This is a genomic window from Amycolatopsis lexingtonensis, assembly GCF_014873755.1.
Taxonomy (GTDB): Bacteria; Actinomycetota; Actinomycetes; order Mycobacteriales; family Pseudonocardiaceae; genus Amycolatopsis; species Amycolatopsis lexingtonensis.
Map to the genome: position 1 here is coordinate 6,112,501 of NZ_JADBEG010000001.1, position 113,453 is coordinate 6,225,953.

Annotated in this window: 102 protein-coding genes and 1 other RNA gene (2 of these 103 only partly in view); 36 read left to right on the top strand and 67 right to left on the bottom strand. The window is 72.0% G+C overall.

Annotated elements, in window-relative coordinates; all coding sequences use genetic code 11:
- The 3 genes from H4696_RS27515 to H4696_RS27525 all read right to left on the bottom strand — a co-directional run.
- Positions 1-510: the 5' portion of an amidase gene (locus tag H4696_RS27515; RefSeq protein WP_086859328.1), read on the bottom strand. Its footprint begins 1,044 nt before the window's first position; 510 of the gene's 1,554 nt are visible here — the first part of the coding sequence; it begins with the start codon at positions 508-510; its stop codon lies off the left edge, out of view.
- Positions 510-1,853, bottom strand: a complete 1,344-nt coding sequence (gene glnA / locus H4696_RS27520) for a type I glutamate--ammonia ligase (protein ID WP_086859326.1) — start codon at positions 1,851-1,853, stop codon at positions 510-512. Before glnA ends, H4696_RS27515 begins: the two co-directional genes overlap by 1 nt.
- A gap of 456 nt (positions 1,854-2,309) precedes the next feature.
- Entirely contained in the window at positions 2,310-3,590 is a 1,281-nt protein-coding gene (locus H4696_RS27525; protein ID WP_086859324.1) for an MFS transporter, read from the bottom strand.
- Between the two features lie 87 nt (positions 3,591-3,677).
- On the opposite strand from H4696_RS27525, the gene H4696_RS27530 reads away from it, so the two are divergent.
- Complete coding sequence (locus tag H4696_RS27530; protein ID WP_086859322.1) at positions 3,678-4,334, top strand: LppX_LprAFG lipoprotein; 657 nt, start codon at positions 3,678-3,680, stop codon at positions 4,332-4,334.
- Here the strand turns inward: H4696_RS27530 and H4696_RS27535 are convergent.
- Positions 4,331-5,794, bottom strand: a complete 1,464-nt coding sequence (locus H4696_RS27535) for an alpha/beta hydrolase (RefSeq protein ID WP_086859320.1) — start codon at positions 5,792-5,794, stop codon at positions 4,331-4,333. The genes H4696_RS27530 and H4696_RS27535 overlap by 4 nt on opposite strands.
- Positions 5,779-7,341, bottom strand: a complete 1,563-nt coding sequence (locus H4696_RS27540) for an alpha/beta hydrolase (protein ID WP_086859318.1) — start codon at positions 7,339-7,341, stop codon at positions 5,779-5,781. Before H4696_RS27540 ends, H4696_RS27535 begins: the two co-directional genes overlap by 16 nt.
- Positions 7,342-7,496: 155 nt before the next feature.
- Here H4696_RS27540 and secA2 point away from each other — a divergent pair, with 155 nt between their 5' ends.
- Positions 7,497-9,836, top strand: a complete 2,340-nt coding sequence (gene secA2 / locus H4696_RS27545) for an accessory Sec system translocase SecA2 (RefSeq protein WP_192782570.1) — start codon at positions 7,497-7,499, stop codon at positions 9,834-9,836.
- A 34-nt stretch (positions 9,837-9,870) separates the two neighbouring features.
- On the opposite strand, the gene H4696_RS27550 is transcribed toward secA2, so the two are convergent.
- Positions 9,871-10,314 carry a hypothetical protein gene (locus tag H4696_RS27550; protein ID WP_086863443.1) on the bottom strand — a complete coding sequence of 148 codons (444 nt, stop codon included), beginning with the start codon at positions 10,312-10,314 and terminating at the stop codon, positions 9,871-9,873.
- Positions 10,315-10,424: 110 nt separating this feature from the next.
- Between H4696_RS27550 and H4696_RS27555 the strand changes: the two genes are divergently transcribed.
- Entirely contained in the window at positions 10,425-12,146 is a 1,722-nt protein-coding gene (locus H4696_RS27555) for an NAD+ synthase (protein WP_086863442.1), read from the top strand.
- A gap of 57 nt (positions 12,147-12,203) precedes the next feature.
- Here H4696_RS27555 and H4696_RS27560 read toward each other — a convergent pair whose 3' ends face one another.
- Positions 12,204-12,818 (bottom strand): VOC family protein, encoded by a 615-nt coding sequence (locus H4696_RS27560; RefSeq protein ID WP_086863441.1) that lies wholly within the window; start codon positions 12,816-12,818, stop codon positions 12,204-12,206.
- 88 nt (positions 12,819-12,906) lie between these two features.
- Between H4696_RS27560 and H4696_RS27565 the strand changes: the two genes are divergently transcribed.
- Positions 12,907-13,437 carry a methylated-DNA--[protein]-cysteine S-methyltransferase gene (locus tag H4696_RS27565; RefSeq protein WP_086863440.1) on the top strand — a complete coding sequence of 177 codons (531 nt, stop codon included), beginning with the start codon at positions 12,907-12,909 and terminating at the stop codon, positions 13,435-13,437.
- Positions 13,438-13,446: 9 nt separating this feature from the next.
- On the opposite strand, the gene H4696_RS27570 is transcribed toward H4696_RS27565, so the two are convergent.
- From H4696_RS27570 to lysX, 3 genes are all read right to left on the bottom strand, one after another.
- Positions 13,447-14,025 carry a DinB family protein gene (locus H4696_RS27570; RefSeq protein WP_086863439.1) on the bottom strand — a complete coding sequence of 193 codons (579 nt, stop codon included), beginning with the start codon at positions 14,023-14,025 and terminating at the stop codon, positions 13,447-13,449.
- Between the two features lie 72 nt (positions 14,026-14,097).
- On the bottom strand, positions 14,098-14,664 hold the full coding sequence (locus H4696_RS27575; RefSeq protein ID WP_249027157.1) for a hypothetical protein: 567 nt from the start codon (positions 14,662-14,664) through the stop codon (positions 14,098-14,100).
- A 63-nt stretch (positions 14,665-14,727) separates the two neighbouring features.
- Positions 14,728-18,051, bottom strand: coding sequence for a bifunctional lysylphosphatidylglycerol synthetase/lysine--tRNA ligase LysX (lysX, locus tag H4696_RS27580; protein ID WP_192783078.1), 3,324 nt, complete (start codon positions 18,049-18,051; stop codon positions 14,728-14,730).
- A 240-nt stretch (positions 18,052-18,291) separates the two neighbouring features.
- Here lysX and panB point away from each other — a divergent pair, with 240 nt between their 5' ends.
- Positions 18,292-19,167, top strand: a complete 876-nt coding sequence (panB, locus tag H4696_RS27585; RefSeq protein ID WP_086864634.1) for a 3-methyl-2-oxobutanoate hydroxymethyltransferase — start codon at positions 18,292-18,294, stop codon at positions 19,165-19,167.
- 5 nt (positions 19,168-19,172) lie between these two features.
- On the opposite strand, the gene H4696_RS27590 is transcribed toward panB, so the two are convergent.
- Together H4696_RS27590 and H4696_RS27595 are read right to left on the bottom strand one after the other, a co-directional pair.
- Positions 19,173-20,030 (bottom strand): cytochrome c oxidase assembly protein, encoded by an 858-nt coding sequence (locus H4696_RS27590; protein WP_086864633.1) that lies wholly within the window; start codon positions 20,028-20,030, stop codon positions 19,173-19,175.
- Position 20,031: 1 nt separating this feature from the next.
- The gene (locus H4696_RS27595; protein WP_086864632.1) at positions 20,032-20,958 is read right to left on the bottom strand and encodes an undecaprenyl-diphosphate phosphatase; all 927 of its coding nucleotides are present in this window, start codon (positions 20,956-20,958) and stop codon (positions 20,032-20,034) included.
- Between the two features lie 396 nt (positions 20,959-21,354).
- Between H4696_RS27595 and pip the strand changes: the two genes are divergently transcribed.
- The gene (gene pip, locus H4696_RS27600; RefSeq protein ID WP_086864631.1) at positions 21,355-22,299 is read left to right on the top strand and encodes a prolyl aminopeptidase; all 945 of its coding nucleotides are present in this window, start codon (positions 21,355-21,357) and stop codon (positions 22,297-22,299) included.
- On the opposite strand, the gene H4696_RS27605 is transcribed toward pip, so the two are convergent.
- A complete protein-coding gene (locus H4696_RS27605) occupies positions 22,285-22,836 on the bottom strand; it encodes a TetR/AcrR family transcriptional regulator (protein WP_086864630.1) in 552 nt (183 codons plus the stop codon). The two genes, pip and H4696_RS27605, sit on opposite strands and share 15 nt — an antisense overlap.
- A 59-nt stretch (positions 22,837-22,895) precedes the next feature.
- Here H4696_RS27605 and H4696_RS27610 point away from each other — a divergent pair, with 59 nt between their 5' ends.
- Positions 22,896-23,675 carry an SDR family NAD(P)-dependent oxidoreductase gene (locus tag H4696_RS27610; protein ID WP_086864629.1) on the top strand — a complete coding sequence of 260 codons (780 nt, stop codon included), beginning with the start codon at positions 22,896-22,898 and terminating at the stop codon, positions 23,673-23,675.
- Here the strand turns inward: H4696_RS27610 and H4696_RS27615 are convergent, their stop codons facing one another.
- The 6 genes from H4696_RS27615 to H4696_RS27640 all read right to left on the bottom strand — a co-directional run bounded on the left by H4696_RS27615 (position 23,676) and on the right by H4696_RS27640 (position 29,379).
- Complete coding sequence (locus H4696_RS27615; protein WP_086864628.1) at positions 23,676-23,870, bottom strand: hypothetical protein; 195 nt, start codon at positions 23,868-23,870, stop codon at positions 23,676-23,678.
- 144 nt (positions 23,871-24,014) lie between these two features.
- Entirely contained in the window at positions 24,015-24,812 is a 798-nt protein-coding gene (locus tag H4696_RS27620; RefSeq protein WP_086864627.1) for an ABC transporter permease, read from the bottom strand.
- 9 nt (positions 24,813-24,821) lie between these two features.
- Positions 24,822-25,661 carry an ABC transporter permease gene (locus H4696_RS27625; RefSeq protein ID WP_086864626.1) on the bottom strand — a complete coding sequence of 280 codons (840 nt, stop codon included), beginning with the start codon at positions 25,659-25,661 and terminating at the stop codon, positions 24,822-24,824.
- Position 25,662: 1 nt separating this feature from the next.
- Positions 25,663-26,865 carry an ABC transporter substrate-binding protein gene (locus H4696_RS27630; RefSeq protein ID WP_086864625.1) on the bottom strand — a complete coding sequence of 401 codons (1,203 nt, stop codon included), beginning with the start codon at positions 26,863-26,865 and terminating at the stop codon, positions 25,663-25,665.
- A gap of 16 nt (positions 26,866-26,881) precedes the next feature.
- On the bottom strand, positions 26,882-27,949 hold the full coding sequence (locus H4696_RS27635) for an ABC transporter ATP-binding protein (protein WP_169735177.1): 1,068 nt from the start codon (positions 27,947-27,949) through the stop codon (positions 26,882-26,884).
- A gap of 8 nt (positions 27,950-27,957) precedes the next feature.
- Complete coding sequence (locus H4696_RS27640) at positions 27,958-29,379, bottom strand: gamma-aminobutyraldehyde dehydrogenase (protein WP_086864623.1); 1,422 nt, start codon at positions 29,377-29,379, stop codon at positions 27,958-27,960.
- A gap of 111 nt (positions 29,380-29,490) precedes the next feature.
- Here H4696_RS27640 and H4696_RS27645 point away from each other — a divergent pair, with 111 nt between their 5' ends.
- Both H4696_RS27645 and H4696_RS27650 read left to right on the top strand, forming a co-directional pair.
- A complete protein-coding gene (locus H4696_RS27645; RefSeq protein ID WP_086864622.1) occupies positions 29,491-30,225 on the top strand; it encodes a FadR/GntR family transcriptional regulator in 735 nt (244 codons plus the stop codon).
- 35 nt (positions 30,226-30,260) lie between these two features.
- Positions 30,261-30,965 (top strand): cache domain-containing protein, encoded by a 705-nt coding sequence (locus tag H4696_RS27650; RefSeq protein ID WP_086864621.1) that lies wholly within the window; start codon positions 30,261-30,263, stop codon positions 30,963-30,965.
- 99 nt (positions 30,966-31,064) lie between these two features.
- Here the strand turns inward: H4696_RS27650 and H4696_RS27655 are convergent, their stop codons facing one another.
- Entirely contained in the window at positions 31,065-32,504 is a 1,440-nt protein-coding gene (locus H4696_RS27655) for a PucR family transcriptional regulator (protein ID WP_086865197.1), read from the bottom strand.
- 100 nt (positions 32,505-32,604) lie between these two features.
- Here H4696_RS27655 and gabT point away from each other — a divergent pair, with 100 nt between their 5' ends.
- Together gabT and H4696_RS27665 are read left to right on the top strand one after the other, a co-directional pair.
- On the top strand, positions 32,605-33,960 hold the full coding sequence (gene gabT / locus H4696_RS27660; protein WP_086865196.1) for a 4-aminobutyrate--2-oxoglutarate transaminase: 1,356 nt from the start codon (positions 32,605-32,607) through the stop codon (positions 33,958-33,960).
- Positions 33,957-35,384, top strand: coding sequence for an aldehyde dehydrogenase family protein (locus H4696_RS27665; protein ID WP_086865195.1), 1,428 nt, complete (start codon positions 33,957-33,959; stop codon positions 35,382-35,384). Before gabT ends, H4696_RS27665 begins: the two co-directional genes overlap by 4 nt.
- A 1-nt stretch (position 35,385) precedes the next feature.
- Here H4696_RS27665 and H4696_RS50320 read toward each other — a convergent pair whose 3' ends face one another.
- Positions 35,386-35,727, bottom strand: coding sequence for a hypothetical protein (locus tag H4696_RS50320; protein WP_225955821.1), 342 nt, complete (start codon positions 35,725-35,727; stop codon positions 35,386-35,388).
- 300 nt (positions 35,728-36,027) lie between these two features.
- Between H4696_RS50320 and H4696_RS27675 the strand changes: the two genes are divergently transcribed.
- On the top strand, positions 36,028-36,525 hold the full coding sequence (locus H4696_RS27675; protein ID WP_086865194.1) for a hypothetical protein: 498 nt from the start codon (positions 36,028-36,030) through the stop codon (positions 36,523-36,525).
- Here the strand turns inward: H4696_RS27675 and H4696_RS27680 are convergent.
- On the bottom strand, positions 36,522-37,295 hold the full coding sequence (locus H4696_RS27680) for a helical backbone metal receptor (RefSeq protein WP_086865193.1): 774 nt from the start codon (positions 37,293-37,295) through the stop codon (positions 36,522-36,524). The genes H4696_RS27675 and H4696_RS27680 overlap by 4 nt on opposite strands.
- The gene (locus tag H4696_RS27685) at positions 37,292-38,692 is read right to left on the bottom strand and encodes an RNB domain-containing ribonuclease (protein ID WP_192783079.1); all 1,401 of its coding nucleotides are present in this window, start codon (positions 38,690-38,692) and stop codon (positions 37,292-37,294) included. The genes H4696_RS27680 and H4696_RS27685 overlap by 4 nt, the downstream gene beginning before the upstream one ends.
- Before the next feature lie 130 nt (positions 38,693-38,822).
- Here H4696_RS27685 and H4696_RS27690 point away from each other — a divergent pair, with 130 nt between their 5' ends.
- The gene (locus H4696_RS27690) at positions 38,823-39,767 is read left to right on the top strand and encodes a nucleotide-binding protein (protein ID WP_192782572.1); all 945 of its coding nucleotides are present in this window, start codon (positions 38,823-38,825) and stop codon (positions 39,765-39,767) included.
- On the opposite strand, the gene H4696_RS27695 is transcribed toward H4696_RS27690, so the two are convergent.
- The 12 genes from H4696_RS27695 to H4696_RS27750 all read right to left on the bottom strand — a co-directional run bounded on the left by H4696_RS27695 (position 39,764) and on the right by H4696_RS27750 (position 54,622).
- Complete coding sequence (locus tag H4696_RS27695; RefSeq protein ID WP_125306997.1) at positions 39,764-39,949, bottom strand: hypothetical protein; 186 nt, start codon at positions 39,947-39,949, stop codon at positions 39,764-39,766. The two genes, H4696_RS27690 and H4696_RS27695, sit on opposite strands and share 4 nt — an antisense overlap.
- A 2,658-nt stretch (positions 39,950-42,607) precedes the next feature.
- Positions 42,608-43,609, bottom strand: coding sequence for a C40 family peptidase (locus H4696_RS27700; RefSeq protein ID WP_086859154.1), 1,002 nt, complete (start codon positions 43,607-43,609; stop codon positions 42,608-42,610).
- Positions 43,610-43,611: 2 nt separating this feature from the next.
- Positions 43,612-44,211 (bottom strand): hypothetical protein, encoded by a 600-nt coding sequence (locus tag H4696_RS27705; protein ID WP_086859155.1) that lies wholly within the window; start codon positions 44,209-44,211, stop codon positions 43,612-43,614.
- A 3-nt stretch (positions 44,212-44,214) separates the two neighbouring features.
- Complete coding sequence (locus H4696_RS27710; RefSeq protein WP_086859156.1) at positions 44,215-46,296, bottom strand: hypothetical protein; 2,082 nt, start codon at positions 46,294-46,296, stop codon at positions 44,215-44,217.
- 88 nt (positions 46,297-46,384) lie between these two features.
- Positions 46,385-49,342 carry an ATP-binding protein gene (locus H4696_RS27715; RefSeq protein ID WP_086859158.1) on the bottom strand — a complete coding sequence of 986 codons (2,958 nt, stop codon included), beginning with the start codon at positions 49,340-49,342 and terminating at the stop codon, positions 46,385-46,387.
- 3 nt (positions 49,343-49,345) lie between these two features.
- A complete protein-coding gene (locus H4696_RS27720) occupies positions 49,346-49,873 on the bottom strand; it encodes a hypothetical protein (RefSeq protein ID WP_086859160.1) in 528 nt (175 codons plus the stop codon).
- Between the two features lie 10 nt (positions 49,874-49,883).
- Positions 49,884-50,150 (bottom strand): hypothetical protein, encoded by a 267-nt coding sequence (locus H4696_RS27725; RefSeq protein WP_004562703.1) that lies wholly within the window; start codon positions 50,148-50,150, stop codon positions 49,884-49,886.
- 453 nt (positions 50,151-50,603) lie between these two features.
- Positions 50,604-51,458, bottom strand: a complete 855-nt coding sequence (locus H4696_RS27730) for an SCO6745 family protein (protein ID WP_086859162.1) — start codon at positions 51,456-51,458, stop codon at positions 50,604-50,606.
- 62 nt (positions 51,459-51,520) lie between these two features.
- An RNA gene (gene rnpB, locus H4696_RS27735) (RNase P RNA component class A) lies at positions 51,521-51,916 on the bottom strand.
- 20 nt (positions 51,917-51,936) lie between these two features.
- Complete coding sequence (locus H4696_RS27740; protein WP_086859164.1) at positions 51,937-53,148, bottom strand: NAD(P)/FAD-dependent oxidoreductase; 1,212 nt, start codon at positions 53,146-53,148, stop codon at positions 51,937-51,939.
- Positions 53,145-53,945 carry a ferredoxin gene (locus H4696_RS27745; protein ID WP_086859165.1) on the bottom strand — a complete coding sequence of 267 codons (801 nt, stop codon included), beginning with the start codon at positions 53,943-53,945 and terminating at the stop codon, positions 53,145-53,147. Before H4696_RS27745 ends, H4696_RS27740 begins: the two co-directional genes overlap by 4 nt.
- 8 nt (positions 53,946-53,953) lie before the next feature.
- The gene (locus tag H4696_RS27750) at positions 53,954-54,622 is read right to left on the bottom strand and encodes a DUF4142 domain-containing protein (RefSeq protein ID WP_086859167.1); all 669 of its coding nucleotides are present in this window, start codon (positions 54,620-54,622) and stop codon (positions 53,954-53,956) included.
- Between the two features lie 248 nt (positions 54,623-54,870).
- Between H4696_RS27750 and H4696_RS27755 the strand changes: the two genes are divergently transcribed.
- From H4696_RS27755 to H4696_RS27780, 6 genes are all read left to right on the top strand, one after another.
- Positions 54,871-55,449 carry a sigma-70 family RNA polymerase sigma factor gene (locus H4696_RS27755; RefSeq protein WP_086859168.1) on the top strand — a complete coding sequence of 193 codons (579 nt, stop codon included), beginning with the start codon at positions 54,871-54,873 and terminating at the stop codon, positions 55,447-55,449.
- Entirely contained in the window at positions 55,446-55,766 is a 321-nt protein-coding gene (locus H4696_RS27760) for a hypothetical protein (RefSeq protein WP_086859170.1), read from the top strand. Before H4696_RS27755 ends, H4696_RS27760 begins: the two co-directional genes overlap by 4 nt.
- A 31-nt stretch (positions 55,767-55,797) precedes the next feature.
- Positions 55,798-58,584, top strand: a complete 2,787-nt coding sequence (locus H4696_RS27765) for an AAA family ATPase (RefSeq protein ID WP_086859172.1) — start codon at positions 55,798-55,800, stop codon at positions 58,582-58,584.
- A gap of 31 nt (positions 58,585-58,615) precedes the next feature.
- Positions 58,616-59,728: a dimethylsulfone monooxygenase SfnG gene (gene sfnG / locus H4696_RS27770; RefSeq protein WP_086859174.1), complete on the top strand. Its 1,113-nt coding sequence runs from the start codon at positions 58,616-58,618 to the stop codon at positions 59,726-59,728.
- Between the two features lie 61 nt (positions 59,729-59,789).
- On the top strand, positions 59,790-61,031 hold the full coding sequence (locus H4696_RS27775) for an SLC13 family permease (RefSeq protein WP_086859176.1): 1,242 nt from the start codon (positions 59,790-59,792) through the stop codon (positions 61,029-61,031).
- A 3-nt stretch (positions 61,032-61,034) separates the two neighbouring features.
- Positions 61,035-61,352 (top strand): contact-dependent growth inhibition system immunity protein, encoded by a 318-nt coding sequence (locus tag H4696_RS27780; RefSeq protein WP_086859178.1) that lies wholly within the window; start codon positions 61,035-61,037, stop codon positions 61,350-61,352.
- Positions 61,353-61,356: 4 nt separating this feature from the next.
- On the opposite strand, the gene H4696_RS27785 is transcribed toward H4696_RS27780, so the two are convergent.
- The 4 genes from H4696_RS27785 to H4696_RS27800 form a co-directional block, all read right to left on the bottom strand.
- Positions 61,357-63,099: a HAMP domain-containing protein gene (locus H4696_RS27785; protein ID WP_086859180.1), complete on the bottom strand. Its 1,743-nt coding sequence runs from the start codon at positions 63,097-63,099 to the stop codon at positions 61,357-61,359.
- Between the two features lie 184 nt (positions 63,100-63,283).
- Positions 63,284-64,396, bottom strand: a complete 1,113-nt coding sequence (locus H4696_RS27790) for a bifunctional RNase H/acid phosphatase (protein WP_086859182.1) — start codon at positions 64,394-64,396, stop codon at positions 63,284-63,286.
- Positions 64,393-65,130 carry a zinc ribbon domain-containing protein gene (locus H4696_RS27795; protein ID WP_086859184.1) on the bottom strand — a complete coding sequence of 246 codons (738 nt, stop codon included), beginning with the start codon at positions 65,128-65,130 and terminating at the stop codon, positions 64,393-64,395. The genes H4696_RS27790 and H4696_RS27795 overlap by 4 nt, the downstream gene beginning before the upstream one ends.
- 10 nt (positions 65,131-65,140) lie before the next feature.
- Positions 65,141-65,962 (bottom strand): Nif3-like dinuclear metal center hexameric protein, encoded by an 822-nt coding sequence (locus H4696_RS27800; protein ID WP_086859186.1) that lies wholly within the window; start codon positions 65,960-65,962, stop codon positions 65,141-65,143.
- Between the two features lie 610 nt (positions 65,963-66,572).
- On the opposite strand from H4696_RS27800, the gene H4696_RS27810 reads away from it, so the two are divergent.
- From H4696_RS27810 to H4696_RS27820, 3 genes are read left to right on the top strand one after another with little or no spacing between them, the layout of a single operon-like run.
- Positions 66,573-67,034 (top strand): low molecular weight protein-tyrosine-phosphatase, encoded by a 462-nt coding sequence (locus tag H4696_RS27810; protein WP_086859221.1) that lies wholly within the window; start codon positions 66,573-66,575, stop codon positions 67,032-67,034.
- A 60-nt stretch (positions 67,035-67,094) separates the two neighbouring features.
- A complete protein-coding gene (locus tag H4696_RS27815; protein ID WP_086859223.1) occupies positions 67,095-67,931 on the top strand; it encodes an SURF1 family cytochrome oxidase biogenesis protein in 837 nt (278 codons plus the stop codon).
- A 50-nt stretch (positions 67,932-67,981) separates the two neighbouring features.
- Complete coding sequence (locus H4696_RS27820; protein ID WP_086859188.1) at positions 67,982-68,596, top strand: FMN-binding negative transcriptional regulator; 615 nt, start codon at positions 67,982-67,984, stop codon at positions 68,594-68,596.
- Between the two features lie 92 nt (positions 68,597-68,688).
- Here the strand turns inward: H4696_RS27820 and H4696_RS27825 are convergent, their stop codons facing one another.
- The 3 genes from H4696_RS27825 to H4696_RS27835 form a co-directional block, all read right to left on the bottom strand.
- On the bottom strand, positions 68,689-69,126 hold the full coding sequence (locus H4696_RS27825; RefSeq protein ID WP_086859190.1) for a hypothetical protein: 438 nt from the start codon (positions 69,124-69,126) through the stop codon (positions 68,689-68,691).
- Positions 69,127-69,187: 61 nt separating this feature from the next.
- Positions 69,188-70,078 carry a cobalamin biosynthesis protein CobD/CbiB gene (locus H4696_RS27830; protein ID WP_086859192.1) on the bottom strand — a complete coding sequence of 297 codons (891 nt, stop codon included), beginning with the start codon at positions 70,076-70,078 and terminating at the stop codon, positions 69,188-69,190.
- 76 nt (positions 70,079-70,154) lie between these two features.
- Positions 70,155-70,856, bottom strand: a complete 702-nt coding sequence (locus tag H4696_RS27835) for a FadR/GntR family transcriptional regulator (protein ID WP_169734959.1) — start codon at positions 70,854-70,856, stop codon at positions 70,155-70,157.
- A gap of 85 nt (positions 70,857-70,941) precedes the next feature.
- Here H4696_RS27835 and H4696_RS27840 point away from each other — a divergent pair, with 85 nt between their 5' ends.
- From H4696_RS27840 to H4696_RS27855, 4 genes are all read left to right on the top strand, one after another.
- A complete protein-coding gene (locus tag H4696_RS27840; RefSeq protein ID WP_169734960.1) occupies positions 70,942-71,436 on the top strand; it encodes a gluconokinase in 495 nt (164 codons plus the stop codon).
- Complete coding sequence (locus tag H4696_RS27845) at positions 71,433-72,797, top strand: GntT/GntP/DsdX family permease (RefSeq protein ID WP_192782573.1); 1,365 nt, start codon at positions 71,433-71,435, stop codon at positions 72,795-72,797. The genes H4696_RS27840 and H4696_RS27845 overlap by 4 nt, the downstream gene beginning before the upstream one ends.
- A gap of 105 nt (positions 72,798-72,902) precedes the next feature.
- Positions 72,903-73,223 (top strand): ArsR/SmtB family transcription factor, encoded by a 321-nt coding sequence (locus tag H4696_RS27850; protein ID WP_249026972.1) that lies wholly within the window; start codon positions 72,903-72,905, stop codon positions 73,221-73,223.
- Positions 73,220-73,732, top strand: coding sequence for an SRPBCC domain-containing protein (locus H4696_RS27855; protein WP_086859199.1), 513 nt, complete (start codon positions 73,220-73,222; stop codon positions 73,730-73,732). Before H4696_RS27850 ends, H4696_RS27855 begins: the two co-directional genes overlap by 4 nt.
- A 55-nt stretch (positions 73,733-73,787) precedes the next feature.
- Here H4696_RS27855 and H4696_RS27860 read toward each other — a convergent pair whose 3' ends face one another.
- Genes H4696_RS27860 through H4696_RS27885 form a run of 6 tightly spaced genes read right to left on the bottom strand, consistent with a single transcriptional unit; the run spans position 73,788 to position 80,463 of the window.
- A complete protein-coding gene (locus H4696_RS27860; RefSeq protein WP_086859202.1) occupies positions 73,788-74,756 on the bottom strand; it encodes an N-acetylglucosamine kinase in 969 nt (322 codons plus the stop codon).
- Positions 74,753-76,018: a 6-phospho-beta-glucosidase gene (locus H4696_RS27865; protein WP_086859204.1), complete on the bottom strand. Its 1,266-nt coding sequence runs from the start codon at positions 76,016-76,018 to the stop codon at positions 74,753-74,755. The genes H4696_RS27860 and H4696_RS27865 overlap by 4 nt, the downstream gene beginning before the upstream one ends.
- A complete protein-coding gene (locus tag H4696_RS27870) occupies positions 76,015-76,905 on the bottom strand; it encodes a carbohydrate ABC transporter permease (protein WP_086859206.1) in 891 nt (296 codons plus the stop codon). The genes H4696_RS27865 and H4696_RS27870 overlap by 4 nt, the downstream gene beginning before the upstream one ends.
- Positions 76,902-77,885 (bottom strand): carbohydrate ABC transporter permease, encoded by a 984-nt coding sequence (locus tag H4696_RS27875; protein WP_086859207.1) that lies wholly within the window; start codon positions 77,883-77,885, stop codon positions 76,902-76,904. The genes H4696_RS27870 and H4696_RS27875 overlap by 4 nt, the downstream gene beginning before the upstream one ends.
- On the bottom strand, positions 77,882-79,240 hold the full coding sequence (locus tag H4696_RS27880) for an extracellular solute-binding protein (RefSeq protein WP_086859209.1): 1,359 nt from the start codon (positions 79,238-79,240) through the stop codon (positions 77,882-77,884). The genes H4696_RS27875 and H4696_RS27880 overlap by 4 nt, the downstream gene beginning before the upstream one ends.
- A gap of 11 nt (positions 79,241-79,251) precedes the next feature.
- The gene (locus tag H4696_RS27885) at positions 79,252-80,463 is read right to left on the bottom strand and encodes an ROK family transcriptional regulator (protein ID WP_086859211.1); all 1,212 of its coding nucleotides are present in this window, start codon (positions 80,461-80,463) and stop codon (positions 79,252-79,254) included.
- Between the two features lie 232 nt (positions 80,464-80,695).
- Between H4696_RS27885 and H4696_RS27890 the strand changes: the two genes are divergently transcribed.
- Positions 80,696-81,160 (top strand): hypothetical protein, encoded by a 465-nt coding sequence (locus H4696_RS27890; RefSeq protein ID WP_086859225.1) that lies wholly within the window; start codon positions 80,696-80,698, stop codon positions 81,158-81,160.
- A gap of 33 nt (positions 81,161-81,193) precedes the next feature.
- On the opposite strand, the gene nudC is transcribed toward H4696_RS27890, so the two are convergent.
- Genes nudC through H4696_RS27915 form a run of 5 tightly spaced genes read right to left on the bottom strand, consistent with a single transcriptional unit; the run spans position 81,194 to position 88,225 of the window.
- Positions 81,194-82,213, bottom strand: a complete 1,020-nt coding sequence (gene nudC / locus H4696_RS27895; protein ID WP_086859213.1) for an NAD(+) diphosphatase — start codon at positions 82,211-82,213, stop codon at positions 81,194-81,196.
- Positions 82,213-83,592: a M16 family metallopeptidase gene (locus H4696_RS27900; RefSeq protein ID WP_086859214.1), complete on the bottom strand. Its 1,380-nt coding sequence runs from the start codon at positions 83,590-83,592 to the stop codon at positions 82,213-82,215. The genes nudC and H4696_RS27900 overlap by 1 nt, the downstream gene beginning before the upstream one ends.
- Positions 83,589-84,881, bottom strand: coding sequence for a M16 family metallopeptidase (locus H4696_RS27905; RefSeq protein WP_086859216.1), 1,293 nt, complete (start codon positions 84,879-84,881; stop codon positions 83,589-83,591). Before H4696_RS27905 ends, H4696_RS27900 begins: the two co-directional genes overlap by 4 nt.
- 9 nt (positions 84,882-84,890) lie before the next feature.
- A complete protein-coding gene (locus H4696_RS27910) occupies positions 84,891-86,501 on the bottom strand; it encodes a DUF2207 family protein (protein WP_086859217.1) in 1,611 nt (536 codons plus the stop codon).
- Positions 86,502-86,503: 2 nt separating this feature from the next.
- Positions 86,504-88,225: a DUF2207 family protein gene (locus tag H4696_RS27915; protein ID WP_192782574.1), complete on the bottom strand. Its 1,722-nt coding sequence runs from the start codon at positions 88,223-88,225 to the stop codon at positions 86,504-86,506.
- A gap of 530 nt (positions 88,226-88,755) precedes the next feature.
- Here H4696_RS27915 and H4696_RS27920 point away from each other — a divergent pair.
- A complete protein-coding gene (locus H4696_RS27920) occupies positions 88,756-89,817 on the top strand; it encodes a neutral zinc metallopeptidase (RefSeq protein WP_338078704.1) in 1,062 nt (353 codons plus the stop codon).
- Positions 89,818-89,925: 108 nt separating this feature from the next.
- Here H4696_RS27920 and H4696_RS27925 read toward each other — a convergent pair whose 3' ends face one another.
- On the bottom strand, positions 89,926-90,840 hold the full coding sequence (locus tag H4696_RS27925; protein WP_086860294.1) for an RDD family protein: 915 nt from the start codon (positions 90,838-90,840) through the stop codon (positions 89,926-89,928).
- 33 nt (positions 90,841-90,873) lie between these two features.
- On the opposite strand from H4696_RS27925, the gene H4696_RS27930 reads away from it, so the two are divergent.
- Positions 90,874-91,881: a stage II sporulation protein M gene (locus tag H4696_RS27930; protein ID WP_086860292.1), complete on the top strand. Its 1,008-nt coding sequence runs from the start codon at positions 90,874-90,876 to the stop codon at positions 91,879-91,881.
- Here the strand turns inward: H4696_RS27930 and H4696_RS27935 are convergent.
- From H4696_RS27935 to H4696_RS27960, 6 genes are read right to left on the bottom strand one after another with little or no spacing between them, the layout of a single operon-like run.
- Positions 91,873-92,628: an RICIN domain-containing protein gene (locus H4696_RS27935; protein ID WP_086860290.1), complete on the bottom strand. Its 756-nt coding sequence runs from the start codon at positions 92,626-92,628 to the stop codon at positions 91,873-91,875. The two genes, H4696_RS27930 and H4696_RS27935, sit on opposite strands and share 9 nt — an antisense overlap.
- A 48-nt stretch (positions 92,629-92,676) precedes the next feature.
- Positions 92,677-93,969 (bottom strand): DUF58 domain-containing protein, encoded by a 1,293-nt coding sequence (locus H4696_RS27940; protein ID WP_086860288.1) that lies wholly within the window; start codon positions 93,967-93,969, stop codon positions 92,677-92,679.
- Between the two features lies 1 nt (position 93,970).
- A complete protein-coding gene (locus tag H4696_RS27945; RefSeq protein WP_086860286.1) occupies positions 93,971-94,936 on the bottom strand; it encodes an AAA family ATPase in 966 nt (321 codons plus the stop codon).
- Positions 94,933-96,075, bottom strand: a complete 1,143-nt coding sequence (locus H4696_RS27950; RefSeq protein WP_086860284.1) for a DUF4350 domain-containing protein — start codon at positions 96,073-96,075, stop codon at positions 94,933-94,935. Before H4696_RS27950 ends, H4696_RS27945 begins: the two co-directional genes overlap by 4 nt.
- Complete coding sequence (locus tag H4696_RS27955; RefSeq protein WP_086860281.1) at positions 96,072-96,704, bottom strand: DUF4129 domain-containing protein; 633 nt, start codon at positions 96,702-96,704, stop codon at positions 96,072-96,074. Before H4696_RS27955 ends, H4696_RS27950 begins: the two co-directional genes overlap by 4 nt.
- Positions 96,698-97,858: a hypothetical protein gene (locus H4696_RS27960; protein WP_192782575.1), complete on the bottom strand. Its 1,161-nt coding sequence runs from the start codon at positions 97,856-97,858 to the stop codon at positions 96,698-96,700. The genes H4696_RS27955 and H4696_RS27960 overlap by 7 nt, the downstream gene beginning before the upstream one ends.
- 250 nt (positions 97,859-98,108) lie before the next feature.
- Here H4696_RS27960 and H4696_RS27965 point away from each other — a divergent pair, with 250 nt between their 5' ends.
- The gene (locus tag H4696_RS27965; RefSeq protein WP_086863822.1) at positions 98,109-99,128 is read left to right on the top strand and encodes a neutral zinc metallopeptidase; all 1,020 of its coding nucleotides are present in this window, start codon (positions 98,109-98,111) and stop codon (positions 99,126-99,128) included.
- A gap of 97 nt (positions 99,129-99,225) precedes the next feature.
- Here H4696_RS27965 and H4696_RS27970 read toward each other — a convergent pair whose 3' ends face one another.
- Together H4696_RS27970 and H4696_RS27975 are read right to left on the bottom strand one after the other, a co-directional pair.
- On the bottom strand, positions 99,226-99,660 hold the full coding sequence (locus H4696_RS27970; RefSeq protein ID WP_086863846.1) for a hypothetical protein: 435 nt from the start codon (positions 99,658-99,660) through the stop codon (positions 99,226-99,228).
- A 78-nt stretch (positions 99,661-99,738) separates the two neighbouring features.
- Positions 99,739-100,821: a potassium channel family protein gene (locus tag H4696_RS27975; protein WP_086863823.1), complete on the bottom strand. Its 1,083-nt coding sequence runs from the start codon at positions 100,819-100,821 to the stop codon at positions 99,739-99,741.
- Between the two features lie 96 nt (positions 100,822-100,917).
- On the opposite strand from H4696_RS27975, the gene H4696_RS27980 reads away from it, so the two are divergent.
- A complete protein-coding gene (locus H4696_RS27980; RefSeq protein WP_086863847.1) occupies positions 100,918-101,280 on the top strand; it encodes a DoxX family protein in 363 nt (120 codons plus the stop codon).
- 4 nt (positions 101,281-101,284) lie between these two features.
- Positions 101,285-101,659 carry a hypothetical protein gene (locus H4696_RS27985; protein WP_086863824.1) on the top strand — a complete coding sequence of 125 codons (375 nt, stop codon included), beginning with the start codon at positions 101,285-101,287 and terminating at the stop codon, positions 101,657-101,659.
- Here H4696_RS27985 and H4696_RS27990 read toward each other — a convergent pair whose 3' ends face one another.
- Positions 101,660-104,908: an ATP-dependent helicase gene (locus H4696_RS27990; RefSeq protein ID WP_086863825.1), complete on the bottom strand. Its 3,249-nt coding sequence runs from the start codon at positions 104,906-104,908 to the stop codon at positions 101,660-101,662.
- A gap of 100 nt (positions 104,909-105,008) precedes the next feature.
- Positions 105,009-108,182 carry an ATP-dependent helicase gene (locus H4696_RS27995; RefSeq protein ID WP_086863826.1) on the bottom strand — a complete coding sequence of 1,058 codons (3,174 nt, stop codon included), beginning with the start codon at positions 108,180-108,182 and terminating at the stop codon, positions 105,009-105,011.
- A 139-nt stretch (positions 108,183-108,321) separates the two neighbouring features.
- Here H4696_RS27995 and H4696_RS28000 point away from each other — a divergent pair, with 139 nt between their 5' ends.
- Entirely contained in the window at positions 108,322-108,645 is a 324-nt protein-coding gene (locus H4696_RS28000; protein ID WP_086863827.1) for an MGMT family protein, read from the top strand.
- 28 nt (positions 108,646-108,673) lie between these two features.
- Positions 108,674-109,531: a siderophore-interacting protein gene (locus tag H4696_RS28005; protein WP_086863828.1), complete on the top strand. Its 858-nt coding sequence runs from the start codon at positions 108,674-108,676 to the stop codon at positions 109,529-109,531.
- 149 nt (positions 109,532-109,680) lie between these two features.
- Here H4696_RS28005 and H4696_RS28010 read toward each other — a convergent pair whose 3' ends face one another.
- Together H4696_RS28010 and H4696_RS28015 are read right to left on the bottom strand one after the other, a co-directional pair.
- Positions 109,681-110,487: a uroporphyrinogen-III synthase gene (locus H4696_RS28010; RefSeq protein WP_086863829.1), complete on the bottom strand. Its 807-nt coding sequence runs from the start codon at positions 110,485-110,487 to the stop codon at positions 109,681-109,683.
- Positions 110,480-111,448 (bottom strand): helix-turn-helix transcriptional regulator, encoded by a 969-nt coding sequence (locus tag H4696_RS28015; protein ID WP_086863830.1) that lies wholly within the window; start codon positions 111,446-111,448, stop codon positions 110,480-110,482. Before H4696_RS28015 ends, H4696_RS28010 begins: the two co-directional genes overlap by 8 nt.
- A 62-nt stretch (positions 111,449-111,510) precedes the next feature.
- Here H4696_RS28015 and H4696_RS28020 point away from each other — a divergent pair, with 62 nt between their 5' ends.
- Positions 111,511-111,906: a DUF3224 domain-containing protein gene (locus H4696_RS28020; RefSeq protein ID WP_169735132.1), complete on the top strand. Its 396-nt coding sequence runs from the start codon at positions 111,511-111,513 to the stop codon at positions 111,904-111,906.
- Positions 111,907-111,915: 9 nt separating this feature from the next.
- On the top strand, positions 111,916-113,013 hold the full coding sequence (locus H4696_RS28025) for a DNA glycosylase AlkZ-like family protein (RefSeq protein WP_086863832.1): 1,098 nt from the start codon (positions 111,916-111,918) through the stop codon (positions 113,011-113,013).
- A gap of 122 nt (positions 113,014-113,135) precedes the next feature.
- Here H4696_RS28025 and H4696_RS28030 read toward each other — a convergent pair whose 3' ends face one another.
- Positions 113,136-113,453 carry the 3' portion of a DUF4097 family beta strand repeat-containing protein gene (locus H4696_RS28030; protein WP_086863833.1) on the bottom strand. 348 nt of this gene lie beyond the right edge of the window, so 318 of the gene's 666 nt are visible here — the last part of the coding sequence; its start codon lies beyond the right edge, outside the window; the stop codon is at positions 113,136-113,138.

A 113,453-nucleotide genomic window follows, 5' to 3' on the forward strand; every position in this document is an offset into this window, starting at 1 on the left:
GTCGACGCCCGACCAGCCGGACGTCGGCTTCGCGGCGCGGAAGTTCGCCCATTCGGACAGGTTCGCCTTGCCGAGGATCACCGCTCCGGCGTCCCGCAACCGGGTGATCAGCGTGGCGTCCTTCGCCGGGAAGCTGCGCAGGGCGCGCGAGCCGGCCGTCGTCCACTGGTCGCGGGTGTCGACGTTGTCCTTGACCAGCACCGGGATGCCGTCGAGGGGGCCGCGCAGGTGGTGCGCACGGCGCCGGGCGTCGCTCGCGGCGGCCTGGCTCAACGCCGCCGGGTTGAGTGCCAGTACGGCGTTGACCTTGCCGTCGACCCGGTGGATCCGGTCGAGGTAAGTGCTGGTCAGGCCCACCGCGGTGAGCCGGCCGGACGCCATCCGCGCCTGCAGCGCCGGGATGTCGGCCGAGTCGAGGTCGAAGCGCGGCGGTGCCGCTGTCGCGGGTGCGCTCGTGACGAGCGTGAGTGCGGCGGCCAGGATCGCGAGGAACACCGGCCGCCGCCCCATCAGAGCACCGGGAGGAGCGTCCGGAGTTCGTACGGGGTGACCGCGCTGCGGTAGTTGTCCCACTCCACGCGCTTGTTCCGCAGGAAGAAGTCGTAGACGTGCTCGCCGAGCGCTTCCGGCAGGAGTTCGGACTTCTCCATCTCCGCCAGCGCCTCCCCCAGGTTCTGCGGCAGCTGCGAGTACCCCGCGGCGCGCCGCTCGGCGTCGCTGAGCTGCCAGATGTTGTCCTCGGCCGGTGGCGGCAGCTCGTAGCCCTTCTCGATCCCCTTCAGCCCGGCGGCCAGGATGACCGAGTACGCCAGGTACGGGTTGCACGCCGAGTCCAGCGTACGGATCTCCACCCGTCGGGATGACGCCTTTCCGGGTGAATACATCGGGACGCGGACGAGCGCGGAGCGGTTCGCGCGGCCCCACGAGACCGTCGTCGGCGCTTCACTGCCGCTGATCAGGCGTTTGTAGGAGTTCACCCACTGGTTGGTGACCGCCGAGATCTCCTTGGCGTGGTGCAGCAGGCCGGCGACGAACGCCTTGCCGGTCGCCGACAGCTCGTGCGGGTCCTCGGCGTCGTAGAAGGCGTTGCGATCGCCTTCGAACAGGCTGATGTGGGTGTGCATGCCCGACCCGGGCTGGTCGGTGAACGGCTTCGGCATGAACGTCGCGCGCACGCCCTGGGTCAGCGCGACCTCCTTGACGACGTAGCGGAACGTCATCACGTTGTCGGCCATCGTCAGCGCATCGGCGTAACGGAGGTCGATCTCCTGCTGCCCCGGTGCCCCTTCGTGGTGGCTGAACTCGACCGAGATGCCCATCGCCTCGAGGGTCTCGATGGCATGCCGGCGGAAGTGCGTCGCCGTCGCGTGGCTGGCCTGGTCGAAGTAGCCGCCGTTGTCCGCGGGCTCCGGCTCGCTGCCGTCGTCGGGCAGGTTGGCGAGGAGGAAGAACTCGATCTCCGGGTGCACGTAGCAGGTGAAGCCCGCTTCGGCGGCCTTCGACAGCTGACGCCGGAGGACGTGCCGAGGGTCGGCCCACGACGGCGAGCCGTCCGGCATCGCGATGTCGCAGAACATGCGGGCCGAGTACGGGCCGCCGTCGGGGGTCTCCCACGGCAGGACCTGGAAGGTGGCCGGGTCGGGCTTGGCGACCATGTCCGATTCGTAGACGCGCGCGAAGCCCTCGATGGCGGAGCCGTCGAAGCCGATTCCCTCGTTGAACGCGCCTTCGAGCTCGGCCGGCGCGACCGCGACGGACTTGAGGAACCCCAGCACATCGGTGAACCAGAGACGGACGAAACGGATGTCGCGCTCCTCGAGCGTGCGGAGCACGAATTCCTGCTGGCGATCCATGGCCGCACCCTAACGACAGCGTGTTAACGGGATGTTTCACGACGCGCCGAGGGTGACGAAGTCAGGTCGCGAGCACCGGAACGGGGTTCTTCGCGCGGGCCCCGGGGCGCGCCTCGAGTTCGATGTGGACCGGCGGCCCGGGCGCAGGTCTCCGCGAAGTCAAGGCGGCGCTCACGGTCCGGTGGAAGCGGACCCGCCAAGGTCGCGACACCACGGCAGTCACCTGAAGGGTGTGAACGACCCGTTCACCTCGCCTGACGTCAGGGCTCCGGCAAAGTCGCGTCGTTGCAGCCCGCAGCGTTGCACCAGCGTCTTGAATGACTCATTCAGGACCTCCGAAGACCTGAATGAGTCATTCAAGACGTCGCGCGAGCGGGTCACCGACGGCAGAGCGGCCCAGCCGCGTGACTTTGCCGGGACCCTGTCGCCCGGCAGACCTGCGGAGAGCGGGCGACGTCAGCTTGCGAGCACCGGAACGGGGTTCTTCGCGCGGGTGATGGCCAGAGACGCCGCCGACGCGATCACCGCCAGGACCGCCGCCGCGTACCAGGCCACGTTGTAGTTGCCGAGCTGGTCGCGGACCAGGCCCGCGGCCGAGGCGGCGAACGCCGCGCCGAGCTGGTGGCTGGCGAAGACCCAGCCGAACACGATCGGGCCGGCGTCGCCGAACGCGCGGACGCAGAGCGCCACCGTCGGGGGGACCGTGGCCACCCAGTCGAGGCCGTAGAACAGGATGAACGCCCACATGCTCGGCTGCACGCTGTCCGTGAACAGCTGCGGGAGCAGCGCCAGCGACAACCCGCGCAAGGCGTAGTAGACGCCGAGCAGGAGGCGTGGGTCGACGCGGTCGGTGAGCCAGCCCGAAAAAATCGTGCCGACGACGTCGAAGACGCCGACCAGGGCCAGGAGGCTCGCCGCGGTCGTCTGGGGCATGCCGTGGTCGTGGGCGGCCGGGACGAAGTGGGTGCCGACCAGGCCGTTCGTCGTCGCGCCGCAGATCGCGAAGCCGACCGCCAGCAGCCAGAACGTGCGGGTGCGGGCGGCCTGGCGCAGCACCGAGAGGGCGCGGCGGACCGAGCCGGTCGTCGGGACCGGGCGCGTGACCTGCGCGTCCGCCGGCGCGCCGTAGGCCGTGGTGCCGACGTCGGCCGGGTGGTCGCGGATGACCAGCAGGACCACCGGGACGACCGCGAGCGCGGCGATCGCGATGACCAGCGACGCCGTCCGCCAGCCGGAGCTCACCGCGAGGTTCGCGATGAGCGGGAGGAAGATCAGCTGGCCGGTGGCGCCCGCCGCGGTCAGGACGCCGGTGACGACGCCGCGGCTGCGGACGAACCAGCGGGCCGCGACCATCGCGGCGAACCCCATGGCCATCGAGCCGGTGCCCAGGCCGACCAGGACGCCCCAGCACAGGATGAGCTGCCAGCTCGCGGTCATGAACACCGTGCCGCCCGCGCCGAGGGCGATGACGAACAGCGCCGTCGCCGACACGCGGCGGATGCCGAAGCGCTCCATCAGCGCGGCCGCGAAGGGCGCGAAGAGGCCGAACAGCACGAGGTTGACCGACACGGCCGAACTGATCGTGGTCGTGGACCAGCCGAACTCCGCGTGGAGCGGTTCGATGAGGACGCCGGGCGCGGCGCGGAAGCCGGCGGAAGCGAGCAGCGCGACGAAGGCGGCACCGGCGATCGGCCAGGCGCGGTGCAGCTTCCGGGCGGGACGGGTCTCAACAGTCACCCCAGCAGTTTCACCGCGCGCGCGGGACGTCGAAAGTGGCCGAGAGGACATCATCCGCAAGGATCGGGCCACGACTACTCTCGCGGCATGCCCCGCCTCGCCCTCCTGCTCGTGCTCCTGCTGACCGCCGGCTGCACCGGATCACCGGACACTCGGGGGCCCTTCCCCGCGGGCGGCGAGCTGGTCCGCGACGCCGCGACGTCGTTCGCCGCGGTCCGGAGCGTGCACTTCGCGGCCGGTGTCAACGGCGTGCTCCCGGGCTTCCCGCTCCGGCAGATCGAGGGTGACGCGACCCTCGACGACGGCAGCGGGGCGACCGGCGCGGCCGACGTCCAGGACGGTGACGGGCACACCAAGTTCCGCTTCACCGTGCGCAAGGACGAGGTCACGACGGATCCCGACGTCGGGCGCCTGCCGGAGATGTACACCGTGGGGGCGTTCCTGGGCCCGTCCGCCGGGCTGAAGCGGCTCCTGGACGGCGTGACCGACGCCAAGACCGAGGGCAGGGAGAACGTCGACGGCGCCGCGGCGCTGCGCGTCGGCGGCAAGGTGCCCGCGGCCGTCGCGCACGGCGTGCTGCCGCAGGTCACCGAGGACGTCATCGTCAAGGTGTGGGTGTCGGCCGACGGGCCGCGGCGGTTCGCCCGCCTGTGGGTGCAGATCCCGCCGGCCGGGGACCACCTCAGCCCCGTGATGATCGAACTGTCGCTGACCAGGCAGAACGAGCCGGTGGACCTCGGCTAGCAGCGAGTGCTCGCGGCGGTGCCGCCGATCAGGTAGGCGATGCCCGCGCGGTCCACGCACGCGTTGCCCTGCAGGAACACCGTGTGCTGGACGCCTTCGTAGGTGAGCAGGACGCCGTCGAGGTCCTTCGCGAGGGCCACGCCCTGGCGGTACGGCGTCGCCGGGTCGTGGGTGGTCGAGACGACCAGCGGCTTCGGGAGCCCGGGCGCGCGCGGCGGGTGCTCGGCCGACGTCGGCGGGACCGGCCAGGTCGAGCAGATGTCCAGTTCGCTCGTGTCGGGCGTGCCGCCGGCCAGGAAGGGCGCGCCGGCCAGCATCTCCCCGTGCGCGCGGTCGATCGCGGCCCGGTCGGTCAGCCGGGTGTGGTCGACGCAGCGGACGGCGAAGTACGCGTCGATCGCGCCGCCGTAGTGGCCGTCCGGGTCGCGCTCGTAGTAGTCGTCCGCGAAGGCCAGCAGCGTCCGGCCGTTGCCCTGGGACACCTGCGCGAGCGCGGCTTTCAGGGCGGGCCAGTCGCCGCGGGAGTAGAGCCCGGCGAACGTGCCCGTGATCGCGTCCTCGAACGACAGCTTCCGGGTCCCCGCCGGGAGCGGCTTCGCGATCAGCGGACGCACGAGCCGCTGGAACGCTTCGGTGCTGCCCGCGAACGGGCACGCGCACCACCGGGTGAACTCGTTCAGCGCGTCCTGGAAGCCCGCGGCCTGCGTGACCAGCGAGTCCACCAGGCTCTGCGCCGGGTCGACGGCGCCGTCGAGCAGCAGCGCGCGGACGTTGCGCGGGTACGCCTCGGCGTAGGCCGCGCCGATCTGCGTCCCGTACGAATAGCCGAGGTAGGTGAGCTTCTCGTCGCCGAGCGCGGCGCGCAGGACGTCGAGGTCGCGGACGACGTCCCGGGTGCCCGCGTTGGCGAGGAACTCCTTGCCGTACTTCGTCGCTTCGGCGCACTTCGCGCCGTACGCGGTCGTCTCGGCGAGCTGCTTTTTCACCCCATCAGGCGACGCATCGCTCTCGATGTCCGACGCGCGGTCCGCGTCCTGCTCGGCGTCGGTGCGGCAGGTGATCCGCGGCTCGCTGGTGCCGACGCCGCGCGGGTCGAAGCCGACCAGGTCGAACCGGTCGAGCAGGGGCGCGGCGGCGGGCGACTTCGCCAGCGCCGCGGCCGTCGCCGTCCCCGAACCGCCCGGGCCGCCGGGGTTGACGACCAGCGAGCCGATCCGCTGCTTCGCCGCCTTGTGCCGGAGCAGGCCGGCCGTGACGGTCTTGCCGTCCGGCGCCGCGTAGTCCAGCGGCACGGTCAGGTGCGCGCAGTCCAGCCCCTGCCCGCACGGGGTCCAGGTGAGCTGCTGCGAGGTGAACTTCTTCAGGTCGGGAGGCCTCGGTGGCGGCGGCACGGGCGCCGGAGCACTCGTGCACGCCGCCAGCAGCAGGACCGGCGCCAGCGCCGCTACTGCCCGGAGCACCGGGTCCCGTCCGGCGGCACCGTGCCGTCGACGAGGTAGTCCACGCCCGCCTCGTCCACGCACTTCACGCCCTGGAGGAACACCGTGTGCTGGGTGCCCTCGAAGGTCAGCAGCGCGCCCTTCAGGCCCTTCGCGAGGTTGACGCCGGCCTGGTACGGCGTCGCCGGGTCGTTGGTCGTCGAGATGACCAGCGTCTTCGCCAGGCCTTCGACGTTCGGCACGTGTGGCTCGGACGTGTTCGGCACCGGCCAGAACGCGCACGCGTCCCGGGCGGCCGAAGCCGGGCGGCCGTCGTCGAGGAACGGCGCCACCTTCACGTACTCCTCCTGCGCCTTGAGGATGACGGCCGGGTCCGTGACGCGCGGGTCGTCGACGCAGCGGATCGCGGTGAAGGCGTCCTGCGTGGTGCCGTACTTACCGTCGGTGTCGCGCTCGTTGTAGATGTCCGCGAGCTTTTCCAGCGTCGCGCCGCGCTGCTGCTTCAGCTCGTTGAGGCCGGAGTTGAGGGTGTCCCAGAGGCTCTCCTGGTAGAGCGCCTGGATGACGCCGGTGGTGGCGTCCTCGTAGGAGAGCTTGCGGCCGTCCCCGACCGGCACCGGGAAGTCGATCAGCGGCCGGACGAGGTCCTGGAACGCCTTCACCGCGGCGTTCGCGTCGCCGCCGAGCGCGCAGTCCTGCTGGCCGGCGCACCACTTGGCGAACTCGGTGAACGCCGTCCCGAAGCCCTGGCCCTGCGCGACCAGCGACTCGACGGCGTCCTGCTCGGGGTCGACCGCGCCGTCGAGGATCATCCCGCGGACGTTCTTCGGGAACGCCTCGGCGTAGGCCGACCCGATCCGGGTGCCGTAGGAGTAGCCCAAATAGGTCAACTTTTCGTCGCCGAGGACCGAGCGGAGGACGTCCAGGTCCTTCACGACGTCCCGGGTGCCGACATTCGCCAGCATCCCGGCGCCGTCGTCGGTGCGCTGGGCGCACTTCGCGGCGAAGTCCTTTTCCTGCGCTTCCTGCTTGAGCACCCCGGACGGCGAGCCGTCGGTCTCGCTGTCGTCGGCGCGGTCGGCGTCGCGCTCGGAGTCGGTCAGGCAGTGGATGGCCGGCTGGCTCGCGCCGATGCCCCGCGGGTCGAAGCCGACCAGGTCGAAGCGCTTGGCCAGGCCGCTGCTGGTGGCCGGCTTGACCAGCCCGGCGGCCGCGACCATGCCCGAGGCACCCGGCCCGCCCGGGTTGACGACCAGCGACCCGATCCGGGAGCCGGCGTCCGACGCCTTGTGCCGGAGCAGGCCCAGCGTGATGGTGTCCCCCGCCGGCTTCGCGTAGTCCAGCGGCACGGTCAACCGGGCGCACTGGACGTCTTTCGCCTGGAACGCCGACCGCGAGTCTTCCGATGTCGCGTAAGGTGCGCAGTCGGCCCAGGACAGGCTCTGGCCGTAGAACCGCTCCAGTCCGGCCGGCACCGGCCCGGACGGCGGGTGCGACTCCGTCGTCGGCGCGACCGGCGCCGGCTTGCCGGATGACGTGCAGGCGGCCAGCGAGGCCGCGATCAGCACGGATGTCGCAATTGCGGTGATCCGGCGACGACCGGACCTGGCGCTGGGATGAGGGAACACGGTTGGATCGTCCCATCCGGCCGCGGAACTCGAACGCACCACCGCCACGTTGGGTGGGGCAGGCCGGTCGAGCGAGAGAGAACGGGAGACCAGGGGTGGCAGCACTGATCAGCCGGGTGGGCAAGAAGCTCCGCCGGATCATCCAGCGGCCGGGCAGCGTCGAGCTGACCCGCTACGAAGCACTGCTGCCCGCGGTCGAGAAGCTCGAACCCGAGCTCGAGAAGCTCTCCGACGAAGAGCTGACCGAGCGGGCGGGCAAGCTCCGCGAAAAGCTGAAGGACACCGCGTTCGGCGACGACCAGTTGGTCGAGGTGTGCGCGCTGGGCCGCGAGGCCGCCCGGCGGGCGCTCGGCGAGCGCGCGTTCGACGTGCAGGTGCTGGGCACGATGGGCCTGCTCACCAAGCACGTCGTGCAGATGGAGACCGGTGAGGGCAAGACGCTCGCCGGCGCGCTGGCCGCGGCCGGCTACGCGATCCGCGGAAAGCGCGTTCACGTCGTCACGGTCAACGACTACCTGGCCCGCCGCGACGCCGAGTGGATGGGCCCGGTGTACGCCCTGCTCGGCGTGTCGGTCGGCTGGGTCGAGCCCGCGCACTCCCGCGAGGAGCGCAAGGTCGCCTACGCCAAGGACGTCACGTACGGCGCCGTCGCCGAGATCGGCTTCGACGTGCTGCGCGACCGGCTGGTCACGAACGTCGACGACCTCGTCCAGCCCGCACCCGAGGTCGCGATCGTCGACGAGGCGGACTCGGTGCTGGTCGACGAGGCCCGCGTCCCGCTGGTGATGGCCGGCTCGATCGACCACACCGACGCCGACGAAGAGGTCGCGAAGGTCGTCCGGCGGCTGCGCCTCAACCTGCACTACGAGACCGACAGCGAGGGCCGCAACGCCTGGCTGACCGACGCGGGCGCGTCCGTCGTCGCGAAGTCGCTCGGCCTGGAGGTCGACGACCTCTACGGCGAGACGGCGTCGGACCGGCTGCCCGCGGTGAACGTCGCGCTGCACGCGCACGCGCTGCTCACCCGCGACGTCGACTACCTCGTGCGTGACGGCAAGGTGCAGCTCATCAACGCCGCCCGCGGCCGCGTCGCCGAGCTGCAGCGCTGGCCGGACGGCCTCCAGGCCGCCGTCGAGGCGAAGGAACAGGTCACCGCGACCGACCGCGGCGAGATCCTGGACTCGATCACCGTCCAGGCGCTGCTGGCGCGCTACCCCGAGGTCGCCGGCATGACCGGTACCGCGGTCGCCGTCGCCGAGCAGCTGCGCGAGTTCTACGAGCTCGAGGTCGCGGTCATCCCGCCGAACACCCCGAACATCCGTGAGGACCTCGAGGACCGCGTCTTCGCGTCGCCGTCGCAGAAGCTGCGGGCGATCGAGGAGGAGATCCGCACGGTGCACGAGACCGGGCGGCCGATCCTCGTCGGCACCCAGGACGTCGCCGAGTCCGAAGAGCTGGCCGAGAAGCTGGCGAAGGTCGACCTCGAGTGCGTCGTGCTCAACGCGCGCAACGACGCCGAAGAGGCCGCGATCATCGCCGAGGCCGGCAAGAAGGGCGCGGTCACCGTGTCCACGCAGATGGCCGGCCGCGGTACCGACATCCGGCTGGGCGGCACCGACGGCGCGACCCGCGAAGAGGTCGTCGAGCTGGGCGGGCTGCACGTCATCGGCACCGCGCGGTACCCGTCGAGCCGGCTCGACGGCCAGCTGCGCGGCCGTTCCGGCCGCCAGGGCGACCCGGGCAGCGCGATCTTCTTCGCCAGCCTGAACGACGAGCTGGTGCTGTCGAACGCGCCGGACGTGCCCGAGGGCATCGTCGACGACGAAGAGACCGGCGAGATCACCGACCCGGCGGCGCTGCGGCAGCTCAACCACGCCCAGCGCGTGGCCGAGGGCGTCGACCTGGAGATCCACCGCAACACCTGGCGCTACACGCGGCTGATCGAGCGGCAGCGGCGTGACCTGCTGACCCACCGCGACAAGGTGCTTCGCACCGCGTACGCGGCGGAGCAGCTCGAGAAGGCGCACCCGGAGAAGTTCGGCGAGCTGAAGGAGAAGCTCGACGACCAGGAGAAGCTGGAGCAGATGTGCCGCGAGGTGCTGCTGTTCCACATCGACCAGCTCTGGTCGGACCACCTGGCGTACCTGACCGACGTCCGGGAGAGCATCCACCTGCGGGCGCTGGCCCGGGAGACGCCGCTGGACGAGTTCCACCGCGCGGCCATCCCGGAGTTCCACAAGATCATCGGCGAGGCCGACTCGCGGGCGGCGAAGACCCTCGAAGAGGCGGAGCTGACCGACGAGGGCATCGACCTCGGCGAGGCCGGGGTCCGGCGGGCGAACACGACGTGGACGTACCTGGTCCACGACAACCCGTTCGATTCGGACTTCGAGCAGACCATCAAGAAGGTCCGGAGCATGATCAAGCGGAAGTGACACCGGCACCGGGGCCCCCGCGCGGGGCCCCGGGTCAGTGCGGCGTCGTGACGCCGGAGATGCAGTAAGCCCCTTCGGTGCGCCGCACCCGCAGCGCACCTTCCACCGGCCGGCTGCCGACGTTGCCCTCGAGCGGGACGCTCATTTCGTTCGGGCCGGTCTGCACCGGCGTCCCGGCGGTCAGGTGCGCGTTCTCGCTGCCGAGCAGCTTCACGGACTCGACGATGGTTTCCGCTGTCGACGCGCATGAGGCTTCGCGCGCCTGTGCTTCGTCGTCGCCGAGGACGGCCAGGATGAACTGCCCGGCGGCGATGCTCCCCGCGTTCAGGTCGAGCGGCGGGCTGCCCGGCGTCTTCGGCTTGCCGTCGGAGACCAGGAAGCCCGGCGCCAGGAACCCGGTGACCAGGAAGACGACGATCAGCAGCAGGCCACCGCCGCCGGCGAGCAGGCCGTTGCCCTTCTTCGTCGGGTACGTCATGGATCTCCCTCGTGGCGGTCAGCCGCAAGGTACCCGGCGATCCATACCCGACGTGGCGTTTCCCCCACATTCGCTCGGCCTGCCGGGTGGCCGTGAGCCAGAATGGCGGCATGCCGCAACTGCGCATCGCGCTCGCCCAGGTCAACCCCACCGTCGGCGACCTCGACGGCAACGCCGACCTGCACGTCGACTGGACCCGCCGGGCCGCCGAAGCCGGCGCCCACGTGGTGGTCTTCCCCGAAATGTCCCTGACCGGCTATCCCGTCGAGGACCTTTCGCTGCGCCGCACCTTCGCCGAGGCCTCCCGCCAGGGCGTCGAGTCGCTGGCGCGCCGCCTCGACGAAGCCGGGTGCGGCGAAGTGCTGACCTACATCGGCTACCTCGACGTCGACGAGGTGGGCCCGCGCGACGCGGCGGCGGCGCTCTACCGCGGCGAGGTCGTCGCGCGGCAGTTCAAGCACCACCTCCCCAACTACGGCGTGTTCGACGAGCACCGCTGGTTCAAGCCGGGCACCACGCTCGACGTCGTCCGGTTCCACGGGCTCGACATCGGCATGGTCATCTGCGAGGACATCTGGCAGGACGGCGGCCCGATCTCAGCGCTCGGCCGCGCGGGGGTCGACCTCGTCGTGGCGCCGAACGCGTCGCCGTACGAACGTTCGAAGGACGAGCAGCGGCTGCCGCTGATCGCCCGCCGCGCCGCCGAAGCGGGCGCGCCGCTGGTCTACACCAACCAGATCGGCGGGCAGGACGACCTCGTGTTCGACGGCGACTCGCTCGTCGTCGCCGCGGACGGCACGGTCGTGGCGCGCGCGCCGCAGTTCGTCGAGCACCTGCTCGTGCTGGACATGGACCTCACCGCGGGCGGCCACGCCGCCGACGGCGAGCTGGAAGGCCTGCACGTCCGGCGCCGCGTGCTGAGCTCGGAGCCGCTGCCGCCGTACGAGCCGACGGCCGAGCCGGTGATCAGCGAACCGCTTTCGGACGAGGCCGAGGTGTGGCACGCGCTCGTCGTCGGCTTGCGCGACTACGTGCACAAGAACGGCTTCTCGTCGGTGATCTTCGGGTTTTCCGGCGGCATCGACTCGGCGGTCTGCGCGGCGCTGGCCGCGGACGCGCTGGGCGGGAACAACGTCTACGGCGTCTCGATGCCGTCGAAGTACTCCTCGGGCCACTCGAAGGACGACGCCGCCGACCTCGCGCAGCGGATCGGGGCGCACTACCGCGTCGAGCCGGTCGAGGACATGGTCCGCGTGTACGTCGACCAGCTTTCGCTGACCGGCCTGGCCGAGGAGAACATCCAGGCGCGGACGCGGGGCATGCTCCTGATGGCACTGTCCAACCTGGACGGTCACCTGGTGCTCGCCACCGGCAACAAGACCGAGCTGGCCGTCGGGTACTCGACGATCTACGGGGACGCGGTCGGCGCGTTCGCCCCGATCAAGGACGTCTTCAAGACGCACGTGTGGCAGCTGGCCCGCTGGCGCAACGCCGAGGCGGCGAAGAACGGCGAGACCCCGCCGATCCCGGAGAACTCGATCTCGAAGCCGCCGTCGGCCGAGCTGCGGCCGGGGCAGGTCGACACCGACTCGCTGCCGGACTACGCGCTGCTCGACGACATCCTCGACGACTACGTCGAGGGTGACCGCGGGTACGCCGACCTGATCGAGGCCGGGTTCGACGCGGAGACCATCGATCGGGTGGTGCGGATGGTCGACAAGGCCGAGTACAAGCGGCGCCAGTACCCGCCGGGCACGAAGATCACGTTCAAGGCCTTCGGGCGTGACCGGCGGCTGCCGATGACCAACCTGTGGCGCGAGGGCAAGGCCTGAAGTCCGTGAAGGCCTCCTTACCAGGCTTTTTTGCCGGTAAGGAGGCCTTCACGGCTTTTAGCTGAGGGCGACCTGACGGCCGTCGGGGGTACGGAGGGCGGCCGTGAGGGTGGCCTTTTCCGTGCGGCGGACCAGGAACTCCAGGCCGAGCGCTTCCGTCGCCGCGTGGACCGACGCCGGGTCCGGGTGGGTGGCCGTCACCATCAGCAGCGGCAGGGACGGCAGGCCGCGCGTGGTCGGGTGCGGGGTGGTGCCCCAGTCGATCAGGAACGGGCGGAGCGAGCCCGGGGCGCTGGGCGGGGTCAGGCGCCAGCGCAGCGTTTCGCCGTCGGCCGTGGCGCGGGACATCTCACGCGCGTCGCCCGGGTCGAAGCCGTGAGCGCGGGCCTGCGCGATCGTCGCATCGAGGTCGGTCGTGCGGACCGCCCACGCGACCAGTGCGGGCTCGGTGAGGTCGTCGATGCCGAACGGGCGGGGCGCGGGCGGGTCCGGCTGGGCCGGGTCCGGGCCGATCACCTCCAGGTACATCCCCGCGCCGAGGTCGGCGAGGTGGTTGGCGGTGCCGAGGCCGGTGTGGCTGCCGCCGGGCGCCGGGGTGACCCCGGTCAGGTCGGCGACGCGGGCGACAGCGGCGGCGAGGTCGGGGCCGGCGTAGACGAGGTGATCGAGCACGGCGCCATCATGCCGCGCCGGCCGCGCTCGCCGCATCGACCATCCTGTTGCGGGCGGCGGTACCCCTCTTCGGTCGTAGGCTGGCGGCATGACCGGCTTCACGGTGTTCGACACGGCGATCGGCGTCTGCGGGCTCGCGTGGCGCGACGACGTCGTGATCGGCACGTCCCTTCCAGAAGGCAGTGCCGCGCGGACCCGCGCCTGGCTGCTCCGGCGCTTCCCGGACGCGGTCGAGGGGCCGCCTCCCGCCGCGATTCAGGCGGCGGTGGACGGGATCGTGGCTCTGCTGGGCGGCGCGCGCCAAGACCTGACGTCGATCCCGCTCGACTTCTCGGCGGTGCCGGAGTTCAACCGCCGGGCGTACGAGGTCGCGCGGACGATCCCGCCGGGCAAGACGCTGACCTACGGCGACATCGCGCACCGGCTCGGGCAGCCCGGGTCGGCGCAGGCCGTCGGGCAGGCCATGGGGCACAACCCGTTCCCGATCGTCGTGCCGTGCCACCGCGTCCTCGCCGCGGGCGGCAAGGACGGCGGCTTTTCCGCCCGCGGCGGCGTGGACACGAAACGCCGGATGCTGGTGATCGAAGGCGCCCTCGCGGACGAGCCGACCCTGTTCTGAAAGCCTTTCTCAGGCAGGCTGCCACGGCTTGATGAACGGGGACTCCGGCCAGCCCTCGGCCGCGGCCATCAACGGCATCGCCGTGCCGCCGTCGATGTGCTCGCGGATGATGTCCGCGTGGCCCGCGTGGCGGGCCGTCTCCTGGATCAGGTGCAGCAGCACCCACCGGACCGACCACGCCTCGACGTCGTCCGGGAACCACGGCACGCCCTTCGGCACCGGGACCGCCTGGCCGAGGTCGGAGATGCCGCCGACGACCTCGGCCGTGCGCGCCGCGACCTCGTCGTAGCGGGCCAGCACGCCCGCCAGCGTCTCGTCCGGGAGCAGCTGGTGCGCCGTCTGGTACTCGGCCACGCTCTCGGCGAACGGCTTCTGGGGCACCTGCAGGACCGTGTCCATCCAGCCGTACTCGGTGCTGGCGACGTGCTTGATCAGCCCGCCCACCGACAGCGAGCTCTTCGTCGACGCCGCTCTCGCCTGTTCGTCGGTCAGTCCGTGTGCCGCCAGCTTCAGCACGTACCGCTGCTGCTCCAGGAAGCTCAGCAGCCCGTCACGCTCGTCGGCCACCGGACGTACGTTTCCCGCCATGTCGATCCTTCCGCAAAGGGACACCTGCGGCGATCGTGCCAGGAGGCACCGACAATTCCGGGCGGAACCGCGCTACCGGTGCGCGTGCCGGGGCGCGGGCTTGACGAAGGCGTACACGCCGCCGACGCCGTACAGCGCGGCCCGCACCACCAGCTGGACCCGCGTGAAGACGCCTTCGTAGGCGTCCAGCTGCCGCGACAGCACCACGGCCAGCCAGGTCGCCAGCACCACGGCCAGCCCCACGACGGCGAGCGCGCGCCAGCCCGGCGGCCACCACAGGATCAGGCTGATCACGCCGGCCACCAGTACGACGCTGAGCAGCGACGAAAGCAGGTCGCCGCGCTCCGGGTACGCGGCCTGGACCAGCACGACCAGGCCGAACGCGCTCACCGAGACGGAGCTGAGCCGCGCCGACCACTGGACCGGGCCGAGGCGGTGCAGCGGGGGCCCGGCGAGCAGGAACGCGACCCCCGAAACGGCCAGCAGGACCCGGAACACCGGTGATCCGGCCGGCAGCGCCTCCGCCGGGTCGTGGACCGGCGAAACGCCCGTCGGGAGGAAGAACTCCAGCAGCCACCCCGAATACGCGAGGACGGCCACCCCCATCAAGAGGGCCGAGGCGATTCGAGCCGTGCGCACGAGGCACACAGTAAGCGAACGGCCGCCACCCGGCGGTGTGACGCTTGCCCGTCAGCTGACTCGTTACGCCTGCGGTCGGACGAACGGGAACAGGACTGTCTGGCGGATCGACGCCCCGGTGAGCATCATCAGCAGCCGATCGACGCCGAGGCCGAGGCCACCGGTCGGCGGCATGCCGTGCTCCAGGGCCAGCAGGAAGTCCTCGTCCAGCTCCATCGCCTCGACGTCGCCGCTGGCCGCGCGCAGGGATTGCGCTTCCAGCCGGCGCCGCTGCTCGATCGGGTCGGTCAGCTCCGTGTACGCGGTGCCGACCTCGGAGCCGAACGCGATGAGGTCCCAGCGCTCGGCCAGCCGCGGGTCCGCGCGGTGCTGGCGGGTCAGCGGCGAGACGTCGGTCGGGTAGTCGGTGTAGAAGGTCGGCAGCACGGTCGTGCCCTCGACGAGGTGCTCGAACGCCTTGAGCACGAGGTCGCCGTGGCTCGGGTCCTCCCCCACCGGCACCCCCGCCGCGACGCACAGGCGGCGCAGCTCGGCCACCGGCGTACCCGAGTCGATCCGCTCACCGAAGACCGCGGAGACGGCTTCGTGGACCGGGATCACCGGCCAGTCCCCGGAGATGTCGTACTCGACGAGCTTCCCGTGCTCGTCCGGGCGCCGCACGACCTGGGCGCCGTACGCCGCTTCGGCCGCGTGCTGGACCAGCTCGCGGGTCAGCGTCCGCATCGTGTCGTAGTCGGCGTACGCCTGGTACGCCTCGAGCATCGTGAACTCGGGGTTGTGGGTCGCGTCGACGCCCTCGTTGCGGAAGTTGCGGTTCAGCTCGAAGACCCGCTCGACCCCGGCGACGCACAGCCGCTTGAGGTACAGCTCGGGCGCGATCCGCAGGTACATCCGCATGTCGTAGGCGTTGATGTGGGTGACGAACGGGCGCGCGTTGGCGCCGCCGTGCACCGTCTGCAGCATCGGCGTCTCGACTTCGAGGTAGTCGGCGTGGTGCAGCCGGTCGCGCACCGCGCGGACCACCGTGGACCGCAGCCGCAGCATGTTCGTCGAGTCCGGGTTGACCGCGAGGTCGAGGTAGCGCTGCCGCACCCGCGTCTCCGGGTCGGTGAGGCCCTTCCGCTTGTCCGGCAACGGGTGCAGGCACTTCGCGGTGACCGTCCACTCGTCGACGAGCACCGAGAGCTCGCCTCGCTTCGACGTCACGACCTGGCCGCTGACGCCGACGTGGTCGCCGAGGTCGACGCCGGTCCGCCAGCGGGTGAGGTCGAGTTCGCCCGCCTCCAGCATCAGCTGGATCTCGCCGCTGAAGTCCTTGACGCGGGCGAAGCACAGCCCGCCGAGGATGCGCAGGTTCAGCACGCGCCCGGCGATCCGGACCCGGTGCCCGGTGGCGGTGTCCGGGGCCAGGCCGCCGAACTTCTTCACGACGTCGCCGATGTGGTCGTCGCGGCGGAAGCCGACCGGGTACGGGTCGATGCCGGCCTCGCGGAGCTTGCCGAGCTTGGCGATGCGCACGCGGACCTGCTCGGGCCGCCGCACCTGCTTCGGGGCCGGCACCGCCGCCGACTCCTCGATCTCCTTGGCGCGGGCCACGAAGTCGTCGCCGACCGTCTCCAGGCGCAGCGAGCGCGACCGTCCGGTCGGGACGAACCCTTCGAGCGCGCCCGCGACGATGCCGACGCGCGGCAGCCGCCGGGCCGAGGAGTAGCAGAGGAACCGCGGCACCCAGTCCGGGCCGTACTTGGCGTTGGACCGGTACAGCGACTCGAGCTGGAAGAAGCGCGAGAAGACGCTCAGGATGCCGCGCCACGCCCGCAGTACCGGGCCGGCGCCGATGCGCTCGCCTTCGGAGAACACCGCGCGGAACATCGCGAAGTTGAGCGAGATCCGCTGCGCGCCGAGGTGCTGCGCGGCCGCGACGACCTCGGCGATCATGTATTCGTTGAGGCCGTTCTCGGCGTCGCGGTCGCGGCGCATGAGGTCCAGCGAGAGACCGCGACGGCCCCACGGGACGAACGACAGCAGGCCGCGCAGGTCGCCGCGGGCGTCGTAGGCCTCGACCATCACGCTGCGGCCGTCGCTGGCGTCACCGAGCCGGCCCAGTGCCATCGAGAACCCGCGTTCGGTCTCGGCGCCGCGCCAGGCCTGGGCCCTGGCCAGCAGGTCGGCCATCTCCCCGTCGGGGATTTCGCCGTGACGGCGGACCCGCGAGGTGTAGCCCGCCCGCTCGATGCGCTTGACGGCCTGGCGGACCGAGCGCCGCTCCGGCCCGGCGAGGCTGAACTCGCGGACGTCGAGGACCGCTTCGTCGCCGATTTCCAGCGCCCGCAGGCCGGCGTCGGTGTACACCTTCGCGCCGCTTTCGCTCGCCCCGAGCACCCCCGGGGTCCAGCCGTACGTGCGCGTCTCGTCGAGCCACGCGCGGACCGCGTCCGGCCACGCCTCGGGGTCGCCGATGGGGTCGGCGCTGGCGACGCTGGTGCCGCCGAGCACGCGGTAGGTCACCGCCGCGCGGCCGTTCGGCGAGAAGACGACGCTCTTGTCGCGCCGGGTCGCGAAGTAGCCGAGGGAGTCGTCCTCGCCGTGCGCGGCCAGCAGTTCGCGCACCCGGAGCTCCTCGTCGTCCGTGCGCAGGCGCCGGCTGCGGACGCCACGGAAGAGCAGGTACAGCGCCGCGGTGGCGACCGCCGTCGCGCTGAGGTCCATGAAGACGTCCAGCCAGGCGGGCCCCTCGCCGACGCCGATCCGGCGCAGCTGGAGGTTCTCGCCGGTGGCGTGGTTCACGACCCAGGCGAAGCGCTCCCACGTGTCGCCGAGGTGCCCGGGAAACGCTTCCGCGAGCCCCCAGCCGACCAGGATGACCACGGCGAACCCGCCGAACAGCATGGCCAGTCCGTCGCGCCAGGCGCTCGGCGCGAGCCGGGCCGGGAAGGCCGGGCGCAGCGCGAGCAGGAACACGATCAGCGCGATCGAGACGACGTCGGCGACGGTCAGCACCCACAGCTGCGCCGGGATGTGCCGGACCTGCTTCGGGCCAAGCGTCAGCAGTTCGGGTGACCACAGGAGCGTCGCCTGCAGGGCCAGGGTGAGGACCAGGCCGCCGACCTGGAACAGCACCAGCGTGTACAGCGCCGCCGCCTTGCGCCGCCGCAGCGCCCCGCCGAGCACCACCAGCAGCAGGACCATGACCAGGCTGGCGCTGGTCGGCACGCTGAGCCCGGAGAAGGCCATGTCGATGCCGTTGAGCAGGCGCCCGTGCGGGCCGTTCGTGAAGAGGAGGATCACCGAAAACACCGCGGCCAGCTGGACCACGGTCGCGACGATGCCGCCCGCCTTCGCCTTCCACTTCGGGAGGCGCGGGCGTGTGCTCGCGAGGGTTCCCATCGTTGCTTTCGTCGCCTTTCGCGGCCGTTCGGTGCTCATGCCGTCCTCTTGACGTCAGTGAACACAGGTTGGTTGTCCCCGGGCATCAACCTGAAGTCTGACGGTGCGTCGTCCCCGAGGGTGTGAAGCTGGTCCCAGGAGGTTGGGGGCCCGCCCGCGCGCGTGCCACGCTCTGAGACGCCCCTGCTCCACGACCCGGGGACCTCCACCGAGGCCTCGAGGGAAGGACGGTCGACGACGATGTCTGCCCCCGCGAACGGGCCCGCCGAAGAAGCGGCCCCCTACGGCACCGGACCCGGCACCAAGCCGGCGCCGGGCCGGAAAGTACGCGTGCACCACCTGCGTGAGCTGAAGGAACGCGGCGAGCCGTGGCCGATGCTCACCGCTTACGACATGTACACCGCCGCGCTGTTCGACGAGGCCGGGATCCCGGTGCTGCTCGTCGGCGACTCCGCGGCCAACAACGTGTTCGGCTACGACACCTCGCTGCCGGTGACGGTCGACGAGTTGCTGCCGCTGGTCCGGGCCGTCACCCGGTCGGTCAAACGGGCCCTCGTGGTCGCCGACCTGCCGTTCGGCTCCTACCAGCTGTCGCCGCAGCAGGCGCTGGAGACGTCGGTGCGGTTCATGAAGGAGGGCCGCGCGCACGCCGTGAAGCTCGAAGGCGGGCGGCGGTTCGCCGCGCACGTCGAGGCGCTGACGTCGGCCGGCGTGCCGGTGATGGGCCACATCGGCTTCACCCCGCAGAGTGAACACAACCTCGGTGGCTACCGGGTGCAGGGGCGCGGCGAAGCAGCGGACGCGCTGCTCGCCGACGCGCTGGCGCTGCAGGAGGCCGGGGCGTTCGCGGTGGTGATGGAGATGGTGCCCGCCGAAGCCGCGAAGCGCGTCACGGCGGAGCTGAAGATCCCGACGGTCGGCATCGGCGCGGGCCCGGACTGCGACGCGCAGGTGCTCGTCTGGCAGGACATGGCCGGCCTGCGGCGCGGGAAGGCGCCGCGGTTCGTGAAGCGCTACGCCGACGTGGCGACGGTGCTGCAGGACGCCGCCACGGCGTTCGCCGAGGACGTCCGCCGCGGCGAGTTCCCGGCGCCGGAGCACGCCTTCCACGACTGACGCCGTCACCGGCGCTTGAACCGTTCCGCGAGTGCCGGGTCCTGCTCCCACCAGAGCGCGGGCGGCGCCGAAGCGGCTTCCTCGTCCAGCTGGGCGTCGATCCGCTTCGCGCGCCGCTCGTCGTCGCGGGCCCAGCGGACGAAGAGGGCGGCGATGAACGGCAGGCCGGCCACGTCGCCGCCGATCCACAGGACGCCCGCGCCGATGATCTGGTCGGTGCGCGGGTCCGGGCCCCGGCCCAGGTGCGCGGCCGCGTAGTGCGCCGGCGCGAGCAGCGGACCCAGCCACAGGACCAGGCCGAGCGCGCCGTCGAAGACGACCTCCGTGAACGCGATCCACACCGAGACCAGGTGCGGGTCGCGGCGCGGGGTGGGGTCCAGGCCCAGGCGCGTCCAGAAGTACGTGAAGCCGGCCAGCACGAGCACCACCCGGACCAGGCCGTCGGCCACCGGCGAGCACAGCACGAGGTCGTAGAGCGGGGTCAGGTACAGCACGAGCACCGGCACGACCAGCGTCAGCGTGACGACCGGCGGGAACGTCAGCGCGCGGGCGAGCCGGCCGCGGCCGTGCCGGCGCAGCCACCGCGCCGGGACGGTGTCGAGCAGGAGCCGGATCGGGGCGCCCATGGCCAGCAGCAGCGGCGTGATCATCAGCAGCGTGATGGTCTGGACCGCGCGGACCCAGAAGAACGTCGTGTCGTACACGGCCAGCGGGGAGCACGTGACGACCACGATCGTCGCCAGGCCGGTGAGGAACGCCGTCGTGCGGCCCGGCGGCCAGCCTCGGCCGCGGGCCGCGCGGACGTAGAGCGTGCCGAGCACGAGTACGGCGAGCAGTGCCGGGACGTCGAACGTCAGTGGCATGTCAGACCGCGAAGAAGATCAGGCTGCCGATTCCGGCGACGACGCAGTAAATGGCGAACGGGGTCAGAGTGCGCGTTTCGAAGTATCCCGTGAGGAACCGGACAGAAATGTACGAAGCGATCCCGGCGATGACGCTGCCGACGAGCGCCGGGCCGAGCGACGCGTGGTTTTCCGGGGCGAACAGCGTCGGCATCTTGAGCACGCCGGCCGCGAGGATGACCGGGGTGGCCAGCAGGAACGCGAAGCGCGCCGCGTCTTCGTGCCCCAGGCCGCGGCGCAGGCCCGCGACCATCGTGATGCCGGAGCGGCTGATGCCGGGCAGCAGCGCGAGGATCTGCGCCGCGCCGATCAGCACCGCCTCGCCCACGCGCAGCTTCGCCAGCCGGACGTCGGTCGCTTCTTCGACGGTGACCGCTCGCATGACGAGCGTCTCCTCGGTCGAGAAGTCCACAGTGTCCGCTTCTTCGGCGGGTTTCGCGCGTGAGAACTTCTCGGCGGCATACAGGACTCCGCCGTTGAGCGCGAGGAAGATCGCCGCGGGCACCGGCTTGCCCAGGAAGTCGCGCAGCAGCCCTTCGAGCAGCAGGCCGGCCAGCCCGACCGGGATCGTGGCGAGCACGAGCAGCCACGCGAGCCGCTGGTCGGGGGTGCGGACCTCGCGGTGGCGGAGCGACGTCCACAGGCCGCCGATGATCCGGATCCAGTCCTTGCGGAAGAACAGGACGAGCGCGAGCGCGGTGGCGACGTGCATCGCCACGAGTACCGCCAGGTACGGCGAACCCTTCCCGATGCTCAGGTCCTGCTGCCACTGGCCGCCGAGCCAGGCCGGCAACAGGATGCTGTGGCCGAGACTGGACACCGGAAACAATTCCGACACCCCTTGCAAGGCGCCGACGACAATCGCCTCGACATAGGTCACCGCGGACATTCCGTGCCTTTCCGTACCCTATTCCAGCACCACCCGACACCGGAAAGTACCGGCCCATTCGTTAACCCGGAGCAAGGGGGATGGGCGCACTCAGCGTCCTCACAGCGGATGTTCACATCCATGAACATCAATCATGTTCTTGACTGGTGTTCGACTTGTGGCTTAGCGTTTAGCCCGTCGCCACCACGACGCGAAGGAACGAACCTCGACGAGGAGGACGGCAAATGCGTACGCGGATCGGCTTCACCCTCTCCCCCGGCGGCTGACGCCCCTCGATCCGGGAGCCCGCTCAGCCCGGCGGCGGGGGCGGGCTCCCACCTTTCTTGGCCGTCGTCCCGGCCCCTGGCGGCGGGGTGTCGGGACGACGGCCGGGACCCGTGCGGCAAAGTGACCGCCATGGACGAGCTCTACCCGCCGATTCCCCCGCGTGCCGAAGGGTTCCTGGACACCGGCGACGGCCACCGGATCCGGTGCCAGGAGGCCGGCAACCCGGACGGCAAACCGGTGGTGGTGCTGCACGGCGGGCCCGGCAGCGGGATCGCGCCGATGGCGCGGCGGCACTTCGACCCCGCGGCGTACCGGATCGTCCTGTTCGACCAGCGCGGCTCCGGGCAGTCGACCCCGGGCGCGCACGACCTGCGCGCCAACACCCTGTGGCACCTGGTCGCCGACATGGAACTCCTGCGCGAACGGCTCGGCATCGACCGCTGGCAGCTCTTCGGCGGCTCGTGGGGCGCGACGCTCGCCCTCGCCTACGCCGAGACGCACCCTTCGCACGTCAGCGAAATCATCCTGCGCGGCGTGTTCACCGTGCGCCCGAGCGAGCTCGACTGGATCTACCGCGGCGGCGCGGCCAACCTGTTCCCGCGCGAGTGGGAGGCCTTCCTCGCCCCGATCCCGGCCGCCTTGCGGGACGACCCGCTGGCGGCGTACGCCACGCTGCTCGAAGACCCGTCGGAGGAGGTCCGGCACCGGGCCGCGATCGCGTGGAGCACCTGGGAGGGCGCGACGGTTTCGGTGGTGCCGCAGGAATCCTTCGTCCGCCAGTACGCCGAACCGGCGTTCGCGCTGACCTTCGCCCGCCTCGCCGTCCACTACTTCCGCCACGGCGCTTGGCTCGCCGACGGCCAGCTGGTCCGCGACGCGGGCAAGCTCGCCGGCATCCCCGGCATCATCGTCCAGGGCCGCTACGACGCGGTGTGCCCACCGGTCACGGCGTACGAGCTGCACCGGAACTGGCCGGGGTCGGAGCTGAAGCTCCTCGAAGGCGCCGGGCACGCGGTGACCGACCCGGGCATGCTCGCGGCCCTGCGCGCGGCGACGGACTCATTCCGCCAGTAGGACGGCGAACACCTGCTCCAGCTTGCGCTCGAGGACGGCTTCGTCAGCGCGGGCGAGTTCGGTGCCGCCGATGAGCGCGCGCATCAGCCAGAAGCCCGCGATCACGGACAGGACCAGTGCCGGCCCGGTCTTTTCCCGTCCGGGAAGCAGGTCGGCGAGGTGCTTCTCGACGTGCCGCTCGATGCCGTCGCGCAGGATCTCCGCGGCGCGCGGGTTCGGCGCCGAGCGCAGCGTCAGCAGGAACGGATCGAGCCGCGTGGCACCGGGGGCGGTCCGGCGCACCAGTGCGGCCGCGATGTCCGCGGCGAGCGTCGCGGGGTCCTCGGTGAGCACGGTCCGCTCGGTCATCGCCGCATCGACGACCTCCGCGAAGAGCCCTTCCTTGGAGCCGAAGTAGCGGTTCACGAGCATCGCCGTGACACCGGCGGACTCGGCGATTTCGCGCACGCCGACGCCGTCGTACCCGGCACGGGTGAAGGCGTCGAGCGCGGAAGCCAGGATCGCTTCACGGGTCGCGGCGGCGTTGCGGGGTCTCATGTATACGAGTGTAGACTTCCACTAAGTCTACAGCCGTATACCTCTTGGGAAGGTGCTCCATGGATCTCGAATTGGCCGGCAAGCGGGCTCTGGTGACCGGCTCCAGCGCGGGCCTCGGCGAGGCGATCGCCCGGCTGCTGGCGGCCGAAGGCGCTTCGGTGGTGGTGCACGGCCGGAACGCGGCCCGCACCGAGAAGGTCGCCGCGGAGATCGGCGCGGCCGGGGTGGCCATCGGCGATTTGTCGACCGACGAGGGCGCCGACGCGGTGGCGGAGGCGGCCGGTGACGTCGACGTCCTGGTCAACAACGCCGGCGCCTACGACCACCTCTCCTGGACCGACGCGACGCCGGACGCCTGGAGCGCGATGTACCAGGCGAACGTCGTCTCCGCGGTCCGGATGGTCCACCGGTTCGTGCCGGGCATGCGCTCGCGCGGCTGGGGCCGGGTGGTCCAGATCGGCGGTGGCCTGGCGATCCAGCCGATGGCGACGCAGCCGCACTACACCGCGACGCTCGCCGCGCGGCACAACCTCGCGGTGTCGCTGGCCCGGGAGCTCGCCGGGACCGGCGTGACGTCGAACGTCGTCTCCCCCGGCGCGATCCTGGTGGACTCGGTGCGCGAGCTGCTCACCGGCATCGCCCCGGACCACGGCTGGGGCACCGAGTGGGCGGACATCGAACGCGCTGCGGCCCGCGACCTGGTGCCCAACGACGTCGGCCGGCTGGGCCGCCCCGAGGAGATCGCGGCCGCGGTCGGCTACCTGGTGAGCCCGGCGGCGGACTACGTCAGCGGCGCGACGATCCGCGTCGACGGCGGCACCGTCCGGTCAGTCCACTAGTCACAGCAGCCCGGCCTGGTGCAGTTTCAGCACCGCGCCGGCCAGGCCGGGTGCGGCGCCGATCAGCAGGATTCGCAACACGCGCGCCGCCCGATCGGCGCGTCGGTGGTCGCGGTCGACCACGGCCACCACCACGACGAGGGAAAGCAACAGCAGCACGTATCCGGCTACCGCCTGGATGAGCCAGTCCCGCATCGCGCCCCTTTCACACCTGGAATCAGGTGGGGCACTACCTTCCGAGCCCGCTTCCTTCCTACCGGCAAAGCACTGCTCGGCCTATGCGTCCGACGCATAAGCCAAGGGCAGAACGCCGGAATTCATGCGTCGCGGGTGTGGAACCTAGAGCCGCCCGCCGGAAGCTGTGTCGCCGGAGAGGCGCTGGGCCAGGTACACCGGGACCGTCGAGGCCACGATCAGCACCGCCGCGACGACGTTGACGATCGGGGCCTGGTTGGGGCGGAACAGGTTGTTGTAGATCCAGATCGGCAGCGTCTCCATGCCCGTGCCCAGCGTGAACGTCGTCACGATGATCTCGTCGAACGACAGCGCGAACGCCAGCAGCCCGCCGGCCAGCAGGGCCGAGCGCAGCATCGGGAACGTCACCAGGCGGAACGTCGTGAAGCCCGTCGCGCCGAGGTCCATCGACGCTTCCTCGAGGTTGCCACCCATCCGGCGCAGCCGCGCGACGACGTTGTTGAACACCACCACGATGCAGAACGTCGCGTGCGCGACGATCGCCGTCAGCAGGCCGAGGTCGATGCCCAGGATGGTGCGGAACGCGTTGTTCAGCGCGATGCCCGTGACGATGCCGGGCAGCGCGATCGGCAGGATGATCAGCAGCGACACCGGGTTGCGGCCGAAGAACCGGTAGCGCTGCAGCGCGAACGCGGCCATCGTGCCGAGCACCAGCGCGATCGCCGTCGCGGCCAGGCCGGCCTCGACGCTCGTCCACAGCGCGTGCAGCGCGCCGTCGTTCGAGGCGGCCCGGCTCCACCACTCCAGCGTGAAGCGGGTCGGCGGGAAGCCGAACGTCGTGTCCGCGTTGAAGGAGTTGAGCAGCACCACCACCAGCGGGAAGTAGATCACCGCCAGGCCGAGGCCCAGCGCGGTCCACAGCAGTGCCCGAGACGTCCGCACCGAGGGCTCCTAGAGGTTGTCGAGCGCGCCGGTGCGGCGCACCGCGGCCAGGTACACGAGCATGATCACGACCGGCACGGTCGCCACCGTCGCCGCGAACGGGAGGTTGTTGGCCGCGCCGATGTTGTCGTAGACGACGTTGCCGAGCATCTGCGACGTGCCGCCGACGATCTTCACCGCGATGTAGTCGCCCAGCGACAGCGAGAACGTGAAGATCGAGCCGGCCACGATCGCCGGGAACGTCAGCGGCAGGATCACCGAGCGGAACGTCCGGAACGAGCGGGCCCCGAGGTCGCCGGAGGCGTCCACCAGGGAATCTGGCAGCCGGTCGAGGCCCGCGTAGATCGGCAGGATCATGTACGGCAGCCACAGGTACGACAAGGTGATGATCGTGGCCGTGACGCCGTAACCCGGCGAAAGCCAGCTCAGGGCGCCGTTGCCGGACAGCATCGAGCGCCACGCGTACGCCTTCACAAGGTAGCTCGCCCACAGCGGCGTCATCACCGCGATCACCAGGATCCGTTGCGCCCGCGGCGAAGCGAGCTTGGCCATCGCGTACGCCATCGGGAACGCGATGACGGCGTCGATCACCGTGACCAGCGCCGCGATCCCGACCGTGCGGAAGGTGATCGTGCGGTACACCGCGTCGGTGAACAGCGTCGTGAAGTTGTCCAGCGACCACTCGATGACGACCTGGCCGGTGAACGCGTCGGTGTGCCAGAACGCCGTGACGAACAGCGCGGCGAGCGCGCCCAGGTAGGCCAGGCCGAGCCAGAGCAGCGGCGCCGAGAGCAGGAAGCCCAAGCGCAACTTGGGCTTCCGGTAGAAGAAGGCGGAAACGGCGGTCATGTCAGCCCTTGATCTCGGTCCAGGCCTTCGTCCACTCGCCGTAGTCCTTGCACTTGACGTCCGTGCGGCCGTCGAGGCACTGCTGGATCGGCGTGGTCCAGTACGCGATCTTCGCCGCGTACCCGGCGTCGTTGGCGTGGTAGGTGTCGCAGAGCGTCTTGTCGGTCATCTCCGCGCACGCCTTCGGGTTCGCCGGCGCTTCGCCGAAGTACTCGGCGACCTGGGCGTTGACCTTCGGGCTGACGATGTAGTCGAGCCACTTGTACGCGCACGTCTTGTGCTGCGACTTCGCCGCGACCATCCAGGTGTCCGACCACCCGGTCGCGCCCTCGCTCGGCACGGCCGACTCCAGCGGCGCGCCTTCGCCCTTCGTCAGGTTGACCGTGACCTGCCAGGCGGTACCGACGACGGCGTCGCCGTTCTTCAGCGCCTGCGACTCCTTGAGGTAGTCCGACCAGTACTCGCTCACCAGCGGCCGCTGCTGCTTGAGCAGGTTCACCGCGGCGGTGAACTGCTTGTCGTCGAGGGCGTACGGGTTCTTGATCCCCAGGTCCGGCTGGTGTGCCTGCAGGTACAGCGCGGCGTCGGCGATGTAGATCGGCGAGTCGTAGGCGATCACCTTGCCCTTGTAGGGCGAGTTCGCGTCGAACATGACCGACCACGACGTCGGCGCCGGGGTCACCTTGTCGGTGCGCCAGGTCAGCAGGTTCGCGCCCCAGCCGTGCGGGATGCCGTAGGAGACGCCGCCGACGCTGTTCCACGACTTGTCCTTGAGGAACGGCTGGACGTCGGCGTAGTTCGGGACGAGCGCGGTGTTCACCGGCTCGGCGTCGCCGGACGCCACCAGCCGCAGCGACGCGTCGCCCGAGGCGGAGACGACGTCGTACTGCCCGGTCTTCATCAGCGTCACGGCTTCGTCGGACGTGCCGAACGGCTTGACGTTCACCTTGCAGCCGGTCTGCTGCTCGAACGGCGTAACCCAGTTGACCTTCGGGTCGTTCGAGCCGTTCTCCGCGTAGCCCGGCCAGGCGAGCACGTTCAGCTGGCCTTCCGGCTGCCCGAGCGCCTTGAGCGCCTCCAGCTTCGGCGGGGTGAAGCCCTGCGCGCCGGGCGGCGCGGACGAACTCGTGCCCGACGTGCCACATGCAGCCAACAGCAGGCTGGCGCCGAGGATCCCGGCAAGCCGCGTCTTCCTGTTCTTCATGGCAACCCTTCTGGAACTACTGGACTTGGAAGCTGTGTTCGTCGCGCCAGCTGAGCCGGACGCGCCCGTCGCCGAACCCGGCGGTGCCGTCGGTGTTCTGCCGGACGACCGAGAGCTGTCCCCCGGCGTCCAGCGCGACGGCGTACCGCACGGTCGCGCCGGCGTACACGACGTCGGTGACCGTGCCGGTCGCGCTGGTGTCCCCCACCGCGGCGGGCTCGGACAGCTCGCCGTCGATGCGGATCTTCTCCGGCCGGATGCTGAACAGACCCGGCCGGCCGATGACGGTCTCGGCGCCGCGCCCGCCGAGCAGGTTCGACGTCCCGACGAAGCCGGCCACGAACGCGCTGGCGGGGCGCTCGTACACCTCTTCGGGCGGCCCGACCTGCTCGATCCTCCCGTCGTTGAACACCGCGATGCGGTCGCTCATGGTGAGGGCTTCGTCCTGGTCGTGGGTGACGAAGACGAACGTGATGCCGACGTCCCGCTGGATCTGTTTCAGCTCGAGCTGCATCGCTTGGCGCAGCTTGAGGTCGAGCGCGCCGAGGGGTTCGTCGAGCAGCAGCACCTTGGGCCGGTTGACCAGCGCGCGGGCGAGCGCGACGCGCTGGCGCTGCCCGCCGGAGAGCTGCGCGGGCTTGCGCGAGCCGTAGTCCGCCAGCCGCACGGTCTTCAGCGCTTCGAGCGCGCGCTCCCGGCGTTGCGGCTTCGGGACGCGCTTGACCTTCAGGCCGTACTCGACGTTCTGCTGCACCGTCATGTGCGGAAACAGGGCGTAGTCCTGGAACACCGTGTTGACGTCCCGCTCGAACGGCGCCAGCCGGCTGACGTCCCGGCCTTCGAGCTCGATCGTGCCCTCGGTGGGCAGCTCGAAGCCGGCGATCATGCGCAGCACCGTCGTCTTGCCGGAGCCGGACGGGCCGAGCATGGAGAAGAACTCGCCGGGCGGGATGTCGAGGTCGACGCCGTCGACCGCGTGGACGTCGCCGAAGTGCTTGCGCAGCCCGGAAAGCCGGATCGCCGGGCGCGTGCTCTCGGGCGCCGCGGGCTCTTCCCGCGTGCCGGACGGTGCTTGGTTGGGCATCGCGAGCCTCACAGTGCGCTCATCACGTGCTTGACGCGGGTGTAGTCCTCGAGGCCGTAGAGCGAGAGGTCCTTGCCGTAGCCGGACTTCTTGAACCCGCCGTGCGGCATCTCGGCGACCAGGGGGATGTGCGTGTTGATCCAGACGCAGCCAAAGTCGAGCTTCGCCGACACGCGCATGGCGCGCTGGTGGTCGCGGGTCCAGACCGACGACGCCAGGCCGTACTGCACGGCGTTCGCCGCTTTCAGCGCTTCGGCTTCGTCCGTGAAACGCTGGACGGTGATGACCGGGCCGAAGATCTCGTTCCGGCTGATCTCGTCGTCCTGGCGGACGCCGGAAACCACGGTGGCTTCGTAGAAGTAGCCCTCGTCTCCGGCGCGGTGGCCGCCACAGTGGACGGTCGCGTGATCCGGGAGCCGGTCGATGAACCCGGACACCTTCTCCAGCTGCGCGGCGTTGTTGAGCGGGCCGAAGGCGACGTCTTCGTCGTCGGGCTTGCCGGTCTTCGCCGCCTGCGCCTGGCGGGTGAGTGCGGCGACGAAGCTGTCGTGGACGTCGTCGGCGACCAGGACGCGGGTGGCGGCGGTGCAGTCCTGGCCGGCGTTGAAGTAGCCCGCGACCGCGATGGCTTCGGCGGCGGCTTCGAGGTCGGCGTCGCCGAAGACGATGACCGGCGCCTTGCCGCCCAGCTCGAGATGTACGCGCTTGACGTCGTTCGCGGCACTGCGAGCCACCTCGATCCCGGCGCGGACCGAGCCGGTGATCGACACCATCGCCGGGATGTCGTGCTCGACCAGCGCGCGGCCGGTGTCGCGATCGCCGCAGACGACGTTGAACACGCCCGGCGGCAGGAACTCGCCGGCGATCTCGGCCAGCAGCAGCGTCGACGCCGGGGTGGTATCGGACGGCTTGAGCACGATCGTGTTGCCGGCGGCGAGCGCGGGCGCGATCTTCCAGATGGCCATCAGCAGCGGGTAGTTCCACGGCGTGACCTGGGCACACACGCCGACGGGCTCGCGGCGGACGAAGGACGTGTGGCCCTCCATGTACTCACCGGCCGACCGGCCTTCGAGCACGCGCGCGGCTCCGGCGAAGAAGCGGACCTGGTCAAGGACCATGGGGATTTCCTCGGCCGTGGTCAGCGCGATCGGCTTGCCGGTGTTCGCGGACTCGACGCGGACGATCTCGTCGGCGCGGGCTTCGAGCGCGTCGGCGATCTTGAGCAGCGCGAGCTGGCGCTGGGCGGGGGTCGTCGCGCGCCAGGTCTCGAACGCGGCCGCGGCGACCTGCAGCGCGTTGTCGACGTCTTCGGGTCCGGCGATCGGCGCGGTGCAGTAGGGCCGCCCGGTGACCGGGTCGACGATCTCCGCGGTCCGGCCCGACTTGGACTCGACGTAGGCGCCGCCGACGTAGTGCTTCAGCTCCTGCACGGTGTCTCCTCGGTGCTGGCGGGAGCTAAAACATATGAGTTCATATGTAATAGGACAAGAGGATCAGGCAAGATTGGTGCGAACGGGTACTCCCGACAGCGAAGGGTCACGATGCGCCAGGGCATGTCGCACAGCGCGCGGTCCGCCATGTTCGCGCCGCTCGGCCAGGTCGGGCGGGCGGAAGCGGTGGCGGCGCGGCTGGTCGACGCCATCACGCTGGGTTTCCTGGCCGACGAGGAGCAGCTGCCCAGCGAGGCCGACCTGGCCGCGCAGTTCGGCGTCTCGACCGTGACGGTCCGGGAAGCGCTCGTGGCGTTGCGCCAGCAGGGGCTCGTCGAGACGCGCCGGGGCCGTAGCGGCGGCAGCTTCGTCCGTGCGCCGGCCGACCCGCCGTCGGACGCGTGGCGCGCGCGGCTGCGCGAGGTGTCGCTGTCCGACCTTCGCGACGTCGGCGACCACTACCTCGCGATCGCCGGTGCCGCCGCCAAGCTGGCCGCCGAGCGCAGCTCCCCCGAGGACATCGCCCGGCTGCGGCTGGCGACCGACGACCTCCGCACGGCCCACGGCATCGACTTCACCCGGGCGGAGCGGCAGTTCCACCTGGAGGTCGCGGCGGCCGCGCAGTCCCCGCGGCTCACGCACGAGGAGGTCCACCTGCAGAGCGAACTCGGCGGCCTGCTGTGGCTGCCGCTGGAGCCCGGGGCACACTCCTGCGAAGAGCACGCGGCCATCACCGCCGCGATCGACGCGGCCGACGGCGAACTGGCCCGCAAGCTCACCGAGGAACACCTCCTCGGCGCGCTCGACCGGCTCGCGGACGTGCACCTCAGCCTGCTCGCCCCGTAAACTCCGCCCTATTCCGCGCATCCGAGGTGAGCACCGTGAACGACACCCGCACGCTGACACGCGACGAGGTCGTCGAGCAGGTCTCGGCGTTGGTCGAAGGGGTCTTCGAACGCCTGAAGCCCCTGCTGGCGGCGGCCGAGTCGGTGCTGGCGGAGTCCCCGTCGGCGGCGGCGCTGCACCGGATCCGCCCGCAGGTCACCGAGGCACTGGGCGGGCTCATCGTCGGCGCGGGCTTCGTCAGCGCGCCCCGCGTGCTCACCGATTCCGAGTTCGGTTTCGAGTGGTGGACGGTTGGTTCACCGCCGTCCCAGCTGTTCATCAGCCTGGACCCGGGGAGCGAGAACTTCCTCGACTACACGCGCCAGTCGTGGTTCACGGTCCCGCGCGACACCGGGCGGCGGCACATCAACGGCCCGTACGTCGATTACCTGTGCACCGACGAGTACACGCTGACGTTCACGATCCCGGTGTTCCTCTCGGGCGCCTTCGCGGGCGTGGTCGGGGCGGACGTGTACGTGCGCGAGTTCGAGCGGGCGGTGCGGCCCCGGCTGCGCGCGCTGGGGCGCGGGGCGGCGTTGCTGAACGCGCAGGGGCGGGTGATCGTGTCGAACAGCGTCCGGCAGCCGACGGGCTCGCTGGTGCGGGAGGCCGACGTCCCGGCGTGGTGGTCGGCGGGCGCGGAACCCGGGCCCGGCCTGCGGCGCTGCGGCGACTCGCCGATCGTGCTGGTCACCGGCTAGGGGCCACAGCGCCCCAATGTGGCGTTGGTTGCGTCCAACGCACCCAATGTGGCGTTCGGTGCGTCTGACGCACCGAACGCCACATTGGGGCGCTTGGGGCTAGGCATGCAGCGCCACCCACAGTTCCGCGCGGACGCCGGGTGCGTCGAGGTCCCGGCCGAGCAGTTCCTCCGCCTTCTTGATCCGGTTCCGCAGCGTGTGGCGGTGGACGCCGAGCCTCGCCGCCGCGGTGTCCCAGTGGCCGTGGTGTTCCAGCCAGCAGCGCAGCGAATCCACGAGGTCGCCGCGGCCCGTCTCGTCGTGGGCGCGCAGCGGGGTCAGCACCCCGCGCGCAAACGCTTGCGCCACCGCGGGCTCGATCAGCGAGAGCAGGCCGCGGCCGGTGTGCTCCGCCGCCGACACCAGGAGCTTGCCCTCCGCCGCCGCCACCCCGGCCGCCAGCTCCGCCTGCTCCAGGCCGGCCGCGAAGTCCGCCGGGGACACCGGACCGGCCAGCCCGCCGTGCAGGCCGCCGATCCGCAGCGCCGCGTCCGTCACGGCGTCGGCCGGGCCGACCGCGACCACCGACGAACCCCGGCGCGCCGCGAAGACCGGCTCGTTCTCCAGCGCGCCGAGCAGCTTGCGCCGCGCGGCGGGCGCGCCCGTGAACGCCAGCACCGGCCACGGCGCGGCCAGCACCTCGGCCCCGGAAGCGGTCAGGACCCGCAGCGCCAGGTCGGCCTGGCCGCCGGCGAGCAGCTCCAGCACTCCCGTGCGCAACGCCTGGCGCGCCGCGGCCTGCGCGCGATCCTGTTCCAGGGCCAGGGAAAGCACCGACACCGCCGTGTTGACGATGTGGTGCGCCGCGGTGTCGAGCGACGCGCCGACCGCGAGCACCCGGCGCGCGCTCGTGTCGAGCGTCTGCAGCACGACTTCCTGCCCGTCGAGCACGACGACCCGCGTGCCGGTGCGAAGGCGCTCCAGCTCCTCACGCAGCGAAGCGCCGTACGCCCGCGCGCTCGCCGGCGCGGATTCGACGACCGTGGTGCGTTCGAAGAGCAGCACCCAGCCGTCGACGAGTTTCGCCAGCTTGCGCAGCACCCCCGGCGGCCCGCCCTTGCCGACCGCCGTGCGGGTCAGCTCCTGCTGGGCGCGCCCGATCCGGACCGTCGCCGCGTACTCGTCGGCCGCCACCGCCCGCGAAACCGCGCGCGTGATCGCGATGAACGGCGTTTCGCGGGGCACTTCCAGCACCGGGAGCCCCACTTCGGCCGCCGTCGACACGAGCGACCGCGGCACGCTGTCGTGGCTCAGCCCGACGCCGAAGCCGAGCCCGGCGGCCCCCGCGGCCACCAGCCGGCGCACGTAGGCCGGCGACGTCTCTTCGTCCAGGGCCAGGCCGGTGGTCAGCAGCAGCTCGCCGCCTTCGAGGAACGCCTGCGGGTCCGTCAGCTCGGTCGGGTGCACCCACCCGACCGGCCGGTCCAGGACGTCCTCGCCGGTCAGCACCCGCAGCCCGAGCGGGCGGTCGGCGGCCAGCGCGGCCAGCGTCAGTGCCATAACGGCCAATTCTACGCTGCGATTTGTGCAGAACGGCCACCTGACGACCGTCCGGTAACCACTCATCCTGAGGACGTCCCCCGACTTCCAGGAGCACGCCGTGACCGCAAGCACCACCGCCGAGCCGCAGGCCCCGGCGCCCCGGCAGCGCACGCTGCGCACCGAGATCCCCGGCCCCGTCTCGCGCGAGCTGCAGGAGCGCCGCGCGAACGCCGTCGCCGCCGGGGTCAGCTCGGTGCTGCCCGTCTACGTCACCTCCGCCAGCGGCGGGCTGCTCACCGACGCCGACGGCAACGTCCTGATCGACTTCGGCTCCGGCATCGCGGTGACCAACGTCGGGCACTCGGCGCCCGCGGTCGTCGACCGCGTCCGCAAGCAGGCGTGCTGGTTCACCCACACCTGTTTCATGGTCACGCCGTACGAGGGCTACGTCGAGGTCTGCGAGGCACTAGCGGAGCTGACGCCGGGCGACCACGCGAAGAAGTCCGTGCTGTTCAACTCCGGCGCCGAAGCCGTCGAGAACGCCGTGAAGATCGCGCGCACGGCGACCGGGCGCCAGGCCGTCGTCGTGTTCGACCACGCCTACCACGGCCGCACCAACCTGACGATGGGCATGACCGCGAAGTCCGTGCCCTACAAGCACGGGTTCGGCCCGTTCGCGCCCGAGGTCTATCGCGTGCCGGGCTCGTACCCGTACCGCGACGGCCTGCCCGGCCCCGAGGCGGCCGCGCTGGCCATCGACCGGATCGAGAAGCAGATCGGCGGCGACCAGGTGGCCGCCGTCGTCCTCGAGCCGATCCAGGGCGAAGGCGGGTTCATCGAGCCCGCGCGCGGCTTCCTGCCCGCGATTTCCGCGTGGTGCCGCGAAAACGGCGTCGTGTTCGTCGCCGACGAGGTCCAGACCGGCTTCTGCCGCACCGGTTCCTGGTTCGCCTCCACCGACGAGGACGTGGTGCCCGACCTGATCGCGACGGCCAAGGGCATCGCGGGCGGCCTGCCGCTGTCCGCCGTCACCGGCCGCGCGGAACTGCTCGACGCCGTCGGCCCGGGCGGTCTCGGCGGCACGTACGGCGGCAACCCGATCGCCTGCGCCGCCGCGCTCGGCTCGATCGAGACGATGAAGGCGGAAAACCTGGCGGAGTCGGCGAAGCGCATCGAAGGCGTCGTGCTGCCGCGGCTGCGCGCGCTGGCTTCGGAAACCGGTGTGATCGGCGACGTCCGCGGGCGCGGCGCGATGCTGGCCGCGGAGTTCGTGAAGCCTGGTTCTTCGGAGCCGGACGCCGACCTCACCAAGCGCGTCGCGGCGGCCTGCCACCGGGCGGGCGTGGTGGTGCTGACCTGCGGCACCTACGGCAACGTCGTCCGCCTGCTGCCGCCGCTGTCCCTGTCCAACGACCTGCTCGACGAGGGCCTCTCGGTCCTCGAGCACGCTGTCCGTACGGAGGCTCTCGCATGACTTTCCCCTTCTGGGTCGCCGGAAAGCCGGTGACCGGCGGCGCGACCGCGGCCGTCCGGCACTCCTTCGACGGCTCTTCCGCGGGCTCGCACTTCGTGCCTTCACCCTCCGACGTCGAGGCCGCGGTGCAGGCCGCGCACGACGTCGCCGACGAGTTCGCGACGCTGCCCGCGCACGTCCGCGCCGGCGCGCTGGACCACGTGTCCCGCGCGCTGGGCGAGCGGTCCGAGGAGATCGCGCAGCTCATCACGGCCGAGTCGGGCAAGCCGCTGAAGTGGGCGCGCGGCGAGGTCGGCCGCGCGGTCTCGACGTTCCGCTGGGCGGCCGAGGAAGCCCGCCGGTTCTCGGGCGAGCTGCAGCGTCTCGACACCGACCCCGGCGGCACCGGACGGCTCGCGCTGGTCCGGCGCGTGCCCCGTGGGCCGGTGCTGGGCATCACGCCGTTCAACTTCCCGCTCAACCTGGTGGCGCACAAGGTGGCCCCGGCGATCGCGGTGGGCGCGCCGATCGTGCTCAAGCCCGCGCCCGCGACGCCGCTGACGGCGTTGCTGCTGGGCGAAATCCTGGCCGAGACGGACCTGCCGGCGGGCTCTTGGTCGATCCTGCCGGTGGACAACGAGACGTCGTCGCGGCTGGTCGAGGACCCGCGGCTGCCGGTGGTGTCGTTCACCGGCTCGGTCCCGGTCGGCTGGGCCATCCGCGACCGCGTCCCGCGCAAGCACGTGGCGCTGGAACTCGGCGGCAACGGCGCGGTCCTCGTCTGTCCCGATTGGACGGACCTCGACTTCGCGGCACAGCGGATCGCCACCTTCGCGATGTACCAGGCCGGCCAGTCGTGCATCTCGGTGCAGCGGGTCTACGCGCACACCGACGTCTTCGACGCGCTGGTCGAGAAGGTGCTCGAGCAGGTCAAGGCGCTGCGGACCGGCGACCCGCGGGCCGACGGCGTCGACGTCGGTCCGTTGATCAACGAGGACGCGGCTTCGCGCGTCTCATCCTGGATCTCTTCGGCGGTGTCTTCGGGCGCCCGGCTGCTGACCGGCGGCGGGCACTCGGGTGCCACCGTGGAGCCGACGGTGCTGGCGGACGTCCCCGAGGACGCGTCGGTGATGGCCGAGGAGGTGTTCGGGCCGGTGGTTTCGCTGGTCCGGGTGGCTTCGGTCGCCGAGGGCGTTTCGCGCATCAACGCTTCACGCTTCGGCTTGCAGGCCGGTGTGTTCACGCGCGACCTCCCGACGGCGTTCGAGGTGTCGGCGGCGTTGAAGGTGGGCGGCGTGCTCGTCGGCGACGTGCCGAGCTTCCGCGCGGACCAGATGCCGTATGGCGGCGTGAAGGACTCCGGCGTCGGCCGCGAAGGCCCCGCGTCGGCGATGGCGGACTTCACCGAGGAGCGCGTGACCGTCCTGACCGGACTGACGCTCTGAGCTACCGGCGCTTTCCCCAGCGCTCGTCAGCGGGCTCTTCGCCGCGCCGCAGCGCTTCGAGGTAGGCGCGATCGGTGGCGAAGCGGGCGGCGACGTGCTCGGCGGCTTTGCCCAGCAGTTCGAGCGCGGCTTCGTAGGCCTCCTGCTGCCCGGTGCGGCGGGGGTCGAGGAGCGGGATCAGGACGTCGGAGAGCATGTCGCCGGCGAGCAGGACTGCGGCGTGCCCGACGGCGCACACCTCGTGCTCGACGACCTCGCCGGGCACGGGCCCGCCGTCCGCCGGCAGCGGGGTGAGGAGCCCGATCAGCTCGAGCGGCACGCCGGTCGCGGTCTCGGCCGCCATGGCCTGCGCTCGTTCCCGGACTTCTCCGCCAACCTTCGCGCAGGCGGCGGTGGCGTAGCGCGGAACGTCGCCGAAGCGGGAGTGCCAGACCAGGTGATCCCAGAGCGGGTGTGTGCAGAAACCGGCGATGACAGGGACGCCGCGGTGAGCGAGGGCGTCCAGTCAGGCGCCTTCGATGCCGAGATCGACCAGGATCAGGCCGTCGCCGGTGCGGATCACGGTGGTGTTGCTCCGGACCCATGTGCTCTGCCTCGGACGCAATCACTTGCTCCCGGAGCCGGAAGCGGCTACCAAGCAGAGGTGAGACCGCTGATCCTGCTCGACGTCGACGGCCCGCTGAGCCCGTGGGCCGCGGCGCGCCACGCGAAGCCCGCCGGTTACCTCGAGCACCGGCTGCGGATCTCCCGCTGGAGCCGCAAGCGGCTGCGGATCTGGCTCAACCCCGCCCACGGCCCCGCGCTACTCGCGCTGGCCGGTGCCGCGAACGCCGAACTGGCCTGGGCGACCAGCTGGGAACACCGGGCGAACCGCCAGGTGGGCCCGGCGATCGGGCTGCCGCCGCTGCCGGTGGTCGAGTTCGCCGGGCCGCAGCCGTCGTGGAAGTTCGGGCCGGTGGCCCGGTTCGCCGCGGGCCGGCCGCTGGCCTGGTTCGACGACGACTTCGACCTGTTCCCGGCCGCCCGGGAGGCGTTCCTCGACCGGCGCGCCGGCCTGTCCACCGAGCTGATCCCGGTCGACGCGCACACCGGCCTGACGGGCGAGTACTTCGACCGCCTCGAGGCCTGGCTGCGGGCTTAGCCGTCTCCCAGCGCTTCGGTCAGCGCGGCGTGCGCCTCCACGAGCGAAGGTCCGTACCACGTCAGGTGCCGCCCCGAGACCAGGACGTACCGCGCGTCCGGGAAGTGGTCCGGGCCGTCCTCCGCGGTGAACAGGTACGGCTCGTCCGGGAGCACCAGCAGGTCCGCGTCCGCGCGCAGGTGTGCCCGCAGTTCCTCGACGTCCGGCCGCGGGTAGCGCTCGCCGGAACCCGCGTAGACGTTCGCCACGCCGACGCGGCGCAGGACGTCGCCGCCGAAAGTGTCGCGGCCCAGGACGATCCACGGTTTGCGCCAGACCGGGACCACCGCGTGGAAACGCACCGGCCGGGTCTCGCGCCACAGCTCCTCCGCCGAGACCAGCCAGTCCGGTTCTTCCAGCTCGAAGGCCTGGGTGAGGATCCGGCGCAGCGAGCCCAGCGCGGCCGGCACGGACGCCGACGCGGCCATCACCCAGACCGGGATCCCGTTGGCGCGCAGGCGTTCCACGTCCTCCTGGCGGTTCTCCTCCGAGTTGGCCAGCACGAGGTCCGGCGCGAGGTCCAGGACCCGGTCGAGCTTCGGGTACTTCGACCCGCCCACCCGCGGGACGTCCAAAGTGGACGGGTGCGTGCAGTAGTCGGTGGCGCCGGCGAGGCGGCCGGGCGCGCTCACCTCGACCGCTTCGGTCACCGACGGCACGAGCGAAACCACGCGTGAGGCCGGGCCTTCGAGCGGCACCGGCTCCCCGAGGTCGTCGACGAGGTGGGTCATGCGCGTTCGAACGACACCTTCCGCTGCTCGACGTCCACCGCGGTCAGCCGGACGCCGATCCGCTCCCCCGCGGTGAGCTTCTCCCCCGCGCACTTCGCCATCACCGTCGGGTCTTCGACGAGGATCTCCGCCTTGTTCTCGTCCGCGCGCAGCACCACCGCGCTGAACTCGCCGCCGACGTGCTCGGCCAGCACCCACGCCTCGACCTGGTCGATGCACGCCCGCTCGACCTTCGCGGCGAGGGTGTCCGACGCGCTCATCCGCTCCGGCACGTCCGCCAGCGCCGCGCGCACCCACGCGGGCACCTCGCGGCCCGCCGAAACGGCGAGGCAGATCTCCGTGGCGAACCGGTCCACCAGCCGCCGGATCGGCGCCGTGACGTGCGCGTACGCGCCGCCGATGCCCGCGTGCGTGGTGAGCGCCGGCAGTTCGCCGTCGAACGCCGTGTAGCCCGCGCCGCGCAGCAGCCGTGTGGTGTCGGCGTAGAGCGCCATCGAGGCCGGCTGCCCGGGGTCGAGCGCGGACAGGAACTCGGAAACGGTCGCTTCCGGCGCCCAGGCGATGCCCAGCGCTTCGGCCGACCGGCGCAGCCAGTCCACGGCCTCGGGTTCCGGGTCGGGCAGCGTGCGCAGGACGCCGACCCGCGCGTCGATCATGATCTGCGCCGCCGCCATCCCGGTGAGCAGCGAGATCTCGGCGTTCCATGCGTCGACGACCGTTCGCGGCCGGCGCGCGAGCACCCAGCCGCCGTCCGGGTTGCCGCTGATCTCCTGCTCCGGCAGCTGCAGCTCGACCGCGCCGCGGCGCACGGCCAGTTCGCGCCGCCGCCGGCCGAGCTCGGGCAGCGCCGCCACCGACGGGTGCGGGTTCCCGGCGTCGAGCGCGGCCTGCACCGTCTCGTAGTCGAACTGCTCGGTGGACCGGACCAGCGCGCGGCGCACCCGGGTGGACGTCGGCTCGCCGGCTTCGTCGGTCTCGATGGTCCAGAGCACCGCGGGCCGGACCTCGCCGGGCAGCAGGCTCGCGGCGCCTTCGGAGAGCACCGGCGGGTGCAGCGGGACGTTCCCGTCGGGCAGGTAGAGCGTCTGCCCGCGCATGCGCGATTCGCGGTCGAGCGCGCCGCCGGGCGGGACGAACGCGGCGAGGTCGGCGATCGCGTAGTGCACGCGGAAGCCGTGCGCGGTCTTCTCGACGACCATCGCCTGGTCGAGGTCCTTGGACCCGGGCGGATCGATGGTGACGAACGGCAGCCCGGTCGCGTCCTCGCGAGGCTCGGCCAGCGGGTCGAGCACCGCCGCCTCCGCTTCGGCCAGCACGTCGGGCCCGAACGACTCCGGCAGCGAAAACTCGGCGCGCAGGGGGCCGAAGTCCCCGCCCGCCGAGTGTGTCCTGATCACCAGGGGAGGCACCCCCCAACCCTAACCCCGGAAGGGGCCGATGATCGCCCGATCGGGCGCGGGCCGGTCGGGTGTACGTTGGGTCCGGCAATAATGAAAACCGTCTTCGTTTCCAGAAAGGTGCCCGACCGTGAAGATCGCGTTCGTCGGCAAGGGCGGCAGCGGCAAGACCACGCTCTCGTCGCTGTTCGTCGCGTACCTCGCCGACGCCGGCCTGCCGGTGCTGGCGATCGACGCCGACATCAACCAGCACCTGGCCGTGGCGCTCGGCGCGACCGAGGAAGAAGCGCTGGCCTGGCCGACGCTCGGCGACAACATGGCCCTGATCAAGGACTACCTGCGCGGCGACAACCCGCGCATCCCCGACGCGGCGTCGATGATCAAGACGACCCCACCGGGCCGCGGCTCCCGCCTGGTCCGGCCGTTCGAGGACAACCCGGTCTTCTCGACGTGCTTCCGCCAGCTGGGCGGCGTGCGGCTCGGCGTCACCGGCCAGTTCGACGAGGACGACCTGGGCGTCAAGTGCTACCACTCGAAGGTGGGAGCCGCGGAGCTGCTGCTCAACCACCTGGTGGACGTGGACGGCGAGTACGTCGTGATGGACATGACGGCGGGCGCGGACGCGTTCGCTTCGGGCCTGTTCACGCGGTTCGACGTGACGTTCCTGGTGTGCGAGCCGACGGTGCGCAGCGTCGGCGTGTACCGCCAGTACGCGGACTACGCCCGCGACTTCGGCGTCCGCCTCGTGGTGGTGGGCAACAAGGTGACGGACGCGGAGGACGTCGAGTTCCTGCAGGACCAGGTCGGCGACGCACTGCTGGGCTGGCTGTCGGCGTCCCGCCACGTCCGCGCGGCGGAGCGCGGCACGGCCCGCCCGATCAGCGAGCTGGAGCCCCGCAACCTCGCGACGCTGCGTTCGATGCAGGCGACGGTGGACGCGGAGCAGCGCGACTGGGCCCGCTACCAGCGCCAGGCGGTGGAGTTCCACCTGCGCAACGCCCACGCCTGGGCAGGCGCGGACCTGGCCGCGCAGGTGGACCCCGAGTTCGTCCTGGGCCCGCAGCTGCCGGTCTAGTCGTCGTCGGCGGCGTCGGCCTGCCGGGTCCGTTCCCTCGCGATGTCGAGCGCCCGCCGTGCGGTGGCCTCGTCCGGGTAGGGCCCGAGCAGGTCGACGCTGCGGCTGCGTTCGAGGTGCTCGACCTGGTTGGTGCGGGTGTTGTAGTACCACCCCTGGTCCGGGTTCGGATCTTTGGACATGTCCCTAGCGTGGCAGGTGCTCGGCCGGCTGTCAGCGCTTGTACTTGTAGGGGATCTCGGTGGGTTGACCGGTGGGCCCGAAGTCCTGGGGTTCTTCCTGCTGTTCGGGGTGTTCGTCGAACCAGCCGCGGGGGGTGCCTCGGGGTGGGGTTTCGGGTTCTTGGCGTGTTGTGGGCTGGGGTAGTGGGGTGTCCTTGCCGGGGAAGATCGGACGCGCGCCGGCGGGCGGGACGGGCGGCAGGGTGCCGGGGCCGGGGAAGACCGGGCGCGCGGGGGCGGCGTGGCGGGCCGGGAACGGCTGGGGGGTGGACTCCGGGCCGGGGAAGACCGGCTTGGGGCGGGGGGTTTGGGCCGGGGCCGGTGGTTGAGGCGGGGCTGGGAGCGGCCCTTGCTGGGTGGGTTGCGGCGGGGTTGGTCCGGGGAACGGGCCTTGCTGGCCGGGTTGCGCTGGGGCTGATCCGGGGAACGGGCCCTGCTGAGTGGGTTGCGCGGGAGTCGATGCAGGGAGCGGCCCCTGCTGGGCGGGTTGCGCCGGAGTCGATGCAGGGAGCGGGCCTTGCGGTGTGGTCGGGGCGGCTGGGCCCTGTGCGGCCGCGGGGCTGAGCCCCTCGCCCTGCGATGAAACCGGGGCGGAGCCAGGCTGCTCCTGCGAAGTGGCGTGCGCAGGAGCCGGAACCGCCCCATGCAACGGCCCCTGCGGGGCCGCCAGGTTCGAGTCAGCCCGTCCTTGCGCGCCCGCAGGGCTAAACCTCTCGTCCTGCGACGAAACCGGGACGGGACCGGGCACTGGCGGGGCAACCGGGCTCGAGTCAGTCGGTCCTTGCGCAGCAGGACCGTGCGATGGAGCCGGGGCGGGGTCGGAGGGTGTTCCTTGTGCGTGCACCGGACTGTCCGCGGCAACCGGCCCCGGAGACGTTCCAGGCAGCCGGGCGCTCTCAGGAAGCGGCTCCTGTGCGGCAGCCGGAGTGGACTCGGGAGCCAGCCCCTCTCCGTGCGCGGGAATCTGTTCCTGCGTAGCGGCCGGGCTTTCGAGGTGCGCACCCGGAACCTGGCCTGGGGTGGATGCTGTGACTGAACCGTCGGGTGCCTGCTCGCTCCCCGGCGACTCCGAATCGGCATCCGAGGTCGGTTCGGCGGCCTGCGCCTGCGCGGGACCGGACTCGCCAGCGGCCTCAACCTCAGCCGACGACCGTTCGGCGGCGGACTCATCGGCCCGCTCGAGTGCGGCGGGAGGTGCCCCCGGCGACGGGGGCTCCGGCTCAGCAGGCGGCTGCGGCGCGATTGGCAGCTCCGGCTGCACGCGCGCCACCTCCGGCCGCGGCTGCACAACACCGGCGGGCATGGTCGGCGGCCCGGCCTGGAAGTCGGGCGGGATCGGGTGGACCGGCTTGTCCACCGCCGCCGCGGGAGAGTCCTCCGCAGCAGGGGCGGGCTGGGGCTCAGCTGGGCGCGCGGGCGATGCCGCGACCTCGGGACGGGCAGCAACCTCGGGCGACTCCGCCCGAGCCAGCGGCGCAGCCACCTCAGGACGCTCAGTTCGAACCGGCGGCACAGCAACCTCAGGACGAACGGCAGCCTCAGACGACTCCGTCCGGACGGGCGGCACGGCGACCTCGGGACGGACAGCAGCCTCACGCGACTCCGCCCGATCTGGCGGCGCAGCAACCTCAGGACGAGCAGCAGCCTCAGGCCGCTCCACCCGAACCGACCCAGCCTCAGGCGACTCCGCCTGAACCGACCGCGCATCCGCGGCAGCGTCCGGCCTCTCCGCCGGGACCGCCCGAGCCTCCGCGTCCGCCCAGACCGGCCCACCCTCTGCGTCGCTCCGAACCGGCCGCGCCTCCGCCGCAGGCGGCCCGGCAGCCGCCGCCCCACCAGCCACCGGCGGTGCCGCATGCCGAGCCGACGACGGCTCCGAGCCGCCCTCCTCCGGACGTCCCCAAGGCACCTGCTGCTCCGGCGTCCCCGGCACCGAAGGCGCCGGAGGCGGATGGGGCACCGTCCGCCACACCGGCGCCGGCCCGATGTTCATCGGGGCCGGCGCCCCGGGCGCCGGACGCGCCCCAGGTGGCGGCGGAGCCGGACGAGCCGCCGGCTTCGGAATCGGGTCCAGGGACGACACCAGCACCGTAGTGTTCAGCGGGTCCTCGACCTTCCGGCCGCTCCGCTCGCGATAAACCATCTCCCCGTCGGCGTCCATCTCCACCAGGTAGCCCGCCTCCGCGAGCTGCTCCTCGTCGAGGTCCGCCAGCTTCTCGTACCGCGAAGGCACCACCCGGTAGATCGGCCACGCCAGCCGCGCGTGCTCCGCGTGGAACTGGGCCAGCAGCGCCGCCATCTGGTGCTGCCACGGAAGGGACATGCCCTCCGCCAACGACCTCGGCAGCACAACGTAGCCCGCGTCCACGCCGGGGTAGCCCTGGCTCAGCTGGTCGGCGAGGGGCGTGCTGGACACGGGGCGCGCCGACTGCCGGGGTGGCTGGGGCGCGCCGAACAGCGACGCCGGGTCCCGAGGCTCGCCGCCGCCGGACTTGCCTCGCTTGCCGAATTTACGTCCCACGTGCTCATCCTCTGCCAGTACGCGGCCGCCTGCTCGTGGAAAGCGCCGCGACGTCGGGTGAATCGGCCGATTCGTGTCAAGGCCCTCTGCGACCCATGCTAAACGCCGGGGCGGACCGCCTGCGGAACGACTTCCGCCTCGTCGAACTTGAACGGCCGCGTGTGCACGGGCACGCCGGTCTGCTGGGCTTCGACGACCTTGCCGTCGCCCAGGTACATCATCACGTGGTGGATGCTGTTCGGGTCCGACGGATCGGTGGCCAGGAAGATCAGGTCGCCCGGCTGTGCCTCGCGGACCGGCAGCAACGCGCCGGCGTGGTACTGGTCGCGGGACACGCGCGGCAGGATGATCCCGGCCGACTCGTACGCGCGGAGCATCAGCCCCGAACAGTCGTACGAGTTCGGGCCCGTGGCGCCCCACACGTAGGGCTTACCCTGCTCGCCGAGCGCGAAACTGATCGCCTTCGCCGCGGCCTGGCTCGGCGGCAGCAGCTGGCCCAGCCCGGTGCCGCAGGCGACGACGTCGACGACCTGGCCGACGTTCTCCACCAGCGTCGCCGCCATCGGCTCCCACTTGTGGTAGCGGTCCGGGAAGCCCGACCGCTCGACCGCCTGCGCCGCGTCGCCCGGGCGCTTGTTCTCCCAGTCCGGCACCGCGAGCAGGACGTCGTAGAACTTGTTGACCTGGTACGTCGGGTCGGTGACCTGCGCGACCGTGCCCCAGCCCATCGACGGGCGCATCTGGAAGATGCCGAGCGAGTCGCGGTCGCCGTAGGTGAGGTTGTGCAGCCCGGACTCGGTCATCCCGGCCTGGATCGCGACCTGCCACGCGCGCGGCGCCAGCGAGCGCTGCTTGCCGATCGAGATGATGACCGCGACGAGCCCGCGCTGCTCGTCGTCGAGCTTGGACGCGTCGACCGTGCCGCGCTCGCCCTGGCCGGGCTGGGTCGGCCCGACCGAGGCGTCGCAGCTCATCAGCGACATGCCCCCCGCCTGGGCCTGCTGGTTGTCGATGACGACCTTCGCGGCGACCGCGGTCACGGCCAGTGCGCCGATCGCGACGAACACGATCAGCCCCAGCCACAACCCCAGGCGCCGCACGTTCAGCTCGCCTGGTCGTAGTCGGCGACGCGCCAGCCGGCGTTGGTGCTGATGACCGTGATCGCGAGCTTGGGCCCGTCGGTCGGGATGGTCAGCTGCACGGAGTTCGGGTAGGACGTGCCGACGACCGGGTCACCGGTCACCTTCGTCGCCGGGATATTCGCCGGGTCCACCGTGCCCATCACCGGCAGGTACTCCTCGGTGGTGAACGGCTTCAGCTGCGCGAGCCACTGGTCGGACGTCATGCCCGCCGGGTGGTTCACCCAGGCCGCGGCCCACTCCTTGGCGACGCGGATGGCGTCGGCGTTCGGCGGGGCCGGGGTCGGGGTGGCCAGCGGCGTGGAGAGCCGTGTCGGCAGGTTCGACGTCGGCACCGGCGCGGCGGCGCCCGGCGCGGTCTTGGTGACCGACGTCGTGGTCCCGGTCGTGGGCGACGCCTTGGCCTGCGGCTTGCCGACGACCTTGGGCAGCACGATGCCGAGCGCGGTGACGAGGATCGCGAGGAACACGAGCGCGCCGAGGAGGTGGCGCGGCGAGCGCAGCGGCCAGCCCCACAGGCGCCGGTAGACCGCGGCGCGGCCGCGGTTGGTGCGGATCGGCATCGGTCACCGCCCCATGACTTGGTCGGTGTCCCGCGGTTCTTCGCGGACCTCGATGCCCCGCGAAGGCCGGTACAGCACGAAGACGGGCTTGCCGGCGACGACTTCCGGGTCGACGCGACGCGGCTGGGCGCGCACCCCCGGCGCCCGGGGCGCGTCCTGCGCCGGGTAGTCGCTGAACCCGGACTCGGGTGCGCGCAGGTCGGACGGCACGACGACGGGCTCGGGCTCGTCGTTCCACCGCCGGTCGGCCACCGGCGAGGTGTCGACGCGCCGGCTCTCCTCCCTGGTGGTCGGCCGCCCGTTGGCGCCGACGACGACGTAGTCGCCCGGGTCGCCGTTGGCGGGGTTGTACTGGCCGAACACCGGCGAGCCGGGACGGCCGCCCGCGGGCAGCGCGCCCGCGGATCCGCCGCCTCCGACAGCACCCGGCCAGGCCCCCGACCAGGCCGCGGCCGGGCGGGCCGCGCCCGAAGCGTTGTCGAGCCGCTGGGCGTTGGCGAAGATCGTGGCCTCCGGCCGGAACCGCCCACCCCCGGCGGTCGCCCCGAGCGGCCCGCGCTGCTCACCGTCGACGACGTCGTCGGTGTCGCGCACGTTCTGCCAGAACTCGTCCTGCGGCGTCGGGCCGTTGCGGTTGCGCTTGAAGCGGGAGAAGATCCCGCCCCCGGGCGACGGCACGGCGGCGCCGACCATGCTGACCGACATCTCGACCATCTGCCACAGCCGCCGCACCGGCCGCCCGACCATGAACAGCAGCACGGTGATCAGCCCGGCGAGCACCATCTGCGTGAGCATGTTCAGCGAGTTGCCGGCGTCGAAGATGGCCTGCAGCAGCAGGGCGTGCACGCCGGCGAGGACCGACAGCACGACGAGGTTGAACGCGACCCCGCCGGCGACCTTGAGCACGCGGCGCAGGATCTCCGGGTGCAGCAGGGCGATGAGCCCGATCAGCGGCGCGGTGAGCGCGAAGAGGCGGATCAGGACCTGGGCGAGCAGGACGCTTGCCTTGGCCAGGAGCTGGAAGAGGGAGTAGACGAGGGCCTGGCCGAGGGAGAGGAAGCCCGCGCCGGTGCGACCGCCGGCTTCGCCGGTGAAGTAGCCGGTCGCGGGGCCGAGCTTGGTGGAGATGTCCTTGTAGGCGTTCTTCTTGCCGTCGATGACGGCCTGGTTGCCGTCGTCCCCGTTCACGAGCTGGTTGCGCGTGAACGCCTGGGCGTCGAGCAGCGGCTTGCCGTACTGCTCGGCCTGCGGCGCCGTCGGCGTGCCGAACTCCCCGCGCAGCCAGTTGTTGTAGACGATCTGCGTGTGGAGCTGGGTCGGCAGGATGTCGCGGATGATCCGGTCACCGCTGTCGTCGACGAACCCGGCCTGGATGTTCGTGGTGGTCTGGACGATCGCTTTGTCGATCGGGTCGAAGTACCGCAGCATCGCGAGTGACGACGCGGCCAGCCACACCCCGGCCAGCGCGTAGAGCGCCCGTTTGCTGACCGCGGCCAGGTCACCCCGCCAGATGTTGCGGAAGAGCATGATCGACAGGATCAGCGCCACCAGGCCGAACAGCTGGGCGTAGATGTTGTTGTAGACCTTTTCGGCACCCGATTTCACGGCGTTGTAGATCGGGTTCAGCAGTCCGCCCTCGAGCACCGTGTAGTGCAGCGAGTTGGTCGCACCCACGATGTTCTTGCCCAGGTTGAACAGCTGGTTGCCACCCCAGGTGTCCAAAGTGGACCCGGGCGGGGTGAGGTTCAGCGCCGTGCAGTTGGTCTCGAAGGTGTTCCAGACCATGCCGGCGTAGCTGTAGTCGATGTAGGCGCTGTTCGGTTCGCCGTGGCCCTCGGGCGGGTCGATCGCGCCGACCATGCCGGCACCGGGGCGTTCCGGGTTCGGCGCCTCGCCGCAGGCCGCGGCGCTGGCCGCGGGGGCCGTGGCGATCGCTTGCAGGCCCAGGACCAGCATGACGGCGAACATCGTGGCCTTGCGGCTCGGCACGCGCCGGGCCGGCCCACCGGCCTTGATACGGCGCTTCAGCGCCCGCCACCCGGCGGCCAGCGCCAGCAGCACCGCCAACGTCAGCAGCGTGTTCATGCCGCACGCTCCGCGGTCGCCCGCGTGGCCGCGGGCCTTCGGCCGGGGCCCGCGCTTCGCTCGCGCACGCCTCGTTCCCGGGCCGCGTTCATGCGGCGTCCCGGCCGGTGCCGCCCTTTCCACCCGTGCGGGCGTGTTGCTGCTGCCCGTTGGACGGCTGCACCCCGCCCTCCACTTCCCCGGTCTCGGACGCCAACGGATCCGGCGCGCCCAGGAGGTTCTCGTCGGCGAGGCCGACCTCCAGTTCCGCCGCCAGCTCGAAGTCCTGCTCCAGCTCGATGTCGTCCTCCGGCGGGACCGCCACGTACGGCTTCTTCTCCTCCGCGGGCAGGGCCAGCTCGTTGCCCGGCCGTCGCGAGGGGGCCGCGTCCTTCGAGCCCGGCGTCGTGTCCATGACCGCGCGCAGGTGGTCCAGGTGCGGGCCGGAGAAGTCGACGCGGATGCGCTCCACGCCGCCCGCGCCGTCGCCGAAGATGAACTGGCGGGGCTCGACGTCGCGCTCCAAGCCGCTTCGCTGGGCGCCGGGACGACGGCCCAGAGCAGCGACGACCTGCTCGTACCCGACACCCACCGGGACCTTCAAGAGCCGAAGAGCGTCCGCCTGGGCGTCGTCGTCGTCGAGACGGCCCACGAACACCGAGTCCAGCAGGGCCACGAAGCCCTGGATCTTCAGGAAGTCAGCCGGGATCTGCGAGGACAGCAGGACCCGGACGTTCCACTTCCGCGAGTCACGCGCGAAGCGGTTCATCAGCACGCGCCCGGTCGGGACCTCGGAGAGGAAGAACGCCTCGTCGATCCAGACGCCCTTGCGCATCTCCTTCGGCTTCTCGTACACCGACCGCTGGGTCAGCCACGCCGCCAGGTTCAGCATCTCGACGCCGAGGGACTCCGCGTCCGTCCAATACTCGCGCGGGACGCCGTCCTTCGGGAGGGTCAGCCCGGCCATCGTCAGGACCGTCAGGCGGTCGTCACGCGTCTCCGAATACGGGTCCGCGTCCGTCTCCGGGATGAGCAGCGCCATCCGCTCGCGCATCTCGTCGAGGAAGTCCGCGACGACGCCCGCGTGCTCGTGGTGTTCCGAAGAATCCCGGCGGAGCGCATCGATCACCTGGCCCGGGTCGGCGTCGAACCGGCCGCCGACGGCTCGCACCGCGCGCAGCAGCACGATCCGGGTCTGGGCCATCCGCGAGACCTCGTACGGCAGGACACCCGTCAGGACGTCCAGCACGAGACGTCGCCGCGTCGCGCCCGCCAGGGCCTTCTCCCGGCGCCAGGACCGCTCGGGGTCGTCCTCGTCCATGAAGTGCTCGATCAGCGGCTCGGCGACCACCCGGTACGGGTTCAGGATCCCCGGCTGGGCGTTGAGCAGGTTGATCGGGCGCGCGTACGGCCGCAGCTCCGGAAGGTCGCACAGCCGCGACAGCGGGCCGGACGGGTCGAGGATCGTCCAGTTCGCCCCGGCCCGCAGCGTCTTGTAGACGATGCCGCCGCCGAGGAACGACTTGCCGCCACCCAGGCCCGCCACCATGGCCGTCAGGCCGGAGCCGTCGCGGATCTCCTGGGCCATCCACGGGTCCCAGGCCACCGGGCGGCGGGTCGCCGTGCACGTTTCGCCGAGCAGGATGCCGCGGCGGTCGCCGACCTCCGCGGTCGCCGTCGGGACCGCCGACGCGCTCCAGACGACCGAGCCGCGGCGCATGTACGCCGCCGAGGCCAGCGGCTCGCCCGGGATGAATTCTCTGGCCAGCGCGTACTGGGCTTCGGGGTGCTCGATGGCGATCTTCGGCTTGTACAGGTCGAGCAGCTGCTGGGCCAGGCGCAGCGCGTCGCGCTCGGTCGGGCCGGACACCGCCAGCCGCCACCAGGAGCGCACGCGGGTGGCGAGCGCGGTGAAGCCCGACGTCATCTCGTCGTCGATCTCCAGCACGCGCCCGGCCTGCCGGGACAGCGACTGCGGCGGTTCCAGCTCGTGCTCGTCGGTGTAGTGCTTGACCTGCGAGCGGACCTTGTTCATCTGGCGCTGCAGCTCGCCGGCGACCTCTTCGGGTCGCCGGACGTAGATGCGCGCGGACACTTCGACGGCAGCGGGCAGGCGGTCGGCGTGCTGGATCCACGGGTCGTCGACCTCGGGGATCTGCAGGCCGTGCATCTGCCCGACGGTCAGCACCGCCAGGTGCCGCGAGACGCCGGCGTTGGAGCCGGTGCGGCCGCGGACGGTCACCGTCGGCGCGTACGGCTCGGCGTAGAAGTCGGCGGCGTCGGTGAAGCTGGCCAGGTCCTCCGGCTCCCAGGCCGCGCCCGGCACGGCGGGCATGTTCCGCGGCGCGGGCAGGCCCAAGGAGCACGAGCGGTGCATCAGCCAGGACATCTCCTCGGCGTGCACCGGACGGCCTTCCAGCCCGGCGCTGCCGATGACCTGGTCGAGGTGCTCGACCTCGGAGTCCAGCGCGGTCAGCTCGGCGTCGACGGCCTCGGGCAGGATCTTGCGCAGCACCGGCGCGGCCCGCTCGACCGCGCGGTCGACCATCCGCCGGGTCTGCACCTGGACCCCGATGTAGACCTCTTTTTCGGCCATCGAGCGGCCCATGAGCTGCTGCTGCTCGCCAATCAGGTAGTCGTCGAACGACAGCGCGCCCGGGACGTCCTGGGGACGGCCGTGCGCGTTGTAGACGTGCGCCTCGGCCCACATCCGGATCGGGTACGGGCGGTTCGTCACGCGCAGGTGCAGCCAGCGGCCCTGCAGCTCGGCGTACTGGCCGGCGATGGCCGCGATCAGGTCGCGCCGCTGCGAGTCCGAGCGGAACGACCAGCGCTGCGGCGCGAGCCGGTACCAGGCGTAGACCTCGAACCCGGTGCGGACCAGGTGCCCGTCGATGCTTCGCACCGCGATCGACGGGGTATACGCGGGAATCGCCTGCTCCCCGGTCAGGCGCCGGGCCTTGCCGCCCGAACCGTTCCGCGACGCGCGGACCTGCTCGGGCGGTTGCCACGCGCCCGAGTGTGCGTCCCGACCCCGTTTTCCTCGGCTATCGCCGCGACCGAACAACGACTACCTCCCGGCCCGGGCCGCGTTGCCGCGGCCCCGGCGCGCTCGTGGTGCTCCCTGGTGAACCGGCGCGGTGGCGCGGCGCGCCCCCGTCGAGGGTGGCATCGGCGGAGCCGCACCCGGCTGGCCGCCGTGGTGCTGGTACTGCCGCCTCCGGCGGTGCTTCGGCAACGGGCGCTCGGCCCGCACCCGGACCCGGCTGGCGCTCACCGCGCCACCCGTGCCCGTGGTCAGTTCTCTCGGAGTGTTGAGCTCGCGCCCCGCCATCGCGACCACGGCGCCGAGCGGGCGCTCGTGGCTGATCTTGGCGGTCAGCAACCGGGTGACGACGATGGTGGCGACGAACGCCCACGCCGTCGAAAAGAACCCGAAGCCCCACCCCGCCCAGCGCTCGATACCGAGCACGACGAAGAACGTCGGGATGCCGATGAGCCAGGCGACGTACCGGGCTCTCCAGGGAAAAGTCGCTTTCGGCGGGCCGAGCCACACGGCGTCGACCCGGTAGACCTCGTCGTCGGTCCTGATGCGCACGGGGGCCGCCTCAGCCGGTGAACAGGCCGGCGATCCACTGGCCCACGTTCACGCCCGCGCCGCTGACCGCGAGACCGATGATGGCGAGCGCGATGACCACGCCGGCGAGCCGGCGCATGACACCGGCGTTGTCGCCCTTGCCGCCGCCCAGCCACAGGAGCAGGAGTGCGACGGCCAGCAGCACCAGGGGGATGACGTTGTCGAGCAGCCACTGGCGCACGTTCCCCGTGCCCAGTTCGCCGGCGGCCAGCGTGTCGAGGGTGGTCAAGGTCATCATCGCGATACTCCCGGTGCGCGGTGGGGGCCGCGCGGTTCTGGCTCAGGCGGTGCTTCGAACAACATCATGGGGGCTACGAGGGGTAGTGGTCAAAGCGCGCTGCGTGAATACCGGCTGCCTCTTCAACCGGTGTGGTGCGCGTGGCACAGCAAAACTCCACGCCCACCATCATCGCGGCAAGGGCCCTCGGGTTGAACCCCGGCCACCCATACTTCTCAGTGTGCTGACGAACTCACCCCAATGCCCGGGATTTGCTCACTGTGGGTACTGGCACTCAGGCCGTTGTGCGGCCCGGAACAGTGTGACATGACCCGAACGGCCGCGTCGCGCGAGTCCGTTCTGTGACGACCACTCCGCCGCTCGGCGGGCATGTCGATCTTGGGTCCGCCTTTCGTCCGTCACAGGGCGCTCCGGACTTAACAACATTTTCACTACATAGCGTGATCTTGGGCGTCAGGGGCGACGCTTGGCGAAGACGCCCTCCGGAAAAGCGCCCGCTTCGACGACGCGGCGGCTCAGTTCGCGGCACAGCTCCTCGAGCCGGGCGGTCCGCTCCGGGCCGAGGTGCTCCCACGGCCCCCGCGCGGCGGCCTCGGTGGCGATTTCGACGCGGTCGCGGACGGCGACGCCTTCCTCGGTCAGCAGGCTCTCGGCGTCGAGCAGGCCGCGTTCGACGAGCCGGGCCTCGGCGGCGGCCCACTGCTCGTCGTTCCAGCCGCGGGTCAGCTTGGCGGTGGCGGTGAGGAAGCCGCGGCCGGTGGCCACGTGGGTGACCAGCGCTTCGACGCCGCTCAGGCCGTTGAGGACCAGCGCGGCGATGTGGCCGTCGCCGCGGTACTCGCGGATCAGGGTGACGGCGTGCCAGAGCACCAGGTGCGGCTCCCCCGGCCAGCCGAGCCCCGCGTGCGCGGCGTAGAGCGGACGCCCTTCGGCGGTGCACCCGGCGGCGGCTTCGCGCGCGAGTTCCGCGGCTTCGGCGACCTCGTCGCTCTTCACGTGGTCGCCGAGCAGCCGGGTCAGCGCCTTGTCGACGCCGTCGACGCGGGCTTCGAGGACCTGTTCCGGCGTCGCCAGGGTCCAGGCGCGCGGGATCACGCGGGCGACGACCTCGGGGTTGAAGTTGTAGAAGGTGGCCGCGACGACCTCGGGCCCGACGGCCCCCATGGCCGCGGACCGTCCGGCGAAGTACGGCATCCGCCCGGGTCGCAGGCCGATGCCGGTGAGGGCTTCGTCCACCTCGGGAGCGAAGTACGCCAGTGCGTGCAAGGAATCGAACGCCGACTTGAACCGCTTCTCGTCACCCGCCATAGCGGCACCCTACTATCGGGTAACCCATGCGCGGTACCGCTTCGCGCTGCGGAAAGAAGAGGCGGACGAGCTGGCATGTAAGCCGGATCCTGTTCCCCGGTCGCCTCGCGGCTTCCGGGGCGGCGGCCATCCATCTCGGCCTGCCGTCGCCGGCAGGCTCCAGCGGCCTACCCGCAGGCTCGGACGGGCCGTCCTCGAACGCCTGCGCAGGAGCTCGTGAGCTCCCTCTTGGCCTTGCTCCGGGTGGGGTTTACCTAGCCGTCCCGGTCACCCGGGACGCTGGTGGTCTCTTACACCACCGTTTCACCCTTACCCCCGCCCGAAAGCGGAGGCGGTCTGTTTTCTGTGGCACTTTCCCGCGGGTCGCCCCGGGTTGCCGTTAGCAACCACCCTGCCCTGTGGAGTCCGGACTTTCCTCGGGCCGGGTCGCCCCGGCCCGCGACCGCCCTGCCAGCTCGTCCGCAGGCTGGATGGTAGCTCAGTAGCCGGCCGCCGCCTCGGTGTGGTGGCAGGCCGGCGCGGGGTGCTGGCGGGCCAGTTCGGCCGTCCAGTGCAGGACGGCGGCGGGGCTGTCCAGGCCGATGAGCCCGACCAGCCTGCCGTGGCGGACGAAGCCGGTGATCGGCCGCGTGCCGGGGACCGGCGACTCCAGCAGGACCGTGTCGGTGGCGAGCGCGGGGCGGCCGGCGACCTGGATGCGGACGCCGTGCTGTTCGGACCAGTAGCGCGGCACCGGCGTGTACGGCCGGGCGTCCCGCGGGCCGGTCAGGAGGTTCTCCGCGGCCGCGCGGCTCATTTCCACGGCGTTGAGCCAGTGTTCGTCGCGCCGCGGTGCCGGGTCGTAGCGGAGGTTGGGCCAGCGGGCGACGTCGCCGGCCGCGACGATCGTCGACGAGCCGACGACGTGGCAGGTGGGTTCGCAGACGACGCCGTCGTCGAGGGGCAGCTTGGCGCCGCGCAGCCACGACACCGCCGGCACGCTGCCGACCGCGACGACGACGCACGCGACGTCGAGCGCGCGGCCGTCGGCGAACTCGAGCCCGACCGACGTCGGCCCGGGCCGCCAGCGGCGGATCGTGGTGCCGAGTTCCAGGTGGACGCCGCGGGCGGCGTGCAGCGCGGTGAGCCAGTCGCCGATGTCGGGACCGAGGACGTCGGCCAGCAGCGGGCGCGACCGTCCGAAGAGGACGACCCCACGGCCGGTCTCACGGAGGCTGGAAGCGACTTCGCAGCCGATGAAGCCGTCGCCGATCACGGCGACCGGGCCGGGGTTGCCGGCCAGGGCGCGCTGGAGGGCCACGGTGTCCGCCAGGGTGCGGACGACGACCACGCGCGGGTGGCCGTGCGGCGCGCCCGGCATGCGGCGGGGTTCGACGCCGGTGGCGATGATCAGGCCGTCGTAGCGGAGTTCCTCGTCGCGCAGGTGCACGACCTGCCGGTGCGGGGACAGCGCCGTGACCGGCGTGTCGAACCGCCACTCGGCGTCGACTTCGAGCGGGTCGGCGAGGAGGGTGTCGGCGCGGCTGACCGCGCCGGTGAGCAGCTGCTTGGACAGCGCCGGGCGGTGGTAGGCGATGCCGGGTTCGGCGCCGAGGACGACGACTTCGCCGTCGAACCCGAGTTCGCGCAGCCGTTCGGCGGCGCGCAGGCCGGCCAGGCCGGCTCCGGCGATGACGATGCGTTCGCTCATCTGATCGCTCCCACCAGGTGGATGGCTCGCATGGGACAGGCGCGCGCGGCGGCGCGGACGTTGGGGGCTTCCCCCGGCCCCGGGCGTTTCTCGTACTCGAGCCGGCCGTCCTGGCCGAGCTGGAAGACCTGCGGCGCCTCGCTTTGGCAGACGCCGTAGGCGTGGCAGCGGTGGCTGTCGACGTCCACGCGCAGGGCCGCCGGTTCCGGCTCGGGCGCGGTGACCAGCCCGGCGCGGGCGAGCACCGCGGCGGGCAGCACCCGCAGCACCGAGAGCAGCACCGGCGGGACGAGCAGGGTGATCCCGGCCAGCCAGACGACGGCGAGGTGCCCGCTCGAAACGGCGCCGAGCCAGGCGTGCACGGCGAGCAGGCCGACGGCGAGGTAGCCGGCCTGGTGGAAGCGCAGCCAGCGGGCTTCGCGCGCGCCGCGGCGCAGGCCCGCCGTCACGGACACGGCGATCACCAGCTCGAGGCCGGCGATGCCGATGGCGTGCCGCGCGACGCCGTCGTAGAACGGGAGCAGGAGCGCGGCGACGCCGAACGGCTCGTCCTCGAGGAAGAGGAACGTCAGCCCGTGCACGGTGCCGGTGGCGAGGGTGAACGCGGCGAGCAGGACGTGCCCGGCGCGCAGCGCGTCCCGGCCGCTGAACCGGCGGACCCAGCCGGTCGCGGCGAGCACGCCCCAGCACAGGGTGAGGCACATGCAGAGGTAGGTGAGGCGGCCGGAGAGCGCGGCCACCTCGGCGATCCCGGTGTCGTGCGGCGACACCGGGACCAGCGCGGCTGAGGGGGACATGGGGCGGCTTACCTCCGGGTGCGCGGCGGGGTCCTGCCGGGAGTTCCGAGCAGGCGGAGCAGGCCGAACGTGGCGACGGCGGCGAGGGCCACGAGGACGGCGGCGGCGGCGAAGTCGCCGCCGCCGAGGGTGTCGGCTTCGGTGGCGGAAACGAGCAGGGACGTGGTTTCGGCGAGCCCGGTGCTCTCCAGGAGCGTCAGGTGCCCGAGCGCGGTGTCGACGGCGGTCTGGGCGAACGCGCGGACGTCGTCGTCGCGGGTGCCGGCGCGGACGTCGGAGGCGAGCGCGAAGAGGCTGCCGTACTCGGCGCGGAGCCGGTTGACGTAGGCGCGGTCGAACGCGTCGCCGGAGTCCGCAGTGAGTTCGGCCGCCCAGGCGCGCTCCTGGCCGGTGGGCTCGCCCGGCAGGGTGATCGCGAGCCGGTCGGCGACCGCGCGCAGGGCGACGTCGAGGCGGGCCTGGTCGTCGGCGATGCGGACGGCGACCGCGCGGACCCGGTGGTTGGTGGCCCGCTCGGCGGCGAGCCTGCTCGACGGCCCGGCCCACAGCGTGTGCTGCTTCAGCCGGGTCAGCAGGGCGCGGTCGGTCTGCTGCAGTTCACCGGCGGACGCGGGGATCGCGCAGCCGAGCACGAACGCGGCCGTGGCGGCCAGCAGCGCCACGAATCGGAGCGGCATCCCCGTTGTCCCTTCGCGATGGAGTCCTCACCCGGAGCTACGGAAGAAAGGTGTGTTCCGGTTCTCGCCGTCACCTTTTAGTGACCTGTGACGTGCATCACAAGACACATTCTGAACCGATCTTGAGTGAGCGTCGTTGACGCCACTGCCAATAGGGGACGCAAACTAATGCATATGGCCTATTAAGTGTTTTTGCGCTACGCTCCGGTGGCCCCACGGTCCGCCAGTCAGGTGAGGTTGCGAGCTTTATGGAAGCACTGGGCAGAGAAAGTCGCGGCCACGTCGGCCACGCTTCGTCCGCCACCGCGGCCGCCGTCGCGCCCGACCCGGCCGACGATCTCGTCCCGTTGCTCTACAAGGACTTCCGCGCCACCCTGTTCGCGCAGGTACTGGCCCTGACCAACCACGACCGGCAGTGGACCGAAGACGTGGTGCAGGAGACCATGATCCGCGCGTGGCAGCACTCGGACACCCTCGAACGCGAGCCCGGAATGCTGCGAGGCTGGTTGCTCACGGTGGCCCGCCGGATCGTCATCGACGGCTGGAGAAATCGCCGGGTCCGCCCGCAGGAGGTCGCTCTGGACATCCCGGAAAACACCGAGTCGGCCGACCGTGCGGACAGTTCGTTAGCCGCACTAACGATTACTCGGGCATTGGGGGAACTGGACGCCAAATATCAATCGGTCATCCACGAAACCTACCTCACCGGAAACACCGTTCGGCGGGCGGCCGAAATTCTTGGAATTCCGGAAGGAACCGTGAAATCGCGGTTGTACACGGCGATGCGGCAATTGCGGAAGGCGCTCGGGGAAGTGGCGGTGCGATGAGGGGGAAGCACCGGGACGCCGCGGCGCACGGGCTCGGCGTCCTCGACAACCCGGCGGAGTTCGAAACGCACCTGCGGGGCTGCGCCCGCTGCCGGGTCCTGGTCGCCGGCTTCCGGTCGGTGGGCGAAGCGCTGGCGGAGGCGGACCGGCTCGGGTACCTCCCCCGCGGCTACCCGCTGCCCGACGGGGGTGCGGACGGGCCGGCGGGCGGGAAGGACCGGTTCGCATCGGCTGCGTCCATCGTCTCCCCTGCTCGTGTCGAGGCCGGTTCCGGCCGCGCTCCGCGGGATCTCCCCTGGTCGGCCGGTTTCCAGTAGTCTGCCCGAACCCAACATGAAAGTCCTTACGGTGGATACCGAAGTAAATCCCGAGCACCCCGTCAGCGGGGCTTCGGTACCGAAGCGTCCCGCCCCGCGGCTCCCCGGCCGCGAGCCCGAGCTCAGCCGTCTGACCAGCCTTTTCCCGGCCGCGCTCGGCGGGCGGGCGGCCAGCGCGGTGCTGATCGGCGAGTTCGGCATGGGCAAGAGCGCCACCCTCCACACCACCGCGGCCCTCGCCGCGGACGCGGGCTTCACCGTCGCGATCGCCACCGGGTCGCGGCTGGAGAGCCACCTGCCGGGCGGGATCGTCCGCCAGCTCGCGGACGCGCTGAGCGACCCCGCCACGCCGCGCCCGCGTGCGGCGGAGCTGTGCGGGCCCGCCGGCGAGAGCGAAGCGCTCGACCTCTTCTTCGGGATCGTCCGCGAGGCGGCCGGCCGGGGCCCGCTGTTCCTCGGCATCGACAACGTCCACCTCGCCGACGCCTGGTCCATGCGGTGCCTCGCCTACATCCGCAACCGCGTGCTCGACCTGCCGGTGCTGATCATCCTGACCTCGCTGACCGGGCACCCGCCGCACCACGAGGTCGCGCTGCTGGAGATGGCGGGCTGCACACCGGCGTCGATCACCCTGAACGGCCTCGGCGACGCGGCCGCGGCCGAAATCCTCGGCCTCGCCCCGGGCGAACTCGCCAGCGCGTGCCGGGAAGCAACCGGCGGCAACCCGTACCTGCTGCAGGCACTGCGGCCGCGGCTGCTGCCCGGCGCGGACCCGCACGAGCTCGGCTCGTCGCTGATCGGCCAGGTCCTCCACACGCGGATGCAGGAGTTCCCGCACGCGCCGGAAATCCTGCACGCGGCGGCGATCCTCGGCGAGGACGCCGGGTTCGACCTGCTGGCCCAGCTCGCCGGGGTCGACGAGCTCGACGCGCTGCAGGCGATCGACACGATGGTCCGGCTGCACGTTCTCACCAACAGCAACCGGCCGGTGCTGACCTATTCGTTCGTCCGCAACTCCCTGCTGAAGGACATGCCGCAGACCACCCGCGCGGTCAACCACGGACGGGCGGCGAAGCTGCTGTCGGAGACGGGCGCGCCGGTCGAGCGCGTCGCCGCGCACCTGCTGGAAGCGACGTCGGTCCGGATCCCGTGGGGCGTGGACGTGCTGCGGCTGAGCGCGCGCGACGCCGTGTTCTCCGGGCGGCCCGAGCTGGCCGCGCGGTACCTGCGGCGGGCGCTGGCGGAACGGCTGTCGTCCGGGCGCCGGGTCGCCGTACTGCTGCAGCTGGCGCACGCGGAGTTCCAGGTCGACCCGCCGGCCGCGGCCAAGCGGGTGCGCGAGGCCGTGGACACGATCAGCAACCGCGAGACCGCCGCGTTCATCGCCACCGCGATGCTGCTGTCCCTCTGCGGCGGGCAGGACGCCCGGCTCGGGATCAGCGCGGCGGGCCAGATCGCGGCGCGGCTCGACGCCGGCGGCCCGGACGCCGTCTGGCCGCTGCTGTGCATGACCTACCTCGCCGAGGCGGGCAGCAGGCTGGGCCCGCCCCCGGAGTTCCGCGACTTCGAGGAGCAGTGGGCCCCGCTGACCGACCCGGCGGCGCAGCGCAGCCGCTCGGCGCTGCTGGCGCTCGACGCCGTCCGCAGCGGCGAATCGGCGCAGGACGCGCTCGGGCACTTCGCGGACGCGATGACGGGCGACGACGGCGAACTCTTCGAACAGCACTACTTCTTCACCCTCGCCACCGCGGTGCTCGCGGACGAGCCCGCCCACGTCGACCGGCTCTGCCGCGTCCTCGACGTCGAGCGTGAGCCGTGGGACGTGCACGTGCCGCACGGCGCGCTGCCCACGCTGGCCCGCGGGATCGCGTTGCAGGCCAGCGGCGACCTGCAGCGCGCGAGCGTCCACTTCGAATCGCTGCTGCGCCGGTTCGACGAGCGCGGCGGCACGACGACGTGCCCGGTCGGCGTGCTGTGCGCGGCGAAGCTCGTCGAGTGCTGGGTGGACCTGGGCCGGTTCGAGGCGGCGACGTCGCTGCTGGACCGGATGGACTTCGTGGCCAGCCAGGGCCTGTTCACCCACACCTACCTGCTCTACGCGCGGGGCCGCCTGCGCGTCGCGACCGGGTACACCCGCTTCGGGTTCGAGGACCTGCTCAGCTGCGGGCGGCGGCTGGCCCACCACGGCATGCGGTTCCCGGGGTTCGTGCCGTGGCGCGCGCACGCCGCGCGGGCCGCGTTGGCACTCGGCCAAGCCGACGACGCCGCCCGGCTGGCGGAAGAGGACAGCACCGCGGCGGCCCGCTGGGGCGCGGCGCGGCCGCTGGGCACGGCGTTGACGACGCTGGGGCTCGTGCGCGAAGACGACGAAGCCGAGCGCGCGCTGACCAAGGCGATCACGACGCTGCGGACGTCCCCGGCGCGGCTGCAGCTGGCGACGGCGCTGACGGAACTCGGCAGCCTGCAGGCGCGGCACGGCCAGTCCGAAAAGGCCATCGAAACGCTGCGGCAGGCGGTGGAGCTGAGCGAGCACTGCGGCGCGCGTCCGCTCGCCCGCCGCGCGGCGGAGGAGCTGCGCTCGGCCCGGCGCGCGCTGACCCCGGCCAAGGACAACGAGCACGGCTTGACCCGGCAGGAAAACCGCATCGCGGTGATGGCCGCGCAAGGGCTGACCAACCGGGAAATCGCGACGGCCCTGCACCTGACGCGGCGCACGGTGGAGCTGCACCTGTCGGGCGCGTACCGGAAGCTCGGCATTCCCGGCCGCGCGGAACTCGGTGGTGCGCTGGCCAAGTCCCACCGTGCGGACGCGCGTTGACCCGATTACGGGTCGTTGCTCTACTCGGGCCATGTCGTTCGAAGAGCCGTTGAAATTCGCCTACTGGGTCCCGAACGTGAGCGGTGGCCTCGTCACGTCCGACATCGAACAGCGGACGGATTGGGGTTACGAGTACAACCGGAAACTGGCTGTGCTGGCCGAGAACAGCGGGTTCGAGTACGCGCTTTCCCAGGTCCGCTACACCGCGAGCTACGGTGCCGCCTACCAGCACGAGTCGACCGGGTTCAGCCTGGCGCTCTTGCTTGCCACGCAACGCTTGAAGGTGATCGCGGCCGTCCACCCTGGACTGTGGCACCCCGGCGTGCTGGCGAAGTTCATCGCCAGTGCCGACGTCATTTCCGGCGGCCGCGCGGCGGTGAACGTGGTCAGCGGCTGGTTCAAGGGCGAATTCACCGGCCTCGGCGAACCGTGGCTGGAACACGACGAGCGCTACCGGCGTTCGGAGGAGTTCATCCGCGTCCTGCGTGAACTCTGGACGAACGATCACGCGGAGTTCCGCGGCGACTTCTACCGCATCCACGACTTCGACATCAAGCCGAAGCCGGTCGTGGCCCCGCACCCGGAGATCTTCCAGGGCGGCAATTCGACGGCGGCGCGGAAGCTGGCCGGGAGCGTCTCGGACTGGTATTTCAGCAACGGCAAGGACTTCGACGGGTTCAGCGAGCAGGTTTCGGAGGTCCGCGAGTACGCCGCTGCCGCCGGCCGGACTGTCCGGTTCGGACTGAACGGGTTCGTGATCGCGCGTTCGTCCGAGAGCGAGGCTCGCGCTGTGCTGAAGGAGATCGTCTCGAAGGCCAACGTCGAGGCGGTCGAAGGGTTCCGGTCGGCGGTGGCGCAGGCGGGCAAGTCCACTTCGGACAGCAAGGGGATGTGGGCGGACTCGGGGTTCGAGGACCTGGTGCAGTACAACGACGGGTTCCGGACGAAGCTGATCGGGACGCCGGAGCAGATCGCCGACCGGGCGATCGAGTACAAGAAGCGCGGGGCGAACCTGTTGCTGCTCGGGTTCTTGCACTACCTGGAGGACGTCGAGCACTTCGGCAAGGAGGTGCTGCCGGTGATCCGGGCCAAGGAACAGGACCTCGCCCGCGGCGCGGCGACGCCGGAGCCGCTCGGGGTCTGAGGCCGCCGGGTGCGGCGACGGTCACGCTTACCCCTTGGCGGTCGTCGATTAGCGTGGGCACGTGAACTTCTGGGCAGGGGCCGGCAGCCTCGCGCTGTTGGCCGTCGTGCTGGTCTTCGCCATCGTCCGGCCGCGCGGCTGGCCCGAAGCGGTCGCGGCGGTGCCGGCCGCGGGTCTCGCGTTGCTGCTCGGGCTCGTCCGCCCCGAAGCGGCCGGGCAACGAGCCGTCGAGATCCTCCCGACTCTCGGCTTCCTGGCCGCCATCCTGCTTTTGTCCTTTTTGGCCAGTGTGGACGGTGTCTTCAGCTGGCTCGGCAACCGCCTGGCCGAGGCGTGCCACGGCAAGCCCCGCCGCCTGCTGGTGCTCACCTTCGCCGCGGCGGCCGGGGTGACCGCGATCCTCAGCCTGGACGCCACCGTCGTCCTGCTCACCCCGGTCGTGCTCGCGACCGCGAAGAGCCTGGAACTCCCGCCCCGCCCGCACGTCTACGCGTGCGCGCACCTGGCCAACTCGGCGTCGACGCTGCTGCCGGTGTCCAACCTGACGAACCTCCTCGCGTTCGCCGCGTCGGGGCTGACGTTCGCCGGGTTCACGGCGCTGATGGCGCTGCCGTGGCTGGTCACGATCGGCATCGAACTGCTGGTGTTCCTGCGGTTCTTCGCCACCGACCTGCGCCCGCGCGAGACCGCCGAGCCGAAGCAGCACCTCGAGACCCCGACGTTCGCGCTGGTCATCCTCGGCCTGACCCTCGTCGGCTTCGGCGTCGGGCAGCTCGGCCACGTCGAGCCGGTCTGGATCGCCGCGCTCGCGTCGCTGATCCTGGGCGTCCGGGCACTGGCGGCGGGCAAGATCCGGCCGTGGCAGCTGGTCACCGAGGCGTCGCCGCAGCTGTGCCTGTTCGTGCTGGGCCTGGCGGTCGTCGTGGAGGCGGTGTCGGAACACGTGCTGGGCGGCCTCCTCGGCGACGTCCTGCCGACGTCCACCGGCCTGCTGGACCTCCTGATCGCGGCCGGGGTGGCGGCGCTGCTGGCCAACCTGGTCAACAACCTCCCGGCGACGCTGATCCTGCTCTCGGTCCTCGGCCCGCACCCGGCGCCGGGCGTGCTGCTGGCGGTCCTGCTGGGCGTCAACATCGGCCCGAACGCGACCTACCTGGGCTCCCTGGCGACGCTGCTGTGGCGCCGGACGCTCCCCGCACCCCCGTCGGCCCGCACGTTCCACGCGCTGGGCGCCCTCACGACCCCCCTGTGCCTGGCCGCGGCGACCGGGGCGTTGTGGCTGAGCTTGAGCCTGGCGGGCTGAGCCGTGGTCGACCTGTCGCTGAGCCTCGAGCAGCTCGAAGGCCACGCCTGGGGCGCCCCGCCCGCCGACGCGACCCGGCTGGTCCGGACGGCTCACGAACTCCGCCGCAAGCCGGTCGGCGACCTGGGCGCCGAAGACCTCCGGCTCCTGCTCCTCCAGCAGGTGAGCGTCGAGCTGCTCGTGCCGCTCGCGCTCGACCTCCTGGAACGGAAGCCGCTCACCGAGGGCGATTTCTGCCCCGGCGACCTGCTGAAGGTGCCACCGGCCCACTGGCGACTGCACACTGGAGATCGTCCAGCGGCAGATCGACGCGTTGGCTGAGGGCTCAGCTCGGCATCGTGATCGTCTGGCCCGGCTTCATCGTCGCCCCGCAGTCGTCTAGCGGGCCGCCGAAGCGATCCGCCGCCACGGCCGGGATCGTCTTCGCCGCGTACTCCTGCGCCGCCTTCAGCTTCGACGGGTCGGTGACCGCGTCGCGGCGGACCCAGTCGCCGTTGCGGAGGCCCTCGATCGGGGAGCTGTAGATCAGCACGTAGTCGCGGTCCAGGCGGGGGTCCAGCGCGATGCCGTTCCCGGCCGCCCACGGGCCCCACGAGTGGATGAACGTCGGCTTCACCGTGTCGAACACGTAGTCGCGCAGGCCCGCCAGGTCGTTGTCGTGGACCAGGTCCGCGATCGGCTTGTTGACCAGGCCCGCCATGTCGACCAGCTCGAGCCGGCTGGTCATCGACGAACCGCCCAGGTCCGGCAGCAACAGCGACGCCTTCTGCAGGCCCAGGATGTCCGCGTACGTGTTGAAGCCGCGGCCGAAGCGGTCCGCGACCAGGCACGCCGTGATGTTGGGGTTCTTCGCGAACTTGTCCGCCGCCGCCGCGAACCCGACCGCCGACGGGACGAACGCGCCGACCAGGACCACGACCACGCCGACGCGCAGCAGGGCCTTGCGGTGGCGCAGCAGCTCGCCCGTCGCGAGCGTGCCCGCGATGACCGCCAGCGGCCAGATCGGGCTGGCGAAGCGGTGCTGGTACATCCAGTCGGCGACCATCACGCCGTACGCGACGATCCCGAGGCCCAGCGGCACCAGCAGCGCGATCAGCGACCGCCGCCACGGGGCCTTGACCAGCGCGAACACGATCACCAGCGCCAGCACGATCACGCCGGCCCAGCCCGCGTAGCCGACCAGCTCGAAGGGGCGCTTCACCGCGTCGAACCCGGGCAGGCCCTGCTGCTTCGCCACCGAAGGGTTGGCCAGGAGCCGGCCGAACTCGGCGTGGCGCCAGACGACGTACGCGCCGAACGGGACCGCGAACGCCGCCACGGACAGCAGCGCGAGGCGGAAGCTCTTCCAGAACAGCCCGGAGCGCAGCAGGAACAGCGCCGCCAGCGGGTACGCGCCCGCGTAGATCAGGCCTTCCGGGCGGGTCAGCGCGGCGAAGGCCACCATGACCCCGGCCCAGATCGCGACCTTCGGGGTCAGCAGCACGTCGCGCTTGACCGAGACGAACAGCGTCACGGCCAGCGTGACCACCGCGAACGCGAACAGCGAGTTCTCCAGGCCGGAGACGACCCAGATGACGAACGACGGGATCGTCGCCAGCGTCAGGCCGGCGATCAGCGTGGCCAGCCACGCGAAGCGGGTGAAGACCTGCTTCGCGGCGAAGTAGCAGGCGGTCAGGATGCCGCCGGTGAACAGCAGGCCCAGCGCCTTCGGGAACAGCACGTAGTCCGGCAGCCCCAAGAGCGAGCCGTGGTCGAAGAGGCCGACGAGCTTGCCGAGGCCGAGCAGCACCATCCACGTCGGGTCGGAGAAGCCCTCGACCGGCGGGGCGCCCGGCTGCAGCACCGGGCCGAGGCCGTCGGCGAAGCTGCGGGCGTAGGAGAACGTGATGGCGGCGTCGTCGACGATCCAGTGGCCGTAGCGGGTGGCGTGGACCGCGACCGCCGCGACGCCGGCGAGCACGGCCAGCACCGGCGCGAGCCGCGCGCCCCAGCTCCGCGTGGTCGTCGCGGGCGCGGGGTCCTCGGGGACGTCGCTCGGGGAGGTCTCGGTGAGTGCGCTAGCCGTCATGTCCTCGTCACTGTTCCGCCCGCAGGCTTCTGCCGGTGGGATACGCGCGAGCTGGCGCCCCCTGAAGTGGATCCGCCCGTGGATCCGCCACCGCGGCGACGCGGTCGAGACACTGTAGCCAATACCCCATCGGGGGTCCGCCACGCGTCGGCATTGAGCGTGATCCACCCCACACTTCGGCCTGTCAGGACAGGTGCGAGGTGTCGTTGACCAGGCGGACCGAGGCGTTGCCGTCCGGGTAGAACTCGACGATCGACAGCGACGCCAGGTCGAGGTGCAGCCGGAAGAGCAGCTGCGGGCCGGCGTCCAGGCCCATCCGCAGCAGCGTCTTGATCGGCGTCACGTGGCTGACCAGCACCAACGTCTTGCCGCCGTGCTCGGCGATCAGCTCGTCGCGGGCCTTGCGGACGCGCCGGTGGACGACGTCGAAGCTCTCCCCGCCGGGCGGCGGCACCGAGCTGTCGCCGAGCCACGACCGGTGCAGTTCCGGGTCGCGGTCGGCCGCTTCGGCGAACGTCAGCCCTTCCCAGTCGCCGAAGTCGGTCTCGATCAGGCCGGGGTGGGTCTCGACGCGGCCGCCGAGCGCGTCGGCGACGGCTTGCGCGGTCTGCTTCGTGCGGGTCAGCGGCGACGAGATGATCGGGACGGCCTCGCCGTCGACGACCAGGCCGTCCATCGCGGCCAGCCGCTTCGCCGCCGCCGCGGCCTGCGCGCGGCCCAGTTCGGTGAGCGGGACGTCGCCGCGGCCGGAGTAGCGGCGCAGTGCCGACATCTCCGTCTGGCCGTGGCGAAGCAGGAGTAGCCGGGTCGGGGTGCCCTTCGCGCCGGTCCACGCCACGGTCGCGCGATCGGGCTTCCGGGTCGGCAGCTTCGGCGCGGCGACGGGCTTCCCGGCGGCTTCGTCCATGGCCTCGTTGGCCAGGCGGTCGGCGTGGGAGTTCTGCGCGCGCGGGATCCACTCGTACTTGACGCGGGAGAACCCGGCGGCCAGCTCCTTGGCCTGCTCGGCGAGCGGCTGCATGTCCGGGTGCTTGATCTTCCAGCGCCCGGACATCTGCTCCACCACGAGCTTCGAGTCCATCCGGACGTCCACAGTGGACGCACCGAGCTCGGCCGCGGCGGCGAGCCCGGCGATCAGCCCGCGGTACTCGGCGACGTTGTTGGTGACGACGCCGAGGCTTTCCTTCCGCTCGGCGAGCACCTGGCCGTCGGCGTCCTTGACGACCGCGCCGTAGCCGGCGGGGCCGGGGTTGCCCCGGGACCCGCCGTCGGCCTCGATGACGACGTGCGAGGTCACAGACCCGACTCCACGGTCCGGACCAGGATCGCGCCGCAGTTCTCGCACTGGATGACGTCGTCCTCGGGCGAGCCCTTGATCTCGTTGACGGTGTTGCGGTCCAGCTCCAGCTGGCAGGCGCCGCAGCGGCGGGCGCGCAGGAGGGCGGCACCGATGCCCTTGTGCTCGCGGACCCGCTCGTACAGCTTGAGCAGCGGCTCCGGGAAGCGCGGCACCAGCTTCTCGCGGTCTTCTTCGCGGCGCGCGCGGGTGGTGTCGAGGTCCTTGAACGCCTCGTCGCGGCGGGCGGTCGCGGCGACGACCTCGGCTTCGGCCTTGTCGACCTCGGCGCCGGTGCGCTGCGCGTCCAGGCCGAGGGCCTCGCGCTGCTCCATCAGTTCCAGCAGGTCGTCCTCGAGCGCGCGCTGGCGCCGCTCCAGCGACTGCAGTTCGTGTTCGATGTCGGTCATCTGCTTCGAGTTCACCGAGCCGGACGCCAGGAGCTTGCGGTCGCGGTCCTCGCGGGCGCGCACCGACTCGATCTCCTTCTCCTGCCGGGCGATCTCGCGGTCGAGGTCGGAAGCGGCGGTCTCCACCGAGACGAGCGCGTCGCGGCGCTCGCGGGCGGTCTTCTCCCCCGCGTCGATCTCGGCCAGCTCCGGCAGGGTGCGGCGGCGGTGCGCGGTGCGCGAGAGCTCGGCGTCCACCTTGGCGAGCTCGAGCAACTGGCGCTGCACGGCGGGTTCGGCCTTCACGGTGCTCCTCTTAATTCGATGTGCGCTCGGCGCGGACGTTCCACGGGTCGGTGCACCGCGTGGAGACGCAGATGTCGACGTTACCCGCAAACGCCTGCGCCACGACCGCCGAGGCTTGCCCGCACCACGGCCATTCGCTGGCCCAGTGGGTCAGCCCGACCAGCGCGGGCACCGGCCGCGCCCCGGCCAGGTGCTCACCGGCGGGGTGATGCCGCAGGTCGGCGGTGACGTAGGCGTCGACGCCGGCCGCGGTGGCCTGCTTCAGGTAGGAGTCCCCGGCCCCGCCGGACACCGCGACGGTGCGGATCGGCCGGTTCTCGTCGCCCGCGCCGAGCACCCCGGGCACGGTCTCGGGCAGGGCGTCGGCGACGCGCTGGACGAACATCGCGAACGGTTCGGGCTCGGGCAGCTCGCCGAGGCGGCCGATGCCGGTGACGCCGTCGGCGTTGGGTTCGAGGGGGCCGGTCACGCGCAGGCCGATGGCTTCGGCGAGGGCGTCGGACACGCCGGGGTCGGCGGAGTCGGCGTTGGTGTGCGCGCAGTAGAGGGCGATGCCGTCGCGGATCATCCGGTGGACGAGCGCGCCCTTGGCGGTGTCGGCCGGGACCCCGTGCACGCCGCGCAGGAGCAGCGGGTGGTGCGCGACGATCAGCTGCGCGCCGAGCGCGGCGGCCTCTTCGACGGTCTCGGCGACGGGATCGACGCAGAAGAGCACGCGTGTGACGGGTTCGGCGGGATCGCCGCAGACGAGGCCGACGGCGTCCCACGACTCGGCGAGCGCGGGCGGGTAGGCCTGCTCCAGCACGGTGATGATTTCGGATAGTGCGGGCATCCCGGGATCTTCGCATGTAGGTTCGCGGGCCATGCGAGTACTGGCTGTGCTCTTCGCGGTGGTGTCCGGACCGAGGCCGGCACCGTCGCCACGAGGAGACCGGGTGGCCGCAGCGAAGAAGGGCACGCCGGGATCGAGGCGAACAAGCTGGTGCAGCGCGGGCTCTACGTGCGCTGGGATTCGCCCGCGGCCCGATCTGGCACAGCTCCGCCCGGTGATCGACCGGCTGAACACGGGCCTGCTGACCGAGCTGACTTCGCCCGCGCGGTCGGCCGGCTCGTGCCCGGCCCGCAGCAGGTGGCGGACGTGGTCCGCCACTTCGACGCGCTGCACGCCCGCGCCCTCGCCACGGCGACCGCGGCTACCTGCACGGGCTGAAGGAGGCGCCCCGGCGACGTCTGGCCACCGCCGCCGCGAGCGCCGCGTGGAGCGTCAGTTGCAGTTGCCGCAGCAGCCGCAGCCCTGACCGGTGCACTTCGAGCAGCATCCGTGCATGATCGCTTCCTTCCGGTTCGCGTCCTCGCGTGATCACGCTAAGTGCCGGCCGGCGGGCGGGGGTACCGCCGAGCGAGCGGGTGACCGGGTGAACCGGCCGGTTACGCTCGCGGACGTGACCCACATCGTCTTCGTCTGCTCCGGCAACATCTGCCGCTCCCCCATGGCCGAGCTGGTGTTCCGGGCCAAGCTGGAAGAGGCGGGCCTCGGTGACGCCGTGCGCGTGACGAGCGCCGGCACCGGGCCGTGGCACGCCGGGGAGCCCGCCGACAAGCGGGCCCGGGCGACGCTGAAGGCCCACGGCTACCCGACCGCGCACGTGGCGTCCGAGGTGTCCGGCGAAGACCTCGCCGCCGATCTGCTGCTGGCCGCCGACGAAGGGCACGCCGAGTTCCTGCGGTCGCGGGTGGACGACCCGGCGAAGGTGCGGCTGCTGCGGTCGTTCGACCCCTCCGCCCCCGAGGGCGCCGAGGTCCCGGACCCCTACTACGGCGGCGACGACGGCTTCGAGGACGTTCTCGGCATGGTCGAGCGCACGGTGCCCGGTTTGCTCGATTGGGTGCGTTCGCAGGGGTAGGAATCACAGGTGGCGGAGGTCGGCGGGCGGCCGGGACCGGACACGGCCTACCGTGGTGGGGTGCGGTTGCGGTTCCTGCTCAAGCCCGGGTGGCTGGCTCTGACGGCGGTGGTGTTCACCTTCGCCATCTGCTGCTTCACGCTCCTCTCACCCTGGCAGTTCAGCCGCAACACCGAGCGCGAGCAGCAGAACGCCGCGCTGGAGACGTCGTTCACGGCCGCGCCGCTGCCGCTCACGCAGCTGCTGCCGCCGGGGAGCGTCGTCGGGCCGCGGACCGAATGGCACCTCGTCTCCATCACCGGCCGGTACCTGCCGGACAAGGAAGTCGTCGCGCGGCTGCGGACGGTCCAGGGCGAAGGCGCGTTCGAGGTGCTGACGCCGCTGCAGACCACCGACGGCACGGTCGTGCTGATCGACCGCGGCTACGTCCGGCTCGACAGCAAGTCCGCCGTGCTGCCCTACGCACCGCCCCCGCCCGGCACGGTGACGGTGACCGCGCGGGCGCGCGCGGACGAAACGGACCCGAAGAACCGCGACGCGTTCGCCGACGCCTCGACCGGCGGGCGGCCGCAGAGCTACGTCGTCGATTCGCGGGTCGTCGCGCGGGCGGGACGGCTCGACATCCGGCCGGGCTACTTCCAGCTCGACACCGGCCAGCCCGGCGTGCTCGGCGCGCTGCCGCTGCCGCAGACGGACTCGGGGCCGTTCCTGTCGTACGCGCTGCAGTGGATCGCGTTCGGCGCGATGGCGCTGCTCGGCTGGCTGTACTTCACCGTCCGGGAGCTTAAGCCGGGTGGCGCGCTCGACGACGCGTCGTCGCCGGAGAAGACGCGCCGGAAGTCCGTCGCGGAGATCCTGGCCGAAGACGAGCTCGCCGAAAGTGGCCACCAGAAATAAGCCGGAGTTGGCCCTTCGACACGGCCACTTGCCCGGGTGACACTGCGGGCATGCTGATCCACCCCTGGGACGCCGCCGACGACTCCGAATGGCGGGAGTGGCTGGCCTCGCACGACTTCGGCCAGCTGATCGCCGGCGGCACCGGCCGCGACCTGCCGGTGGTCACCCCGGCGCACTTCGCGTTCGACGGCGACCGGACGGTCGTCACCCACCTGGCGCGGCCCAACCCGATCTGGCCGCTGCTGGAGGAGCACCCGCGCGCGCTGCTGACGGTGGTCGACGACTACACGTACATCCGCGCGGACTGGAACACGACTGCGGACCCGGCGCACGGGGTGCCGACTTCGTACTACGCGACCGTGCAGCTCGAAGGCGACGTCCGGCTGGTCGACGACCCGGCGGCGAAGGCGGCGCTGCTGGACAAGCAGTTGCGGCATTTCGAGCCTGACGGCGTGCGGGCGCCGGTGAGCGCGACGGAGGCGCCGGACCGGCGGCTGCTGCCGGGGATCCGCGGGATCGAGTTCACGATCACCGGCGTGCGGGCGAAGTTCAAGTTCGGCGGGAACAAGACGGCTGAGGACCGGGAGCGGATCGGGACGCGGCTGGCGGAACGGGACGGACGGCTGGACGGGGCGGCGTTGACGCAGCTGCGCCGCCGAAGCTGAGGGACCCAGCCGCGGCTGGCGGGGATTGGCTGGACGCGGCGGCGTTGACCCAGCTGCGCCGCCGCGGCTGAGTCCGCCGGCCGCGCTTCCCCTCACCCCCCGCAGGCCGCAACCGGCTGAACGGCCAGGTCGCCGTCGATGGTCTCGCCGGTGGCGTGGTTCACCGCGTGCACGGTCATGTGCTGGACGGTGCCCGGCTGGTTGGCGGTCGGGTGCTGCTCCCGGATGCCGGTGGTCGTCGAAACGTCGTCGCCGGTGAAGAAGACCAGGCCGTTGTCGGCGAAGGTGATCGTCCAGACCTGGCCGGCGACGTTCGTGTGGATCTCGAACTCCTCGCCGACGACGAACGAGCCGCCCGGGCCGTCGTCGTCGTGCTTGGACTTCAGCGTCCACGAGGTGCCCAGGGTGCCGACGTCGTCGGCCTCGTACGTGGGACCGCAGCGCCGTCCCTTGGCCTCGGCGTTCCCGGGCACGACGAGGGCGAGCAGGCTCGCGGTGACCACGCCGACCGCGATGTGCTTGTACCGCACGGAATCCTCCCGATTGTCTGCGAGCGTCTATACCCGTCGATACGCGGAGGGGTTACGAAATTCAGTGCGACCGGCGCCGGAACCCCGCCACCGCGGCCAGCACCACCGAAGTCACCGCCGCCAGCCAGCCCACCACCCGGGACAGCTCCACCGCGCGCGTCACGTGCCCGGCATCGGGGTTCCGCCCCACCCCGAGCACCGGCAGCTCGGCCACCCCGTGCGGGTACACCGTCCGGCCGCCGACGCGGATCTCCAGTGCTCCCGCGAACGCCGCCTCCACGCGGCCCGCGTTCGGGCTCGGGTGGGCGATCGTGTCGCGGCGCCACGCGCGCCACGCGCCGCCCGCCGAGCCGCCGACCACCGGGGCCGCCAGGACCGTCAGGGCGGCCGCCACCCGGGTCGGGACCAGGTGGACGAGCTCGTCGAGCCGGTCGATCGCCCAGTGGCCGCGGCGGCCGACGCGGGCGCGGCGCAGCAGGCTCACCGCGCGGGCGCCGGCCAGGCCCGGGACGCCCGCCAGCGCGCCCCACACCAGCGGCGCGACCACCGCGTCGGACGTGTTCTCGGCCAGCGTCTCCACCGAGGCTCGGGAAAGCGCGATCGCGCCCAGGCCGTCGGCCACCCGCGGGTCCAATTCGGACAGTGTGGTGCGTGCGGGGTCGAAGCGGCACTCCTCGAGGTCGCGGGCCAGCTCCGTGCCCTGCTGGGCCAGCCCCGCCGCGCCGAGGACCGCCCACGTCGTGACCGCCGTCGCCGTGGCCTGGACCAACGGTCGGCCGCGGCCGGCTCGCTCCAGCAGGACCCCGCCCGCGACCGCCACGCCGGCGACCAACGCTCCACGGCCGGGCGCCAGGCGGCGGAAAGCCGTCACCGGCGGACGGCGGCGGGGGTCGCCGAGGGCGCCGTCGGCCGCCACACCCAACACCAATCCGATCGCGCGCGCCGCGCTCACCCGTGCCCCCCGGCGGAAGAAAACTGCAGTACCCGAGGAGGCTACTCGCCCCCGGAAATGCGCCCGGAAACCCCTGCTACTCGACCAGCGCCGCGATCTCCTCTCGCGCCTGGACGACGATGTCCCGCATCGCCCGCTCCGCCCGGTCCGCCTCCCCGGCCGCCACCGCCGCGGCGACCTCCAGGTGCAGTGCCACCGCCTCGGGCTGGGGTTCCGGGGGCATCAGGCCGTGCCCGGTCCGGCCGGTGAGCACCTCCGCGACGACCGCCGACAGCTGCGCGAACATCGGGTTGCGGGACGCGCTGAGCAGCAGATCATGGAACGCGATGTCGAACTCGAGGAACGTCCGGAGGTCACGGGCCCTGGCCGTGCGCGCCAGCCGCTCCCCCAGCGCACCGAGCCGGCCGCGCTCCTCCGGCGTCGCGCGCAGGGCCGCGTACCGGGCCGCGCAGGGTTCGATCGCCGAGCGGAGCTCGTTCAGGGTCGCCAGGGCCGCCGGGCGGGCCGGGCCGTCGAGCTGCCAGCGGATCAGGCGCGGATCGTAGTGGTTCCACTCCGCCGCCTCGCGGACGGTCACCCCGACCCGCCGCTTGCTGCTGGTCAGCCGCATCGTCTCCAGCACGCGGACGACTTCGCGCGCCACCGTCCGCGAAGCCCCGAAGCGCTCTTGCAGCTCTTCGGAGCGCACCACGGTGCCCGGCGGCAGCTCGCCGTTCGCGATCGCCGCACCCAGCGCGTCCAGTACCTGCTCGTGCCTCACCCCACCCAACCTAGCCATCTGATTCGATTAAGTAGTACTTCATCTTGAATAAGTAGTACTTTTGAGTTTGACTCACCCGAGCACAACGACGTGGGAGGTGCGGATGACCGTCATCGTGGTGATGGGCGTGTCAGGCTCCGGGAAGACGACGATCGGGACCGCGCTCGCGCGGGCGCTGGACGTCGAGTACGCCGAAGCGGACTCGTTCCACCCGAAAGCCAACATCGACAAGATGACCGCGGGACACCCGCTGACGGACTCCGACCGCGCCCCCTGGCTCGAGGCCATCGCCGGCTGGATCCGCGAGCACCAGGCCGGTGGCGGCGTCGTGACGTCGTCCGCGCTCAAGCGCCGGTACCGCGACGTGCTGCGGACCGGCGGGCCGGTCTGGTTCGCCCACCTGCACGGCGACCGCGAAATCCTCGCCGAGCGCATGAAGTCGCGCTCGGGCCACTTCATGCCGGTGTCCCTGCTGGACTCCCAGCTCGCCGACCTCGAACCGCTCGAGCCGGACGAGCCCGGCGCGATCTTCGACATCCGCGAAACGCCCGCCGCCATCACCGATGCCGCCCTCACCGCCTTCCGGGAGCGCTCATGACCACCCTCGCCGCCGCCTGGACCGGCCACGACTCCCGGCTGATCATCGCGACCGTCGTCGCGATCGCCGTCATCGTCGTGCTGATCACCAAGGTGAAGCTGCACCCGTTCCTGTCGCTGGTGCTCGGCTCGCTGATCCTCGGCCTGTCCGCCGGGATGCCGATCGCCGACGTCATCAAGAAGTTCTCCGCCGGTGTCGGCAGCACGGTCGCGTCGGTCGGCATCCTGATCGCCCTCGGCGCGATGCTCGGCAAGCTGCTGGCCGAGTCGGGCGGCGCCGACCAGATCGTCGACACCGTGCTCGGCAAGGCCCGCGACAAGAGCCTGCCGTGGGCGATGGCGCTCGTCGCGGCGCTGATCGGGCTGCCGATGTTCTTCGAGATCGGCCTCGTCATGCTCATCCCGGTGGTGCTGCTCGCGGCCAAGCGCACCGGGAAGCCGTTGATGCTGCTGGGAATTCCGGCGGTGGCCGGGCTTTCGGTGCTGCACGGGCTCGTCCCGCCGCACCCGGGCCCGCTCGCCGCGGCGGGCGCGCTGAACGCGAACGTCGGGATCACGCTGGCGTTCGGCCTGCTCGTCGGCATCCCGACGCTGGTCGTCGCGGGCCCGCTGTTCGGCAAGCTCGCGGCCCGGCTGGTGCCGGACGCCGTCGCCCCCGAGCGACTGGTGCCGGAGCGCGCCGACACGGACAAGCCGCGCCCGAGCTTCGCCGCGACGCTCACGACGGTGCTGCTGCCGGTCGTGCTGATGCTGGCGAAAGCGCTCTCGGACATCCTGCTGGCCAAGGACAGCGGGGCCCGCAAGGTCCTGGACTTCGTCGGCGACCCGCTGATCGCGCTGCTGGCGGCGGTGCTGGTCGGCATGGTGCTGCTGGGCCGCCCGGCCGGGCTCGGCCGGGACAAGCTGTCCACTGTGGTCGGTGACTCGCTCGGCCCGATCGCGGGCATCATCCTGATCGTCGGCGCGGGCGGCGGCTTCAAGCAGACCCTGGTCGACGCCGGCGTCGGCGACGTCATCACCGGCCTGGCCAAGGACGCGCACCTCTCCCCGCTCCTGCTCGGCTGGCTGGTCGCGGTGGCGATCCGGCTGGCCACGGGCTCGGCCACGGTGGCGACGGTCTCGGCGGCGGGCATCGTGGCCCCGCTGGCGGCGGGGATGGACCCGTCGCAGAGCGCGCTGCTGGTGCTCGCGATCGGCGCGGGCTCGCTGTTCTTCTCGCACGTCAACGACGCCGGGTTCTGGCTGGTCAAGGAGTACTTCGGGCTGTCGGTCGGCCAGACCCTGAAGAGCTGGTCGGTGATGGAGACCCTGATCTCGGTGGTCGCGATCGCCCTGATCCTCCCGCTGTCACTCCTGGTTTAGAAAAAGCCGTGAATGCCACATTGAGGGACGTTAGGTCTCTCAATGTGGCATTCACGGCTTTTCGCACCGTTGACATGTGACCTTTTGGTCACCTATCTTGAGGGCGTGCAAGACGACCTGGTGTTCAAGGCACTGGCGGATCCGACCCGCCGGTTCCTGCTCGACCTGCTCTTCGAGCGTGACGGCCGCACGCTCACCGAGCTGGAAACCCAGGTCGAGATGACCCGCTTCGGCGTCATGAAGCACCTGAAGCTGCTGGAAGAAGCCGGACTCGTCGTCACGCGGAAGGACGGCCGCGAGAAGCGGCACTTCCTCAACCCCGTGCCGATCCGGCAGATCCACGACCGGTGGATCGACAAGTACACCGAGCGACAGGTCACGGCGCTGCTCGACCTCAAGAACGAACTGGAAGGCGAAGAACCATGACGACCACCGTGCAGGTCCACCGCGTCTACATCAAGGCGACCCCGGAGCGCATCTGGGACGCCATCACCAAGCCCGAGTGGACGCAGAAGTACGGCTACACCGGCCTCGCCGACTTCGACCTGAAGGTCGGCGGCAAGCACCGGACCCGGCCGACGCAGGCGTTCATCGACGCCGGCATCACCGGTGACCTCGTCGACGGCGAAGTCCTCGAGGTCGACCCGCCGCGCAAGCTCGTCATCACGTGGAAACTGCTGATGGGGCCCGAAGAAATGGGCGCCGAGCCCTACACCACGCTCACCTACGACATCGAGGCGACGAAGACCGCCGGCACCAGACTCACCGTCACGCACGACGTCACCGGCGCGCCGCTGACCGCCGAGATGGTCGCCGGGGTGCACGAGGACGTCAACGCCGGGCCGGGCGAGAACGCCGGTGGTGGCTGGGACTGGATCCTCTCGGACCTCAAGTCGCTGCTGGAGACCGGCGAAATCCTGGTCCCGGCGCCGTGAGGGGGTCTGGCGGGACCTGTCTCGCGCCGCTTCGAGACAGGTCCCGCCAGGGTCTTCAGACGCGCTGGGTCGCCGCCTTCAAGGCCGTCTTCGCGGCCTCCGGCGCACCCAGCGTGTCGAGTCCGAACAACGCCGCCCCCACCACCGGGTTCACGTCGACGACGCGGACCACCGCGCGCGGCGCCACCTTCAGGCACCGCTTCTCGATCTCCGCGATCACCGGCGCGCCGACTCCGGTCAGCACACCGCCGCCGAGGACGATTTCCGGGGCTTCGCCGGTCAGGTCCAGCTCGCGGAGGATCACCGCGGCGAACACGCTGACCTCCTCGACGAACCGCGTCACGATGTCCTGCGCCACCTCGTCGCCGGCCGCGGCCACCTCGAACAGCAGGGGGCACAGGCCGTGGATCGACGCCGCGTCGATCTCCTCGAAGTGCAGGCCCTGCACGACGTCCAGGAGCGTCGGCTTCCCGAAGTACGCCGCCACCGCGGGCATCAGCGCGGTCCGCGGGCCGCGGCCGTCCTCGGCGCGCACGGCCCACCACAGCGCCTCTTCGCCGAGCCGGTAGCCGCCGCCCCAGTCGCCGGAAATCTTGCCCAGCGCGGGAAAGCGGTGGACGCGGCCGTCCGGGCCGACGCCGGCGCCGTTGATCCCGGCTCCGCACACGACCGCGACGCCCACCCCCGCGCTGCCCGCCCGCAGCAGCGCGAGGGTGTCGTTGCCGACGGTCAGGGTGTCGCTCCAGCCACGCGCGGACAGCGCCGCGTGCAGTGCTTCTTCTTCACGCGGGAAGTCCAGCCCGGCCAGGTAAGCCGAGGTGTGGACCGCGACCGGCCGCTCCCCGAAATCGGGGTACGCCGCCAGCACCAGGCCTTCCAGCGCCGTGACGCAGGCCGCGACGCCGACGTTCTGCGGCGACGCGCCGGGGCCTCTCGACTTCCCCAGCACCACGCCGTTTTCCGAGATCACGAGGACCTCGGTCTTGCTGTTGCCGCCGTCGATCGCGATGATGGCAGGCTTCATCCGCGCGCCCAGGGCAGGTACTCGCGGTTGATCTGCACCAGCGAATCGGCGAGCGTGTCGGCCTTCGCATACTGGCCGACCAGTGGGTGCGCGAGGAGCGCGTCGGCGACGCGGTCGCGGCCACCCTTCACCGCCGCCTCCAGCGCGAGGAACTCGTACGCCGTCGTCGCCGCGATGAGACCCGAGAACCGGGGTTCCACCGCGGGCTGCGCGATCGGCGTCGCGCCCTTGGAGTCCACAGTGGACCGCGCCTCGATGACGGCGTCGTCCGGCAGGAACGGGAAGGTCCCGTCGTTGCGGACGTTCACCACGTGCTCCTCGGCCGGCCCGCCCGCGGTCAGCGCGTGCACCAGCTGCACGGCGGCTTCCGAGTAGTACGCGCCGCCGCGCTTCTCCAGCGAATCCGGCTTCGTGTTCTGCTCCGGGTCGAGGTAGATCTTCAGCAGCTCTTCCTCGACATCCGACACGACGTCCGCGCGCGGCCGCTCGGTGCGCTGCTTGGCGACCTGCTCGTCGTGCGCGTAGAAGTACTTCAGGTAGTACGACGGCACGACGTTCATCCGCCGCAGCCATTCCTGCGGCACACTGACCTCGGTGGACAGGTAGTCCAGGTGCTGGTCCAGCAGCTCCGGCAGCCGGTCGACGCCGTCGACGAGCGCGCCGCGCTCCCAGCTCAGGTGGTTCAGTCCGGTGTGGACGAGCTTGACGTCGTCCGCGCCGACCCCGAGCAGCTTCCCGAACTGGCGCTGCAGGTTGATCGCGACGTTGCACAGCCCCACCGCGCGGTGGCCTTCGTTGAGCAGGGCGCGCGTGACGATGCCGACCGGGTTGGTGAAGTTGACGATCCACGTGTCGTCTCCCGCGATCTTGCGCACGCGGTCGGCGATGTCGAGCACCACCGGAACCGTGCGCAACGCCTTCGCGAGGCCACCCGCGCCCGTCGTCTCCTGCCCGACGCAGCCGCAGGCATGCGGGAACGTCTCGTCAGACCGCCGCGCGCGCTGCCCGCCGACCCGCAGCTGGATCAGCACCGCGGACGCGCCGTCCACGCCCTCTTCCAGCGACTGCGTGGTCCGCACCCGCGCCGGGTGCCCGGCGTGGTCGAGGATCCGCTGGCTGAACCCGCCGACGGCCTCGACGCGGTAGGCGTCCGGGTCGACCAGCACGATCTCGTCGACGTCCAAAGTGGACCGGCGGCCGGCGATCCCGTCGATCAGTTCCGGCGTGTAGGTGGACCCGCCACCGACGACTGCCAGCTTCATCCCTTGACTCCCGTGAATGTGATGCCCTTGACGAACGACTTCTGGGCGAAGATGAACAACACGATGACCGGCGCCATGATGAGGGCCGTGGCGGCCATCGTCAGGTTCCACTCGACGTGGTGCATGCCGCGGAAGGACGCGATCGCCAGCGAAAGCGGCCAGTGGTCGCGGTTTTCGCCGGTGTAGAGCAGCGGCCCGAAGTAGTCGTTCCAGGTGAACAGGAAGCAGAACATCGCGGTGGCCGCGATCCCGGGCTTGGCCATCGGGATCAGCACCCGGTACATCGCCTGGAACTCGTTGCAGCCGTCGATCTTCGCCGCTTCGATGTAGTCCTTCGGGATGGTGAGGAAGAACTGGCGGAGCAGGAAGATCGAGAACGCGTCGAAGAAGAAGTACGGCACGATCAGCGGCACCAGCGTGCCGGTGAGACCCATCCGCACCCACAGGTCGTACAGCGGCACGATGGTGACCTGCGGCGGCAGCAGCATCGCGGCCACGGTCAGCATGAAGAACAGGTTCTGCCCGCGCCACCGCAGCTTGGAAAGCCCGTAGGCGGCCGGGATCGCCGAAACCAGCGCGCCCGCCGTCGCCACGGCCGAGTACAGCAGGCTGTTGCCGAAGTACGACAGGAGCGGCGCCTTCTGGAACACCGTCACGAAGTTCTCGAAGTGCCATTCACTCGGCCACAAGCTCGCCGTCATCGCCTGGTCGCTCTTCATCACCGAGGTGAGGAACACGAACAGCAGCGGCAGCATGAAGATCACGCCGAGCGCGATCCCGACCGCGTGTGTAGCGATGTAGGAAAGCCGCTTGTCCCAGTTGCGCTTGAACTTCACCTTCGGCGGCACGCCCGCTTCGCGTTGCGGCGCTTCGGCCAACGCGGTCATGCGCCCTCCTCCTGGTGCTGGGACTTGCGCAGCTGGCGGACCAGGATCCAGGTGAACCCGGCGCTGACGATGAACAGCAGCACGGCCATCGCCGCCGCGTAGCCCATGTTGAAGTAGCGGAAACCCTGGACGTACAGCCAGATCGGGTACGTCAGCGTCGAGTTCTGCGGCGCCCCGATGAGCTTCGAGTTGCCGGCGACGTCGGCGGTGCCCGCGCTCGCGGAGGCCGCGACGATCGCCTGCGTGAAGAACTGCAGGGCGTAGATGATCGAGTTGACCACGCCGAAGAGCAGCACCGGCGAGATCGACGGCAGCGTGACGTGCCAGAACCGGCGGATCGGGCCGGCGCCGTCGAGCTCCGCAGCCTCGTACTGCTCGGTCGGGACGTCCAGCAGCGCGGCCAGGATGATGATCATCAGCTCGCCGGAACCCCACAGCGCCAGCAGCGTCAGCGCTGGCTTCGACATCTCCGGGCTGTTGAACCACAGGCCGCCGTCGATGCCGACGAGCCGCAGGAACCGGTTGACCGGGCCGAATTCCGGGTTGAACACGAAGACGAACGCCAGCGTCGCCGCCGCGGGCGGGGCGAGTGTCGGCAGGTAGCAGAGCGTCCGGACCAGGCCGACGCCCGACTTGAGCCGCGAGATCACCGACGCGACGCCGAGGGAGAACACCACGCGGCAGACCGTCAGGATGACCACCAGCCACAGCGTGTTGTACGCGGCCGTGCCGACCAGCGGCTCGGTGGTGAACATCCGGACGTAGTTGTCGAAGCCGATGAACTCCGGCGGGTTGATCAGGTCGTACCGGGTGAAGGAGTAGTAGACCGTGGCGATCAGCGGGTAGCCGAAGAAGATCAGGAACCCGAGGAACGCCGGGGCCATGAAGAAGAAGACGGTCCGGCGGCGCTTGGCCCGGCGGGCCCCCGCCCGCGCCGTGCTCGGCGCGGACGGGGACACCTTTTCCGCGAGCGTGGTCATCCGCCCGCGCCCTTCTGCTTCAGTTCGTCGTTGACCTGCGCGTCGACCGTCTTCAAGCCGGCGATGAGGTCGGGCACCGAACCGGCCTGCCACTTCTCCGCGAAGTCGTTGACGGCCTTGAGGTGCGCGTCCCCGATCGGGGTGGTCTGGTTGGCCACCAGCTTGCCGCTGTCGTAGATGTCGAGGAACGTCTTGAACTGCGGCTGCAGGTCCAGCTTCGGCGAGGTGAGCGAAGCCTTGGTGCTGGGCACGTTCTTCAGGCCGTTGGCCATGTCCACCAGGGTGTCGGTGTCCAGGGTGACCTGCTTGATCAGCTCCCACGCGGCGCCGGGGTTCTTGGCGCCCTTGGGGATCGCGATGATCGTGCCGGTGGTGAAGCCGCCGCCGTAGCGGTCGGCCATCGAGTCGAGGACCGGGAACGGCGCGGTCTGGTACTTGACCTCGGGCGCCTGGTCCTTGAGGAACGCGGTGCGGAACTCGCCGTCCATGATCATGGCGAGCTTGCCCTTCTGGAAGCCGTGGTCGGCGGAGTACTCGTCGCCGAGGCCCGCCTTGAACTTCTCGACCTTGTCGTGGCCGCCGTAGAAGTCGATGAGCTGCTTCTGGAACTCGAACATCGCCTTCCAGCCCGGGTTGGTGGCGAGGTCCGACTTGCCGTCCTGGCCCAGGAAGGTAGCGCCGAAGTACTGCGCCCAGTACTGGGCCTGGTTGGCGTAGAAGGGCATCGAGGGCAGGAAGCCGGCGACCTTGATCGAGCCGTCCGGGTTGAACTCGGTGAGCTTCTTGGTGTCCTCGAACAACTCCGAGAGCGTCTTCGGCGGCGAGGTGATGCCCTTCGACGCGAACATGTCGGTGTTGTAGTACATCCCGTAGACGTCGGCGAGCATCGGCATCGCGCACCGCTTGCCCTGGTACTCGGTGTAGTTGCGGACTGCTTCGGGAATTTGGTTCAGGTCGATCTTGTCGCGCTCGATGTAGGGCTTCAGGTCCTGGAAGCTGCCGGTGGAGCACCAGGCGCCGAGGTTGTCGGTGTAGAAGGAGATCGCGACGTCGGGCGGGTTGCCGCCGCGGATCGACTGGGTGAGCTTGTCGTCGTCCTGGTTGCCCTCGTGCTTGATCTCGATGTTCGGGTACTTCGCCTTGAGCTTGTTGAGGCCGGCCGTCACCACGCCGTACTCGCGGTCGGTGAACTTCGAGTACACGGTGATCGTGAGCTTGTCGTCCTTGCCGGGCGCGGCCGCGGCGTCACCCCCGCTCGGGGCGGCGGCGCCGGAACAGGCGCTGGTCAGCAGGACGGACGCCGCGGCGGCGGCCGCAAGCAGGGCGCCGCGGCGGGTCCGGGTGGTAGGGGGCATGGCCCTCCTCCTCATCGGTTGGGGCTGGTCGGTCGGGGACGGGTGATGTCGCCCTCGGGCCTGCGCGACCCGAGGAGCGTGGGGGTGACGACGCCGAAGACGTCCTCACGGGTGGTGGCGAGCGCGGACTGCAGCGCGCCCGCGCGAACGGCGTTGCCCTGCACCGAAGCGCAGCCGACGGGCGTGCGCGGCAGGACCAGTTCGTGGAGCTTTTCCTGCACCAGTGCGGCGAACTCCTCGCCGCCGGCGCGGCTGGTGTCGCCGCAGAGGAGCACGAGCTGCGGGTCGGCGACCGCGACGAGGTTGGCGACGCCGCCGGCGACCCTCCTCGCCAGATCGTGCCGGAAGGGGTGCCGCGGTTCGGTTTTCGCCACGGCTTCCCAGGCGGTCCCGGCTTCGACGCCGTGGGCGGCGGCGAGGCGGCAGATGGCGGGCGAGTCGACCAGGTTGCCGAACCGGGCGCCGGCCTCGGGCCAGACGTCGCCGGTGTCCACAGTGGCCGGATCGGGTACGCGCATCCAGTCGATCTCGCCGCCACCACCGGTCGCGCCGCGCAGCAGCCGCCGTCCGATCACGACGGCGCCGCCGACGCCTTCGGACAGCCACACCATGACGAAGTCGTCGACGTCCTGCGCCTGCCCGACACTCATCTCCTCGACGGCGACGAGGTTGACGTCGTTCTCGATGAGGACGTCGACGCCGAGCTCGTCGGACAGTTTCTGCGGGACGTCGAAGCCGAGCCAGCCGGGGATGTGCGGCGCGGAGGACAGCAGGCCGGTCCGCGGATCGAACGCCCCCTGCGCGCCGATCACGACGTGGGCCAGGTCTTCCCGTTCGATCCCGGCTTCTCGGGCGACGTGGCTGAGCGCTTCGCCGAAGGTCCCGACAACGTCGGCGCCTTCGTGCACGGGCAGTGGCGTCCGGTACTCGGCGAGCACGACCCCGGCGACATCGGCGACGACGAAGTCGGCGACGTGCGGCGTGAGATCGACGGCGGCGACGAAGGCAAGGCTCCCGTTGGCCGCCCAGAGCTGGGCCCGCGGCCCGCGGCCACCACCCCGGACGCCGGCCTTGACGACGAGGTTGTCCAGCTCGAGCCGGGTGATGAGCTGCGCGGTGGCGGGCTTGGACAGTCCGATGGCGAGCTCGAGTTCGGCGCGGGTCAGCGGGCCTTCCCGGAGGAGGACCTCGATGGCGGCGCGATCGTTGATCTCGCGCAGCATCCGCGGGCTACCGGCTCGCACTCGTCGCTCCCGACTTAATTAGGATACTTTACAGACGGTTTCGCAGGACTGTAGTGAGCCGGAGCACAGCCGTCAACGGTCTGGTGAAACGAGCAGGTAACGCCTCGACCGCACTGGGCCACGTGGCGGAAACACCGGTGAATGAGTGGCGCCGGCGCCCCGCGGCTTGGTCACCGGATTTCCGGTTGCGGCCGCGGGGATGCTGGTGGGCGTGGATGTCGTGGCGCAGTGGGTGCGGACCACCTGGACCAAGAGGTCCCGTGGTGGCCCGGCGGCTGCTGCGCGCAACCGGGTGCCGGTGGCCTATCCCCTGCCGGCCGGCGCGTCGCTCCACCTCGTGGACGTCGACGAGTCGACCGGCTTCGAGCCGCGGTTCGCGCTGCGGCCGATCGGCGAGCTGGACGGTGTCACGCTCCGGGAAGCGGACGGCGAGCTGACGGTCCGGCTGGAACTGGCCCGGATGAGCTGGCCCCGGCGGGAGTGGCGCCCGGGGCCGGTCCGCCTGCGACCGGGCGAGTGGCTCCGCCGTCAGATCAACTACCGCTTCGGCTCGACCTGCGAGTGCGGCGCCCAGTGGCGCTACCGGCTGGACACGCTGAACCTGGCCTACGGCTGTGTCCCCGACTTCACCAGCGAGCCGACCCGAACGGTGATCGAACTCGGCGACCTGCGGTGACGTCGCCTCGCACGGACGTCGGGCTTGAGGTGGTTACTCCTCCGCGTCCGCCCAGGCCTTGAGCATCACGCGGGCAATAGACGAGTTCCCCGGCAGGATGATCTCCGCCGCACCACCCGCGATCGGCGTCGGCTTCGAACCCTCGCCCCGCACCGAACTGTTCGCGAACGCCTCCCGCACCTCGGCACGCGACACCCACAGGGCCTCTTCGATCTCCCCGTCCGCCGGGACCAGCGGCAGCGACCGGTCCGCCCGGGCTGTGAAGCCCAGCATGATCGAGCGCGGGAACGGCCACGGCTGGCTCCCGAGGTACCGGACGTCCGAGACCGATGCCCCGACCTCTTCGCGGATCTCCCGCACCACGCAGGCTTCCAGGGACTCCCCCGCCTCGACGAACCCCGCCAGCACCGAGTACCGCCCCGCCGGCCAGATCGGCTGGCGGGCCAGCAGCACGTGGGAGCCGTTCGTGCCCTCCAGCGAGTGGACGAGGCAGATCACCGCCGGGTCCGTGCGCGGGTACTCCTCGCGGCCGTCGTTGGTGCACTTGCTCGCCCAGCCGAACTGGATCAGCTCCGTCGGGTGACCGCAGCGCGTGCAGAACTTGGCTTGACGGCGCCAAAAACGCAACGCCTGCGCCGTCGTGAACAGGCCCGCCGACGTGTCGTCCAGCAGGTCGCCGTAGCCGCGCAGGTCGACCCAGATCTCGCCGTCGGCGCGCGGGACCTCCTCGACGAAGCCCCAGCTGCCCGCCATCTTCACCGTGTCGGCTTCGCCCGACGGGCCGCCCGGGAGCGACCAGTAGTCGACGTCCTGCCACTCGCCGAGGAACACCGCGTCCGGCGGCGGTTCCGGGCCGAAGTCGATCGCCTTGCGGAACGCCAGCACCGACGAGCCTTCGACGACCGGGGTGCGCCCGGTGTCGTCCAGCAGGACGACCCGGGCGTCGGGCCACTTCGACAACAGGCGCGAAGGGTTGGTACGCAAGCCTTCCTGACGGTCCACTGTGGACCGGGACAGGGTGGGCAGATCGCCGAGCGAGAACGGGACGGACATCAGGCGGGCTCGCCCACCACGACGTCGCCGAGCGCGAGGAGCTTGCGTTCCAGCACCGCCGCGTCCCCGACGACCACGCCGGTGAACCGCTTGGGGGCGAAGAACTTCAGCGCCGCTTCGGCCACCTCGTCGGCGGTCACCGCGGCCACCCGCGCCGGGTGCTCGTTCAGCCACTCCAGGCCCAGCCCGGTCGACGCCAGCGCGAGCACCTGCCCGGCCAGCCCGGCCTGCGACGACGTCGAGGTCAGCAGCGAGCCGATCGCGTACTGCCGCACCGATTCCAGCTCGTCGCCGGACGGCGGGACCTGGCCGAGGCGGCCCAGCTCGTAGCGGGTCTCCAGCAGCGCCGGGGCGGTCGCGTCGGTCGCGGTGTCCGCGTCGACGTTGACCACCGCGGTGCCGTCGGTGAACTCGAAGCCCGAGTGCGCGGAGTACGTGTACCCCTTGTTCTCCCGGATGTTCTCGACCAGCCGCGACGAGAAGTACCCGCCGTAGGCCAGGTTCGCCAGCTGCAGCGCCGCGTACCCCGGGTCGGTGCGCGGGACGGTCTGCGCGGAGAGCCGGATCTGCGACTGGACGGCGCCGGCGCGCGGCACCAGCAGCACGTTCGGGCCGGTCAGGTCCGGCAGCGCCGGGAGCCGGACGGCGGAGCGGTCGGACGCCCAGGCGCCGAGCACCTTCTCGAGGTCGCCGATCACCGCGGTGGGGTCGAGGTCGCCGACCAGCACGAGCACCGCGCCGCGCGGCAGCACCGAGGCCCGGTGCAGCGCCCGGACCTGCTCGGGCGTCACGACCGCGACGTCCTCGGCCTTCGGGACCTCGCGGGTGGCCGGGTGGTCGCCGTAGCGGTGCTTCTGCAGCGCTTCCCGCGCGATCGTGCGAGGCTGCGTGCGCGAGACGGCGATCCGCTCGACGAGCCGCTCCTTCTCGCGGGCGATCTCCTCGCCGGCGTACGTCGCTCCGGTGAGGACGTCGCCGAGCACGTCGAGGAACGTCGGGAGCTTGTCGGCGAGCGCGGATCCGGTCAGCACCAGGCGTTCCGGGTCGACGCCGGCGCCGATGTCGCCGCCGATCAGCGCCAGCTCGGCGTCGATTTCGATGCGGTTGCGGCGCGCGGTGCCGGTGAGGATCGTCTCGGCGAGCACCTCGGCGGTCGCCGGGTGCAGCTCGTCGTCACCCGCGAACGGGATCCACAGCCGCGCCTCGACCAGCGGCACGGTCGCCTTGCGCACGGCCAGCACGCGCAGGCCGTTGGACAGTTCGGTGTCCACGTGGGACAGGTCGGCGGCCGCGCGCTGCGCGCCGAGCGGGGGCAGCGGGCGAGGCCCCTGGGCGGTGCGGCCGATCTCCTCCGCACTGCGGTGCGTTGCCGAAGTCACTGCTCGTTGTTCCCTTCCGAAGCGGGCTTGACCACCAGCACGGCGCGCGCGTCCGGGCGCAGCGCCTTCGCCGCCGCCGAGACGGCCTCCGCGGTGACGGCCGACATCCGGTCCGCCAGCTTGTACACCAGCGACGCGTCGCCGTAGAGCAGCTCGAACGAGCCGAGCGCCAGGGTCCGGGACACCAGGCGGTCGTGCTCCGAGTGCAGGCTCGCCGCCCAGCGGGCCGTCACCTTGCGCAGCTCTTCGTCGCTCGGCGGCGTTTCGGCGAGCTTCTCGAGCTCGTCGTCCAGCGCGGCGAGCACGCGCTCGCGGGGCACCTCGTGCGGGTGGATGAGGGTGATGGTGAACGTGTCGGGGTCGCGGGCCTCGAACGGGCCGAACAGCCCGGCGCCGGCGCCGATGTCGACGACGAGGGGTTCGCGGTGCACCAGCCGCTGCTGGAGGCGGGAGCCGTCGCCGTCGGTGAGCACGCCGGCCAGCACGAGGTAGGCCAGGTAGCCGTCGACGTCGTTGATCGGGTCCGGCATCCGGTAGCCGATGCCGAGCGCGGGCAGCGGGGCGTGCGGGTCGATCGTCTCGCCCAGCAGCTCGGTGGTCGGCAGCGGCTCGGCGAACGACGGGCGCTGCGGCGCGGGCCGGTGCGGGACGTCGCCGAAGTGCTTCTCGATCAGCTCCTTGGCGTTGCCGACCTCGAAGTCGCCGGCCACCGTGAGCACGGCGTTCGCCGGGGCGTAGTAGGTGTCGAAGAACGCGGCGCAGTCCTCGACCGTGGCGCTCTCGAGGTCTTCGAAGCCGCCGTAGCCGTTGTGCGCGTTGGGGAACGTCGAGTACAGCACCGGCGGCAGGGTGATCCACGGGAACCCGCCGTACGGCCGGTTCAGCACGTTCAGCCGGATCTCTTCCTTGACGACGTCGATCTGGTTCGCCAGGTTCTCCGCCGTCAGCTTCGGCGCGCGCATCCGGTCGGCCTCGAGGAACAGCGCGCGCTCGAGCGCGGCGCTGGGCAGGACCTCGAAGTAGTCGGTGTAGTCCGGGTGGGTCGACCCGTTGAAGGTGCCACCGCTGGACTGGACGTGCCGGAAGTGCGCGAGTTTCTCGAGGCTCTCGGAGCCCTGGAACATCAGGTGCTCGAAGAGGTGCGCGAAACCGGTGCGCCCCTCCGGCTCGGAGCGGAAACCCACGTCGTAGTGCACGCTGACGCCGACCACCGGCGCGGTCGCGTCGGGGGCGAGAACCACCCGCAGACCGTTGTCGAGGGTGTATCGGACGAGCTCGGGATCGGCCATGGCCCCACCCTACGACGGCGGAGCGGATTCCGGCGTCCGGCCTCGTGCGTGGGAAACGGTGGTCCCACCCGGTTTCTCGTTCACGAGACCGGGGAGGTGGGCGCGGCGGGCGCCGGCGAACGCGCCCGCGAGCGCCGCGGCGAAGGATCCGGCCTGGTCAGGGGTGACGTCGCCGGCGTGCCAGTACACCGGCGGCGGGTGCGGGAGGGCCTCGAAGGCGGCGACCCACGGCGCCAGTTCGCCCAGAGCTGACGCGTACGGGAGGCCACGCGAGAAGACGAGTTCGCGCTGGGGCTTCGTGAGGTCCTTGGGCTTGGCCGACGCCAGCACATCGGCCACCCCGAGCAGACGCCGCGCCACCTCAGTGCCCGCCCGCCGCCGCGCGGGCAGCGCGGCCGACACCACGACGGCGGCGACCCCGGCCAGGGCGAGGATGACGCCGAGCTGGGCGTAGCCGACGGTGAGCGCGAGCAGCACGGTGAGGAACGCGCCGTAGAACACGACCCGGATCCCCGCGTGGCCGAGCCGCCGGGGTTGCCGCGCGACCCAGCCGCGGCGGACGGCGTCGGCGTACAGGGCGTCGCCGACGTCGACGTGCCGCCGGCGCAGTTCGGCGACGGTCGCCGCGTCCTCGGCCGCCGCGAACACGGCACGTTCGAAGGCCGTCAGGTGCTCGTCGGGCGGGTTGCGGCGGGTCAGCCGCCAGTCGCCGTCCTCGGCGCTCACCCACAGGTAGTTGCGGACGGCGAGGTCGAGCACGGTCGCGGCCAGGTCGGCGGCCCCGGCGCCGCCGTGCAGCAGGACGCCGACGTGCCCCGGCAACACACCTTCCGGCGACTCGAACTCGCCCCCCTCCGTCACTTTCACGTGAAAGTGCCCACCTGGGGGCGGAGCTTTCACGTGAAAGCTCCGCCGGGCGCGCCAGACCAGCGCGGCCGTCAGCAGCAGGAGCGCGCCGAAGCCGCCCCAGGCCCAGCCGATCGGGGCGGTGAGCACAAAGGCGCCCGCGATCGTCGCAGCCGGGACGACGACGGCGTTGGCCGGCACGGTGCCCGCGGGCAGCTCGACGGTCGCCGTCATCCGCTGGCCCGCGGCGAGGTTCTGCTGGCTGAACCGGGTCAGCCCGGCGTGGTCGACCTGCGCGGCGCCGCAGGGGAAGTCGGAGTCCGGCGGCCCGGCGAGGCAGTCGACGGCGGTCGGGATCTTAGGCGCGGCGAAGGAGGCGCGGAGGAACTTCAGCTCGGTGCTCCAGCCGCCGGCCAGCTCCCAGGTGACCCGGTCGCCGGCCACCGCACCGTCCACTGTGTACCGGAGGATCGAGGTGCCGGAGGTGAGGTGGACGGTGAACGCGTCTTCGGCCACGCTCGCCGTCCCGCTGCCTTCGAGGACGACGTCGCGGACCCGGTAGACGCGGTCCCGGTGGTGGGGCGCGGCGACGCGCAGCGCGACCCGGCGGTCCATCGTGACGCCGTTGGGCACGGAGATCGCTTCGGCGACCGACAGCGAGCCGTCGCGCTCGAGCTTGAGCTGGATCTCGGCGCTCTGCGGCAGGGCGGGCAGCGGCGGCTGGTCGACCGGTGCCGCGGCGAGGAAGAGTGCCAGCGCGGCCGCGGCGAGCACGGTCAGCGGGCAGCGCGGCCGGACGCGGTGAGCAGCCCGTCGAGCGCGGTCAGGAACGACGGGAAGCGCGCGCCGAACCGCCGCAGGTCGGGGTCGGCTTCCATGCCGCCGTACCAGTACAGCCCGGCCGAACCGTCCGCCGCCGGGTTCAGCCCGGCGAACGCGCCGAGCCAGCGTTCGGTGTCGCCGAGCACCACGGCGTACGGCAGCGAGCGGGAGAACACCAGCTCGCGGTCGGCCGGCGGGATGTCCTCGGCCTTCGCGGTGTGCAGGTAGTCGAGCAGGCCGCGGACCTGGCCGGCGAGCGCCCGCCCGCGCGCGGTGCGGGACGGCAGCAGCGCGGCCGCCGCGACGACACCGAGCCCGGCCAGCGCCACGGCGACGCCGAGCAGCGCGTCCCCGACGGTGAACGTCAGGACCGCGGTGGCGACGAGCCCGAGCGCGAAGATCCCGGCCCCGAGCCAGGTCAGCCGTCCGCGAGCGGTGTCCGGGCGGCGGGAGAACCAGCGCTTGGTGACGACGTCGGCGTACATCGCGTCGCTGATCCGGCGCAGGTCGAGCCCGCCGCGGGCACGCAGCTGCGAAACCAGCACGGTGTCGGTGCCCTCGGGCAGCAGGGTTTCGCAGACGGCGCGCTCGAAGTCGTGGAGGTGCTCGTCCGGCGGGTTGCGGCGGGAGATCTGCCAGTCTTGTCCTTGCGGCCCGGGGATTTCCGCCAGCCACAGGTAGTTGCGGACGGCGAGGTCGACGACGGTGGCGCTGATGTCCACGACGTCGACGGTCTCGTCGACGACCGTGCCGACCTGCCCGGGCAGCACGCCGTCCGGGCTGGCGAAGAAGACGCGGTCGCCGTCGCGGAGCAGGACCTCGACCGGGCCGGTAGCGGTCCGCAGCGCACCGGCGTCCTGCTTGCGGCGGCGCCACACGAAGACGCCGGCCGCGATGAGGAGGACGAGCAGGACGGCGAAGACGACGCCGGTCAGCGGGGTCAGCGCGAAGGCGTTGGCGAGCAGGCCGATGTCGGCGAACTTCGCCGTCGCCGGCGCGGTGTTCGCGGGCAGCCCGACGAGCAGGTCGACCCGGTCACCGGGCGCGACGTCGTTCTGTTCGAGGCGCACGACCCCGGTGTGGTCGAGCTCGGCGAGGGTGCAGCGGCGGCTCGAGCCGACCGGGCCGGCGAAGCAGTCCACGGGGGACAATTCCGGCGAGGGGGCGAGGAAGGACGCGGTGAGCTTGGTCAGCGGGGTGTCGAACCCGCTCGCGACCTGCCACCGCGCCTGCTGCCGCCCACCCTGGTCGGCGATGGCGCCGTCGACCAGGTACGTGACGCTGCCGGCGCCGCCGGCGAAGGTGAGCACGAGCTGGTCACCGGTGAGCTGGCTGGTGGCGGCGCCTTCGGTCTTGACATCGCGGACGGTGAAGACGCGGTCCTGGTCGTCGCCGGCCGGCACGCGCAGCGGGACGCGCGAGGTGAGCTGCTTCCCGCCGGGGACGGTGACCTTTTCGGTGACCGAAAGGGAACCGTCGCGCAGGACCTTGAGGGCGACGTCGGCGACCGGGCCGTCGGTTGGCTGGAGGTTGCCCCCGCCGGTGAGCTGCTGGGGCTTCGGCACCAGGTCACTCGGCTGGTTGGGCAGACTGGGCCCGGCGTTCTGCGCGGCCGCGGTCCCGGCCCCGAGCAGCCCGGCCACGACGACGATCGCGGCCGTGGCCCCCCATTTCATCGACACAGCACCACACCCTAGAGCACCCGATCTATGCTGACGCCCGGAACGGCGAGATCATCGCAGGTACGCCGCTTCCGACGGGGAAAAAGCTTGGGGGGTTCCACTCGATGACGCACGGCCCGCAGGGTCCCGGTCCGCATGATCCGCGGCGCCCGCCGCCGGGGGCCCGCCCGTTGCCGCCACCGGCAGCGCGGCCGTTGCCGCCGGGTCCCGGTGGGGCACCCGGGCAGCGGCCGCAGCACCCCGGTGGCGCACCCGGCCAAGGACCGGCCAGCACGGCGGGCCAGCCGCCCCAGCACCCCGGCGCACCCAGGTCGACCGGTCAGTGGCCGACCGGCGCACCCGGCCACCCGCAGCAAGGCCCCGGCGGGATCCCCGGCCAGCCGCGCCAACCCATGCCGCCGCAGGGTCCGGGACGCCCGCAAAGCACCGCGCCGTACGGACCGCCGACCGGCCCCTTCGGCTACCCCGCCCCACCACCCGCGCGGAGCCCCCTCCCACCACCCGCCGCCGCACCCGCCGCGTTCGTGCCCGGCTACACCGCACCCCCGCCCTACGCTCCCTACGGCACCCGCTTCAGCCCCTACCCGGCCAAGAAATCCAACACGGGCGTGATCGTCGCGGTGGCGATCTTCGCCATCGTCGCCGTCGCCGGGGGGCTCGTCGCCGCCGTCGCGCTGATCGGGGGCGGGAACTCGCGGCACGTCGCCGACGCCGGGTACTCCAGCACCTACCCGACCAGCACCGAAGAAACCACCGAGACGACCGAGACCACCACGTCGTCCTCGACGACCGAAGAAACCACCCGCACCTCCGAGCGCGAGACGACGCCGACGTCGCAAACCCCGTCCGGCCCCCGTTCGGTGGTCGCCACCGGGAACAACCCGCTGTTCGGCAGCCCGGACTACGGCCTGCAGAACGTCTCGTGCTCGCTGAGCCGCTGGGCGACCGACCAGAACAGCGCCACGAAGTTCTTCCAGTCCGGCATCACCTGCCTCGACGCGATGTGGTCGCGCATGCTCGGCGGCGTCGACCTGCCGTTCGAGACGCCGAACCTGTCGGTGCCGCGGTCGCTGTCCGAATCCTCGACGCCGTGCGGCAGCGGGGGCACGACCACCGGGGTCACGCCGTTCTACTGCCCGAGCAACAACACGATCTACATGCCGATGGACCGGATCGAGATCGACGTCTGGGGCAACCACCCCGGCGCGTACCTGTCGATGCTGGCCCACGAATACGGCCACCACGTGCAGAACATGGCCGGCATCTCGGAGGCGTACGGCAACCAGCGCTACGACGCGGGCGCCGACTCGGCGGCGGGCCTGGAACTGTCCCGGCGGATGGAACTCGAGGCCCAGTGCTTCTCCGGCATGTTCCTCGGCTCGGCCTCGGCCTCCGGCGGCTCGGTCGACAAGAACATCTACAACGAGGCCTGGAACGCCCAGGACCGCGGCGACGACTACGCCCGCAACGGCAAGCGCGACCACGGCAGCGCCAAGCACAACATCTCCTGGTGGCAGCACGGCGCGACGACCAACCGCAACCAGCAGTGCAACACGTGGCTGGCGTCCTCGGGCGACGTCTCCTAGCCCGGCCCCAAGCACCCCAATGTGGCGTTCGGTGCGTCTGACGCACCGAACGCCACATTGGGTGCGTTCAACGCAACCAACGCCACATTGGGGCGCTCGGGTCGAGGCTCAGCTCGGCGGGGTGAACGGGTTGCCGGATGGCGGTGTCGGCGGCTCCGGCTGAGACGCGGGAGCCGGCGAAGGCGCCATCCGGTACGGCTGGTCCGGGGACGGCGTCCCGAAACCCTGACCCCGCGCCGCCTGGACGCGGGCCGCGTACGCCTGGACCGCCCGGGCGTGGTCGCGGTTGCGGCGTTCGGCCAGCACCGCCGCCAGGAACGCCCACGCCGGCACCCCGGGCGGCACCTGCGTGCCCAGTGCCTGGCTCACCTGCTGCGCGAGGCTCCAGCCCAGCGCCTGCGCCGCCTCCGGGCGCAGCTGGGCGAAGCGGGTCAGGAACTGGCGGCTCGCCAGCGCGAGGTCGTCCGGGAGCCGCGTCAGGTCGAGGTGGGCCGCCCAGCCTTCGAGGCCCGGGGGCATCGCGACGGCCGGGTGGCCGGTCGTCTCCGGGACGCGCTCGCGGACCACCAGCGTCCCGGCGAGGAAGTCGCCGACCCGGCGGCCGTCGGACGAGCACAGCGACACGATCACCGCGACCGCGCCGAAGAGGCCGAGCGTCCAGAAGTCGACGACGAACCCGGCGAGCCCGCGGACCAGGGCGTGCCGGAAGCGGATCGGGCCGCCGTCGACGCGGACCACGCGCAGGCCCACCGCCATCTTGCCGAGCGAGCGGCCGCGGGTGAGCGTCTCGGACAGCACCGGGTAGCCGACCAGGATCAGCACCACGAACACCAGGATCAGCGTCAGCGCGAGGGCTTCGTCCTCGCCCGGCACGGTCAGCGTCAGCACGATGAACGTGACCACCAGCAGCGCGAACTGCAGGAGGACGTCGAGGGCCATCGCCAGCGCCCGGCTGGCGAGCTTGGCGACGCGCAGGTCCAGGACGACGGCTTCGCCGGTGACCAGCTCCGATTCCTCGTGCACGCGGCCCAGCGTATCGACGGATAGGGTGACGTCGTGGATGTGGACGTCTTCGTCGCGGCGCACGCGGCGGAGTGGAACCGGCTCGGCGAGCTGACCCGCCGCGGCGGCAAGCTGACCGGCGCCGAGGCCGACGAGCTGGTGACGCTCTACCAGCGGACGGCGACGCACTTGTCGATCGTCCGGTCGGTCGCGCCCGACCCGGCCCTGATCGGCAAGCTGTCCGAGCTGGTGGCGCGCGGCCGGTCGGCGATCTCGGGGTCGCACAACCCGGCGTGGCGCGAGGTCGCGCTGTTCTTCACGCGCCGCTTCCCGGCCGCGGTGTACCTGTCGCGGCGCTGGTGGATCCCGGCCGCGCTGGTGTCGATCGCGGTGATGGCGGTGATCGCCGTGTGGGTGGCAGGCGACCCGCACGTGCGCGCGTCGATGGCCACCCCGGACGAGCTGCGCGAGCTGACCAAGCCCGGCGGCGAAGCGGAAAGCTACTACTCGACCGGCCCGGCGGGGTCGTTCGCGGCGCGGGTTTGGACGAACAACGCGCTGGTGGCGGCCAACTCCCTGTTCCTCGGCATCGCGCTCGGCATCCCGGTGATCGGCGGGCTCTGGCTGAACTCCCTCAACGCGGGCGTGATCATCGGCGCGATGAGCGCGGCGGGCCGCGGCGACGTGATGATCGGCCTCCTGCTCCCCCACGGCCTCCTGGAGCTGACGGCGGTCTTCGTCGCGGCGGGCACCGGCCTGAAACTCGGCTGGACGGTGATCGACCCCGGCCGCCGTTCGCGCTCCGCGGCGCTGGCCGAACAGGGTCGTTCGGTGGTGGTGATCGCGCTCGGGCTGGCGTGCGTGCTGCTCGTGACGGGGATCATCGAGGCGTTCGTGACGCCTTCGGGCTGGCCCACGTGGATCCGGGTGGGGATCGGTGTCCTCGCCGAAGTGGCTTTCCTGGTCTACGTTTTCACGCTCGGCAGGCGGGCGGCGAAGGACGGCGAAGTGGGCGATCTCGACGCACGGGACACCGGGGACGCGCTGCCCGAGTCAGCATAGGCACGACCCCTCGAAGGCGATCGACGAACCGTCCTCCAGCCCCGCCGACCCGACGAACCGCGCCTCGAACTCGCCCACCTCCGTCAGCACCAGCTTGGGACTCGACGCCGACCCGTCCGCGCCCGTCTTCACCGTCACCGTTTCCCCGCCGCCCTCGAAAACCAGAGCGCTCTTCGGCCGGGCAGCCCGCACGAAGAACGTCACCGGGACGTCCGCCGCCGGCTGGCCGTTCTCGCCGATCACCCGGACCACGAACGGCGCGCCCGGGTCCTTCGAGGCCAGCCGTTGCCCGTTGCCCGACAGGATCGCCAACGTCCGGCCGCCCGCCGCCCACGTGTTCGCGATGCCCGTCAGCGAACAGACTTCCTGGTACAGCCGGGCTCCCACCGAAGCGCTCTCCGCCGTGAGGCAGCGCGCGGTCGCCACGTTCGCGATCTCCACCAGCCCCGGCAGCCCCGCGACCCGCCGCCACGCCTGGTGCTTGTCCGCCGCGTCGCAGGCCGCCACCTTCACCGCGACCCCGTCGACCGGGCTCACCGCGGTCAGGCACTGTCCACTTGAGACATTCGTGAAGTGCTGCGACGCGTACGTCCACTTGGCACCCGCATCCGCCGCGTCCGCCAGCACCGGCTGACCGGAAACCACCGCGAGCGACAGCTTGCCGCCGCCGTCGGCCAGGTACACCGGGGAGCCGTCGGACGCGGGGGCCGAAGCGATCGCCAGCGCCACCGCCATGAGCTTGAACATGCTTCGGGCTTAACAGGCCGGACCGGCGGCCACCACCGCAGCCACCCGTTAGAGCCGCCCGGCCGCCTTCAAGGCCAGGTAGCGGTCCGCCAGCGCCGGGGGCAGCTCCTCCGGGACCGCGTCCACCACGCTCACCCCGTGCCGCCCCAGCCGCTCGGTCACGCGGTGGCGCTCGGCCACCGTCCGCGACGCCGCCGCCGCGTCGTACACCGCTTCCGCGTCGCCGCGGCCGGACAGCATCTCCGCCACCCGGGGGTCCGCCACCGACGCCACGATCAGCTCGTGCCGCGCGGTCAGCGAGCTCAGCACCGGGAACAGCCCTTCCTCCAGCGGCGCCGCGTCGAGGCCGGTCAGCAGCACGACCAGCGCCCGGCGGCGGGTCCGCTGGAGCACCTCCGCGACCATCCCCCGCGCGTCCGTCTCGACCAGCGACGGCTCCAGCGGCGCCATCGCGTTCACCAGCGACGTCAGCAGCGCGGGCCCCGACGAACCCTGCACGGCCGCCCGCAGCCGGCGGTCGTACGCCAGGAGGTCGACGCGGTCGCCGGCGCGGGAAGCCAGTGCCGCCAGCAACAGCGCCGCGTCCATCGCCGCGTCCAGGCGGGGCGCGTCGCCCACCCGGCCGGCCGAGACGCGGCCCGTGTCGAGCACCAGCACCACGTGCCGGTCACGCTCGGGGCGCCACGTGCGGACCATGACGTCCGCCGCCCGCGCGGTCGCCCGCCAGTCGATCGAACGGACGTCGTCGCCGATCACGTACTCGCGCAGCGAGTCGAATTCCGTGCCCTGGCCCCGGATCAGCACCGCGTTGCGGCCGTCGAGCTGCTGCAGCCGCGCCAGCCGCGAGGGCAGGTGCTTGCGGCTGTGGAACGGCGGCAGCACGCGGACCGTCCACGGCACCTCGTGCGAACCCTGCCGCGCGGCCAGGCCCAGCGGGCCCACCGACCGGACCGTCACCCGCGCCGCCGTCCGGTCGCCGCGCCGCGTCGGCCGCAACGCCGTCACCAACGCCCGCCGCTCCCCCGGCGGGACGCGCAGTACGTGCCGGTCCGAAGCACCCGCCGAAGGGGGCCACGCGTCCCGCAGCTGCCCGCGCACCGAACGGCCGCCGGGATTGCCGACCACCAGCGTCACCTCGCACGGCTCGCCGAGCCGGACCGAAGTGTCGCCGGAGCGCGAAAACGTCAGCGCCCGCACGCTGCCCGCCAGCACCAGGTCGACGACGACCAGCACCAGCAGCACCCCGCCGACCGCCAGCAGACCGGCGTCCGACGGCGCCAGCAGCCCGACCACCAGCGCGCCGAAGAGCGCCAGCAGCCCGAGCCTCCCGGTGACGGCCATGTCAGCGCGGCACGGGCACGGACGCGAGCACGCGGTCCAGCACGCCGTCCGCGGTGACGCCCTCGAGCTCGGCTTCCGGCCGCACGTCGAGGCGGTGCCGCAGCGCGGGCCGCGCGAGCGCCTTGACGTCGTCGGGGGTCGCGTAGTCGCGCCCGGCGAGCCACGCCCAGGCCCGGGTGACCGCCAGCAACGCCGTGGCCCCGCGGGGAGAGACGCCGATCCGCACCGACGGCAGCGACCGCGTCGCCCGGCACAGGTCGACGACGTACCCGATCACCTCGGGCCCGATCGTCACGCGAGCGACGGCTTCGCGCGCGGTCGCCAGTTCCGCCGCGCCCGCGACCGCCTTGAGCCCGGCCGCGGCGAGGTTGCGCGGGTCGAAGCCCTGCGCGTGCCGCCACAGGATGCCGATCTCGTCCTCGCGCGACGGCGCCGGCATGGTCAGCTTCAGCAGGAACCGGTCCAGCTGCGCCTCCGGCAGCGGGTAGGTGCCCTCGTACTCCACCGGGTTCTGCGTGGCGATCACGATGAACGGGTCCGGCAGCGGCCGCGTCTTGCCGTCGAGCGAGACCTGCCGTTCCTCCATCGCCTCCAGCAGCGACGACTGCGTCTTCGGCGGCGTCCGGTTGATCTCGTCGGCGAGCAGCAGGTTCGTGAACACCGGCCCCTCGCGGAAGGAGAACTCGCCGCTGTGGGCGTCGTAGACGATCGAGCCGGTGACGTCGCCGGGCATCAGGTCCGGCGTGAACTGCACCCGCTTGGTCTCCAGGTCCAGCGCCGCCGCCAGCGCCCGCACGAGCAGCGTCTTCGCCACGCCCGGGACGCCTTCGAGCAGCACGTGCCCGCGGCACAGCAGCGCCAGGATCAGCCCGGTGACGGCGGCGTCGTTGCCGACCACGGCCTTGCCGACCTCGGCGCGCAGCGCGATCAGCGCGTCACGGGCCCCGGTCGCGTTCTCGGCTGTCAAGTTCGCCCTGCCTCTCGTTCCACCCTGTCCAGTTCGCCCGCCAGCCGGACCAGCGCGGCGTCGCCGGTCACCGGCGGGCCGTAGAGCACCGCCCCGACGTCGTTCGCCGCGCGGCCGGTGCGCTCGCTCACCGAGGCCACCAGTGCCGCCGGGTCGGCGTCGCGCGGCAGGCCCAGCGCGGTCCGCAGCCGGGTCCGCACCGCCTTCCGCAGCGTCTCACCCGCGTGGTCCGCCGCCTTAGCCCGCCGGTACAGCCGCGCGCGCCCCTCGGCGGTTTCGGCCGCGCGGACGACGATCGGCAGCGGCTCGGTGACCACCGGCCCCAGCCGCCGCGCCCGCCACAGCGCCAGCAGCACGACGGCGATCCCCGCCTGCGCGGCGCCGTAGTACCAGCCGGCCGGGATCAGGTCGAAGATCGACTTGCGGCTGTCGTCGAGCCCCGGGTCCGAAACCGAGGGCAGGTACCAGACCAGCCGCGGATGCGCCCCGAGCAGGCGCAGCGCCAGCGCCGCGTTGCCCTGCTCGGCGAGCCGCGCGTTGGTCAGCGGCGCCGCCGAGCCGAGCAGCGTCGTCGTGCCGCCCGCGTCGGCGAGCTGCAGCAGCGTGCCGCCGCCGTCTTCGCCCGGGTAGCAGGACCGCGCGCCGGGCGAGGCGTACCCGGTGCCGCCGAGGGTGACGTCGCCCGCCGCGACGGCCGCGGCGACCGTGCACTGCGGGCTCAGCGTGCCGACGTCGCTGTCGCCCTCGCGGCGCACCAGCGGCAGCGAGTCCCGCAGCGTCAGCGTTCCCGGCGTCACCAGCACGACGTCGGCGGAGCGCTCCCGCAGCGTTTCGAGCCGCTTCGCCGGCACCAGGTCGGGCTGGGTGACGAGCAGCGTCGCGTTCTCGCCGGCCACGTCGTCGGCCTCGGCCATCGTGTGCGCGGTCCGGATGTCCACGCCCTGGTCGCGCAGAAGCTTCGCGAGCGCGTGGGCGCCGCCGGGTTCGTACGAGCCGGGTTCGAGCGCGCCGTGCGTCTGCTCCCCGCGGCCGAGCAGGAGCAGGGCGCCGGCGGCGAAGATCAGGACGACGAGGGCGAGCGGGATCCGGGCACCGCGCCAGATCCGGCGCACGTCCGGCGAGACCGAGGTGCTGCTCATACGGCGACCGGCCGCTCGCGGCGGCACTGCTCGTCCAGCTCGGTCAGGGTCCGGTACGCCGCTTCGGTGCCGTCACGGCCGCCGTAATGGACGTCGTCGAAGAGCCGCGCGCCCTGCCGCAGCGCGTCCGCGACGTTCGGCAGCAGGACCCCGGCTTCGGCGGCGGCTTCGTCCGCGGTCCGGCCGGAGCGGGTGTCGAGCAGCGCGCGCTCCTCCAGCGCCCGCACGACGGCGCGGAAGCGGTCGCGCACGGCGTCGTCGTACCGGCCCGCCGCGGCGGCTTCGGCGGCCGAGCGGCGGTAGTCGGCGGCGCTCTGCCGCTGCCCGCCGAAGACCACGCGGTCGGCGCGGGCGGTGCGGGCGACCTTGCCGGTGCGCAGCCGGACCACGACGACGAGCACGATCAGCACCACCAGGACCACCAGCAGCCCGAAGGGCCCGCCCGGGACCACCGACGACACGCCCTTCAGCAGCTTCTCCACCTGGTCGCCGAGCCACTGCCCGACCTGCTCCAGGAAACCCGGCCGCGCGTCGCGGTACTTCGGGTCGCTCAGCTCCTCCGCGGCGGCGCGGCGGGCCGTGTCCCGGTCGATGTCGACCGGGACGTCAGTCGGGAACCGCGTCACCACGCCTGCGGCGGCTGGACCCCGGCCGCGCGCGCCAGCTCGATGTCCATGCCTTCGCGGCGCATCCGCTGGTCGAGGTAGACGATCGCGGTGACCAGCGCGACGAACGGGATCGCGATCGTGCCGGAGACGATCTGCCCCGCGGACTGCAGCAGCAGCTCGCCGGTACCGGGCACGGACACCTTGCCCGGGTTGAGGAACTGGTCGAACACCCCGGTGCCGAGCGCGAACGGCAGCTGGATGATGTTCTCGAAGAACGACTGGATGATCCGCGCCAGCACGAGGACGCCGAGCACCCGCCAGAACGCGCCGCTCACCAGCTTGACCGACCGGGCGAAGGCCTCCCGGAACGTGCCGCGTTCGAGCACCAGGGCCGGGGATGCCAGCGCCCAGAACACCCAGGCGAGCACGCCGGGGATGATGCAGAGCATCAGGCCGATCGTGCTGGTCAGCGCGTAGACGAACGCCACGCCGAGCAGCGGCAGCAGCCGCGGCTGCACCTCACGCCACACGATGCCGAAGGTGACCTCGCGGCCCAGCGCGGCGCGGCCCACGACCGCGGCCATCAGGCCGGTGGTGACCGTCATCAGCAGTGCGGAGATGAGCGACGCCGGCAGCGCCACGATGAGGAGGTCCCCGAAGGTGCCGAAGAGGGCGTTGCGCAGTTCTTCGTCGGTCGCGCCCGGCCCGAGTTCGGCCGTCGAAGCCAGGCTCTCGAGGTCGGCGTACAGGAACTTCTGCGCGACGAAGGTCAGCGCGGCGCTGATCACCGCGACGACCGCGCCGATGCCGAGCACGAGCAGCGGGTGGCGGCGGAGCGTGGTGATCGCGCCGTCGAGGATGTCGCCGATGTTCAGCGGCCGGAGCGCGATCACGCCCGGCTTGCCCAGGCCGTGCGGGTTCCAGCGCGGCTGCGGTGCGTACTGCGGCGCCTGCTGCCACCCGGGTGCCTGCTGCTGCCAGCCCGGCGGCGGCGTCGGCGGGGCGGGCGGGGTGTCCGGCGCCTGCCAGCCGCGGGGCGGCGTGGCTGGTGACGCGGCGTGATCTTCCGTCGGCCTCGGCTCACCCGATCCGGGGGCCGAAGCCGCGGGCACGCCCCGGCTCGGTGTCGGCGTGTCGGCGCCCTCTCCGCCGGGCGCGCCACCGGTGTCTGTCATCGAAGCCCCTCGCCTGCAGTGCCTGCTTGCGGACACTCTCTCAGAGGCGGATTAACCCGGCCAGACCTGGGGTGACGTCCGGACGCCGTGACACCACGCGCACGGACGGGTGCGAGACGGCCCGTTCCCCCGATATGCTGAACCGCGGGATCGGGTACCCCCGATCCGTACCGAGACCCTTCGGGACTGCCTAGTGACGCAACCGCCCCACGGCCAGGTACCGCCTCGCGGAACCGTTCAGCCGCCGCCGGTGCCGGGTGCGCAACCGGATCTCCCGTGGCTGGGCCAGCCGCACACCGTGGCCGTCCCGAAGCGCCGCTCCCCGGCCGCCGTGATCGGCGTGTGCCTGGGCGCGGTGGCCGTGCTGGTGCTCGGGCTGGTCGCGATCGTCGCGCTCAACCGCACCGAGACCCCGCTGGCCAACCCGAACTTCCGCGACGCGCCGTCGTCCCAGGACAGCCCGGCACCGCTGCCCCCCGGCGGCGCGGGTGCCCCGGCCTCGGCGTCGAACCCGGCGACCGAAACGCCGTCGCCCAGCGCGACCGGCCCGCAGAAGGTCCTCAAGCTGGCCGACCACCCGATCCTGCAGGACCCGAACGCCGGCCTGCAGAACCGCGTCTGCACGCTCCCGGCCTGGCAGAGCACGCAGGAGGGCGCGGAGGCGTTCTTCACCGCGGCCAGCAAGTGCCTCGACGCGGCGTGGGGCCCGTTCCTCGAGGCCTACCACCTGCCGTTCACGCCGCCGGCCCTGCACTTCCCGACCGGCGCGAGCTTCGAGACCGAGTGCGGCACCATCCAGGTCGGCATCGCGACCGCCGCGTACTACTGCGAAAACAACCTGTACGTCCCGTTCCGCGGGCTGCAGACCGACCAGTACGGCAACAACCCCGGCGTCTACCTGGCCCTGTTCGCCCACGAGTACGGCCACCACGTGCAGGAAGTCGCGGGCCTGATGGACGCGGCCTGGCAGAAGATCTACGAAGCCGGCCAGAACAGCCCCGCCGGGCTGGAGATGTCGCGGCGCAAGGAACTGCAGGCCCAGTGCTTCTCCGGGATGTTCCTCGGCGCGCACGTCGACCAGGGCGGCACGATCAGCCGCGACATGTACAACAAGGCCTGGAACGACCAGGAGACCCGCGGCGACAACACGTCCCGCAGCCACGACCACGGCACGAACGCGCACTACGCGGCGTGGTGGCGAGCGGGCGCGACGAGCAACCGGATCGCCGACTGCAACACCTTCGCGGCGCCGTCGTCCGAGGTCAGCTGACGGGCTTCGACAGCCAGGCCACGGGTGCCGCCGGTGACCGGCCCGCCCGCCGTCTTGAATGACTCATTCAGGTCTTCGGAGGTCCTGAATGACTCATTCAAGACGTGGGACGGATCGCAGCGGGTTTGGGTCGCAGCGGGATGCTCAGCCACAGGTAGACGAACATCCCGCCGGAGAAGCACGCGAACACCAGCAGCGCGAGCCCGAGCGGCCGCCGCGCGTCCGACGAGCCGACCGACGTGTCGGCGGCGTGCACGGTGACCGGGCCCTGGTCCGGCAGCACCTCCGGGACCCCGACCTCGACGCGCTCGCCCTGGCCGTGCCCGCAGCCGTTCAGCGTGCCCTCGTGGGTCTTGCCCGCGACGGTGAACTTGACCGTCTCGGCCGCGTCCGGCTTGTCGCACGCCGCCGGCTTGGTCACCTCGGCCTGCACCGGGGCGCCGGCGGAGTCGTTGGTGATGCCCAGCAGCCCGGGCCCGGCCAGCCAGGCGAGCAGCACGACGAGCACGCCCGCCGCGGCGGGGATCGCCACCGTGGGCCACTTGAGGGCGAGGGATCGCGGGGGCACCCGGCCATGGTTCCAGAAACCGCGGCCGAAACCCAGGTGCCCTTACCGCTGTTCGATCTTCTCCGCCTGCGTGACCTTCTTGACGTACAGGAGCTTGTCGCCGGGCTCGATGGCGTCGGCCTGCGGGGCGTCGACGCGGTAGAGGACGCCGTCGCGGACCAGGCCGAGGACGAGGTCGGACAGGTGCCGCGGCGACCCGCCCTCCTCGGACGGCTCGACCGCCCGCTCGGCGATGGCCAGGCCCGACTCCGGGGTCAGCAGGTCCTCCATGATGTCGACGACCAGCGGCGTCGACGTCGCCATGCCGAGCAGCCGCCCGGCCGTCTCGCTGGAGACGACGACCTGGTTCGCGCCCGACTGCTTGAGCAGGTGGACGTTCTCCGCCTCCCGCACCGACGCCACGATGTGCGCCTTGGGCGCCAGCTCGCGGGCGGTGAGCGTGACGAGCACCGCCGTGTCGTCCCGGTTCGGGGCGACGACGACCGCACGCGCGTGCTGCACCGCGGCGACGCGGAGGACGTCGGCGCGGGTGGCCGAGCCGTGCACGGCGACCAGGCCCAGCGCGCTCGCCGCGTCGAGGGCCTGCTGGTCGGTGTCGACGACGACGATCTGGCCCGGGGCGACGTTCTCGTCGCCGAGCAGCGCGTTGACGGCGGACCGGCCCTTGGTGCCGAACCCGACGACGACCGTGTGGTCGCGCACCTTCGACCTCCACTTCTGGATCTTGAACGCCTGGCGGGAGCGCTCGGTGAGCACTTCCAGGGTGGTCCCGACCAGGACGATGAGGAAGAGCACCCGCAGCGGCGTGATCACCAGGACGTTCACCAGCCGGGCGGACGCCGTGGCCGGCGCGATGTCGCCGTAGCCGGTGGTCGAGAGCGAGACGGTGGCGTAGTACAGGCTGTCCAGCAGGGACAGGCCGTCGCCGTTCGCGTCGCGGTACCCGTCGCGGTCGACGTAGACGATGACCACGGTGGCCAGCAGCGCCAGCAGCGCGCCGATGATCCGCTTCACGATGGACCGCAGCGGGCTGACCGTCAGCTCGGGCATCCGCAGGACGCCGACGAGCTCGTGGTCCGGCCGATCGGTGAGACCGCCCAGCGGCAACCGCTTGAGGGCCTTCATGCACCTGCTCCCGGCGCCAGGTGTCGAGCGTCACTCACGCCCGGAGGATAGCCCAACCGGGTGGCGGGCCGCCGTCTGGAACGCGACGATGACCGCATGGCAACTCCGCACCGGCCCGCGCACCTCCTGGCGGGGGCGCTGGGCTTCATGGGCGTCCTGCACTTCGCCGTGCCAAAGCCGTTCGACGGCTTGATCCCGAAGGAGCTGCCGGGTTCGCGCCGGGCATGGACGTACGGCTCGGGGGTGGCGGAACTGGCGGTAGCGGCCGCGGTGGCCGCCCCTCGCACCCGCCGCCTCGGCGGGCTGGCGGCGGCGCTGCTGTTCCTGGGCGTGTTCCCGGGCAACGTGAAGATGGCGGTGGACGCGAAGACCACGCCACAGCGGGCGATCGCGTGGGGGCGGCTGCCGCTGCAGTGGCCGCTGATCGTCTGGGCGCTGAAGGTCCGCGACCGGGCCTGATTCCATGCGCGCGGAAATCACCGGGCTGCTCGACGACGGCCTGGTCCGCTTCACTTCGCCACTGGGCACCGCGAACGCGACCTGGCGGGGCGCCGAACCGCCGCGCGCCGGGTGGACCCACGTCGAGCTGGACTTCCCGGCCGGGATCCGGACCTGGGCGGTGGTCCCGGACCGCGTGCCCGAGCTTCGCGGCACCGGTGACGCCGTCCACGTCACGGCCCGCGTGGCCGCGTACACCCCCGAGGACGGCGTGGTCACGCTCGAGCTGGGCGACAGCGTGGTGCTGGCCGATCTCCCCGCGCCCGCACCGGAAATCCGGCCCGGTGCGTGGCTGCGCCTGACCGCCGCCGGCCTCGACCTCTACCCGGTGGACCTGTAGTCACGCCTCCGGGATGTCCCGCAGCAGCCGCCGGAGGCCTTCGGCATCCAGGAGGTCCGCCGGGCGGATCGTGCGGTTCGCCCGGACGTAGTGGAACGCCGCGCGGACCTGCTCCACCGGCACGTTCTTCAGCGCCGCCCACGCCATCCGGTACGCCGCCAGCTGGACCGCCAGTGCCGGGAGCCGCGATTCGGGCGGGACCGAGCCCGTCTTCCAGTCCACGACTTCCCAGTACCCGTCGGCGTGCCGGAACACCGCGTCCATCCGGCCGCGCAGGGTGATGCCCTCGACGTCGGCCGAGAACGAGATCTCCACCGCTTCGGGGACTCGTTCGGCCCACTCGCTCTCCTCGAACGCCTCCCGCAGCTCCTCGAAGTCCGCGTCCGGGGCCTCGTCGAAGTCGGCCGCGCCGGGGAGGTCGTCGATTTCGATGAGCTGGTCGCCGCCGAATCGGCGCTCCAGCCAGCCGTGGAACTCCGTGCCGCGGCGGGCGAAGCTGTTGGGCTCCGCCGGCAGCGGGCGGCGCAGGTCGCTCGCCAGCCGGGCGCTGTCGTCGGCCAGCGTGACCAGCTGGCTCACCGTGAGCCGCGAAGGCAGCGGGACCCGCTTGACGTGGTCGTCCTTGCGCGCCCACTCCTCCAGCAGGACGTCGGTGTCGGTCAGCCAGCCGTCCGGGTCGTCGTCCTCTTCGGACTCTTCTTCGTCCGCAGTGTCCGAAGTGGACATCGCTTCGGACACCAGCTCGACCCCGGTCTGCACGCCGGTGCGCCGGTCCGCCAGCGGGTCGACCGGCCACCGGGCCTTCCGCGAGTCCGACACCAGCGGGTTTTCGTCGTCGGACGCCGGTTCCGGCGCCCAGTCGGCGAGCTGCCCGACGCCGGTTTCGCGCAGCACGCCGGCGATCTCGGTCAGGAACTCCGACGGCCCCTTCGCGCGACTGCTGCTTTCGTTCCACCAGTGCCCGGAAACGATCAGCGCGTGCTCGGACCGCGTCAGCGCCACGTAGCAGAGCCGCCGCTCCTCCGACTGCTCCCGCTCGACGAACCCGGCCTCGTGCAGTTCCAGTCCTTCTTGGACTTCCTTGCGGTCGTAGCCCTCGGCGATGCGCAGGTCCGGCAGGTCTTCGGCGTCCCCGCGCAGCGCGGCCGGCAGTGACGTCGCGGTCCGCAGCCACGACGACGACCGCCGCCGGCCCGGGAACACCTCGTGCACCAGGTGCGGGACGGCGACGACCTCCCACTCCAGCCCTTTCGAGGAGTGCACGGTGAGCACCTGCACGCGGTCCGGGACGACCTCGACCTCACCGGGGGTGAGCCCGTCCTCGGCGTGCGCGGCGGTGTTCAGGTAGTCCACAAAGGACAGCAGGGTCGCCGTCGGCGCCGCCTCGGCGTAGTCGGTGACGACTTCGGCGAACGCGTCCAGGTGCGCGCGGCCCGCGGATCCGGGGCGCGCCAACGACTCCACGTCCAGGAGCATCGTGCGCTCGACGTCGGCGACGAGCTCCGGCAGCGACTGGTCGAGCCGCCGCCGCAGCGCGGCCAGCTCCCAGCCGATCCGCCGGATGCGCCGGTAGCCCTCCTCGGAATACCGGTCCGCCGCCCCGGGTTCGTCGATGGCGTCGATCAGCCCGGCCTGCTCGACGCGCTCGGCGACCAGCTCCGGGGTGTCCGGCTTCTCCGGGCTGGAGAGCTCGCCCGCGCGCCGCCACAGCGCGGCGACGTCGGCGGCCGCGAGGCGCCAGCGCGCGCCGGTCAGCAGCCGCGCCGCCGCGCTGCCCGACAGCGGGTCGGCGAGCACCTTCAACGTCGAAACGAGGTCGGCGACCTCGGGTTCGTCGAGCAGGCCGCCGAGCCCGACGACCTCGACCGGCAATCCGCGCGCCCGCAGTTCGGCCGCGATCGGGGCCATGTCGGCGCGGCGCCGCACGAGGACCGCGGCGGTCGGCGGCTTGCCCGTCTGTTCCTGGTGGGCGTACCAGCGCCGGGCCAGCGCGTCGGCGACCCACTCGCGTTCGGCGCGGATGTCCGGCAGCAGCGCGCACGCGATGTCCGCCGCCCCAGCGCCGTCGCGCGCCCGCAGCCGTTCGACGCCGAGGCCGCGGGCGCGCAGCGGTTCGGCGATCGCGTTCGCGAGGTCGAGGATCTCCGGCGGGTTGCGGAAACTGGTGAGCAGCCCGAATTCGTGCGCGGGGACGAGGCGTTCGCCGTCGAAGCGCGGGAAGTCCGTGGTGAACCGGGGCAGGTTGGCGGCACTGGCACCGCGCCAGCCGTAGATGGCCTGCGCCGGGTCGCCGACGGCGGTCACCGGCATCGGCGGGTTCTCGACACCGCCGAACAGCGCGCGCAGCAGGACGCGCTGGGCGTGGCCGGTGTCCTGGTACTCGTCGAGCAGGACGGCGCCGTAGCGTTCGCGTTCCCCGCGCACGACCGACGGGTAGCCGCTCGCGAGCTGCGCCGCGAGGGACATCTGGTCGGCGAAGTCGAGCGCGCCTTCGTTGCGCTTGCGCCGGTGGTACTCCTCGACCAGCGGCAGCAGCGCGAGCCGGAAGTGCTGCGCGGCCATGATTTCCGTGAGCTTCTGCGGCAGTGCGGCCCGCTGCCCCTTGGCCCGCGGCGCGGTTTCGATGACCCGGCACAGCCATTGGGTGTACTCGGCGAGCTGCTCGGTGGAGATGAGGTGCTCGCCGAGTTCGCCGGCGAGGGCGAGCAGGTCCGCGGTGACGGTCGGCGGGACGCGGTCGGTGTCGAGCTCGTTGTCCCAAGTAGACACGACCCGGTGCGCGATCTGCCACGACGACGTCTCGGACAGCAGCCGGACGCCGGGTTGCACCGGCAGCCGGAGCCCGTGTTCGGAGAGCATGCGCCCGGCGTAGGCGTGGTAGGTCAGGACGGTCGGTTCCCCGGCGACCACAGTGGACCGCAGCCCGCCGGTTGGGTCCAGCCGGTCGAGCAGCCCGGACCCGGCGAGGCGCCGCAGCCGCGCGCGGACGCGTTCGCCGAGCTGGCGGGCGGCCTTGCGGGTGAAGGTCAGGCCGAGCACGCGGTCGGGGCTGACGATCCCGTTGGCGACGAGCCAGACCACCCGCGCGGCCATGGTTTCGGTCTTCCCGGCCCCGGCCCCGGCGACCACGAGAGACGGTTCGACCGGTGCGGCGATGACGGTGGCCTGCTCGGGCGTGGGCCGGTGCAGCCCGAGCGCGTCGGCGAGTTCGGCGGGCTCGACGGGATTGGCGACGACGAGCGGACTCACTTCCCCACCCCGCACTCCGGTACGCCACTTTCACGTGAAAGCGGCGCTTTGTGCCGCAAAGCGTAGCTTTCACGTGAAAGCGGCATGGTGGTCGAGGCGGTCACGGGCCTGGTACTTGTCGGCCTTCGGGGCGCAGCGGGCAGCAGCCGCGGGCCGGGCAGCGGTCGCAGTCCGGGTTCTCCTGCGCCTGGTAGTCCGGCCCGGCGGCCGAAGCCGCGGCGTCGCGGACCAGTTCCAGCCACTGCTTGCCGCCGACCTCGTCCAGCGGCGGCTGGGACCGCTCGGTGGCCCCCGTCTTGTTGTTCGCCTTGGCGACGTAAACCAGCTTCGCGCCGCCGGGTTCGTTGCTGCCCTTGATCGCGCCCAGCAGCACCGCCAGCTGGTAGGCCGCCAGCTGCGGGTGTGCCTCGGCGTCCGCGCCGGAAACCGGCACCTTGCCGGTCTTGATGTCGACGATCACCGGCCGCCCGTCGGCGTCCAGCTCGACCCGGTCGACGCGCCCGCGCAGCAGCACGCGGACCTCGTCCGCGCCGCCGGCCGGCAGCTCGACCTCGATGTCCTGCTCGACCCCGGCTTCCTTCAGCTCCGCCCGGCTGCGCTCCAGCCAGGTCACGAAGTTCTGCAGCATCTGCTCGACGCGCCGCCGTTCGCGCCGGGAGAACCACGGCGCCCCGGCGTCGACCCGCACCCACGCGTCGTCCAAAGCGGCCTGGAGCTCCGCGTCGGTGCGACCAGACGAGACCGCCTCCGCCAGCCCGTGCACCAGAGTCCCGGTCACCGCGGCCAGCTGCGCCGGATCGCTGCCGCCGTGCCGCTCGATCATCCATCGCAGCGGGCACTTGGTCAGGATTTCCACTGTGGACGGTGAGATCCGGATCAGGTCGCCCGGCGGGTGCACCGGCTCGTCGGTGGACGCCGGGAGCAGGCCGTACCACGTGCTCGGGTGCGCGCCCGGTACCTTCGCGTCGGCCAAGCGCGCCAGCTGTTTCGCCGCCCGACGCCGGCGCGCGGGCTCCGCCTTGTCGTCGCAGACGACCTCGCGCAGCTCCCCCACCAGCTCGGCCAGCACCAGCGACCGGCCCGGCGGCTTCATCCGCGAGTCGAGGCCGCCGTCGTCGGCGCCGTTCTCCTCGAGGTCGTCGAGGAAGCGCGACGGCTGCTCGTCCTCGCCGGAAACCGCGGTGACCAGCAGCGTCTGCTTCGCGCGGCTCATCGCGAGGTAGAACAGGCGCCGTTCCTCGGCGAGGATCGGCGCGGTCTGGGACACGGCGTCGTCGTCGACGCCGGCCATCAGGTCCTTGAGCCGTTCCACGCCCAGCACGGATCCCCGCAGCCGGAGGTCCGGCCACGCGCCTTCCTGGACGCCCGCGACGGCGACGACCGTCCACTCGCGACCGGCGGCCGCGTGCGCGGTGAGCAGCGAGACGCCGTCGCCGGGCACCGCCGCCGGAGCCAGCGTGTCGCCCGCGATCCGTTGCGCACCAAGGTAATCGGCGAAGGACGCGACACCCGCGCGCGGCAGTCGGTCGACGTACCGGCCGGCCGCGTCGAACAGCGCGACCACGGCGTCGAGGTCGCGATCGGCTTGCGCGGCCAGCGATCCGCCGCGTTCGACCTGCTTCAGCAGCTTGTCCTGCAGCCCGCTTTCGGTCCACAGCTGCCACAGCACCTGCTCGACGCCGTCGCCGCGGGCCACGGCCTGGTGCGTGACGCGCAGCAAGCCGCCGACGCGCCGCACCGGCTCGGCCTCGGCGTCGGCCAGCCCGGCGAGGATGTCCCCGCCGCGCAACGCTTCCACGAGCAGTTCGTCGCTCGAGCGCTGCCCGCCACCGGCCAGCTCGAGCCGGCGCAGGCCGCGCCGCACCCGCCGCAGCGCCAGCGGGTCCGCGCCGCCGAGCGCCGAGGACAGCAGCATCTCCGCGAGGTCGACGTCGAGGAGCTCGGGCGCGGGCGCGAGCTTCAGCACGGCCAGCAACGGCCGCACCGCGGGCTGCTTCGCCAGCGGCAGCTCCTCCGTCGCCGAGCCGATCGGGACGCCGGCGGCGCGCAAGGCCCGTTGCAGCACCAGGAAAGTCCGGGCCGGCGAGCGGACGAGTACCGCGATCTCCGACCACGGCACGCCGTCGACGAGGTGCGCGCGGCGCAGCTGGTCGGCGATCCAGCTCGCCTCGGCGGCGGGGGTCGGCATCACGCGGACGCGCACGTTCCCGCCGGTGGCGCCCTTCGGCGGGACGATCTTGCGGTGCGGCGACGCGCCCGGCAGCGTCGCGCCGATCTTCGCCACCGCCAGGCGCACGGCCGGGGCGAGCCGGTGCGACGTCGTGAGCGTGACGGTCCGGCTGCCGTCCGGGTCGGCGTCGGCGAACAGGCTCGCGTCCGCGCCGCGGAAGGAGAACACGTTCTGGTCCGGGTCGCCCGCCACGACGAACTCGGCCGCGGTGTGCCCGATCATCCGGACCAGGCTGGTCTGCAGCGGGTCGAGGTGGTGGGCGTCGTCGACGAACAGGTGCCGCACGCGGGTGCGCTCGCGTTCGCGCAGCTCGTCGTCGTCCTCGAGGGCGAGCAGCGCGGAGGTGACCAGCTCGGCGGCGTCCAGCGCGGGCGCGCTCGCGACGCCGAGCGCGTTGCCGCCCGCGCCCTGCAGCTGCGTGACCTCTTCGTACTGCGCCCAGAACTGCCCGGCGGCGATCCATTCTTCGCGGCCGCGGCGGCGGCCCAGCTCGGCGAGGTCCTCCGGGCCGAGCCCGCGTTCGGCCGCGCGCATCAGCAGGTCGCGCAGCTCTTCGGCGAAGCCGGGGACGATCAGGGCGGGCCGCAGCGGCTCCGGCCAGTACTCGGCGCCCTCGTCGAGGTCGCCGGCCAGCAGCTCGCGCACGACGACGTCCTGCTCGGCGCCCGCGAGCAGCCGCGGCGGCGGGAGCTCGCCCGCCATCGCTTCCAGCCGCAGCAGCGAGTAGGCGTAGGAGTGCACGGTGCGCACGAGCGGTTCGCGGACGGTCCGGGGCAGCGGCCGCGCCTGGTCCGGGTCCGCGGTGAGGCGGCGGGTGACGTCGGCGCGCAGGGCGTCCGCGGATTTGCGGGACGTGGTGAGCACGAGCACGCTCTCCGGGTCCACGCCCTCGGCGATGCGGCGGGTGGCGGCCGAGGCGAGCAGCGACGTCTTGCCGGTGCCGGGGCCGCCGAGCACGCGCCGGAAGCCGCCGGGCGCGGAGAGCACCCGCCGCGCGCCTTCGTCCCAGGTGAACGTGGGTGCGTCGGGGACCGGCGTGCGCACCAGCCGCGCGTCCGCCTGCGCCGTTCGCCTCCCGTTCACCCCGCGATGGAACCACGTCCGGAGTAATGGGTGCGGCACCGGCACGGCTTAGCAGCGGACGGCCACGCAAAGTGTCGTACCCGTGCGGCAGAGTGTCGGTATGGACGACGTTCTGCACGAGCGCGTGCGGGAGATCATCGAGTCGGTGCCGGCCGGCTCGGTGGCGACGTACGGCGACATCGCGGCGCTCGCCGGCGCGCCTTCGCCGCGGATGGTGGGCGCCATCCTCGCCGAGGACGGGCACGACCTGCCGTGGCACCGGATCCTGCGCGCGAACGGGACCCCGGCGCCCCACCTGGTCCACGACCAGCTGGAGCGGCTGCGGGCGGAAGGGGTGCTGGCCGACGGTCAGCGCGTGGACCTGCGGAAGTACCGCTGGAAGCACGGAGGTGACGAGGATCCCGGTCCGGAAGGGCTGTTCTGATTCCCGACTCTTAGGTTAGCCTCGCCTAATGACGACGCAGGCGGAGCGCACCACCCTGACCTACCACCGGGCCTCGGTCAAGGCGGTCCGGCCGCTGTCACCGCACCTGGTGCGCGTGACGTTCGCCGCGGAGACCTTCCGCGAGCTGACGCCGCAGGCGCCCGACCAGTACGTCAAGGTGTTCTTCCCGCTCGCCGGGCAGGAGGCGCCGGTGCTGCCGGAGACGGCTTCCGACGTCATGTCCTGGTACCGCACGTACCTGGCGATGCCGGACGACGTCCGGCCGCCGATGCGCACGTACACGGCCCGGGCGATCCGGCCGGAAGCGGCGGAGGTCGACGTCGACTTCGTCCTGCACGGCGACGAGGGCCCGGCGTCGGCGTGGGCGTCCCGGGTCCGGCCGGGCGACCGGGTGGCGTTCCTGGGCCCGCACGGCCTGTACGCGCCCCCGCCCGCCGCCGACTGGCAATTGCTGGTGGGCGACGAGACGGCGCTGCCCGCGATCGGCGCGATCGTCGAGCAGCTGCCCCCGGGCGCGCGGGCTTCGGTGTACGTCGAACTGGCGGACCGAGCGGACCGGCAGGCGTTCGACACGCTCGGCGCGGTCGAGGTCCATTGGGTGCTGCGCGGCGCGCGTCCGCTGGGCGAGGCGCTTCTGGACGCGGTCCGCGGGGCGGCGTTTCCTGGCGGGACGCCGTACGCGTGGGTGTCCGGCGAGGCGGGCGTGGTCAAGCTGGTGCGCCGGCACCTGGTGCGGGAGCGCGAGGTCGACAAGCGGCTGATCTGCTTCACGGGGTATTGGCGGCGCGGGCTGAGCGAGGAGGCCGCGAGCCGCGAAGCGGTCCGGGCGGCGGAGGCGGGCGAGCTGCCGTCCGAGGAGGACTGACCGGCCCCAAGCGCCCCAATGTGGCGTTGGTTGCGTTGAATCGGCACAGCGGCGCGCAGCGCCTCCGTTGAGGGTGGCGGCGGGGGCATGGATGGAGCACCCAATGTGGCGTTCGGTGCGTTGGACGCACCGAACGCCACATTGGGGCGCTAGTCCGGCACCGAGAGGGTCGAGACCAGCAGCTTCACCAACGCTCCCAGCCGCTGACGCTCCGGCTGTGCCGTCCGGATCCCCGCTTCCTCCAGTGGTGCCGCCGTCACCGGCCCCACGCACGCGACCACCACCGGACCCCGCAGCGCGGCCACCACCTCCTCGTACCGGCCGTACGACCACGCCAGCGCGAGGAAGTTCGCCGCCGCCGGGGCGCTCGTGAACGCCAGTGCGCCCACCTCCCCCGCGACCACCGCGTCGATCAGCTCGTGGACCGGGCGCACGTCCGGCGGCGAATACCACCGGTACGGCTGCACCTCCACCAGCGAAGCCCCGGTCAGCGTCGACGTGTGCTCGGGCAGCGGCGTCCCGTGCAGCTGGACCGCCACCCGCGAGCCGGCCACGCCCGCCTCGGCCACCGCGCCGAACAGTTCCGCGTTCGACTCCGACTCCGCCGAGAAGGCCTCCCGCAGCCCGGCCCCGCGGACCGCGCCGACCGCCTTCGGGCCGCGGGCGTAGATCCGCGACTCCCCCAGCCGGTCCAGCAACGGCTCGCGCAGGCCCCAGCCGGCGGCCGCGTCGAGCCAGCCGCGGAAGCCCGCGCCCGTCGTGACCACCGTGAACTCGACCGGTTCCGCCAGGACGGCTTCGGTCCCCGAACGCAGCTCGGGGTCGGCGTCGAGCGGCACGATGGTGATCGTCGGCGCGTGGCGGACCTCGGCGCCGTAGCGTTCGAGGGCCGTGATCAAGTCTTCGGCCCGCCGTTCGGCCGTCACGCCGATGGCGATCCCGCTCAGCTCACCCATACTTCGCGCCCATCTCTTCGATCGCGTTGGCCAGCTCCGCCCGCAGGTCCGCCGGTTCGAGGACCTCCAGGTGCGGCCCGAAGCGCAGCAGCTCGCCGATGGCCGGTTCGCCCCGTTCCACCGGCAGCTCCACGGTGAGCCAGCCGTCCGCGTCCGGTTCGCCCGGGGCCGAGCGCAGCGCGCGGGCCCCGACCGCACCCGCGTAGAACGGTACGAGAGCCTGCGCCCGCGGCGACAGCCGCACCACGGCCACGCGCGGGAACATCCGGCGTTCGAACTGCTCCGACCACTCCTGCCAGTACCGCGCGAGGTCGAACCCGGCCGGCCGCTCGAACACTTCGCCGAGGTCATCCAGCGCCAGCACCCGCGAGATCCGGTACGTCCGGTCCGTGCCTTCGCACCGCGCCGCGAGGTACCAGTTTCCCGCCTTGAGGATCAGCCCCAGCGGCTCGACGTCCCGCTCGACGACGCGCTGGCCCCACCGCTCGTAGCGGATCCGGATCCGATGCGACGACCACACGGCGTCGGCGACCGCGGACAGCGTCGGCAGGCTCTCGATCCCCCGGTGCCAGCCGGGAACGTCCAGGTAGAACCGCTCGGCGACGCGCCCCGCCCGGTCGCGCAGCTCCGGCGGCAGCGCCGCGTACAGCTTGAGCTGCGCCGCCGCGAGCACCGTCCCGAGGCCCAGCTCGGCGGCGGCCACCGGCAGCCCGGCCAGCGACAGCGACTGCGCCTCTTCCTCGGTCATCCCGGTGAGCCGCGTGCGGTAGCCGTCGACCAGCCGGTAGCCGCCGGTCCGCCCGCGGTCGGCGTACACCGGGACGCCGGACGCCGACAGCGCGTCGATGTCCCGGTAGATCGTGCGCACCGAGACTTCGAGCTCTTCGGCCAGCTCCTCGGCCGTCATCCGGCCGCGGTTCTGCAGCAGCAGGAGGACGGACAGGAGGCGGCTCGCACGCATCCGCCGATTCTCGCAGAAATACCTGACACAAGCTGACAGGTATGCCCGGCAGAGTGGCTCCCATGAACGGATTCACCACGAAGAACTGGGAAGAAAAGCTCGTCAGCGGCACCGAAGGCGGCCCGCGGGTGGCCTACGCGCACGCCACTTTCGCGTACGACGGCGTCCTCGAGGGCGAATCGATCTGCGACCTTCTGCTGTACTACGCGGGCGAAGGCTACGACAGCGGCGAGACGACGTCGCCGTGCTTCGAGCGCTTCGAGGGCAAGGTCGACGGTCGCGAAGGGACGTTCATCGTGCGCCACGAGTACACGTTCGACGCCAAGGGCATCGCGTCGGCGTTCACCGTCGTCCCCGGCTCGGGCACCGGCGGGCTGGCCGGGCTCACCGGCTCGGGCACCGTCGGCGGCACGCTCGGCGAAGACCGGGTCGCCTACACCTTCGAGTACACGTTCTAGGAGCAGGCTGTGGACCGCCGCCAGGTACTCGCCTACCGCATCGCCGAGCACGGCCTGCACCGCACGGCTCGCGACCTCGCGGACCTCGCCGTCGTCCGGGCCGGGCTGCAGGACAGCATGCGCGACACCGCGCTGCTCGCCCTCGTGGCCCGGCTGGACGGCGAGGTGTCCCCTGTGGACGATCCGCGGCTCGTGCTCGCCTGGACGCTGCGCGGCGCGCCGCACTTCCACCTCGGCCTCGCCGAGGTGACGCGGGCGCTGGTGCCGCTCGACGACGCGGACGCGCTCGCCCGGATGCTCTGGCAGCGCAAGGAACTGGCGGCGACCGGCCAGGGCGCGGCCGAAGTCGTCTTCACCGCGGCCGCCGCGCTGCGCAAGGTCGTCACCAAGCCCATGACGAAGGGCGCGGTGAGCACCGCGGTGACGAAGGCGCTGCCGCCGTCGTTCTCGCGGTGGTGCCGGGGCTGCAACGCCACCCACATCCAGGAGCAGCTGATGCGGATCGCGGCGCCGCACGCGGGCGTCCGCCTGGTCGCGGGGGCTTCCCCGGCGACACTGGCACCGCTCGAAGGCCGCGGCCGGATGCGCCGCACCCCGGACCCGGCGGCCGCGACGAAGGTGGTCGAGGACTACCTGCGGCTCAACGGCCCGGCGTCCCCGGGCGAGGCGGCGGAGTTCGTGGGGACGGCCAAGGCGGTCGTGGACCGGACGTGGCCGGCGGACCTGGCCGAAGTGACCGTCGACGGGCGGCGGAAGTACCTGCCGCCGGACCGGCTCGACGCCTTGGAAAACCCGCCGGAGCCCGACCTGGTGCGGCTGCTGCCCCCGCTGGACCCCTTCATCCAGGCCCGCGACAAGACCCTGCTGGTCCCGGATCCCGCGCGCCGCAAGGAGGTCTGGAAGATGCTGGGCAACCCCGGCGTCCTGCTGGCGGACGGCGACCTCGCGGGTACCTGGCGCACGAAGGGCAGCGGCCCGAAGCTGACCTTCACGGTGACGGCGTTCGACCCCCTGCGCCCGGCGGTCCGCGAGGAAGCCGAAGCCGAAGCGGCCAGGGTCGCGGCCGCGCGGGGGTTCGAGAAGCACGCCGTCACCTGGGTGGGCTGACCCCGGTCCGCGTTCCGCCCCAAGCACCCCAATGTGGCGTTCGGTGCGTCCAGCGCACCCAATGTGGCGTTCGGTGCGTTGGACGCAACCAACGCCACATTGGGGCGCTCGGCGGCCCGGACTCACCGGCTGCCGGCGTCGATGTCGCCGTACGAGGTGGTCGCGCGGATGGTCAGGCCCGGCGTGCCCTCGGTGTTCTTGAGGGAGTTGCGGATCCGGCCGTAGGTGGTGCCGGCGTCGAGGGCCGCGGAGACGCCGGTGGCCGCGCCGACCGTGATGTCGCCGGCCTGGGTGCTCAGGACGACGGTGCCGCTCACGGCTTCGGCGATCCGGATGTCGCCCTTGCCGGTGCTGATCTCCGCCGGGCCGGTGAGGCGCCCGACCGAGACGTCGCCGGCGTGGGCGGTGAGGTGGAGGCTCGCGGCCTCGTCGAACACGGC

What these genes read in the sequence shown, in the direction of transcription:
- H4696_RS50320 (WP_225955821.1), bottom strand. Translation starts at nt 35,727, where the DNA reads ATGGCGGCCGAGACCGCGACCGGCGTGCCGCTCGAGCTGATCGGGCTC.
- H4696_RS27845 (WP_192782573.1), top strand. Translation starts at nt 71,433, where the DNA reads ATGACCACCCTCGCCGCCGCCTGGACCGGCCACGACTCCCGGCTGATC.
- H4696_RS27695 (WP_125306997.1), bottom strand. Translation starts at nt 39,949, where the DNA reads ATGTCCAAAGATCCGAACCCGGACCAGGGGTGGTACTACAACACCCGC.
- H4696_RS27565 (WP_086863440.1), top strand. Translation starts at nt 12,907, where the DNA reads ATGACCGGCTTCACGGTGTTCGACACGGCGATCGGCGTCTGCGGGCTC.
- H4696_RS27750 (WP_086859167.1), bottom strand. Translation starts at nt 54,622, where the DNA reads ATGCCGCTCCGATTCGTGGCGCTGCTGGCCGCCACGGCCGCGTTCGTG.
- H4696_RS28010 (WP_086863829.1), bottom strand. Translation starts at nt 110,487, where the DNA reads ATGGGTGAGCTGAGCGGGATCGCCATCGGCGTGACGGCCGAACGGCGG.
- H4696_RS27550 (WP_086863443.1), bottom strand. Translation starts at nt 10,314, where the DNA reads ATGACGTACCCGACGAAGAAGGGCAACGGCCTGCTCGCCGGCGGCGGT.
- H4696_RS28020 (WP_169735132.1), top strand. Translation starts at nt 111,511, where the DNA reads ATGAACGGATTCACCACGAAGAACTGGGAAGAAAAGCTCGTCAGCGGC.
- H4696_RS27655 (WP_086865197.1), bottom strand. Translation starts at nt 32,504, where the DNA reads ATGGCACTGACGCTGGCCGCGCTGGCCGCCGACCGCCCGCTCGGGCTG.
- H4696_RS27680 (WP_086865193.1), bottom strand. Translation starts at nt 37,295, where the DNA reads ATGACCCACCTCGTCGACGACCTCGGGGAGCCGGTGCCGCTCGAAGGC.
- H4696_RS27880 (WP_086859209.1), bottom strand. Translation starts at nt 79,240, where the DNA reads ATGCCCCCTACCACCCGGACCCGCCGCGGCGCCCTGCTTGCGGCCGCC.
- H4696_RS27645 (WP_086864622.1), top strand. Translation starts at nt 29,491, where the DNA reads ATGCGCCAGGGCATGTCGCACAGCGCGCGGTCCGCCATGTTCGCGCCG.
- nudC (WP_086859213.1), bottom strand. Translation starts at nt 82,213, where the DNA reads ATGTCCGTCCCGTTCTCGCTCGGCGATCTGCCCACCCTGTCCCGGTCC.
- glnA (WP_086859326.1), bottom strand. Translation starts at nt 1,853, where the DNA reads ATGGATCGCCAGCAGGAATTCGTGCTCCGCACGCTCGAGGAGCGCGAC.
- H4696_RS28015 (WP_086863830.1), bottom strand. Translation starts at nt 111,448, where the DNA reads ATGCGTGCGAGCCGCCTCCTGTCCGTCCTCCTGCTGCTGCAGAACCGC.
- pip (WP_086864631.1), top strand. Translation starts at nt 21,355, where the DNA reads ATGGACGAGCTCTACCCGCCGATTCCCCCGCGTGCCGAAGGGTTCCTG.
- H4696_RS27725 (WP_004562703.1), bottom strand. Translation starts at nt 50,150, where the DNA reads ATGATGACCTTGACCACCCTCGACACGCTGGCCGCCGGCGAACTGGGC.
- H4696_RS27985 (WP_086863824.1), top strand. Translation starts at nt 101,285, where the DNA reads ATGCGCGCGGAAATCACCGGGCTGCTCGACGACGGCCTGGTCCGCTTC.
- H4696_RS27630 (WP_086864625.1), bottom strand. Translation starts at nt 26,865, where the DNA reads ATGAAGAACAGGAAGACGCGGCTTGCCGGGATCCTCGGCGCCAGCCTG.
- H4696_RS27935 (WP_086860290.1), bottom strand. Translation starts at nt 92,628, where the DNA reads ATGTTCAAGCTCATGGCGGTGGCGCTGGCGATCGCTTCGGCCCCCGCG.
- panB (WP_086864634.1), top strand. Translation starts at nt 18,292, where the DNA reads ATGTCTGCCCCCGCGAACGGGCCCGCCGAAGAAGCGGCCCCCTACGGC.
- H4696_RS27610 (WP_086864629.1), top strand. Translation starts at nt 22,896, where the DNA reads ATGGATCTCGAATTGGCCGGCAAGCGGGCTCTGGTGACCGGCTCCAGC.
- H4696_RS27555 (WP_086863442.1), top strand. Translation starts at nt 10,425, where the DNA reads ATGCCGCAACTGCGCATCGCGCTCGCCCAGGTCAACCCCACCGTCGGC.
- H4696_RS27960 (WP_192782575.1), bottom strand. Translation starts at nt 97,858, where the DNA reads ATGACAGACACCGGTGGCGCGCCCGGCGGAGAGGGCGCCGACACGCCG.
- H4696_RS28000 (WP_086863827.1), top strand. Translation starts at nt 108,322, where the DNA reads ATGGACGACGTTCTGCACGAGCGCGTGCGGGAGATCATCGAGTCGGTG.
- H4696_RS27855 (WP_086859199.1), top strand. Translation starts at nt 73,220, where the DNA reads ATGACGACCACCGTGCAGGTCCACCGCGTCTACATCAAGGCGACCCCG.
- H4696_RS27870 (WP_086859206.1), bottom strand. Translation starts at nt 76,905, where the DNA reads ATGACCGCGTTGGCCGAAGCGCCGCAACGCGAAGCGGGCGTGCCGCCG.
- H4696_RS27840 (WP_169734960.1), top strand. Translation starts at nt 70,942, where the DNA reads ATGACCGTCATCGTGGTGATGGGCGTGTCAGGCTCCGGGAAGACGACG.
- H4696_RS27745 (WP_086859165.1), bottom strand. Translation starts at nt 53,945, where the DNA reads ATGTCCCCCTCAGCCGCGCTGGTCCCGGTGTCGCCGCACGACACCGGG.
- H4696_RS27705 (WP_086859155.1), bottom strand. Translation starts at nt 44,211, where the DNA reads ATGCCGATCCGCACCAACCGCGGCCGCGCCGCGGTCTACCGGCGCCTG.
- H4696_RS27590 (WP_086864633.1), bottom strand. Translation starts at nt 20,030, where the DNA reads ATGCCACTGACGTTCGACGTCCCGGCACTGCTCGCCGTACTCGTGCTC.
- sfnG (WP_086859174.1), top strand. Translation starts at nt 58,616, where the DNA reads ATGTCGTTCGAAGAGCCGTTGAAATTCGCCTACTGGGTCCCGAACGTG.
- H4696_RS27785 (WP_086859180.1), bottom strand. Translation starts at nt 63,099, where the DNA reads ATGACGGCTAGCGCACTCACCGAGACCTCCCCGAGCGACGTCCCCGAG.
- H4696_RS27755 (WP_086859168.1), top strand. Translation starts at nt 54,871, where the DNA reads ATGGAAGCACTGGGCAGAGAAAGTCGCGGCCACGTCGGCCACGCTTCG.
- H4696_RS27950 (WP_086860284.1), bottom strand. Translation starts at nt 96,075, where the DNA reads ATGAGCAGCACCTCGGTCTCGCCGGACGTGCGCCGGATCTGGCGCGGT.
- H4696_RS27905 (WP_086859216.1), bottom strand. Translation starts at nt 84,881, where the DNA reads ATGGCCGATCCCGAGCTCGTCCGATACACCCTCGACAACGGTCTGCGG.
- H4696_RS27915 (WP_192782574.1), bottom strand. Translation starts at nt 88,225, where the DNA reads ATGAAATGGGGGGCCACGGCCGCGATCGTCGTCGTGGCCGGGCTGCTC.
- H4696_RS27875 (WP_086859207.1), bottom strand. Translation starts at nt 77,885, where the DNA reads ATGACCACGCTCGCGGAAAAGGTGTCCCCGTCCGCGCCGAGCACGGCG.
- H4696_RS27710 (WP_086859156.1), bottom strand. Translation starts at nt 46,296, where the DNA reads ATGAACACGCTGCTGACGTTGGCGGTGCTGCTGGCGCTGGCCGCCGGG.
- H4696_RS27980 (WP_086863847.1), top strand. Translation starts at nt 100,918, where the DNA reads ATGGCAACTCCGCACCGGCCCGCGCACCTCCTGGCGGGGGCGCTGGGC.
- H4696_RS27595 (WP_086864632.1), bottom strand. Translation starts at nt 20,958, where the DNA reads ATGTCCGCGGTGACCTATGTCGAGGCGATTGTCGTCGGCGCCTTGCAA.
- lysX (WP_192783078.1), bottom strand. Translation starts at nt 18,051, where the DNA reads ATGGGAACCCTCGCGAGCACACGCCCGCGCCTCCCGAAGTGGAAGGCG.
- H4696_RS27635 (WP_169735177.1), bottom strand. Translation starts at nt 27,949, where the DNA reads ATGCCCAACCAAGCACCGTCCGGCACGCGGGAAGAGCCCGCGGCGCCC.
- H4696_RS27625 (WP_086864626.1), bottom strand. Translation starts at nt 25,661, where the DNA reads ATGACCGCCGTTTCCGCCTTCTTCTACCGGAAGCCCAAGTTGCGCTTG.
- H4696_RS27570 (WP_086863439.1), bottom strand. Translation starts at nt 14,025, where the DNA reads ATGGCGGGAAACGTACGTCCGGTGGCCGACGAGCGTGACGGGCTGCTG.
- H4696_RS27885 (WP_086859211.1), bottom strand. Translation starts at nt 80,463, where the DNA reads ATGCTGCGCGAGATCAACGATCGCGCCGCCATCGAGGTCCTCCTCCGG.
- H4696_RS27800 (WP_086859186.1), bottom strand. Translation starts at nt 65,962, where the DNA reads ATGCCCGCACTATCCGAAATCATCACCGTGCTGGAGCAGGCCTACCCG.
- H4696_RS27530 (WP_086859322.1), top strand. Translation starts at nt 3,678, where the DNA reads ATGCCCCGCCTCGCCCTCCTGCTCGTGCTCCTGCTGACCGCCGGCTGC.
- H4696_RS28005 (WP_086863828.1), top strand. Translation starts at nt 108,674, where the DNA reads ATGACGACGCAGGCGGAGCGCACCACCCTGACCTACCACCGGGCCTCG.
- H4696_RS27820 (WP_086859188.1), top strand. Translation starts at nt 67,982, where the DNA reads ATGCTGATCCACCCCTGGGACGCCGCCGACGACTCCGAATGGCGGGAG.
- H4696_RS27740 (WP_086859164.1), bottom strand. Translation starts at nt 53,148, where the DNA reads ATGAGCGAACGCATCGTCATCGCCGGAGCCGGCCTGGCCGGCCTGCGC.
- H4696_RS27975 (WP_086863823.1), bottom strand. Translation starts at nt 100,821, where the DNA reads ATGAAGGCCCTCAAGCGGTTGCCGCTGGGCGGTCTCACCGATCGGCCG.
- H4696_RS27615 (WP_086864628.1), bottom strand. Translation starts at nt 23,870, where the DNA reads ATGCGGGACTGGCTCATCCAGGCGGTAGCCGGATACGTGCTGCTGTTG.
- H4696_RS27865 (WP_086859204.1), bottom strand. Translation starts at nt 76,018, where the DNA reads ATGAAGCTGGCAGTCGTCGGTGGCGGGTCCACCTACACGCCGGAACTG.
- H4696_RS27665 (WP_086865195.1), top strand. Translation starts at nt 33,957, where the DNA reads ATGACTTTCCCCTTCTGGGTCGCCGGAAAGCCGGTGACCGGCGGCGCG.
- H4696_RS27835 (WP_169734959.1), bottom strand. Translation starts at nt 70,856, where the DNA reads ATGGCTAGGTTGGGTGGGGTGAGGCACGAGCAGGTACTGGACGCGCTG.
- H4696_RS27730 (WP_086859162.1), bottom strand. Translation starts at nt 51,458, where the DNA reads ATGGCGGGTGACGAGAAGCGGTTCAAGTCGGCGTTCGATTCCTTGCAC.
- H4696_RS27940 (WP_086860288.1), bottom strand. Translation starts at nt 93,969, where the DNA reads ATGGCCGTCACCGGGAGGCTCGGGCTGCTGGCGCTCTTCGGCGCGCTG.
- H4696_RS27760 (WP_086859170.1), top strand. Translation starts at nt 55,446, where the DNA reads ATGAGGGGGAAGCACCGGGACGCCGCGGCGCACGGGCTCGGCGTCCTC.
- H4696_RS27605 (WP_086864630.1), bottom strand. Translation starts at nt 22,836, where the DNA reads ATGAGACCCCGCAACGCCGCCGCGACCCGTGAAGCGATCCTGGCTTCC.
- H4696_RS27860 (WP_086859202.1), bottom strand. Translation starts at nt 74,756, where the DNA reads ATGAAGCCTGCCATCATCGCGATCGACGGCGGCAACAGCAAGACCGAG.